This window comes from Streptococcus sp. AS14, assembly GCF_000286495.1.
GTDB lineage: Bacteria > Bacillota > Bacilli > Lactobacillales > Streptococcaceae > Streptococcus > Streptococcus sanguinis_P.
On sequence record NZ_ALKI01000002.1, the window covers coordinates 55,000 to 140,763 of the forward strand.

Below are 85,764 nucleotides of genomic sequence, written 5' to 3' on the forward strand. Positions count from 1 at the left end.
AAAGGTGAAGGATGAAGTATTCCCAAGCGGCTACTTGCAAGTCAGCCAAGAAACGGTGAGTGAGTATATTGGCGATTATGTCCTGGTTGCAGCTGAAGATGATAAAACAGGCAGTGCTCTTTACGAAAGCGATGTTTGGAAATCTATTCCCGCTGTCCAACAGAACCATATCTTAAAAGTGGATGCCAACGCCTTTTATTTCAACGATCCATTGACACTTGAATACGAACTCAAAACCATTCAAGATGGCCTTGAAAAAATGAACTAGGCCATTCCTTGCAGAAAACTTAGACTAGTAAAAAACATTGCTAGTAAGCGATATATCTCATGACAGCTATTTGATTTTCGACTATATAAAGGATACCAGATGACGCTTCATTCACCATTTGCTCAAAAAAATAGGCCAAATATTTTTTGGCTTGTTTTTTTCGCCCTCATTCTCCTGCTGATTAGCGGACTCTATCTCTACCTGCGCTTTGGCATTCCCAGCTACTCCCATCGGCAACTGATAGAAACGCTGAGCCATCCTTTCAAGGAAAGTCCAGCCCAGAACATCATCATAGATCTGCGCTTACCTAGAGGAATTGCAGCTCTGCTAGTCGGAGCTAGCTTGGCCGTTTCAGGAGCCATCATGCAGGGAATTACCCGCAATGCTATTGCTGATCCGGGACTTTTGGGGATCAACTCTGGAGCTGGCCTAGCGCTCATCTGCGGTTATGCCTTTTCTAAGAGTATACACTACAGTAGCATCCTCCTGCTCTCACTTGCAGGAGCCTGTCTAGCCAGTATTCTGGTTTTTAGCCTCTCCTACCATCCTAGAAAAGGTTTTGAGCAACTACGTCTTGTCTTATCCGGTGCCATGGTAACAACACTCCTGACCGCTATCGGACAAGGCTTGACCATTTACCTCAACCTGACCAATGCTGTCATCGGTTGGCAGGCTGGAGGGCTTCTAGGAACCAATTGGAAAATGCTGCAAATCATTGCTCCCTTTATCCTATTAGGCCTCTTACTGGCTCAACTATTTTCTCACCAACTAACCATTCTCAGCCTCAATGAAACAGTAGCCAAGGGCTTAGGCCAGCGAACGACTCAGATAACCCTGTTCTTTCTGAGTATTGTTCTACTGTTATCAGCGACAGCCGTTGCCCTAGTAGGAAGCCTGGCTCTTGTCGGACTGATTACTCCACATTTTGTCAAAACCATCAGTGGCAAGAACTACCAAAAAATCCTGCCACTGACGATGCTAACAGGAGCGCTCTTTCTACTAATTTGTGATTTTGCTGCGAGTCATATGGTCGGTCTGCCTCTTAGCTCTATTATCAGTCTCGTTACGCTGCCAGTCTTCCTGTGGCTGATGAGAAAGGGGGCCTTCTATGAGAGATAAAAAACGGATTCTTTTGGTTCTAGTAAGCCTCAGCCTCCTGACTTTCCTAATTTTCCTACTGTCTCTATCATCAGGCGATCAGGAATTTAATATCGGTGAAGCTCTTCGATATCTGCTGGGGCAGGGAGATGATGGTAGCGCCTTTATCATGGAGCAGATCCGTCTGCCTCGAATTCTAGTCTGCCTTCTAGCAGGAGCTTCGCTAGGGATGAGCGGTGTACTGCTGCAGACCTTTACCCGAAACCCACTTGCCGATTCAGGAACCTTGGGAATCAATGCAGGAGCTGGTGTTATCATTACTCTTGCTATCAGCAAGCTAGAAGTGACCGATCCTTTCTATATCCGCTATCTTCCCTTCATCGCGACCTTTGGCGGTATGATGACTGTAGCCCTTATTTACCTGATCTCACATCAAAAAGGCCAAGCTATCAGCCCCGTCAAACTCATTATTGCTGGTGTGACCTTGTCAACCATTCTGTCTTCCAGTATGATTGCCATCACCGGCCGTGTCAATCAGAACAAACTGACCTATGTAGTTAGCTGGCTAGCTGGTAAGATTACGGGTAATAACTGGGAAAGTCTAGCTATTGCTGGCCCCTTCTTGCTTTTATTCTGGTTGCTGACCTATCTGCGCTCCCACAAGCTCAATATCCTCAGTCTAAATGAAGAAACAGCTCTTGGTCTTGGGATTCATCTAAGAAGAGAGCGGCAGATAACCCTGTTATTAGCCAGTGCTCTCGTCGCCTTTAGCCTATCTCTAGCTGGAAATATAGTCTTCATCGGTATGTTGGCTAGCCATATCAGCAAACGATTCCTGCCTAGCGATCATCGCTTACTCTTTCCAGCCGCCATGCTGCTAGGTGCCTTTATCATGACAGGGGCAGATACGATCACAAGAACCTTCCTCATCGGAAGCTCCGTCCCGACAGGCATTTTGATTTCCATTATTGGAGCCCCCTACTTCCTCTACCTTATGTATCAGCAAAAAAAATAATCAGCCGAATAATCGACTGATTGTTTTTTATTTATCCAAGCTGTTTTTGATTCCTTCTACAGCACCTTCTACAGCTTCTTTAGCATCTTCAGCAACTTCTTTGGCTTTAGCAACTGTTTTTTCTACAAAGCCTTCTGCTTCTGTCTTGTTATCTCCTGTAACTTTGCCCACGCCTTCTTTAACAGCGCCTTTAGCTTGATCAAATTTATTTTCTAGTGACATATGATTGCCTCCGTTCTTTTTTACAGTATTTGATACCGTTTACAGTAGTATAAGTTTTTTCTTTTCAAAGGTCAAATATTCTGCTCATTCTATGGGAAAATCAGTCCAGCTGGAAAGTCAATCTCTCCTTATCAAAGCTAGCCTGCAACTCATACTTGCCTGCTTCGTTTTGCCGGATATAGCCCAAGATTACTAGGCTATCGACAAAAATGTCCCGCCGCTTCTGCATGAGCTCAGCCTTGCGGACATACTTGAGAAGAAAGGTCGTCATATACTTGAGTGCATACTCTGGATTGACATCGCCCAAGACAGCATAGAGGGGCTTTTGTGCATCAGACAGGGGATATTGGCGCTGCATCTTGTAAAAATAATTTGCCAAGGTCAGCTTATCCCGCAGAAAATCTGTCTCTTCCAGCAAAACAGCCGCATTGGTCTGATTGGACAGCTGGGTCTTAAAACGCAGCTCCAACAGTTCCTGATAGAGCGGACTGTCATCACGGATAAAGACTTCTTGATCCAAACGCAAGTCCTCCAAACTTTCCAAAAGAGGCAGCGTCAGATAATATCGCTTGTTCTCCCGCCGGATGTAACCTGCCTTGATATAGTCCTCTATCGAGCGGTCAATATTAGCCACACCTGCAAACTCTCGCTTAATCTCACGTAGAATCATAGCCTCATGCTGATCCAAATAATCAATCAGCTCCTGAAAAAAGGGCTGGCGCGTCAAACGGCTGGGATTGATAATTTTAATCATGGAGTTCTCCTTTGTAGATGAGTTTTCTTGACTGAGCCAACTGGCTAGGATTCGTCCCAGGCTGATCAATGGGAACCGCTAAGCCCAAGTCCCGATAATATTCCTGCCAAAAATCAGAAATCTGATTTTCCTCATCGCCAAACTGCATAGGAATCGTATCAAAAATCGGCAAAATTTCCGCAATATACTCCGAACAGTAAAAACCATCGGACTGAGGATAAAAGCTGAAATTGTATGACTTTCCTAGATGTAATTTGGCCCTTTTAAAGACAGCTTCTGCTTCAATAGCTGGATAGCGATACACGTCATAAACATCCTCATCCTGCCAAAAATCAGACAATTCTTGATTGACAACACCATTCTCATGGGTTGCATGAAAAATCTCACCATTAAAAAAGATGGCCACATGACTGTATGAACCAGTTGCTGCTCGGATTGCAGCAGCAATTTCTGAAGATCCGACTGTAAAAATCAAATCTCCATCTTGTAAATCTTGAATCTTCATTTTTCTCACCTATCAAAAAAGGAGTCAAGACTCCTTTTAGGTATGAGGGGAATAGCCCCTTCTAGTAACTTATTTCCTCAAATGAGCTCTTTAAGCATTAAAACTTTCTGTCAGTTGAGGCACCACTTGTTTCTTACGAGAAACAGCGCCTGCAAGGAAAGCATGGTTGTTTTCAAGAACAAAGTTGAAGGCTGCTTCGACCTTGTCCATATTGCTTCCGATAGCCAAAATTTCTGAGTTTGAGTTAATAATATCTGTAATCATCAAGACAAAGTCAGAGTAGCCATTATCAGCGATTGCTTTTTCAATAGCCGCTTCGATTTCTGCTTGACGCTCCAAAACTTCAGCGATATCAACTGTGTTGACCTGTGCCACACGCACATTATTTCCATTCAGCTCAAATGTTTTCGCATCGATGTCAATCAATTCTTCTGCAGACTTGCTAGCCAAGTTTGTACCTGCCTTAAGCATTGCCAAACCATACTCTTCCAAGTTGACACCAGCCAGCTCAGCCAATTCTGGTGCAATGACCTTGTCAGTCGGATGAGTTGTTGGTGATTTGAGCAAGAGAGTATCAGAGATCAAACCAGACAGCATCAATCCTGCAATTTCTTTTGGAACTTCTACGCCGTGCTCCTTGAACATGCGGTAAACAATAGAGGAAGCAGATCCCACTGGCTCCAAGCGCATGTAAAGGGGACTAGCTGTTTCAAAGTTAGCAACACGGTGGTGGTCCACTACGCCATAAACTTCAACTTCAGCGATATCAGCCACAGACTGTTGGAATTCATTGTGGTCTGTCAGAATAACCTGCTCAGCACCCTCTGCCTTTGCAGATGTAATCACGCGCGGTGCCGCCACGCCAAAGTAATCCAAAACAAAGGCTGTTTCTTCATTAGGCTCACCCAGAGCAACAGCTTCTGTATCCAAGCCATAAGCTTCACGAGCCAAGTAAGCAAAAGCATAAGATGAACCAATGGCATCTGAGTCAGGATTTTGGTGACCGAAAACTAAAATTTTAGACATGATAGACCTCTTCTTTTATATAATGTTTATTGCATTTATTTTACCACAATTACAGACATTTCACAAAAGCAGAAGGGCATTTTCTTAAGAAAAATGGACTGGTCAACCCACCAGCCCATTTATTCATACTCAAAATAGATTAGCTATTATGCACCCGATTCATATACTCTGTATAGGACTCCGTCTGCATGAGTTCCTTGGCATTCTTGACCCGATCAGCTGTCGGAGGCTTAACCCCTTCCAGCTTGTAAGGGATGCCCAGCTCCCGCCATTTGAATTCTCCCATAGTATGGTAAGGTAGAATTTCAAACTTATCAACATTCTTCAGCGTCTTTACAAATTTACCTAGCTCAATCAAGTCATCATCACGGTCGGTCAATCCTGGCACCAAGACATGGCGGATCCAGACTGGCTTTCCAATGTCAGACAGGTACTTGGCACAGGCCAAGATATTCTTGTTGGTCTGGCTGGTCACGATTTTGTGCTGTTCTTCGTTAATCTCTTTAATATCCAGTAGGACAAGGTCAGTGACTGCCATAAGCTTGTCAAATTTTTTCAGATAGCGAGGCGTATTTCTAAAAGGCAGGGCACAGGTATCCAATGTACAGTGGATGCCCAGCTCCTTAGCCTTGGTAAAGAGGGCAATCAGAAAATCAATCTGTAGCAAGGCTTCTCCTCCGCTGACGGTGATGCCGCCTTTGTTGCCCCAGAAACCCTTATAACGGAGAGCTTCTTGCAAGACATCATCCACGGTCCGCAGTTGAGATTTGTTGGTCTCCATTTCCCACGTGTCCGGATTATGGCAATACTGGCAGCGCATATGGCAGCCCTGTAAAAAGACAATAAAACGGATACCCGGTCCATCAACAGCTCCAAAACTTTCAGTGGAGTGGACCATGCCCGTTACCTTTCCATAATCAACTGCTTCTTCAATTTTCTCTTCAACCATTACGCAACCTCTTAACTCTGAAAACGTTTTATAACTAACTACATTATAACATGATTAAAGCAAAAATAGACTTAATTTGCCTATTTTTTAGAAAACAAACTGTTTTTCAGTTTCATTTTCAGTGTTTTACAACAGATGAAATTTTAGGGCGAAAGCGGGAACAGACTTGATCTTAGATGCCGGCCAATAAAAAATCAGGGCAGAATCTTTATTCCACCCTGATTTCACTTTTTAAAATGATTTTAGTTAATTTCGACTTCTCTTTTTGAGAGTAAAAGCAAACATTAGCAAGGTCAATCCCAAGACTGCCCAGCTACTGTTATTTTGGCCGGTCTGCGGGAGTCCCTTCTTCTTGCTGCTAGCTGTCTGACCTTGTCCGGTTTGATTGGACGATGGAGAATTGGTCTGAGACGGGGCTCCTTGATCTGCTGCTACAGAAGATTGTCCAGTTGATTGAGACGGCTGGGAGCTGTCTGATGTTGAAGCTGCAACATCCTTAGAAAAGTCCAGCTGCACCACTACTGGATCATGGTCTGAAGCTCTGCCATGTTCCTCCATGAAAGAGGCATTGATATGGACAGGCGCAAAGACTGCCTTGCCTGCCAGGTTCTTCGAAATGAAAATGTTGTCCAAACTTTGGTTGCTGCCGCGGTAGAAGTAGGAATAACGGTCAGCCGCATCATGCTCCTGCATGAGATTAATCAGTTCATTGCCCGCCAGTGCTTTAGCTGTTTCGGAAAATTCAAAATCATTGAAATCACCAGTCAGCACAAACTTAAGGTTAGGATTTTGTCTCAGTCCTTCTTGAACAAAGCTATTTAAAATTTTAGCCTGCTCAATTCGGGCTGCCTGCGTATGCTGAACCGCTGGCTGAGCGGAGCCATAAACGGCATCATCCCCAATCTTGGATTTCAAATGATTGGCGATAACAACGATATGCTGTCCCTTGAATTCAAACTCAGCTGCCAAGGATTTACGAACCTTGGTAAAGGCTGGATTTGTTGGAGCAATTCGGGCAGGATTCTTAACCAAATGGCCACCGGAGAAGCTAGCTGCTTCGTCACTCGTACCGGCTTCTTTTTCGACTAACTTCACCCGATTTGGATCGTAGAGAAAGGCCACGCGGATATTAGATCCAGGCTTGCCTCCATCTTGACCGTCAAGTGGGGCAACTTCAGTGTACTTGTAAGTTTTTCCACCCAGTTCTTTGATGCGGGCCGCTAGTTTCTCACCGCTTTTGACACCACTGGTCGTTCCGTCATTAACACTGCCATTCTCATCTTGAACCTCAATGAGCGTGATGATATCTGGACTGTGGATTTCATTGATAAAGGAATTAGCGATTCTAGTCACTTTTTCCTCAGGCGTTTCACCTTTTTTAGAATTAGCAGAAAAATTCTCGATATTGTAGGAAGCAATAGTCAGCTTGTCCTCGCTTGGATAGATAGGAGAGACCTGTCTCTGCAAGCCACCGTCCACCAAATCAGGCAGCTGAGTCGGCTCCAACTTGTAAATCTTCCCACGATAAGTCACGACTCCGACCACATCGCCATTGAAATAATCCTTGGCCTTGGCAATAAATTTATTGCCAACATAGACTGGAATGGTTGCGGTATTTTGAGCGTTTGGACGAAGATTGAGACCTCCGATATTGTTTAATGGCAAGGCTTGGTAGCCTTCAGGTAAGACATAAATGTCTCCACGGTACTGCGGGCCTAGAACTCGGGGCCTCTTCACCGTCGTCAACATTCCTTCCAAACTTTCCCAGTAGTCCAAAGCTTCACTTTGAGGCTGATAGTTATTAACATCGTTATCAACCGTATCCTGAGGCATATTAGCCACGATGTCTACTGGAGCAGGTAAGTCAGCTTTCCCTTCCTTGGTCACCTTGGAAGCGACAAGCATGGTGACTGTCAAACTACCACTGGGCTTGTTGAAAGTTTGCCCCTGACGAACGCTGAGCTCATCCATGTAGCCTTCTTTAACACGACCTTCAAGACTAAGTTTGTCTCCAATATCGACTTTTTCTTTAGAAACAACATAAAGAGCATCAGAAGTCCTGCTATTTCCATCCGGAGTCACATCTTGAACATAAAAACCAGAGCGATCAGTTTTCGTCACAACGACATTGGAAACTTGAACTTCTCTGTCCTCATAGGGAGAGGCTTGTGATTCTCCTTGAATCGTACCCACATTAGCCACAACTTCTGGTCCATCAGCTACAGACTGTGTGGCAACTGTGGCATCTTCTTGCCTCTCTACCGCTTCTGTAGAAGACGTTTTTCCTTCTCCTGAATCTATTGAGGGACTAACTGACGACTCGGAAGTAGACGAGGCGCTTGAACTTGGACTCTCCGCAGATGTCGGCGGTTGAGAATTGGATGGTGCTACTGTTTCTTCAGCACCAACAGGTTGCGCAAAAGAAAGCAGAGCCAAAACAGAAGCCAATGAGGTTGCAGTATATAAAAGCCCCTTATGCTGAGCTTGTTTTTTCATACCGTTCTCCTTTTTTAAAATATAGTAAAGTAGAAACTACCATCTCCATTATAAAGAAAAAACGCCGCTTTTACAAACACTTTCCCAAATCCTTGTTAGCTCTCAATCCTACCTATCAATTTCCTACTAAATAAACTAAGATATTAAAAATAGCGAAGGAAACTGACATCTGACATTCAGTTTCCCTCGCTTCCACGATAGAAATGTTCTTAATTAACAAGAATAGATAGAGTTTCATAAGGCTGCAGGGTCAGCACGTGGTCAACCTGAGTCCTGCTGTAGTTGGACAGAAGGACCTGGCCACTTTGATAATCTGGCAAGATATCAACTGTAATTGGATCCATATAAAAATTATTCAGGACCAAAAACTTTTGTCCTTGCCACTCCCGCTCAAAAGCATAAACCTGAGGACTGTCCTCATAAGCTGGCTGATAGCTTCCCTCTGCGATGATAGGCAGTTCCTTACGCAGGGCAATCAATTTCTGATAAAAGGTAAAGATCGGTCCCTTGATTTCATTTTCCACATTGATAAGAGGATAGGATTTGCCCACCTTCAGCCATGGAGTTCCTGTTGTAAAACCTGCATTGACCGAATTATCCCACTGCATAGGCGTTCGAGAATTATCACGAGATTTAGCCTTAATAATCCTGAAAGCTGCTTCTGGCGATTGACCTTCAGCAAGCAGACTCTGGTATGCATTGAGAGACTCGACATCCACATAATCTTCCATGGAGTCGTAGTCAGGATCCACCATGCCAATCTCCTCACCCATGTAGATATAAGGCGTCCCTCGCGACATATGAATACTGGCTGCCAACATGGTTGCCCCTTCATTGCGGAAATTCTCTACATCAACAAAGCGGTTGAGAGCTCGCGGCTGATCATGGTTATTCCAAAAAAGTGCTGACCAACCGTCGTGATCGCTCATTTCCTTGCCCCAAGTATGGAAGAGGCGTTTTAACTCTTCAAAATCAAAAGCCTTAAGAGTCCACTTCTGTCCAGCTTCATAGTCCACCTTGAGATGATGGAAATTAAAAGCCATGGACAGCTCCTGACGGTCTGGTGCGGTGTAAAGGATACAGTTTTCAATCGTCGTAGCGCTCATTTCGCCAACCGTCATAACGGAATCGTCCTGCCCAAAGGTTGCTTCGTTCATCATACGCAGATAGTCATGGACGATTGGCTTATCGGTATAGGCTGGCTTCCCATCCTGCTCTGGACAGTCTGTCAGCACCTCATCTTTACCGATTACATTGATGACATCAAAGCGAAAGCCTTTGACTCCTTTATCTCGCCAAAAATTCACCACCTTGAAGAGCTCTTGACGAACATTGGGGTTGCGCCAGTTAAGATCAGCTTGAGTCACATCATAGAGATGCAGATAATATTTGCCCGTATCCCCAAATGGCGCCCAGGCACTGCCGCCAAACTTGGACAGCCAGTCCGTTGGCTCATCCCGCAGGATAAAGAAGTCCTGATAGTAGGAATCCCCAGCCAGCGCCTTTTGGAACCACTCATGCTCAGTCGAGCAATGATTGAGAACCATGTCCAGCATAAAGTCAATACCATGCTGCTGGCCGACCTTGACCATCTCTTCAAAATCTGCCATAGCTCCAAATATAGGGTCTACCGCAGTGTAATCAGAAATATCGTAACCGTTGTCCCGCTGCGGACTCGGATAGAAAGGATTGAGCCAGACCATGTCCACTCCCAGCTCTTTCAGATAAGGAAGCTTTTCAATAATCCCGCGAAAATCTCCCAAACCGTTTCCAGTCGTGTCTTTAAAAGATTTTGGATAAATTTGGTAGACAACCTTTTTTTTATCAAGTGTCATATTTTCTCCTTTTTTGAGAAAAGGGACAGATTTTAAAGCACCGTCCCTTTCTATAATCATTTCATTTTCTTTAAAGTGGATTAGCTGTCATCAACTGACTTCCTCGCTCAACTGCCCGAGGAAGTTGTTCAAGTTCCTCCACCTGATAACTGTCTGAGTTTGTAATGATGACTGGTGTTTCTGTTACATAGCCCGCTTTCTTGATCATGTCTATATCAAAGGAAATGAGCTTGTCACCTGCCTTGACCTTATCTCCTTGAGACACATAGCCCTCAAAGCCTTTGCCTTCCAGATTAACAGTATCCATTCCGATATGCATCAGGATTTCAACACCTTCATCTGACAGGATACCGATGGCATGCTTGGTTGGGAAGAAGACTGTTACTCTACCATTGACTGGTGAAACCAACTCCCCTTGGCTAGGAACAATGACAACTCCACGCCCCATTAAACCTTGTGCAAAGACAGGATCTGTTGCCTGACTCAATTCTTTGACTTCTCCTGCCAACGGACTAGTAATCGTTACAGGAGCTGATGAATCAGCTGTTTTCACCTCTGGAGATGACTCGGTTTTGGATCGCCCGGCAAATTCTGCCTCTTCCTGAGCTGCAAACTCTGCCTGCAATTCTGGATCTTCCTCAGTCTTAGTTAAGAAGCCTGTCTTGTGGAAAAAGAAAGTCAGGAACATTGGTACAAGAATTGCTACAAGCATAACTAGAAGGAAAGGAAGCCAATAGTTTGCTTGAATAGAAAGAATAGCTGGTAAGCCCCCTACACCAATACCAGTCGCTGTGACATTAAAGTTAAGTGACAAAACTCCGGCAATAGACGAACCAATCATCCCGGCAACAAATGGATAAACGTACTTGAGATTGACCCCGAAGAGGGCTGGCTCAGTAACTCCAAGGTAAGCAGAAATGGTCGCTGGAAGCGAAATTTGTGCTTCTCTTTCATCACGACGATGCATGAGATAGTAGGCAAATACAGCTGAACCTTGAGCGATATTGGACAGAGCAATCATGGGCCAAAGAGCTGTGCCTCCATAATCATTGGCTAACTGTGTATCAATAGCATTGGTCATATGGTGAAGACCTGTAATCACAAACGGAGCGTAAAGGGCACCAAATACTGCACCAAACAACCATTTGAATGATCCTGTCAAACCAAGAAATACAAACTTAGACATGCCTTGTCCAACCCACCATCCAAAAGGACCTAAAACCGTGTGGGCCAAAATCAGAGCAGGAAGCAAAGAAAGCAAAGGAACAAAAATCATAGAAATCACTTCTGGAATCCGTTTACGCCAGAAAATTTCTAAGTAAGATAGAGACAGACCAGATAAGAGAGCCGGAATGACCTGACCTTGGTAACCATATTTGTGAAACTCAAGTATCCCAAAATACCAAGTGTAGTCTTTAGCAATCACAGCTTTAGAGGTATTAGCTACCTCATAAGCATTCAACAAATGTGGAGAAACCAAACAAATCCCTAAGACAATCCCAAGAATCTGACTGGTTCCCATCTTACGGGATATAGACCAAGTAATCCCCACCGGTAAGAAGTGGAACACTGCTTGTGCCGGCAGCCAAAGAAAGTCGTTGACATTGCTCCAGAATTTAGATACATCAACAATTGTATTATAAACGGGCTGCCCATTTTTTACTTGTGCAACTCCGTCAACAATCTTTCTACCCAAAGCTTCAATTTGGACTCCTTCAAGGACATTACGAAAACCAAGAATCAACCCTCCGACAATCAAGGCTGGAATCAAGGGTGTAAAAATTTCCGCCAGAGTGGCCATAACCCGCTGAAGGGGATTTTGATTGCTCTTAGCAGCAGACTTTGCTGCTTCTTTTGATACTCCCTCAATACCTGATACAGCAGTGAAGTCGTTATAAAAGATGGGCACATCGTTTCCAATGATGACTTGGAATTGTCCAGCATTCGTGAAAGTCCCTTTGACCACTGGGATTGCCTCAATAGCCTTGACATTGGCCTTTTTACCGTCGCCAAGTACAAAGCGCATTCGCGTTGCGCAGTGACTAACTGCTGTGACATTCTCTTTGCCGCCGATTGCATCTAGCAGATCCTTGGCATCCTTCTCGAATTTTCCCATTTGACTACTGGCTGAATGAGAATTCAGCACTCTCCTTATATTTTTTATGAGTCAGTTTTTCAACAAGCCCCTACAAATTATTGTAATCGATTTCAAAGATGTAGGCAAGTTGTTTGTTGAAAAAAGCCCTCATTTTTGATAAAATTTTCTATGTTGTATGAAAAAAAGAAAACAAGTGGGGTTTATGATGAAGAAATACAAACAATTGTTCAAACAGATTGAGAAAGATATTTTAGAGGAACGTTATGCAGTCGGAGACTTCTTGCCCAGCGAACATCAGCTGACAGAAGACTACCAGGTTAGCCGCGATACAGTCCGCAAGGCTCTGGCCCTGCTGCAGGAAGAAGGATTGATTGAAAAAGTCCGCGGACAGGGTTCCAAAGTCATCAAGCATGAACAGTTTGACTTTCCTGTGTCTAAGCTGACCAGCTATCAAGAAGTAGTCAAGCAGAATAATATGCAGTCCAAAACCAATGTTGTCAGCTTGGAAAAGATTACCGTGGACCAGAAATTGTCCGACATCACTGGCTTCCCTCCCTACCGACTGGTTTGGCGAATCGTCCGTCAGCGCGTTGTAGAGCAAATCGCCTCGGTCTTAGATATTGACTATTTAGACAAGGGTATCGTCCCCCACTTGACAAGGGAAATCGCTGAGCAGTCCATTTATGCCTATTTGGAAAATGATTTAAAGCTCAATATCGCTTATGCCAAGAAGGAATTTACCATTGACCACGCCAATGACCGAGACAAGATTCTCATGGACCTAGGTAAGGACCAGCAGGTCGTCTCTGTCAAATCTCAGGTCTATCTGGCAGACGGCCGCCAGTTTCAATATACCGAGAGCCGTCACAAGCTAGACAAATTTCGCTTTGTGGATTTTGCTAAACGTCAGAAAGAATAACCTTGAGTTCCATCCAGATCACAAAACCACCCCTGTCTTCCAACTGGCAGAGGTGGTTTCTTTTATGAGTAGTCTAAGGCTGCCTTGTTTTGGAGCGACAAAGAGCCTCAAAATTTCTTTATACTTGTTTTAGGAGATTTATATGAAAAAATTAGTTAAGGGTTTCTGCTGCTTTTTAAAATTTACTGATTCTTATTACTTCCTTTCCTACTTTTGCGCCTGTGAGAATGTCAATACTTGCTTATCATATAGGGTAACTTTAGATGTCATTGGACTGTCCTCATTTCTATTTTGATGGTATTAGTATAATCCCAGAAACTTAAGGCAGACTTATAAAAAACTTGAAGGAAACTTAAAAGGCTGAGTTTATTTCTCAGCCTTTTCTGCTTCTTCAGTAATGTCAGAAATTTCAACCTTAACCTTCGTAACACGGCCATTTTTAACCTTGTCATTGGTCAAAATGAGTTGCTTATTCTGACTTTCGACTTCGTAACTAATGCGTTCTTTCGGATCTGGAATAGTTCCTACACAAGTCAAGTAATAACCAGCTATCGTATCCACATCGTCGCTTTCGATTTCAACTTCAAAGTATTCATTAAAGTCATTGAGGGTCATAGTTCCTAAGACGATGTAGGTATTCTCACCGATTTCATGGACTTCGATTTCAGCCTTGTCAGTCTCATCGTCAATCTCACCGACAATCTCCTCCAAGAGGTCTTCCAGTGTAACCAGACCAGCCATACCGCCATACTCATCCAAGAGAATGGCCATTTGATTTTGCGTGTTGCGCAGCTCCTTGAGCAAATCATCGACAAACATGGTTTCCGGTACAAAGAGTGGCTCCTGCAAAATCTTGCGCAGAACGATATTGTCAAAACCATTGACGAATCCTTCATTAAGCAGTCGCTTGGTATGAATCAGACCGATGACATTGTCCTTATCCCCATCATAAACGGGAATCCGCGAGAAGCTCTGTTTGAGAATGCTCTCGATGATTTCCTTGGTATCGTCCTGAATGTCCACCATAAAGGCATCCGTCCGCGGCACCATCAGTTCACGCGCCATCAGCTCATCCAGAGAGAAAATCCCCTGCAGCATCTCAATCTCATCTGCATCCAAGGTCTCCTCACTCTTAGTCAGCATATACTCAATCTCATCCCGAGTCATCTTTTCGTCTGCATCATCAAACTTCATCGGGGTTATCCGACTCAGTAGATTAGTCGACGCTGACAGCAACCAAACGAAGGGGCTGACAATCTTGCCAAGAAAGATAATAACCGGTGCAGCCCGCACAGCTAGATTGTCTTTCAGGTTCATGGCAATGCGCTTGGGATAAAGCTCACCCAAAACAATAGAAATATAGGTCAATAAGACCAAAGCCAAGAAAGTTCCGATAGCACGTGCTGTTTCGGAATTTCCCATCCAAGAAGAGAACAGTTTCCCCAGATTATCCGCAAAACTGGCCCCAGACAGGATATTGATAACAGTAATCCCAACCTGAATAGTTGATAAGAAGTTATTAGGGCTTTCTAAGACCGCCAAGAGACGACTATATTTGAAGTCGCCCTCTTCAGCCTTTTGCTCCACACGCGCCCGATTGAGCGATACCATTGCCATCTCAGCTGCTGAGAAAAAGGCATTTAACAAAGTCAATATAAACAGTAGTAAGGCTTGCCATAACATATTCTGACTGCCAGGGTCTTCCATTGATTCTTTCTCCTCGAAATGTATAAGTAAATCTGATTATATCATATTTTTAAATTTAGTGCACAGGAAATGAAAATAAGACGGGAGGCCCTTCTTCCGTCTTATTTTCTAGTCTTGAAACTCTGGAATCAATCGAATTCCAAATTCACCCTTATTTATTAATAATCCCAAACTCTTCGTTCTTCTTCTGCTGCTGGGCTTCCTTGTGATTATCATAGAGGTTAGCCAAGAACTTAGCGATTTCCTTGAGGATAGAATAGGTCGGGATTGCCACAATCATCCCTAGCACGCCATAGATATTGCTGGATAAGAGTAAGAGCACCATGATAGTAATAGGATGGACCTTCATCACACCGCCAACAATACGGGGATAGAGGATATTGCCATCTACCTGCTGGATAATCAGCATGTAAATCAAGGCCGCCACCATCTTCTGAGGATCCGTAAAGGCATACGTAATGACCATGGGAATCAAGCCGATACTCGGTCCAACATAAGGAATCAGATTAGCCAGACTGGAAAAAATAGCAAAGACCAAAGCGTACTTGAGTCCAATCACGCTATAGCCAATATAGGCCAGAGCGCCGATAATCAGGGCATCGATTGAAATTCCGCTAATATAGCGGGCAACAGTAGCATTGAGATTGGTCAGCAAGCTGGAGATATTGAGCTTATCGCGCTTGAGGACTGTCCGCTCCAGCATGGGCAGGAGCTTATGGCCGTCCATGAGGAAGTAAACCAAGAAAATTGGCGTCATAATCAAAATCATCAGTGTATTGACAACTGCTGATAAAACGCTACCCAGACTGTTGGTTACACTGTTGAGAATATTCTGCAGAATATCCACATAAGACAGGTTGAGTTGCTGGATGGTGGACTGGATATTCAGATTCCGAAAGAGCGGATTTTTAGATAATTGGTTGACAAAACTTTGAATTTCCCAATAAAGGCCTTGCGTTGAATTAATCAAGCTGCTCAGCTGATTAATCAAAATCGGCAAGAGATAAATAACCCCCAAAGCAATCAAGCCAAACAAAAGGCTGAGAGTAATCAGAATCCCAATCATTCGTTTGATTTTGAGCTTGTCCTGGAGAAATTTCACCAGCGGATTCGTAATATAGTAAAGAAATCCTCCCACAAGAAAGGGAATCAAGATTGTATTCACAACGCTAACAATCGGGGTTATCATATCCCCCATCTGGCGCCAGATAAAGAAAATAATCGTTAGCAAAAGGACCTCACTGGTCCAAAACATCAGCTTACTTTTATGAAACATTTGACTCCTCCTATCAGTTATTTTACCATAAATTTTGTTATAATAAAGGAGATTTAATGAAAGAAAGAGTAAAAATGGAAAAGATTATCAAACTGGAAAATGTAAGCTTGGCTAAACAAGGCCGAACTATCTTAAAAGATCTCAACTGGCAAGTGAAAAAGGGAGAACATTGGGCTATTCTCGGTCTCAACGGTTCTGGAAAGTCTACTCTTCTGCGCCTGCTCATGGCTGAACATTGGAAGACTAAGGGCAAGGTAACGGTTCTGGGTACGGAATTTGGCGCCGGCGACATTCCTCAGCTGCGAACTAGGATTGGAGTAGTTGGCTCCTTCATTGCTGAGCGTCTGCCCAACCGCCTCACATCTGAAGAAATCGTCCTGACAGGCAAGTATAAAAGCAGTATTCTCTACGCTCCTTACGGGCAAACTGAGCTAAACCAAGCTAGGGAAATGCTGGCTTCCATTGGCGGGCAAGAATTGATTGGCCGAAGCTACATCAGTCTGTCTCAAGGGGAAAAACAGCTCTTGCTGATTGCGCGCAGTCTCATGGAAAAGCCAGAACTACTTATCTTAGACGAAGCGACCAGCGGTCTGGATCTCTTTGCCCGCGAGCTCCTGCTGGATCAAATTGGTAAGATTACACAGATGAACCAGACTCCAACCATCCTCTATGTCACCCACCATGTAGAGGAAATCACTGCTGCTATGGATCATGTCCTGCTCCTAAAAGAAGGAGAAATTATAGCCCAAGGTCCTAAAGAAGGCATACTTCAAAAAGAGGTCATGGATCGCTTCTATCCTCAGCCAGTCGAGCTGATTGAGCTGGGAGAAGACCGCTATTTCGTCAAGGTGGAGGTCAGATCCTCATGAAGCAATTTTCTAACACAATCTTCAATTTGGGCTATTTTCTGATTCTAACCATGACTGCGATTGCCTTGCTTTTCCTTTCTGGGCAGATTCTGCTATCCCATACTTACATACCTTTGAGGATTGCTGAAGGGGTCCAATTCGTCAGTAATCCTTGGTATTTCTACCCTATACTCTTACTTTTTCTCCTCAGCCTCTTTTTAATCCGGCCCCTATTGGAAAAGGTTCAGACCAAGCATCTTTTTTGGATTCTGTCTTCCATCTTTATAGCAGCAACGATTTTTCTGATAACGGCCTACGATGGCCGCATCCGAGCTGACGCCAAACACGTTTTCAATGCAGCCCTAGCCTTTAACCGAGGAGATTACAGCTCGCTGACAACCATCGGAAGTTACATGTACCGTAATCCCCATCAGTTAGGACTGATGACTCTGGAGCGACTTTATGCTTTTATTTCTCCGACGACTCAATTTGCCTTTAGCATGAATGTCGTCTGGACTTTACTCAGTCATTTCTTGATTTACAAGATTACTGCCCTGCTCAATGCCAGAGAAATGATTCAGAAATACACGATTCTGCTGACTTTTCTCTTTCTACCACAGCTCTTTTTTATCCTCTTTGTCTACGGTACCATTTCTGGACTTTTCTTCTGTCTGCTCAGTCTCTATGCTTTTATCAAGCTGGATCAGAAAGGAAACCTGCTCTATGCCTTGCTGGGAGCGGCCAGTATCAGTCTGGCCTGCCTCCTGCGCAACAACTACATCATCTTTGCCATCATGCTGATTGGAGTCTGCTTCCTGTCCATCTTTTATAAATGGTCTTGGAAGAAACCCTTAGCTATCATCCTAATTTTAGCCGGTATCGTCCTTTCAAACAAGGGACTGACTGCCTACTATGAGCAGCTGATTGGGGGCAAGATTGGTGTCGGTACTCCAAAAATCGCCTACATCACTATGGGCCTGCGGGATGATCCCAATCGGCAGACCTTGGGAGGCTGGTACGATGCCTACAATACCAAGATTCTCAAGCGCAACAAATACGATGAAAAATTGGCTACAGAAATGGCTACTCGAGATTTGAAGGACATTTTGATTCACTTCAGCAAGCATCCTGCTTATGCGCTGAAATTCTTCTACGAAAAGGTCAAGTCTACCTGGACTGAGCCGACTTTTCAGTCCATTTGGACCGGACCGCAGATTGAGCGCCAGCAGTACATGAAGCCAACCATTCTACGCAGTATTTATGAGGAAAGAAAGGGTTATCAGATTGTTAATTTCCTGCTCTTGACCCTGCTAGCCAGTATCTATCTGCTCTCCTGTTTCTTTATCCTTCATAAATTTTTCGTCGCCGAGGAAAAGCTGACGCCTTTTGACCTCTATCCCTTCATCTTTCTCTTGGGGGGTGGCCTCTTCCACTTCTTCTGGGAAACCAAGAGCCAGTATGTTTATATCTATGTCCTCCTTCTCATCCCTTCCGCCGCTCAATCCTTAGTCGACCTGAGCGATTGGTGGAAGAACAAAGGAAAAGGGAAATCAACAGACCAGCTTGAGAAAAAACTATAAAACTTGAACACTTGATAAGAATTCCTTATAATTTTATAGGAATGTTAAGTGAAACAAAATTGAATTTGTAATTAAAATTTTTTGTATTTTACGAAGGGAGAATAGTGATTTATGTTTTCAATATTAGGTGCAGTATTATTTGGAATTATAGCAATTATGACCGTTCTTGTTGCTTGCGGTCTGCCTTTGGGCGAATATACAATGGGTGGACAACATAAAATCTTACCTAAGAAATTTAGACTTGCGGCAGTCATTTCGGTGGCTATCCAAATATTTGCCATAATCATTATTTTGCAAGCTGGAGGTTTGCTTCCCTTGTGGCTGTCTTTCAAGGTTACTAAATATATTTGTTTCTTCTTTGCCGCTTACCTATCCTTGAATACGATTATGAACATGATTTCAAAAAGTAAGAAAGAAAAATATGTTATGACTCCTCTTTCACTTATAGTTGCAATATGTTTTTGGATAACAGCATTTCAGATGTAGTATGTAAGCGAGGATCATCTACAGTGCGTCAAATTGGAATTTGTAGAGGTGAGAAAAATGTAATGGCAACATATTCAACTTAAATCGAAATAATATAAAATTACGAGGAGATTATAAGATGAATAATTATATAAAATTAAATGAAGATAGATGGAATAATGTAAAAAATGACTATACTGAGCCATTGACACATGAAGAATTAGAAGAAGTTAGAAATAATCCAATTTCTGTTGCATTAACTGTTGGGAAAAAAGTTCCAAAAGAATGGTTTGAAAAAGCCAACGGAAAAAAGATATTAGGTTTAGCTTGTGGTGGTGGACAGCAGGGTCCAGTTTTTGCTATAAAAGGTTATGATGTAACCATAATGGATTTTTCTAAATCACAATTACAAAGAGATGATATGGTTGCTAAAAGAGAGGGCTTAAAAATCAATACAGTTCAAGGCGATATGACAAAACCATTTCCATTTGAAGATGAGACTTTTGATATTATTTTTAATCCAGTTTCAAATGTATATATAGAAGATTTAGAAAACATGTATAAAGAAGCCTCTCGAGTATTGAAAAAGGGCGGATTGTTAATGGTCGGGTTTATGAATCCTTGGATATACATGTATGATACTGACATTGTATGGGACAAACCCGATGAGGAATTACTTTTAAAGTTTTCAATACCTTTTAATTCAAAAGAGCTTGAAGAGGAAGGCAAGATAACCATCAATCCAGAATATGGATATGAATTTAGCCATACCTTAGAAACTCAGATTAGAGGACAACTTAAAAATGGTCTCGCTATGATAGATTTTTATGAATCGTGTGACAAAAGACATAGATTATCACGTTATGGAAATGACTATATAGCTACACTCTGCATTAAACTCTAATATTATAGAAAATACTTCGGGAGAATAGCCCATTTTATTTTCCTTAAGGGTTAAAATCTAAAAATCCCAGTTTGTATAATTGAATATAACGATTTGAGAAACAGTAAATCACAAAGGTTTACTGTTTTTTTGCTCATTTTCCAGAATAAAAGCGTCAATCATTTTTGAATGAAGAGAATCCCTATAACTGGAATAAAACACCCTTAACACGCATTTTAAAAAGGCAAGAGTATTGATGTGGTGTAGTCAACTTCAAAACCGAAATTCTATATTAAATGGAAAGAGCTAAAAGTGTTAGAAATTGTTTAGAGACACTAGTAAAAGAAAATAGAGGACTAACACAGGTTAAGAAGCAAGAGCTGGGGCCATAACATTAAGTAAATATATGATATAATAGTAAAAATGTTTAGGGAAACGAATTAGAATATACAGAGCAAAGGGGATGACAAATGTTGAAGCAGAAAACAAAGACGAGTGCAGTTATATTAGCACTGTTAGCAGCTGGATTTTATGCAATTAGCACGCCATTTTCAAAAGTTCTTTTGAATAATGTTACACCAACTTTTATTGCCGCTTTTCTTTATCTTGGTGCTGGTATTGGCGTTGGAATAATGTATTTATTTCACATAAAAAAAGAGAAAAAATCAGAGAGACTTACAAAGCAGGATTTACCCTATACAATCGGAATGATTGGATTAGATATAGCCGCCCCTATATTTTTAATAATAGGTATAAAAATGGGAACAGCATCTAATGCATCACTCCTCGGTAATTTTGAAATTGTGGCGACTGCGTTAATGGCGTTACTTTTTTTCAAGGAGAAGGTATCCAGAAATCTGTGGATTGCAATTGGATTTATTACGCTATCTAGTATTGTTTTATCATTTGAGGGAAGTGATAGTTTCCAGTTTTCTATAGGTTCTTTTTTTGTGATACTGGCAACCTGTTGCTGGGGACTTGAGAATAACTGTACAAGAAAGATGTCTGATAAAAGCACATATGAGATTGTTTTGCTAAAAGGCATTTTTTCTGGCGGCGGTTCATTTACTATTGCATTGCTACTTGGCGAAAAGATTCCAGAAATGAAATACATTGCCGAAGTTATGCTATTAGGATTTGTAGCATACGGATTAAGTATTTTTCTTTATATAAGAGCGCAAAGAGACTTAGGTGCAGCTAAGACAAGTTCTTTTTATGCTGTAGCACCGTTTGTGGGTTCATTTTTAGCCTTTGCAGTAAATGGAGAAAAATTGGCTCTAGAATATTTTATAGGGCTGGCTCTGATGTTGCTAGGAACGGTATTCGTAGTATATGACACTATGGTAAAGCATCATCTTCATGAGCATACGCATACGATTGTTCATACACATAACGGCGTGACACATACTCATGTAATCACTCATGAACATGAGCATAAGCACTTCGGAAATGAGGAGAGGCATAATCACAAACACGAAGATTATATAAATAGCCAAGAACATAAATTGGCTCATGTGAATGGATTATAAATCCCAGTTTGTCTAATTGAATTGAAGAATGTTTAAAACAGTAAATCACAAAGGTTTACTGTTTTTTGCTCATTTTGAGAAATCATAACCACCCGTGAAAACGAGTGGCTTGTACACCGGCTATATGCAATTTCCCTCCAGCGACGTCTAAAGAAGTTCGCTGAACTTCTTTTAGGTTAATGCTATGATTACTTGACTAATGCCCGTAAAAACAGGCTTTTATCTTAATTCTAAAACTGCCATCTGAGAACTGTTTGACACTTAACTTATCAAAGACAAGGTCATTTTTTCCAAATCACGTATATTAGAAACTATCTTTTCATTTAGGCCAACGATATTCACATAGTCCCCTCTCCCCCCAAAACTTTCGATTGTCATAATATAACCCCTCTTGTTTTTCAATCTGAACAGGAGGGGTTGTTTTGAATGGAAATGAATAAGACTTAGTTTTGTGTTATTAGCATTTTCATCACTTCATTTTAATCGTAATCAGCATACCTCCACCAAGCTATTGTTGCGATAAGACCTAGAATACTTACCCCAAATAAACTGACAATGCTCCCAAAATTCAATAGTGCTTTTCCTGCAATACCACTTGCGAGTGCAGGAATCGCCCATGGAATGTATTTCCCAAAGTTAAGAGCAGAACCAAGCTGAGAAAAAATAATAGTAAAAATAATAAATGCCAATGGAGACAAATATCCCCGGCCTAAACAAGCAAAAAAAGCTACTGGAGTAGAGAGTACAATCGTAAGAGTAGTACAAAAAACAAAAGTAAGTATACCTTTGAAAATCACCATTAAGCTCCCACCCTCAAGTCCAATCAGATTGCCAGCTAATAATCCCAATAAAAGTGCAAAAACTGATAGAATATAGCTCCATAGAGCGATAACGATAAACTTGGATAATACGATCGTATCTCTTTTTATCGGGAGTGCTAATAGGTCTATCATCGTTTTATCAGAATATTCTCTACCAAAAACCCAAGATGCTGTAAATCCAAAAATGAGCAATCCCCCAACAGAAATGACTTGTGATATGGTCATTAAGTATGACGACCAGTCTGTTATCTTCATCATTTCCATTTTTGCAGAAATCAAACCAAGATTTTTGAAATTCTCTGGATATTTCATCATAGTTGCAAACAACCCAACAATAAAAGGAACTAAACAGATAGAACAAGCAGTTACGATGGAAAGTTTTGATTTTATTAACTTTCTCCATTCAATTAAAATACAGGAACTAAGCTTTTTCATTCGAAACACCTCTATTATAGTCATTCAGTATCCTTAAGAAATAATGCTCTAAATCTTCTTTCTCAACAGTCAGCGATTTGGGCGGATAACCTGCATTAACCAGCAATGTAGCAATTTCTTCCGGATATTCCACAGATTTTCTATCAGTTAATTCTAAGAAATGGATATTATTTTCTGTGTCTGATTGAATATTTACTTGATAGCCATGATTAGATAATACTTCTTTCATGGCCTTATTATTAGAACCACTTACTAGTAACTTCTTTTCTAAGTACTGTTCTAATTCATTGCTTTCAACTTCTCTTATAAGTCTGCCCTCATGTATAATGACTATTCTAGTAGCAATTTTAGATATTTCTTCCAGATTATGACTTGAAATAAGAACAGTTGTGCCTAGATTATTCGCCAATTCCTTTAATAGTTCTCTCACTTCAATAACTCCAAAAGGGTCTAATCCATTTGTTGGCTCATCAAGAATTAGGATTTTAGGTTTATGAATAATCGCTTTTGCAATTCCTAAACGTGCAACATTTCCTAAAGAAAGATGCTTCTCCTGTTTATGTTCATATTGCTTTAGTTTTAATTTTTCAATTACCCAGTCAATATTATCTTTATTAACCCCTCTTAATTTACTAATGATTGCTAAATTTTCTCTCACAGTTAAATCCGGATAAGAATAAGGCGTCTCAATAATATAACCTATTTCGTTTCGAAGTTCTAAATTATTCAGATCTAACTTTTTTCCTTGAATATAACATTCTCCTGATGTAGATTTTATCAATCCTAGCATCATTCTCATCGTCGTTGTTTTCCCAGCACCATTTAGTCCTAAAAAACCTACTATTTCACCAGGTTTTATCGATAGATTCAAGTTGTTGACAACATTTTTTGTTCCATGTCTTTTAGAAAGCTTTGCGGCTCTAATTGCTTCTTTCACCATTACCTATCCTCCTTAGTAATTTGTTCCACAACTCCTTGTATGACTAACTTCAATGTAGTATCAAATTGTTTTTCGCCGATTTCCTCGATGTGTAATATAGTCATAGCAATCGTTCTAAATAAAGCAGAGACGATTTCTACCGATACATTTTCTCTAATGTTGATTCGGGATACAATTTCTTTAACCATCCTATCGTCTATCAGATGGTGATTTGTTATCACCTCTTTCGGCAATTTTCTTAGGAGTAATTCCATTTCATTATTTTTAAATATGGTATACATAAATGAATAGCGAAAATCTTGATAAAAATCATAAAGTAACTGTACCAGACGATTTGTATCTATCTTGGTTTCCATACCTAATTGTTCTGTCAGGCGATTCATAACATCTATTTGATATTCTTCTAAGACTGCAAAAAATAACATTTCTTTTGAGGAATAAAAATTATAAAAAGAACCTTTGGAAATATCTACCATTGCTGCCATTTGGTCAACTGTGGTTTTCTTAACCCCATATCTTTGAAGACATTCCTTTGCAACTTTATGTAATTTCTTTCTAATAACTTCTTTTTCTTCGCTAGTAAAAGCAGTAGCCATAACTTCCTCCTAAAAACTCTGTGACGTTTTTTGATTTTACAGTCATAGCTTATCATATAAACTAAAAAATGTCAAAAGTCTTATATCTTCTTTGTAAGAAAATATAAGATTTTAAATTTACACACACCTTAATTCTTTTCTTTTAGACCTAATTATTCGATTTTCACGATAAAAAACAAGGATACAGTACTGAAAGCTCCTATTGTCTGGCTTTTCTCTCTGTATCCTTATTGTATCTCAAGTTCCTTCTCTCAATTTCTCAATCATGACTAAGAAAGGCGGATTGTTAATTTGATTGATAGTCTTGTAGAGGGCAACGGTGAAGTCCTGCTGGGGCAGCTGACTGACGAAGTCTAGCACCGCATCTTTTTCAACTTCGCCACCTTCATGCCCGTAGTAAATCATGATAGCTGCACGGCCACCTTTTTCCAAGCCTCGACAGACCTTTTCCAGAGCTTCCAGCGTCGTATCAGGTCGGGTAATGACTGACTTGTCCGCCGAAGGCAGGTAGCCAAGATTAAAAATAGCTGCCTTGAAATGGTCTGTGTATTGGTCTAAAGTCTCATGGCCAGATAAGATTAGCTGAACATTATTCAAGCCCGCTTCTGCCAAGCGCTGGCGGGTCTTTTCCACAGCCTGCTCCTGAATGTCAAAAGCATAGACCTGCTTGGCCAACTTAGCCAGAAAGAGGGTGTCATGTCCGTTGCCCATAGTAGCATCCACCACGATATCTTCCTTGGTCACGACTTCAGCCAAAAAGGCATGAGCCATCTGTAAGGGTCTTAACATACGAATCTCTGCTCCTTTGCTTTACAGCCTTGCTTGCTGCCACGACGACACATTTCTGCCTCAATGGCATTGAGAACTTCCCATTTATTGAGGCTCCACATAGGGCCAATCAACATGTCTCGCGGAGCATCGCCCGTGATACGGTGGATGACGATATGCTCGGGAATAATCTCCAGCTGGTCGCAGACGATGGAGACATACTCCTCCTGACTGAGCAGCTGCAGCCGCCCCTCATGATAATCCCGCTGCATGCGGGTATTAGTCATCAAGTGAAGCAAGTGAAGTTTAATTCCCTGAATGTCATTGTCCGTCACGCAACGGCGGACATTCTCTAGCATCATCTCATGAGTCTCACCCGGCAGGCCGTTAATCAAGTGAGAGACAATCTCCGCCTTGGGAGCCAGCTTTCGGACCCGCTGGACCGTCTCCACATAGAGCTCATAAGAATGGGCACGATTGATGAGGTCCGAGGTCTCCTCATAGGTAGTCTGAAGGCCCAGCTCTACGGTCACATGCATACGCTCAGACAGATCAGCCAAGTAGGCGATGGTCTCTTCAGGCAAGCAGTCAGGCCGAGTCCCGATATTGAGACCAACGACGCCAGGCTCGTTAATGGCCTGTTCATAGCGCTCACGAATCACTTCAAGCTTCTCATGGGTATTGGTGAAGTTCTGGAAATAAACCAGATACTTGCGAACATCAGGCCACTTGCGGTGCATGAAGTCAATTTCCTTATAGAACTGCTCGCGAATGGGCGCATCCGGCGCCACAATGGCATCACCTGAACCCGAAACGGTACAGAAGGTACAGCCTCCATGCGCTACCGTACCATCCCGATTGGGACAGTCAAAGCCCGCATCAATGGGCACCTTAAAAGTCTTCTCTCCAAAAAGTTTGCGATAATAATCATTCAAAGAATTGTAAGATTTCATACCTTTCATTCTACCACAAAAAAGAGTTTAGAAACAAAAATTCCCTCTTTCACAAAGAAAGAAGGAAATCACCGCTCCCACAAATAGACTTTCAAATCCACACAGCCATTAGCCTTCAAGTCCACTCCCTCCGCCCAGAGCAAGTGTTCTTGGTCTTCCCAGCCCGGTGCGAGGCGTCCTGCTGCATTGACCACCCGGTGACAAGGATGCTTGCTACCATAACGTTCCGACTGACTGAGAATCTTTCCCACCAAGCGAGCGTTTTTAGGCCGCCCAATCAAACGGGCAATCTGGCCATAGGTCGCCACGCGCCCAGAGGGAATGCTATCTACTAATGCCAAAACAGCATCTATGAGTTCTTGATTCAAAACGGAAATGACCCTCCTTTTTACAAAGTGGATCAGAAAGGCCAGAACACTATCCTTCGTTTTATAATATATATATATATTATAAAACCTCTTTCATTGATGATGTACTCATATCATTTCCGAGCAACTTCCATTCCACTTATAGTTATAAAGCTTTCTTACCCTCCAGTTCATGGCAAGATCGTTCCTAAGATAGAAGCAATCGAAACTTACTTCTACAGCCTTATTGATTAGCTAACCCTCTAAAAACTTCCAATAATGAAAGTTTAAGAGGTTATAAGTTTTTATAAATTCCATTCTACCACAAAATCCGGCAGTGACTCGAAAAATCCCTTCTTCCATAAAGAAAAAGGGATATAATTATACTCAAATAATATATATAAAACAAAATATAATCAATCTACAGATTTTAATGCTTCTAACATGTTTATGTTTTTTAAACAAAAATTTACTACAGAACCTAGAATAGATAAAATCAAATTATTTCTTTATAAACATACATCGTCTCTCTTATCTATTTTAAAATTTATATTATTATTAGCGACAATCTCGCTGTCTCCTGATTTATATCGTTTAAAAGAATTACCCATCTCTATATAGGTCATTTTATGCCTCCATAATTTTCCTTAATTTAGTCATCATAAATTTTAGCCAAAACATTATAATCACAAGTATCAAAAAATCTGAAATAAAATAAGAGGACCATAGGCCAGTTATTCCAAACAAAATTGGTAAAAATAATGCTAAAGGTATTTGAAAAATAATCTGTCTCAGAATAACTAAAAAAGTAGATATCCGCGAGAAAGAAATATATTGAAAATAGTTAGTTCCAATATTGATGATTCCTTGTACAGGTAACGAAATCATAACAAGTCTTAAGGCTGTACTAGAAAACTTTATAAATTTCGGATCGCTTGAATTAAAAAGTGTAGCTATTTGCACTGCAAAAATTTGAATTACAAGGAACAAGCACAGAGAAAAAATTGTGCTGATTATTAGTGAAATACTAAGTGATTGCTTTATTCTACTATAATTTTTTGCACCATAATTAAAACTAATTACAGGCTGAACTCCATTAGTAATAGCATTCATCAAAGAAATAATATAGCGATAGATTGAAGAGGTTATAGATAAAGCAGCAATACCATAAGTACCTGCATAATCAAAAGCAACCCTATTATATAATATCAGTAATATCACAGATATGACCGTTGTAAGAAAGAATGGCAACCCCATTGCAATAATTTTATTGATAAGCTTTTTATCAATAAATAATAAGCTCTTCAAATCCATTTTTAAATCGTTAGATTTTCCAGTGTACTCTCTGAATGTCAAGATAAGTGCAGCAAGATTAGCCAGAACTGTAGATAAAGCTGATCCAAAAAAACCAGTATGAAATACAAGAATTAGAACTGCACCAGTCCCTGCATTCACAAGAAATGAAATAGCATTGATATGTAAAACTTCTTTAATCTTACCTTGAGCCCGCAAACAGTACAAAAGAGTGTGTGAGACAAAATATATAGGTGACCCAATAAGAAATGTAAGGCAAAATTCCTTAACATAATGATACAGTTCTTGTGGTGCCCCAAAAATAATCAATAAGCCTTCTAAGGAAAACCACAAAAGTATCGACTGTAGAATTGATAAAATTAAAGAAACTTGGATAGAGGAATCTAAAATTAATCGGGCATTTTTGTAATCCTTTTTGCCAAGTGAGATTGTCAACAAGGATGCTGTTCCTTCGCTTGCTAGAGCTGAAAAAGCATAGACCAAAGCGTATATCATAAATGTATATGTATTAGCGGAATTCCCCTCAAGCCCTAAGGTCTGTCCAATGAATATGCCATCAACTAAATTATAAGACCCACTTACTATTGCTGTAACTAATGAGGGAATAATTAGTTGAACTAACAGTTTTTTTACAGATATATTTTCTAATTTATTCATGACTATGTCTCATTTGTTCAAAGCTCTTTCTATTCCTAAAGATTCTTCCAGTCATATACTCTTTTAGAAAACATTTCCCAATTTGATAAAGAGCATAGACACACTATAAATTACATAATAACATTTTCATTATACTACTTCCAGTACCAAAAATTTACAAAATGTAGCCAAAATATCTTGCTTTTACAGAATAATCAAAAGCAATTTAGAAAATTTTTTACAAACTGTAATTTTTTTGTTAGTATTGAATCTAATTAATTATACTTAGACTAAAATAATTTTTTACTAATAACATTAGAAGTACTAGGCTACATATTGACTGACAAGGAGAATAACGGCAATGACCAAAGATACGCGAGAAAATATTATCACTGCTTTCTTTCGACTTTCTGAAAAATATCCTGATAAATCTAACTTTTCTTTTTCTGAGATTGCAGAAGAAGCAGGCATAGCAAGACAAACAATCTATAAAAATCATTTCAACTCTCCTAACGAAATAATTGAAGCTATTCATCACGACATTGACGAACGAATAATGTCAAAAATGCTAGATTTTGTACCAGGTTCAAATGGATCCGATAATGCTCTTTTTATTGACTTCCTTGCTTCTGAAATAATACCATTAATTTTTGAGAATAGAATCTGGCTAAAATATCTTTATTCAACTGCAGCTGATCCTAATTGGGAACTTTTTTTAAAGAAACAATATAAGACTTGGATTAGCCAAAACATTCAACTGTCTAGTAAAATGGGTTTATCTAAAGAGTTTACTGAAGAATTACTTGTTAATTATACTCTATCAATTATAAAGTCATGGATTACACAAGCAATTCCAGAATCTCCTGAAGTCTTTTCTAAAAAATTCAAATCACTTTGCAAGCTATCTATTCAAGATATTATTCAAAATGCTTAAAACTAAAAAACACCAAATGAACTACTTACCATGTTCATTTGGTGTTTTTCAATCATTCTATTATAACTCATTTTTAACAGCCAGTGTATGATAACTGTAAATCCAAAACTATGTTTGAATTCTAAAATTCAAAAATTACGCCATAAATGATTTTTCAACTATGTAACTCTGGTCCTATTGATTATTCTTATCAAAGTAAACGCTATTTCTGCTTTCCCTTGAAACGCCACTGGAAACGCAGCTTGTCATAAAAAGGAAATTCAATATTGAGGATGGCAAAGCCCATCAAGGCTCCTCCGATTACATCTGTCGGGTAGTGCACTCCCAGATAGACTCTGGAAGCCATAATCATGAAGATAAAGAGAAAGAGCAAACCTTGTACCAATCGCTTGATTTTTTGGTTTTGAATTCGTTGCTGGGCAATGATAATCAAGGTCCCAACAACAACGGCTGTCGCCATGGCATGCCCGCTCGGAAAAGAGTAACCACCCTCTTTGACCAAATGCGAAAGACTGGGCCGGCTTCTTTGGTAAAGGAGTTTAATCAGCTTAATCAAAATCCCATGTAAGACCAGATTTCCCGCTAGCAAGGCAGCTTCCAGCTTCCATTTTTTATAAAGGAAAAACAGGACAAGAGCCGAAACCCAGATGATAATCCCCATCGGATCAATCACACTGGTCACTAGTTTGAAAAAAGTCGTCAAAGCTGCAGGCAAGTCTCCCCGCAACCAGGTCTGAATCGGGGTGTCAAAGCTGGTCAGCTGCTCAGGATAAAATTTGACCATGTAGCCTAGCATAAAGAAAAGTAAAAGGGCAAAAGAGCCCTTTGTTAGATAAGATTGTTTATTTTTCATAGCGTTTTAGAACGGGCTGTATGAGTTTGTAAATTAGCCAAAAGACAGCAGCCCAGATTACTCCTTCTAATAGGTTAAAAGGGACAATCATAGTCAGCAGATACTTGGAAAGACCAAATGCCTTATTAATATCAAAACCAGCAAACCTCGCATAGAGAGGCACAGCATAAATGACATTTAGAATGATCATAGTAATCGTTAGACCAAGTGTTGCTGCTAAGGAAGCCTTCACATAGCTAGATAAGCTCTTTCTTTTTTTCCACAAGAGGGAAAAAGCACAAACAAAGACAGCTACCGCTAGTATATTCATGGGTAGACCGATTAGAGTGCCTACGCCATTATTATTCAAAGCTAGCTTTAAGACAGAGCGAATCAAGAGCACTGCTAGAGAGCTTTTTAGATCCAAGACTACCAAAGCCAGTAAAATCGGAATAATTGAAAAATCCAACTTTAGAAACTCAGTTATCAAGGGAATCTCATAAAGCATGAGTAGAAATGAAAGTGCAGATAAAACTGCTACAATCGCCAACTTACGAGTATTTGTCATCACAGGTTCCTCCAATTTATAAAAATTAGAGAAGCCGGAAAGGCCACTGAAAAAAGCTTGTCAGCTAATGATTATTTAGTATAAGGCTCAGCCCTTAAATAAAGATTAAACGGCAAGTATGCTTCACTGCCTCTCGTCTTCTCCCATCCAGACTATACTGTCGGTTGTGGAATCTCACCACATCAGCTTGCGCTCGCGGACTTAATTGGCATTGAGAAAAAATTTCCAATCCAAAAATTACCGCCGGTCGGGAATCTCACCCTGCCCTGAAGACATCATTATCATAACAAAAAAAGCCTGCCAGAGCAAGCAATTTGATTGATGTAATCAAAAATGTTTCAACATTAGTGTTCTATCAATCAGGAAAATTAACTGCTTAGATACATTCATTCCGCTACTTCAGCTTGTCCGCTTCATACTCGTGTACCAAATCTAAGCCAGCAAAATTCTGCTGGCGCAGGGCTTCATAAACAATCATACAGACTGTGTTTGAAACATTGAGGCTGCGAACATGCTGATCATTCATGGGAATACGCAGTGCCTTCTCTGGATGACGACGCATAAATTCCTCTGGCAATCCCTTGTCCTCACGACCAAACATAAAATAGTGCGAACCTTCTGCTGCAAAATTTTCCTCAGAATAGACCTTCTCTGCAAACTTAGAAATCAGATAAAGACGGCCATCCATCTGCTCCATAAAATCGTCTAAACTCTCATAATAGGTGATGTCCAGCTTATCCCAATAGTCCAGCCCAGCCCGCTTCATCTTGCGATCATCAATGGGAAAACCCATGGGCTTGATGATGTGAAGCGGTGAATTAGTCGCGGCGCAAGTACGGGCAATATTGCCGGTATTCTGCGGAATCTGAGGCTCAAAAAGAACAATATGATTTTTCATAATAAGAATATTTTTCCTAGTATTTTTCTTTAGATAAAAAAATAGCCACACTGCCCGGAGTCAAGCTCAGCAAACAGCGTGGTTAAGGCTTCATTAACTTACATCACAACAGGTTTGAGGTAAACCAATGAAGGTACTCATTTAGTATAACACTTTCAGCCTACAAGTCAATAAAAAATGCTCAAAAAGTTGTACTTTTTTTTAAATATCACAGGAAGATACCATTTTGGTAAAAAAATATTCGGAATTCTATAAATAAGCAAGCTATTCTGTATTTTATAGATGAAATTTAATTGAAAAAAGAGTATGATAGATACATACTTTGGAGGAATCTAAACTTATGAAAATTATCGTTGTCGGTGGCGGGAAGGTCGGAACGGCCCTCTGTCGCTCCTTAGTGGCTGAAAATCATGATGTTATCCTGATTGAGCAGGATGAGGCTGTTCTCAACCAGATTACCAAGCGCTATGACATTATCGGTATTTCTGGCAATGGAGCTAACTTCAAAATCCTAGAACAAGCGGATGTTAGTCACTGCGACATCTTCATCTCTATGACTGAGCATGATGAGGTCAACATGGTCTCAGCTGTTCTGGCCAAACGAATGGGCGCTAAGGAAACCGTCGTTCGGGTGCGTAATCCTGAATATTCCAACCCTTACTTTAAGGAGAAGAACATTCTAGGCTTCTCGCTGGTGGTCAATCCTGAGCTCCTAACTGCTCGCTATATTGCCAATATCATTGACTTCCCTAATGCCCTGTCAGTAGAGCACTTTGCCAATGGCCGGGTGGCACTGATGGAGTTCAAACTCAAGGAAGACAGCAATCTCTGCCAGATGAGTATTTCCCAGTTCCGCAAGAAATTTGGAAATATCATTGTTTGTGCCATTGAGAGAAAAGGGCACTTGGAAATTCCTGATGGAGACTTCACTTTGGATGCCGGCGACAAAATCTATGTCACAGGTAACCGCCTGGACATCGTTCAATTCCATAATATGGTACGACCTAGAGTGGTTAAGAGCCTGATGATTATCGGGGCAGGCAAGATTGCTTATTACCTGCTCAATATTCTCAAGAATAGTAAAATCGAGCTCAAAGTCATTGAATCTAACCATGAACGGGCAACCTTTTTCAGTCAGGAATTTCCTGATCTCTATGTTGTCCATGGAGATGGTACTGCCAAGGATATCCTACTGGAGGAACGCGCCAATAACTTTGATGCCATCGCTACCCTGACTGGTGTAGACGAAGAAAATATCATTACTTCCATGTTTCTTAATAATCTGGGTGTGCAGAAAAACATCACCAAGGTCAACCGGACTAGTTTGTTGGAAATCATTGATAACCAAGACTTTGCCAGCATCGTGACACCTAAAGGTATCGCCGTTGATACAGTTATGCACTTTATCCGCGGTCGCTACAATGCTCAGTTCTCTAACCTAGAAGCTCTGCACCATGTAGCCAACGGCCAAATCGAGACCCTGCAGTTCCAAATCAAGGAAGAAAACAAGATGACTGGTATTCCTCTGTCTCAGCTTCATCTGAAGAAAGATGTTCTGATTGCGGCCATTATCCGCCAAGGTAAAGCTATCTTTCCTACAGGCGATGACAATCTGCAAGTTGGAGATAAAATTGTCGTGACCACTCTGCTCCAAAATATCACGCAGATTTACGATCTGTTAGCGAGGTAGACCCATGAATAGATCTATGATTCGCTACCTGCTAGCAAAATTACTGCTGATTGAGGCGGCTCTGCTGATTGTACCCATTATCGTCGCTCTAATCTACGGTGAGCCTTTAAAAGTCTTTCTCTCTATCGGGGCGACCATGGCTATCCTGCTAGTTTTAGGTGGCATAGGCTCTTATTTCAAGCCCAAGGACCTGCATATCTACGCCAAGGAAGGTGTACTGATTGTAGCCCTTTGCTGGATTCTCTGGTCCTTCTTCGGAGCCCTGCCCTTTGTCTTCTCTGGTCAGATACCGGACATCATCGATGCCTTCTTTGAGGTCAGCTCCGGCTTTACAACCACGGGAGCGACTATTCTCAACGATGTCGGCGTTCTCTCTCATTCGCTTCTCTTCTGGCGTAGCTTTACCCACTTAATCGGAGGGATGGGAGTACTGGTCTTTGCCCTAGCTATTATGGACAATGCTAAAAATGGCCACTTGGAGGTCATGAAAGCGGAAGTTCCGGGACCAGTCTTTGGCAAGGTTGTATCCAAGCTCAAGAGTACGGCCCAGATCCTTTATATCATTTATCTGGCTCTCTTTGCAATTTTCGCCTTGCTTTATTTCCTGGCGGGTATGCCGCTCTTTGACAGCCTTGTGATTGCCATGGGAACAGCTGGTACAGGAGGATTCACCGTATACAATGACGGTATTGCCCACTACAACAGCTCACTGATTACTTATCTGGTCAGCTTTGGGGTCTTGGCTTTCGGTGTCAACTTCAACCTCTATTATTATCTGCTGATTCGCAAGTTTAAGGCCTGCTTTGGCGATGAGGAGCTTAGGGGCTATCTCTGGATTGTCTTTCTTTCCACTGCCTTGATTGCCTTTAATGTCTTCCATCTCTATCAAGGTTTTGCCAAGAGCGTGGAGATTTCCTTCTTCCAGGTCTCCAATATCATCACAACGACTGGATTCGGCTATGGTGATACGGTCAAGTGGCCGCTCTTTTCTCAGGTCATCCTGCTACTGCTCATGTGTATCGGGGGTTCGGCCGGATCAACCGCTGGGGGATTCAAGGTTATTCGGGGGATTATCATTTCCCGCATTGCCAAAAATCAAATCCTCTCTACCCTATCACCCAATCGGGTCCTAACCATGCATGTCAATGGTGCTGTCTTAGATAAGGATACCCAGCACAAGGTCCTCAAATATTTAGCAACCTATGTTTTGATCGTGCTGGCACTGGTTTTCATCGTCAGCCTGGATAATAACAATCTCATGACAGTTGTCAGTGGTGTTCTATCCTGCTTCAACAATATCGGTCCTATGATTGGGACGACGGATACCTTTTCTATCTTCAGTCCTTTTTCTAAGCTATTGCTATCCTTTGCCATGATTGGCGGACGTTTGGAAATCTACCCAATTCTCCTACTCTTCTTGCCTAAGACTTGGTCGAGAAGGTAGGAAATATTCGGAGAATATAGATATATATAAAAGTCACACTAGCTAAATAGCTAGTGTGACTTTTTTCTTGAATTATTTCTTCTCAGGCTGAAATAGTCTGGTACAGGATCTTCTCCTGGCTGAGACCAGGGATGACAGCGGAGAATTCGCGCCAAACCCATCAAAACTCCTTTAGCACCATGCTTCTGGATAGCCTCTATCATGTAGTTAGAGCAGGTGGGCCGAAAGCGGCAAGATGGAGGAAAAGCAGGCGATATGAAGCGCTGATAAAAACGGACAGGAGCAATGAGCAGTTTCTTTATCATTTCTTGGTCTTGGTTACAGCCAGTGTATGCAGCTGGCTGACTTCTTTCTTGCTGAGCTTGCGATATTCACCAGGCTTGAGGCCCGTCAGGTCCAAATGACCAAAGCGAATCCGTGACAGCTTATCCACCTGCAGTCCGACAGCTTGGAACATCTTCTTGACCTGATGGTTACGGCCTTCGTGGATGGTCAGCTGAACGACCGAGCGATTTTTCGCCGGATCAACCTTGATAATCTCATAAACTGCTGGCTTGGTTTTGCGCCCCTCTATCTCAATACCTCGAGTCAGAGGACGAAGAACTTCTTTATTGGCCAATCCTTTGACACGCGCCACATAGACCTTGTCAATCTCATTGCGGGGATGAATCATCTCGTCGGTAAAATCTCCGTCATTGGTCAGAATGAGAATGCCAGAAGTATCCCAGTCCAAACGACCGACCGGATAAATCCGCTCCTTAACCTGAGGCAAGAGCTCCACGACCGTCTTACGACCCTTGTCATCACTGACAGAGGAAATGACTCCGCGCGGCTTATTGAGGAGGTAATAAACCTTCTCTTCATTGTAGATAGGTTGGCCTTCTACTTCCACACGGTCGCCAGACTTGACGTTCGTCGCCAGTTCTCGTACCACTTGGCCGTTTATACTGACCTTCCCTTGCCTGATTAGCTCTTCTGCCTTACGGCGGCTGGCTATCCCAGCATGAGCGATGTATTTATTGATTCTCATCGATATCTGTCCTTTCAATAAAGAGCTGGCTTTCTTCAGCAACTAGCTCTGTTTCTTCGACAATCGGCAGCTCATCTAGGTGATTGATCCCCATATAGTCTAAGAAATAATCCGTTGTCACATAGAGATTTGGCCGGCCAATGACTTCCTTTTTGCCATCCTCTCGAACCAGTTCAAAAGCCAAGAGCTTAGCCAAAGCACCGCTGGAATTAACCCCGCGGATGTCATCTATTTCAACCCTTGTAATCGGCTGCTTATAGGCAATGATAGACAAGGTCTCGAGGGCCGCCCGCGACAGACTTTGATTGATTGGCGCCCGTGAATAGGCCCGCAGAATCTCAGCAAACTCTGGCTTTGTGACCAGCTTGTATGTCTTTGAAGTTTCCAGCAGGGTCAGGCTAGAGTCTGGATTTGCTTCATATTGCTCAGCCAACTTCTCCAAACTCTGAATAACCCCGGTCGGCGGCAAAGATAGGATTTCTGCCAATTGATGAACCTTGAGTCCATCTTCTCCCGCCACAAAAAGCAGGGCTTCAATCTCTGCTAACTTACTCATTTCCTCTTCCTACTAAATAAATATTTCCAAAATTTTCTTCCTGAATGACTTGCACTTCCTGCACCTTGACCAATTCCAAGGTCGCTAGAAAGAGTGTAATAACTTCATTCATGTCCTTGGTCTCTGCGAAAATTTCCTGCAAAGCCAAACGGCTCTTACCAGCACAGCGCTGGCGCACCACTTCCATCATGTCCTCAATCTTATACTCGTCTCGCACAATGGTTGTATGACTTTTAGAAAACTCCTCTTGCTTCTTGGCTATAACCTTGGAAAAAGCCAAAAAAAGATCAATCGTTGACTTGTCATGCAGGAGCTCAGCGTCTTCATAAACCAGCTCCAGCTTAGGCTTAGAATAATAAAGCGCTCGGTCATCATGCTGAATCGACATTTTCTCACCCAAAAGCTTGAACCTGCGGTATTCCTCAATCTGGCTCAAAAGGTCTTGCTCCAAATCATCTTCCAGCTCAGCATTATCCGCCACCTTAGGCAAAAGCTTGCGGCTCTTAATCAGCATGAGCTGGCTTGCCATGACCATGTACTCGCCCGTCACTTCCAGCTTCATGGCCTGCAAAGTAGCCACATAAGCCAGATACTGCTCGATGACCTCCGTAATGGGCACATCATAAATATCCACCTGGTACTTAGATACAAGGTGGAGCAGCAGGTCCAACGGGCCTTCAAAATCTTTTAGTTTGATATCCATTTCTATCTATATTTTTCTAGTGTAATCATGGTTTTCAAGCCCAAATCTTGGGCAATATCATAGAGACCAATCCCCTTCTCCCGCTGGCGCAAAATAAACTGCTCACGCAGGCTTTGGGCAGATAGACTGGCTTGTCCCTGCTCAATCAAGAAGGCCTCTAGCTGACGGAAGCCCCATTGACGAGAATAAGATTTGCCGTTTTTCTCAAATAAGTATGTCCCCGTCAGATAGTCTTCCAGCTCACTCGTCAGGCTCTCAGGAATCTTGATGACCCGCTTCTGACCGGCCTTTTCAATCTTCAAAACCTGAAAGTCAAGATTGACATCAGCCACTCTGACCTGCAAAATCTCGCTAGGCAGCAAGCCCATTTCCAAGATAAGAAGAGCCATCAGCCGCCCCCTGGGAACTCTTGATTCCTGCCAAAAAGCAGACAAATCTAGCAGTTCATTTTCCTGCTCCTTCGATATAGAAACCTTGGGCAGGACCAAGCGGTGAAACTCCTCAATAAGCTGCTGCTGATAAAGGAAGTAGAGAAATTGATTGACTGCTGAGAGCTTCCGCTTCTGAACAGCTGCCTTAAAATCCTTAATAGTGGCCTGGTAAATCCGCAGATTGGTCTCGGTAATCCGACCATGTACTTCCTCGATAAACTGCTCCAAATCATAAGAATAGGCAATTTTAGAATTTTCTGAGATATTTTTTTGATTTAAAAACGGTCTAATGTATTCTTTCATTTTTTGCGAATTTCGTACTTCTTGCTAAAGCCGTGCAACAAAGAATTGACAGCTTTCAAAATGGACTTTCTAGTAATAATTCCGTAAAAATGCTGATCCTCGCCCACAACCGGCAGGAATGACTCGTCGACCAGCTTATGAAGTACATCTGATACAGTATAATCTGGCCCAACTGTTAAGTCGTCCATTTTGGTCATGTGGACGATATCTGTCATCATGAATTCCTCTTCTGGCAAATCATGGCGCATGCGATAGGACATGATGTCTGTCAGGGAAATCGTGCCAACAAACTTTTTATCTGCCGTCACGACTGGTACACGTGAGTATGTCATCTGACTCAGCAATAGGATAGCATGATCCACATTATGGGTGTCAATCATAACCGCCAGATTTTCCCCAGGCGTCAAAAAAGTTTCTTCATGTTTCAGCAGATAGTCTTCAAATTCCTTAGCAATCATCGGCTAAACTCCTTGGACAAGCTTGGATAAAGTTCATGATTTCGCGTATAGTAATCAACTTTAAAGCGGTCATCATCAATCTCTACCTTAGCGTAGAGACGTTCGTTGATCAGGCCGCGTGGCTGACTGATGGAGCCCGGATTCAGAAAGAGCGTTTTGCCCTCCATTCGAGCATCTGGGATATGCAGGTGACCATAGAGACAGATGTCTGCATTAACCTCTTGCGCCCACAAATCCAGCTTTTGAAAAGAAAAGTTGATATGGAAGAGATGGCCATGAGTCTGAGCAATTATGGTCCCAGCCAAATCCGTCACCAATCGTTCTGGATAGCCGTCGTAAAAGTCCATATTCCCTGCAACAACCTGAATCCCTTGCCATACCTCATCATCAGAAGGAAGCTCAGAGTCTCCGTTATGGAAAATGGCATCTACCTTTCCAATATAATGATTCCTAATTTCTTCTACAATAGCACGGTCGCCATGAGAATCACTCATAACTATAATAGTTTGCTTTGCCATGCTGGAAATACCTCCACTAATTTCTTAACTGCCTGAGCCCGATGGGATTGGGCATTTTTTTCTTCCATCGTCAGCTCGGCAGACGTTTTTCCTGTTTCTCCCACTAAGAACAAAGGATCATAGCCAAAGCCATTTTCTCCTTTTGGCTCATGGGCAATGTAACCCGGCCAATCCGCTTCAACTACCAGAGACTCCCTGTCAGGACTGGCCACCACTAAGGTCGTATGAAAATGGGCCGAGCGGTCCTTGATTTCAAAAACCATAGCCAACTCATGCAGGAGCTTAATGTTGTTTTCATCATCTGTCGCCCCTACTCCAGCGAAGCGAGCCGACCAGACACCAGGCAAGCCGCCTAAAACATTGACCTGCAGACCCGAGTCGTCAGCTAGCACCATTTTACCGGTCAGTTTACTGATTGTCTCTGCCTTGAGCCGCGCATTTTCCTCAAAGGTAGTTCCCGTCTCTTCCACTTCTGGCAAATCAGGATAATCATTGAGATTTTCAACCTTATAGCCCAACTTATCAAAGAGTTTACGAAACTCTGCTGTCTTTCCTTCGTTGCGAGTCGCAATCAAAATAGTATCTCCGACAGCCATCTCTGACTCCTGCCCCTGACCAAAAAAGTCGGTCATCTTAACTCCATCCTTAGACAGGAAGAAAACCTTGCGCAGCAAGTCCTTTTCTGTAATCAGAATAGCCCCCTTATGACTGGTCGCCTTAAAATCCCGCTCCTGGCGGTCGTTAATCATATTGAGGACAAACTGGATATAGGACATAGGCGAGCCGTATTTGACCACAACTGTGGTAAAGGCGTTATATTCTTCATCCAAATCCCGCTCAATCAGCTCACTCAACTCTGCATCAATATGCTCCAAGAGCCTGTAAGGGATGTCGTTGAAATGATAGCCAGCCTTGCGAAAGCGGGTCCATTCTCCGATATACCAATTGTTCTCGTCAATGTATTCATAAATTTTATTTGTCATAAGCTTACATGCTCCACATTCACTTTCAGGCCCAGCCAGCTTTCTGCAATCTCCGAAAAGCTCTTGGCATTGGCAGTCGTGTAAAATTGGTGATTGAGTTCCTGTTTTTCCCGGCTGCGGTTGATTTCAAAGTAATTGAGTAGGACAGAAATATCCCGTACGCACTCTGCCCCGCTGTCAATCAGCTTCACATCCGGTCCCATCCTATTTTGAATAATAGGCCGGAGCAAGGGATAGTGGGTGCAGCCCAAGACCAGGGTATCTACTCGGCCAGCCAGAGGCTGCAGGGTTTCATAGACCACTTTTTTGGTAAGACTGGAATGAAGTTCATTGGACTCTACCAAAGGTACAAACTTAGGGCAGGCCAAACTTTCCACTTGCATCTCCGGCGAGAGCGCTTCAATCTTCTGACGATAGATATCAGAGGAAACAGTCATTGGCGTTCCAATAACACCGATGCGGCCGTTGGCAGTTGACTTAATGGCTGCGCTAGCCCCTGGCAGAATCACACCCAGTACTGGAATATCCAGCTTTTCCTTCACTTCTTCCCAGACAACAGCAGTCGCAGTATTACAGGCAATGACAATCATCTTAACATCCTTGGTCAGGAGGAAGTTGACCAATTGCCAGGTATAAGCGCGAATCTGCTCAGCAGGCCTTGGACCGTAAGGAGCCCGCGCCGAATCTCCAATATAAATGACCTCTTCGTGGGGGAGCTGCCGCATGAGCTCACGGACTACAGTCAAACCGCCCACTCCTGAGTCTAAAAAACCGATTGGTCGATTATCCATAAGGTCTTCTTTCTAAAACAAGGGACTGGAAGCCGATTCCAAATCCCCATTTTTTTATAGATTTTCTCTACTGGTATTAAAAGCCAGCCACTAGAAAATTATTTTTTCTTTTTGCTCTTAGCAAGCGCAGCTTTCTGCTGGCTGATAATTTGACGGTAGACTTGCTGCACTTTCGCTTCATTTGGCCGTTGCCCGCTTGCGCTAAGCAAGGTCCGAACTGCTTCTACATTCAGACGCGGATTTTCTGCAAATTCCTTCTCAACTTGACGACGAAGCAGATACATACCCAAGATCACGCCTCCAGCAAATGCTGCCATAATCAAGAAAATTGCTAAAACTAAATTCATATCGAGAACTCCTCTATTTCCATTTTTACATTGCTCTTCATTATATCAAATTTTCTCTATTTTTCAAAATCAAAGCCATACAGTGTCGCAAAATAATCTTCTGGTTTTTCTGCCCGACGAATCATGCGAACGTTGCCATCTTGTTCCAAGAGAATTTCGCTGGAGCGGAGCTTGGCATTGTACTGATAGCCCATGGAGAAACCATGCGCACCAGTATCGTGTATCACCAGTATATCGCCAATTTGACTGACGGGCAGCAGGCGATTAATGGCGAATTTGTCGTTATTCTCACAGAGACTGCCGACAACATCCACAATCTCTGTCTCACCCTCAGGTCGATCCATATTGGTAATGTGGTGATAAGAGCCATACATAGCCGGACGAAGTAGATTGACTGCAGAAGCATCCACTCCCAGATAGGTTCGGTAGGTCTGCTTCTTATGGGTGACCTTGGTAACAAGTAGACCATAAGGTGCCAACATAAAGCGGCCCAGCTCCGTATAAATCTTTACCTGTCCTAGACCAGCCGGTGTCAGAATAGCTTCATAGGCCTGACGAACTCCCTGACCGATGACCGCAATGTCATTTTCCTCACCTTCAGGCTGATAATTAATGCCGACTCCACCAGAGAGATTGATAAAATCCAACTCAACTCCTGTCTCAGCCACTACTTCCACAGCCAGCTCAAAAAGTTGACGGGCCAGTTCGGGATAGTAGTCATTACTGACAGTATTAGAGGCCAAGAGGGCATGAATCCCAAACTTCTCAGCTCCCAACTCCTTGAGCTCTTTGAAAGCCTGAATCAGCTGGTCCTTGGTCATACCAAACTTAGCTTCTTCTGGATTATCCATAATGCTGGTTCCCAGCTCAAAGACACCGCCAGGGTTGTAACGGCAGGAAATGACCTTGGGAATACCAGCGGCTTCCTTTAGAAAAGCTACATCTTCATAGGCATCCAGATTGATAGTCGCTCCAAGGTCACGCGCAAACTGAAAGTCCTCAGCTGGTGTGTTATTGGACGAAAACATGATATCCTGTCCAGCAAAGCCCAGCTTTTGGCTCATGAGCAGTTCGACATAGCTAGCACAGTCCACCCCGCAGCCTTCTTCTTTGAGGATTTTTAAAATAGCAGGATTGGGAGTGGCCTTAACGGCAAAATACTCTTTAAAACCTGGATTCCAAGAAAAGGCCTCATGCAGGGCATGCGCTCTTTCCCGAATTCCCTTCTCATCATAAAGATGGAAAGGGGTTGGAAACTGATCCGTAATCTCAGCTAACTTTTCACTACTGACAAAAGGAGTTTTCATACTGTTCTCGCTTTCTATTTGCTGGGTTTATTATACCATAAATCCATAGGAGAAACAAAAAGCACTGGGGCAAACGTCCAATGCTTGAGTCTTATTTAGCTTAATTATTTGTTTCTTCCAAAAACACGCAGCAAGCTGAGGAAGAGGTTAATGAAGTCCAGATATAGGTGCAGAGCCAGCGAAATTGCCCAGCCATTCCCTGGATTGCCATTGGTCCGCTCATAAACATAGCGGATCTTCTGATTGTCCCAAGCGATAAGTCCTGAGAAAATAATGACACCAACGATACTTACAATAAAGTCCAAGCCACTGCTTCTCAAGAAGATATTAAGGAAGCTAGCAGCAATAATACCAATCAAACCGGCCATACAAGCTCTGCCCATTCCAGAAAGATCCTTCTTGGTCACCTTGCCGATGAAGCCCATAGCAAAGAACATAACGGTCGTTGTCAGAAAAGCTAAGAGAACCTCTGACTGAAGATACAGCGCCATGATAATACTTAAGGTAAAACCATTGATGGCTGAATATGCTAAAAACATAGGCAACGCCGCTGGGCTATTGCTCCGAGCAGTTCCAGATGCTACCAACACAAGGATAAACTCAACTGCAATAGCTGCATAATAGATCCAGACAGATCTTGTCAAAATAGTATAAATAGCATCTTGAAAGACAAATAGCATCAAGAGAGATACGATTGCTGAGATTCCAATACCGACACCAACGATAGAATAAATCTTTGCATAGAAAGAATTAATATCTGATTGATCTTGAATAATAGAATGATTCATAGTTACTCCTTTTATAATAAAACATTTACGGTTTCAGCATCTTTCGATGAAAGAGCTTGCGATTACCGCCCTTGCGTCTCCAAGGTGCCGTCGCTTCTTTGACAGCCCAATACTTGTCCACCATCGTCACAACGAATGATTCTTTGTAACGAGGCGGTGCCAAGGTCAGGCCCCACATATGCTTGACGATAATGTCCTCTTCGACTTTATTAAGCTTAGTAATCTTACGAGCATTGCGAACTGCCAACCTCGGATGAACCCAAGCATGACTCTTCTTAAACTTGGTCACACGCCAATCATAGTAGAATAAGTCATGAAGCAGGGCACCGCGTGCCGTGCTGCGAGCATTCCAACCAAATTTTTTGGCAATTCTGTAACTAGTATAACTTACATTGATGGAATGTTCAAGTCTATTGGAATGAATATGATGGGGAATTTCTTTCAAGCGCTGTACACTGGGCTTTTCAATCAAGTGTCCAACATAGGTCATAAATTCCTCGTCCTGTTTGTAAGGCATAGAATCACCTCCCTTGCCAACTATTATATCTCTTTTTCTGATTTTTAGCTTAAATGAAAGATTAAAATACCAGCAGCGACAGCAACATTGAGACTTTCTGCCTGCCCCTTCATGGAAATATGGACCAGAATATCAGCTGCTGCCGTCATTTCTGGACTAATCCCCTGCCCTTCATTGCCCATAACTAGAGCAAAGCTCTCTTTGCTACCCACCTCTCTATAGTCAATAGACGCAGACGACAAGGTCGACGCTAGAATTGGCAGACTGGAAGACTGAGCCAGTCTAATAAAATCAGCTGTATCCATCCGATAAACTGGCAGGTGAAAATGACTCCCCTGCATAGAGCGCAGCGTTTTTAGGTTATAGATGTCTGCTGACGAGCTAGAGATGAAGACTCCATCAAAGCAAGCTGCATCAGCTGTCCGAATGATGGTGCCGACATTACCTGGATCCTGAACGTCCTCCAAGAAAAGATAGCGTCCACTTAACTCCGCTGGTATTTTTCCCCTTTCAAAAGCCACTTCCGCGACAATTCCCTGTGGTGTCTTACTATCAGCCAAATCTGCTAAAATCTCTGGACTGACAAAAATCACTTGAGAAAAATCAGCTAATCGCTCTGCGTATTCCGCTAAAGCAAAAATCCGAATCAGCTCTGCCCCGCTGCTGACAGCTTCCTCAAATAAATGCCAGCCCTCAATCAAATAAGAATCCTTGCGGTATTTTTTGTGATGAAGTTTTTTAGCTTTTTTTACCACATTATTGGCTTTTGAGGTTATAATATTCATAAGAACATTATACCACAATTTAGCAGACTTGCACTCATACTGAGGGCTTAAATCCCCTCGGTCCGCTCACTAAAGGAGGATGCCATGCAGAAAGTAAAAATGATAGCCCAAGGACGAGTACAAGGGGTTGGATTCCGCTGGGGAGTCTATTCTCTAGCGCTGGAAATCGGTGGTATTACCGGCCGGGTCTGGAACAACGACGACGGGACTGTTGGCATTCTGGCTCAGGCTGATGAGCCAGCTCTGATGGCCAAATTTATCCAAGAAATCCGCAAGGGACCGACACCTTTTTCTAAGGTCAGCTATTTGGATGTGACCATGGCTAATTTCGACTCCTATCCTGACTTTAAAATTTCAAATTAGGTCTGCAGAACTATTGTATATTTTGCAAAAAAACAGTAGAATAGATAGGTATTATTTTTTAGAAACAAAGGATATGAACTCGTGAAACATTTCAAACGCTTTTTATTCTCCGGTATGGGACTGGCTGCGCTTCTTTTCCTGTCTGGCTGTGTGGGCCGCGACAAGGCCGGCAATCCTTCTGGTCTGATCTGGGACGTGATTGGTCAGCCTATGGCGGATGGTATCCAATTCTTTGCCAAGAATTCAGGTCTGGGTTATGGTCTGGCGATTATTATCGTTACGCTCATCGTGCGGATTATCATTCTGCCGCTGGGAATCTATCAGTCTTGGAAGGCAACGCTTCAGTCTGAAAAGATGAACTACTTTAAGCCGATTTTTGCCCCAATCCAAGAGCGAATCAAAAATGCTGAAACTCAGGAAGAGAAAATGCAGGCTCAGCAAGAACTGATGGCTGCTCAAAAAGAGAATGGACTCAGCATGTTTGGCGGTATAGGCTGTCTGCCTCTGCTCATCCAAATGCCTTTCTTCTCAGCCCTCTTCTTTGCAGCCCAGTATACTCAAGGGGTTGCAGGCAGTTCCTTCCTCTGGATTAAAGACCTGGCCAAAAGCGACTTGGCTTTGACTGCCATTGTCGGTATCCTCTACTATATCCAGTCGGTGCTCTCTCTGCATGGTATTGAAGATGAAACTCAAAGAAACAGCATGAAACAGGCTTCTTATATGAGTCCTATCATGATTGTCGGTTTCTCTTTCTTCTCCCCTGCCGCAGTTACTCTCTACTGGGTAGTCGGTGGATTTATCCAAATCATCCAGCAATTTATCATCAACTACATCATTCGACCTCGCTTGAGAAAACAGGTAGCAGAGGAATTTGAAAAAAATCCTCCTAAAGGCTTGAAAAAAGCTAGCCGGGCTAAAGATGTCACTCCAAAAGCTCAGCCGGCTATTGAGCAAAAGAACAAAAAGAAAAAGAACCGCAATGCTGGTAAGCAACGGTCAAGATAAAGAAAAATTCTTCTAGCTAATACTAGAAGAATTTTTTAATCTCAGGTAAAACTCCGCATCGTCGATACAAAAAGCTCAGCAAACAAAGCAATAACTGATGAACGAGGTGACTCTATCACAATAAAACAGTAAAGCCAATCAAGCCCTTCTTATACGAAACCCAAATCCTGCCCTTGAAAATCCGCACCAGACTTTCTGCCATGGATAGGCCAATCCCGTAGCCAGGCTGCTTCTGATTGTGCGATTCGTCTTCGCGATAGAAACGGTCAAAGAAACGACTGTAATCAACATTTTTACCATCAGCATAGCTATTAGCTACCGTCAGACGGGCTCGTTTCCCGCGCTTAGCCTTGGTCAAGGTGACAAAAATTTGCCCATCTTCGTCACAATACTTGCAGGCATTGTCAATCAGGATACTGACCAATTCATAGAGTTCATCTTCAGTTGCCTTGACATGGATATCTTCCTGCAGCTTGATCTCGTACTTCTTGCCTGCCTTCTCGATGACAGACTTGAAGTTCCCAGCCACTTTTTTGACAACTTCTGAGAAATTCACATCTACCAAAGTAACATCTGGCTGCTCTTCCAAACGGGCCAGAACGACCATTTGATTGATTAGATTACTGAGGCGCTTGACCTGGTCCTTGGTGCTTTCTGTCCATTCATTTTCGCCAGTCATCAGCTCTTGCAGCTCCGTATTGGCTGAGATGATGGCCAATGGCGTCTTCAGTTCATGGCCCGCATTAGTGATAAAACGCTTTTGGTTTTCATAGTTTTTGATATAGGGACGGATGGCAAAGTTGGAAAATCCAGACACGACCAAGACAAAGAAAATAAAGCTATAGAAGCACAACTGGATAGACAGCCAGAAAAAGTCATTGCGGCTTTCGAGGTAATTGGTCGAATCTAAGACCACCAGTAAATAGCGCTTACTCTTGGAATCCTGCGTTATCTGGTAGGAATAAAATTGACTGCCTACCTTAAAAACCCCACTGCTGCGGCTGTTCTTAATCACCTTATTTGCATAGCTGAGCGCCTGCTCCTTAGATAGATTGGAAAGATGGTCTAAGTTGGTGGAGTAAAGTGTTTTGTCTTCCTTGTAGACCACGCTGAAATAGCGGTATTGATAGATGGTATCAATGGTGATACGGTCGTTTTGCAAGCTCTCTGCCGTTTCTTCTACACTGGGAAAATCTCCATTATTGGCAGAAAGAATATTGAGAACGGCTTGGATTTCTCCGTTGGTCTGCAGAAAGCGAACGGAGTTTAAGACAGCAATCATGGTCAGCAAAATACAGACAATAGCCGCCGAAGCCAGCAGAATGAACCGAATTTTAAGCTTCCGAAACATGGCCATCTCCTTCCAGCGGCACCAGAGTGAAACTACCGCCTTCCTCACCCAAGATAGCAAGATCAGCATGGATGGCCTTCAGCTTCTGACGCAAATAGGAAATATAAATCCAGACGAAGCCTTCGTCCAAATCCTCATCCTCGTCTTTAGACCAAACATGACGGAAGATTTCCTGAGTAGAAAGACTCTTCTGGGCATTAAGCATAAGAAATTCCATCATTTTAGATTCCTTGCCGGCTAGGCGGATGGAGTTGGAGCTAATAAGCTCATGTTCTCCGACATTGAGACTCGTTTGGCCAATCTGCAGCAAATTGGGGGTGAACGTCGCTACCCGTCTTGACATAGACCGCAGGCGAGCCAGAAGCTCTTTCAGAGAGAAGGGCTTGGTCAAATAATCATCTGCACCGGCATCCAGCCCTGTGACCTTGTCATCCACCTCTGACATAGCTGTCAGCATGATGACATGGGTCGTATTGCCGGTTTGGCGGATTTCTTTCAGCGCTTCAATGCCTGTCTTGACCGGCATCATGATATCCAGAATCATCAAATCATAAGCATTTTCCTTGGCCAAGTCCACAGCTTCTTGCCCATCAAAGGCTGTATCAACCTGATAGCCTTCATGGGTCATCGCCGTTTCCAAGACACGGGACAGCTGTTGCTCATCTTCAGCTAATAAAATCTTCATCATCTCACTCACTTTCTCGAATCAAATTGCGGATGGTCTGCATGGTCACATCACAGGAGGCCAACTCATCTGCACAGCGTTTCAGCTCGCGAACAATCCGCTTGCTGTCTTTTATCTCGTGCTTGTACTTCATCTGATGCTCTAAGCTGGCCCAAGAATCCATAGCAATGGTCCGAAGCTGGATTTCTACAAAATAGCGGCCGGGGTTTTGACCATGACAGTCCTCATAAGGAGTCTCCACCTCTAATATCAAGTGGTAGGAGCGATACCCATTAGGCTTGGCAGCTCGGATATAGTCCTTTTCCAGAACAATCTCACAGCCCTCCAGCTGACGAAGCACCTCAATAGTCTGATAGATGTCCTCAATAAAACCGCAAACAATCCGAATCCCAATCGCATCACGAATTTCTTTCAGGGCAGACTCTGGCACCCTAGGCAGATTCTTGCGTTGACATTTCTCTTCCATACTGGCTGCCTGCTTGATCCGTGCATTAAAATGCTCAAAAAGCTTCTGCCCCGTTTCCTGCTTGACCCGATCATTAGCCTCTTGAATACGCTGACTAAGATCCTCTAAAATCTTGGGCAGATAGTCCCCATATTTCCCATAAATATCTTGCTCTTGCATACAGTTCTCCTACTTTTCTAGCTTATTCTCATTATAGCATAACCATCTGTCTTTTCTCTATTTTTCCCCTGCTCTTCTTATCTAGCCTACACCCTTTGTCTTAAAAGAAACGAAAAAAGAACCAGTCTTCTAGCCAGTTCCTTTCGGTATTATTAAACGGTTTTTTCAACCTTGAGAATTTTAACGTCGTAGCTACCAACCGGTGTTTCGACTGTTGCAGTATCACCTGTTTTCTTGCCAATCAAAGCTTGACCAATCGGGCTTTCATTGGATACCTTGCCTGCGAAAGCATCTGCACCAGCAGAACCAACGATAATGTAGACTTCCTCTTCGCTTTCGCCTACTTCTTGGATGGTAACTGTTTTGCCGATAGCTACTTCATCCTTGGCTACAGCATCACTGTTTACAATCTCAGCGTAGCGGATCTTGGTTTCCAGACTAGAAATCTGACCTTCCACAAAAGCCTGCTCGTCCTTAGCAGCTTCGTATTCACTGTTTTCTGACAAATCGCCGTAGGAGCGGGCAATCTTAATACGCTCTACCACTTCTGGACGACGCACCAATTTCAATTCTTCTAATTCTTTTTCTAGTTTTTCCTTTTCCTCTAGGGTCATAGGATAAGTTTTTTCAGCCATTTTTTCTCTTTTCTTTTATTTTCTTTTATTTTAAAACTAAAACAAGAGGCTGAGACAAGTCTGTATCAGTCCCTTTTTTATATAGCAGGACTGAGAAAGCTAGAACAAAATGAGCTAGCTTTCTCTCGTCTGCAATGACAGCAGTCTAATTAGAACTGCTACTGGATTGAGTGAGCTTGCTATTGACATGCTCCTCAACATTTTTGGTGTGTTCCTCATAAGTATTAGCGAAGTAAACAGCGCCTGTTTCAACATTTGCCACAAAGTAGAGGTAGTCCGTCTTACTTGGATTAATGGTAGCCTCTAGAGCAGATAGGCTCGGACTATCAACTGGTCCAGGCATAAGCCCTTCTTTTTTATAGACATTGAAAGGCGAGTCAATATTGGTATCAATCTCAGCGTCCTCTTTCAGAGTCGTTTTCTTTCCTAGCTTGCCTTGAGCATAAAGGATAGCAATATTACTCTGAAGCGGCATCGCTTGATTGAGACGATTGTAAAAGACGCTGGCAATATCTTTGCGGTCCTGGTCTGTCGAACCTTCTTTTTCCACCAGAGAAGCAAGTGTCAGGACTTCATTAACCGTTAGGTTCTTCGCTTCGATAGTAGAGTAGTAAGAAGACAGATTGGTATTCATTGCGCCCAACATCTGGTCAATCAAGCTTTCCAAATCCGCATCCTCACCATAGTTATAAGTAGCAGGGAAAAGATAACCTTCTAAGCGGTACTTGACTCCGCTGTCCTTACTTGGCAATGTACCCAGCAGCTGTGGATATTTAGCCGCCATCTTGGAAATGAAAGCTTCATCCTGCACCTTAGCTAGGAAATCGTCCTTGCTAAAAGGTGTCTTACTAGTCTTCTTAGAAGTTGCAGCTGCATTAACCGTCACAGCCTCCGCAATCTGCTCCAGTGTATAGCCTTCAGGAATAGTAACCTTACCAACAACTGGTGGTTGCGGTGTATCTGTTCCACCTTCCTGAAGCTGCCGAGCAATGGTATCTAGGTCCATACTCTTCTGGAGATTGTAATAGCCAGACTGGTAATTGTTAAAGCTTTTAATCTTAGAATAGAGACTAAAAACTTGGGCATTTTTAATCAGCCCCTTTTTCTCGAGGATTTCCCCAATTTGCTTAGAGCTTGAGCCTTCTGGTACTTCAACCGTCACATACTCTGTTGCGTTTGCATCAACAGGTTTAAGAGCTGAAGATACATAAGTATAGCCGACAACCCCTGTGACCACAAGTCCCAGCAGGACAATCAGCAGAACCGTTGTCATAATCCTGCGGGCTAATGTGTTTTGACGTTTTTTCTTGACCGTGTTGTTGGCCCGATTAGCCCGAGATAGGACCTCATTGGGCTTCTTATCTTCCTCATCCACTCGGCCATAGACCTGAGGGTGAGCCTTTTCATTCTCTGCAACCTTGTAGGAAACATCTACCGAAGCCGGTCTAGCTTCAAAGTCCTCCGCAGCTGCTGTTTCTTTTGCAGAAGCAGCGTCCGCTTCTGATTGGCTAGTTGAAGAGGGAGTTTGTTCTTCCTTTTCTCCAGCTAAGTCTTTCAAAATCTGCTCTTTAAAGCTCAGATTCTTCTCTTTGTCTTGTGATTTTTCAGTCAAAAATTTGACCTCCTTCATCATAATCCCTAACATTATATCTTAAAAGTCAGATAAATGCAATAAGAGTAGGTATTTACAGCTTTGTATTGGCTTTTTTCAGCTTGAGACTAGGATTTTCCCAGACCATATCAAACCAAGTAGCGCCTGCATAAGTTGATTGTGACAAACCTTCATTTACAAAGGCATGCTTCTCGTAGTAAGCGGTGAGATAGTCGTGGCAGGTCAGATTGATGCCGTGGCGTTCATCTGCTATAGCAATTTCTTTCATAGCTTCCAGTAGCTTGCGACCGACTCCCATCCCCTGAGCATCCTTCGAGATAGAAAGGCTGGTCAATGAGATAAAGCCACCGTCCAGATGACCATAATCTTCAATCTCCTCTGTAAAGGAAATATCCTTTAAATAACGTTCTGGACGGACAGGTCCCTCCAGATAGCCTAGAATCTTACCATCCTTTTCTGCTACCAAAAAAGTCGAAGATAGGGTTTGGATATGTGCTGCTAGACTTTCTCGACTAACAGCCTCTTCTGGACTGAAATTTTCCAATTCGATAGCATAAATGGCGTCTAAGTCAGCCATTTGAGCTTGACGGATAATCATCACTTCTCCTTAAAATTGGGATTTTCCCACACCATATCAGACCAGACAGCTCCACCGTGAGTTGAGTCAGAAATCCCTTCGTGGACGAAACCATTTATCTCATAATAAGGTATCAGCTCATCATGACAGGTTAGGCTAATGCCCTGTCGATTTTGCTGAACAGCTGTCTCCTTGAGAGCTGCAAGCAACAAGGTTCCGACCCCCTGCCTCTGAAAATCCGGATGGACGGACAGACTTTGGACGGCAATGAAGCCACCTTCTGGAGAATTAGCACCCACCTTACTAAAGAGATCATCTGTCAGATATCGCGCTTGAATAGCCGGTCCAACAATATAGCCTGCAAGCTGACCATGCAGCTCTGCTAGCAAAAAAGTATCAGCAATCTGCTCAATCCGTTCTTTGAGAACTTCTGAACTGGCTGCTTCTGCTGCTGGAAAATTTAGCTGCTCAATTGCAAGAATTTCTTCCCAGTCGCTCAAGTCAGCCCGTCTGATTCGAATCGGTGCTTCCATCAAGTCTCCTCCTACTGAACGTTGCTGGTCAGATTGGACAGGAGACGTTCAAAGGAATATTCATAGGTCTGGATGTCACCAGCTCCCATAAAGACATAAACGGCATTATCGTGGTCAAGAAGCGGAGAAACATTATCCACGTCAATAACCTTGGCCCGCTTCACAATCTTTTCAGCCAGATCTTCGACCTTAACATCGCCATTGTCCACCTCACGAGCAGAACCGTAAATCTGAGCTAAATAAACTGAGTCAGCCTGATTGAGGGCTTCCGCAAATTCGTCCAAGAGAGCAATGGTCCGAGTGAAGGTATGCGGTTGGAAGATTGCCACGATTTCCTTGCTTGGATATTTCTGACGGGCTGCATCCAAGGTTGCGATAATTTCCGTCGGATGGTGAGCAAAGTCATCAATGATAACTGTTTCGTTGACAATTTTCTCTGTAAAGCGGCGCTTAACTCCGCCAAAAGTCTTGAGGTGTTCCCGAACTAGATTCAAATCAAGACCTGCAGTATACAAGAGGCCGATGACTGCTGTCGCATTCATAATGTTGTGACGGCCAAAGCTTGGAATTTGGAACTCACCCAGTTCCTGACCGCGGAAAGAAACTTTAAATCCTGAACCGCTGGTAGAACGCAAGAGGTCGTGAGCAACAAAGTCATTACCCTCTTCCTTGAAGCCATAGTAGTAAATCGGGGCATTGGACGTAATCCGGCGCAATTGCTCATCTTCTCCATAAATGAAGAGTCCTTTAGTAATCTGCTTGGCATAGTCATTGAAAGCGTTAAAGACATCTTCCAGGCTCGTGAAATAATCCGGATGGTCAAAGTCAATATTGGTAATGATCGAATATTCCGGATGATAAGGCATGAAATGACGCTCGTACTCGTCTGACTCAAATACAAAGTACTTGGCATTGGCAGAACCGCGGCCTGTACCATCCCCAATCAGATAGCTAGTATCCGTGATATTGGAGAGAACATGGGAGAGAATACCCGTTGTAGAGGTCTTCCCGTGGGCACCAGCCACTCCCAAGCTGACAAAGTCACGCATAAAGCCACCTAAAAATTCATGGTAGCGTTTATAACCAATACCGTTTGCGTCTGCATAGGCAATTTCTACATTGTTATCCGGACGAAAGGCATTGCCGGCAATGATTTCATAGTCTGGCTGGATATTCTTTTCATCAAAAGGCAGGATGGAAATGCCAGCCTGCTCCAGACCGCGCTGAGTGAAATAATATTTATCAACGTCACTGCCCTGAACCTTATGGCCCATCTGGTGCAGCATCAAAGCCAAAGCGCTCATACCAGAGCCCTTAATCCCGATAAAATGATAGGTTTTCGTCATGATTACTCCTTAAGATACAAGGCCATAAAAGCAAGTCAAAAGAGGAAAATCTCCGCAGACCCTAATCAGCCCGCAGGGATTTTCTTTCTTTACAAGCTTTTAGGCACCACCAAAACACCAAAGAAGCCGGACCAATCAGTAAGTCCCAGCTTCTAGCATCAATCCTCTTCAACCGATGATGGATGTTATATGCAGATAGATTTTACATTTACATACGCAAACAACAATTTCCTTATAAACATCAGAAAATTGCAGGTAGAAAAGACTCAAGCAAGCCAGCTTTAATCGCTGTCCAAGCCTGTCAAGTTCAGCTCTTGAGCCTTGGAATGCTTCAACTGCTCCTCCTTAGCCCTATCCTGATTATAGATCTGACTGGTTTTTAAAAAATCATAATTGTTCTTCTTAGGCTTTTCTTCCGGATCCTGCGGCTGAGGGCTATACTCAGGCTGAATATCTGCCAAAATATAGTTATCCTGCTGAAGCCTGTCGCCAAACTTCGTAAATTCGCCTGATGTGTTCTTCTGAAAAGGGGCAGTTGGCTTCGGTCTTTCCGCATTAGAAGCTGTCGGAAGCTTTCTGCTGCGGACCTTAGTCGGAAGGTCGCTGGTCAGATAAGGCGCTGAACGCTTTTTTTTCAAATCTGCCCGAGCTTCCTCGCGTGCCTGTTCAGCATAACGAATGGCTGGATCTTTCTTATCAATCGGCTTTTTAAAATCCTTGAAAGCAGACTGCTTTTGCAGCGGTCTTCTGATAGCCTGACTGGCAGCGATGGGAGCGTGCCTACTGGAGTCCACGATCGGCATCCATTCCAAATAATTACGGTCTGTATAGTCTCCGGTAATGTTGCTAATGAGATCCAGTTCGTCATAAAGATTCATATGCGGCATTTCCGTCAGCATGATCTCATCATCTGACACCAGAGGAAATTGTTTATCAGTCATATCTTTTTCCTTTCAACCCTTCATTATTATAAACTATTCAGGCTATTTTTCAAGCTATTCTGCCGAAATTCCCAGAATTTCTCGAATTTCCTCCACAGAGAGACTGGATTTGGCTTCTGCTCCGTCCAGAATAGTCGAAACCAGATTGCGCTTGCTCTCCTGCAACTCCTGTATCTTCTCTTCAATCGTGCCTCGTGTAATCATCCGATAGACTTCGACATTGCGCTCCTGACCGATACGGTGGGCACGGCCTATGGCCTGGGCCTCAACCGCTGGATTCCACCAGAGGTCAACCAAGATAACTGTGTCAGCACCAGTCAGATTGAGACCGACACCTCCAGCCTTGAGGGAGATCAGAAAGGCTGAACGCTGGCCGTCATTGAAGGCAGTTGTCATGTCCTGACGCTCCTTGGCTGGAGTAGAGCCTGTAATCTTAAAGGACTCCATGCCCATCTTGTCCAGCTCACTCTCGATAATATCCAGCATACCACGAAATTGTGAAAATATGAGGACGCGACGATTACCATCTTGTATCTGTTCAAGTAATTCCCGCAAACTTTCCAGCTTACCGCTCTCGCCATCGTAATCTTCCATAAATAGCTTCGGAGTATCACAGATCTGACGGAGGCGAATAAGACCTGACAGAATCTCTATCTTGCTGCGGTTGATTTCATCTTCTGTCGCATGGATAATTCTGTCCTGCATTTGTTTGAGCAGAGCCAGATAAATAGTCTTCTGGCTATCTGCCAATTCATTGCGATAAGCTACTTCAATCAAATCTGGCAATTCCTGCAGCACATCTTCTTTCTTGCGCCGCATGACAAATGGTTTGATATAGCGGGCAACTTTCTCTGCCGGCAATTTTAAAAATTCCTTTTTGCTTGGCAAAAGTCCTGGCATGACAATCTGGAAAATAGACCAAAGTTCTCCCAGATTATTTTCAATCGGCGTCCCAGAAAGGGCGTAGGTATGCTCCACTTCAAAATCCCGCAAATACTGGGCAATCTTGGTCTGGTCATTCTTCATGACCTGAGCCTCATCCAAAATCAGATACTGGAAGTGGTTATCCCGGTATTCTTCCACATCCTGCCTGAAAGAAGCATAGCTGGTAATGGTAATCTGATGCTTCTCCGCAATCAGCTCATCACGAACATTTTTCAGACCATAAACCACCGCCACATCCAAATGCGGAGCAAATTTAGCGAACTCATCGCTCCAATTGTAAATCAGGCTAGATGGCGCCAAGATTAAGACTTTCTTAGAGTCATCTATACGCGAACTCAGAAAAGAAATCGTCTGCAGGGTCTTTCCCAGCCCCATATCGTCAGCCAAGATGCCACCGAATCCATACTTATCCAGCATAGATAGCCACTTGACCCCCGTCTCTTGGTAATCCCGAAGGTCAGCCTTGACTTGTAGCTTGGGAAGAGGAAATTCCTCAGGGTGAGTCAAATCAAAGGCCAGCTGTTGCACATCTTTTGAAAACTGTACCCTATCCTTGCCCTTGAAAAACTCTGCCAATTGATAAGCCGCCAGACTGCTGGTCTGAATGAAGCCATTTTTAGTCCGCTTACTCCGCAGCTGCTGCAAAGTCCGACTCATCTCCTTGGTCTCTTCATCGAAAATCAAGACTTGCCCGGACTTACTGATAAAGAAGTCCTGCTCCTTAAAGAGTGAATCAAGCACTGCGTCTATCTCTGACTGCGCAATGCCGGCAAAATCGAAACCAACATCCAAGAGGCCGCCCTTCATCTTGACAGAGATCCTTGGACTTTCTGTCTGTGCCAGTGCCTCTAACTCTTCTGTCATGCTGACACGGCCCAAAGCCTCAAAATTGGGAATCACTTCCGAGAAGAAATGGTAAATTTCTTCTGGCTTCAGAGGCGGTCGCTGACTGTAAAAGTCTGCCACAAAACCTGCCTGCAGCATTTGCTTAAAGACTTGCTGCTCATGCTCAAAATTACCCGCAAAAGGCAGACGTTCCAAATCTTTGCGAGTCGTCACTTTCCTGTCTCCATAGTCAAAGACAGTATCTAAAATCAAACGCTTGTCAGGACCGATGTCAAAGTCAAACTTGGCTGTAAAGTCATGAATCATCATACTTTTAAGTGCTTCTACCCGACCAACCTTTTTAAACTCAGACAAACTGGAAGCCAGCTTAGTCCTCTCTGACAAATCGAATTGCAGGCGCTTCAACCGATCATGCTCTATAGGCAACTCCCGTAAAGCCTTAATCAGTCTTATCTGCTGAGGATTTAGCTGATAGAAAGTATCTCCATAAAAGATAAACTGGCCATCATAAAGCATCTTATAATTCTTCTCAGCAATGACTAGCTCAAAATGCTCTTCATGCTCTTCCACTTGGAAAGTATAAACTTCTGCCTCTTCATGCAAATCTTGGAAAAAGACTTCACTGTAGTCATAAAGGCTGTACTCTAAGCGGAAAGAAGACAGATTCATCAGGAAGATAACCCCCTCTTCAAAGATACTAGCCGGGAAGAAAAGATTGCGCCCAGCATTTGGGAAAATCAAAGAAGAATCTTGCCCCTGATAGTCAGACACTAGTCCTTGCAGGAAAACGAGCAAATCTTGACTGGCTTCATCAAAATCCTCCAAATGAATAGCCTCATAGTAACTCTTACCAATCTGATAATGCCCGCCCTTTTCCAAGGTCCGAAGGAAGGAAAGAACGTCTCGGACAACATAAGAGCGCTCGTCCGGCAAGCGACTGATTCGGAGACTCCAGAGAAACTGTCCTGTATAAGAATCCTCTTGACCAGTAGCCGAAAGCTCATAACGAACCTGTTGATTGGATTTATCCGGCAAGACCTTATCCAAGAACAAGCTTCCAAAAGAAACCAACTCTTGGGTCTCCTGACTGGTCAACTCCTCTTCTTCCATACTCTTTAGCACATCTTTTCCTGATGGGGCATTTTTCAGATAATACTCCAAGGCTGCCAGATGGGCGCAGTATTTTTTCTTCTGGAAAAAGTCGCAATAACAAAAGATGACATCATCATCCAAGCTATAACGTAGATTACACTCGTCTACACGAGCATATAAAAGAGAATCACTGACCTCAAGGATTACTACCTTATTGTTTTCAACCAAGGCAATTCCTTCTGTCCGAATCTTACCAGGAATTAATTTTGCCATAATTACCACCTTACATTTATCTCACCATTATACCATACTTTCGACATAAAAAAAGAAAAGCAAGCTCTTATGCTTACTTTCATTTTTGCATATAAACGTATGTTTGTCAAATTGCTGTTTTACAACTCTACTTCCGCTTCCTTGCAATCAAGTGAATCGGGGTTCCTTCAAAAATAAAGGCCTTGCGGATTTGATTTTCCAAGAAACGCAGGTAAGAGAAATGCATGAGTTCTTCTTCGTTGACAAAGATGACAAAAGTTGGCGGTTTGGTCGCTACCTGAGTCGCATAAAAAATCTTGAGACGCTTGCCCTTGTCAGTCGGTGTCGGATTAATCGCGATAGCATCCATGATAACATCATTGAGGACCGCAGAGGGAATACGGGTATTCTGACTCTGACTGATTTGCTTAATCATGTCCGGCAGCTTATGGAGACGCTGCTTGGTCAGGGCAGAGACAAAGATAATTGGCGCATAAGACAAATACTGGAACTGGTCTCGGATATCTTCTTCCCAGTCTTTCATGGTATGGTTATCTTTTTCCAGCGTATCCCACTTATTGACAACAATAACAATACCTTTTCCAGCTTCATGGGCAAAGCCAGCGATTCGCTTGTCGTACTCACGAATTCCTTCTTCGGCATTCAGCACCATCAGAACGACATCTGAGCGATCAATGGCCCGCATGGCCCGCATGACAGAGTATTTTTCCGTATTTTCATAGACCTTGCCTGACTTGCGCATACCAGCCGTGTCGATCATGGTAAATTCCTGACCTTCACTGTCTGTAAAGACCGTATCAATAGCGTCACGCGTTGTACCAGCCACTGGACTAGCAATGACTCGATCTTCCCCCAAGATGGCATTGATCAAGCTAGACTTGCCGACATTAGGACGGCCAATCAAGCTAAACTTAATCATATCAGGATTTTCAGCCACTTCTTCATTTGGCAGATTTTCAACGATCGCATCAAGAACATCCCCTGTACCAATCCCGTGGACTGAGGAAACCGGGAATGGATCACCCAAGCCCAACGCATAGAAATCAAAAATCTCATTGCGCATTTCGGGATTGTCCACCTTGTTGACCGCTAAAATAATCGGCTTATGAGTCTTATAGAGCATGCGAGCCACATACTCGTCCGCATCCGTAATACCTTCCTTGCCAGACACGACAAAAACGATGACATCCGCTTCGTCCATAGCGATCTCAGCCTGGTGTTTGATTTGCTCCATAAAAGGCGCGTCAACATCGTCAATTCCGCCCGTATCAATAATACTAAACTTACGGTTGAGCCAGTTTGCGGTCGCATAGATTCGGTCGCGGGTCACCCCTTCAACATCTTCCACAATGGAAATCCGCTCACCCGCAATCCGATTGAAGAGCGTTGACTTGCCGACATTGGGACGGCCGACAATGGCAATAGTTGGTAAGGCCATGTTTTTCCTCTTTCATTCTTTAGGACAGAGCCAAACTCCGCCCTATTTTTCTAATTTCTTTTCTTTGAACAATTGGTCAATAGCCTGATTAGGCTCCTGACCAAATTGGGCAGCTAGGCGCTGACTCCAGGTTTCCTTAGCTCGCTCGCCAGCATATTCAGTCTGTACGCGGTCATAGGCTTGAATAGTTGAACAATCCTGTTCACGATATTCTTCCTTAAAGACCACTGCTTCATAAGGCAGACGTGGCTTGACTGCATGGTTCTGGTTAGGAGTCCCCAGAGCAATCCCAAAGACTGGATAAGTGTAGTCCGGCAGCTTGAAAAGCTCTGCTATTTGACTAGCAGCATAACGAACCAATCCAATGATTACCCCGCCATAACCCAAACTTTCAGCTGCTAACAGGGTATTTTGCCCCGCCAAAGCGGCATCTACTGAGCTAATCAGGAGATTTTCTGTTCCCTCAGGATAAAAGTCTTCCGTATGCATGTGAACGCCCTTTTGAGCTCGATTGAGGTCACCAACAAAAAGCAGAAAGGCTGAAGACTGCCTAATGGCTTCTTGAGGCACCAAGTCAAAGAGGGCTTCTTTTTTCTCTTTGCTTCGCACCACAATGATAGAATAGGACTGAAAATTCTTCCAGCTGGACGCAGCTCGCCCAGCATCAATGATAGCACGTAATTCCTTATCCGAAATCTGCTCCTCCGTAAAGCGGCGAACAGACGTATGAGATTTCATTAAGTTAATCGTTTCATTCATCGGCGGTTCTCTCCTTCTAGGCGTACCTCCTGAGCCAGATACTTAATCCGCTCCATAACTCGCTTAGCCTGCCAAGTCTCATCGCCATTCTTAGAGCTGGCAAAGTGACGCTCTAAATCCGCAAAACTAAAGTTAGAAGTAAAGAAAGTTGGCAGATTTTCCTGCATACGGTGCTGGAGAATGACTTGCAAAATCTCATCGCGCATCCAGGGGCTAGACTGCTCTGCACCGATATCGTCCAAAATCAGCACTTGAGCCGTCTTGACCTGGTCAATCTTATCCTTGACCAAGCCAGAGCTGATCGCATTCTTAACATCCAAAACAAAGCTTGGGTAATGGAGAAGAGTCGTTGAAACACTGCGCTTCTCTGACAGATCATGCGCCAGAGCTGCCATCATGTAGCTCTTTCCGACTCCAAAATCCCCGTAGAGATAAACAGCCTTCTGATAATGAGGAAACTCAGCAACAAAGTTGGTCAACAGTTCAAAAGCTTTGTAGCGGCCAACATCATCCAGATCCACCTGAGCTAGACTAGCTTCTTTGAGGCTGGCTGGTAGACTGATAAGATTGAGACGGCTTCTAATGGCCTCCTGTCTCTCCTGCTCAATCAACTCAGGCGTTTCTTCATAGGCAACATCCGCATAGCCTTCATTTTTCACCAAGATTGGCTTATACCCCTTAGCAATATAGGTCTCGTCCCCCAGCAAAAAGCGATTGCGCTCCGTAATATACTGGTTAAACTTGGAGACACTGCGCTGAATCTCAGCTTGGGTCAGCTTTTCCTGCTGGATAAAGGCTGCCACATCTGGGTCCGCCATGATTTGCTTGACCAGCTCCTGATAGTCAAACTGTCGCACCCTATTCATATGAGGCATATTCTGTCCTATTTTCTCCATTTATTCGCCTCCTCCTTCAAGTTTGGCTAAGAGCCGACGTTTCTGCTCATCTAGCTCGGCCTGCTTCTCTGCGCTCGTTTCATTTTTATAATCCGGCTGACTCCAGTCAGGTACGTTGCTCTTGGTAGAGCCTTGTCCAGATTTAGCTGGACGGTTCTGGGGCTGCTGGTTGCGCTCACGGATTCTCAAGACTGCTTCCTCAGCTGTCGTCACCTTTTGATAAGAAAAATCATTAGCTACCTTGAGGGCATACTTTTCATTGAGATTGGCTGAATCCACCTTATTAAAGGTCAAGAGCAAGATTACGTTGATAACCTCGTCCAAAAGGCCTAATTCAGCTAAATCTAGCAAAAGCTTTCTCTCCGTCCTCGTAATAGCAGCCTGACGGGTTTTTTTGATTTCTGCCAGGAAAACCATTGGCGATGTTCGTTTCGCTTCTTGGATAATAGACTGCTCTTGCTTAGAAAACTGACCTTCTGCTGGCTTCTGAACTAGCTTTTGCTTCATCCGCTTGGTAGAAATGACCTGAGAAACGGCAGTTTCTCTAGCCAAGACATAGGTCTCATACCAAGTCCACTTCTTCTGCTCAGCAATTGCAAACAATTCTAGCACATCTTCCTTTTCATTGGCAAAGCGAAGATTGTCCTGAGCCATCCGTTGCTTGAAATACTCCAAATCAAAATCATTGGCCTTTCGCACTGCCCTTGGCTGCTCAGCTTCCATACCAAACACCTGCATAAAAGGCTTGACCAATTTCTCTCCGCTAGGATTTTCTGGTCGCAGGGCTTCTGCAGCAGCTTCTCCGATTTTCTTTTCCAAGAGCCGGCTGTACACATTATGGCTGAAAAATTCCTCCGCCGTTAAGGTCGGGTGGAGTTGAACCAGATAGTGGTCATCTGTTTGATAAAGATCTACTAGCTTAATCGCCGCTAAACGCTCAAAACTTTCTTCTAAAATATTAAGTCCAAAATCTAAATGATTAAGAATCTGACTGAAGAGGTGCTGCTTTTGCCCATTATCCCCAAAAGACAGCAGATAAAGATAAAGTGCTATCGCTTCTCTCCCTAAAATCGGCAAATAGAGCTTGGTCAAGACAGCAATATCTGGGCTGACTGCATTATTGCGCAAGAAAGAAAACTGATGGTTTGGTTTCATTTATTTGTCCTTTTTCTTCTTGGACCCCTTGGTAATCTGCTTGAGCAGGCTTTCCAGCTCGCCCACATCCTTGAAACTCCGGTAAACACTGGCGAAACGAACGTAGGTGATTTCATCCAGATCTGCCAGTTCATCCATGACTAAGGATCCAATATACTCACTATTGATTTCATTGTCGCTCTGACTGCGGACCTTTTGCTCGATTCGGTTGACAATCTCCTCTATTTCGTCACTAGATACTGGCCGCTTTTGAGCGGAGCGAATAATACCGTTAAAAATCTTATCCCGAGAAAATTGCTCACGCGTCCCGTCCTTTTTGACAACCACTAGGGTTCTCTCTTCAACGCGCTCGTATGTCGTAAAGCGGTGTTGACATTCCTCACACTCACGGCGACGGCGGATTGTATTCCCATCTTCTGCCTGTCTGCTATCAACTACACTTGATTTATTCCCACCACATTTCGGACAACGCATACCATTTCCTCCTAGAATCCTAATACTTCATTATAACACGTTTTCAAGAATAACAAAAGACAGCCGTTTGGAGGGTAATATTTCACCATTTTGCTCTAAAAATATGTTTATCAAAAAGAAAAAGAGAGGCAAACCTGTTGCATTCACAGTCTTGCCTCATCTTTTTACTTCTATAATGCCACTTGCACTTCTAAACCAAAGTGGTCACTGACAACAGGGGTTTCTTTCCCGTCAAAAACAACAGCGGAGCGCTCAACATCCATCCCTTGACTAGTGAAAACATAGTCTATCTTCAGAGCGTGTTTATTATCATCCCAGCCTGCAATAGTCCCTTCTACTGTCGCCTCTCCGATAGCTTCTTTTGCAGCAGTATGGCTATCCTGCAGCTTCAGTGGACTGGCTAAGATAGTCTGGTAGCCTTGTTGACCGACTGGATTGTTGAAATCGCCCATGAGGACCAGAGGAGTTTCTGCTTTTAGCAGCTCTTCTTCAAGCTTAGCCCATTCCCCCTGGAAGCCTTTGTCCCACCAAGACAGATGGCAGGAGGCAATTGTCAGCAATTGGCCTTCTACCTCAGTCTCGGCTAGCAAGACCTTACGAGTATGATAATCCGTAGGATCATTAGCCTCTGATACCAGAACTTCTCTAGGAGCCATAGGATTTCTAGATAGGATTGCCACTCCTTCGTTATAAATATCAAACCCAATATGATTATAGGCCCAGGACCAATGATAGTCCAGTCCTGCCTCAGCCAATTTTTCTACCAAACAAAGGGCAAAATGGTCTTGATGGATCTCAATTGCGCCCTCAACCGCCTGATAGAAAGGAGCCTGAACAACCTGTTCAGACTCCGTTAATTGATTGACTTCCTGCAGGCAAATGACGTCATATTTTTCTTGAAGAATGCGTTCTGCAAGCTGATTAAGCTTGGTTTCTTGCTCTTCTTCCATCCAACTATGAGTATTTAATGTCAGGAATTTTGCCATGATTTCTCTTTTCTATATTACAATTCAACCTTAGCAACAACTGTCTTAGCAGATGCTTGACCAAGTTTTTCTACTGTTACAGACTTGATAGCTGCTGCATTTGTGAAGACTACGATTGTTGAAGTTTCACGTCCTGCTTCCTTGATTGCTTCCAAGTCAGCCGTGACTAGAAGATCTCCAGCTGCAACTTTTTGACCTTCTGAAACATGAACTTCGAAAGGTTTACCTTCAAGGCTAACAGTTTCCAAACCAATATGTACCAAGACTTCTAAGCCGTTATCTGTCACAAGACCGATAGCGTGCTTGCTAGGGAAGACGCTAGTTACTGTACCAGCAACTGGTGAATAAATCTTACCATTTTCAGGCTCAACTGCAAATCCGTCACCCATCATTTTTTGTGAAAATACTGGATCTTTAACATTTACCAAGTCAATGACTTGACCGTCCGCAACAGTTTCAACTTCCTCAGTCACACCTTTGTAAGTAACTTCGGCAGCTGCTGATTCTGCTTTTTGGCTAGGAAGTGTTTCAGGAATCACTTCACCAGAATCCAACAAGTCTTGAATATCAGATTTGAGAACATCAGCTTTTGGTCCGTAGATAGCCTGAACGCCTTGACCTTTCATAACCAAGCCCATAGCGCCTTCAGCTTTCCACTGTTCTTCTGTTCCAACTTTTTCAGCATCTTTGACAGTCACACGCAGACGAGTCATACATGCATCTACATCTACGATATTAGCACGACCACCCAGAAGATTGATAACATTTACTGCTTGAGAAGCTTCAGCAACTTTACCGCCGGTTGACTCTGATGAAGAAGCTTCATCTGAACCATCTGCTGTTTCATAGTTACCGTTACGTCCTGGAGTTGCATAGTTGAACTTCTTGATCATGAAGTTAGAAATGAGGTACATCACAACACCAAAGAGGATAGTTACCCAGATGAAGTTGATGATATCCATTCCCAAGCCAGCATTGATGGCCATAGGAGTACGGGTCAAGAATTCGATAGAACCGAATGAGTGCACACGAAGGTTAACGATGTCAGCCATTGCAAACGCAGCACCTTGTACAAATGCATAAATGATATACAGTGGTGTTGCAACAAACATGAACATGTACTCGATTGGTTCAGTAACCCCTGTCAAGAAGGTTGCCAAAGCAGTCGCAATCATCATACCTTTGTATTTGTGCTTCTTGTCAGCATCCACATTGTGATAGATAGCTGCCGCTACCCCCATAAGGATACCGAATGAACCAATCATCTGACCAACTTTGAATCGAGCTGGATGAACTGTATCAAGCAAGTGTTGGTAAGTAGAAGGATCAGCTGATTTCGTACCAACCAAGTCAGTTACCCAAGCCAACCATAGAGGGTCTTGACCAGCTACAGTTGTTCCCGCACCAGAACCAGTAATAACGTGATAAACACCACCTAGTTCTGTGTAGTTCATTGGAATGGTCAACATGTGGTGCAAACCAAATGGAAGCAAGAGACGTTCCAAAGTACCATAGATGAATGGTGCCAAAACTGGTGCAGTATCTTGTGAGTTAGCAATCCAAATACCAAAGCTGTTGATACCTGATTGAACAACTGGCCATACGAATGACAAAACAATTGCTACGATTACTGAGCGCAAGATAACAACGAAAGGTACAAAACGCTTACCATTGAAGAATGACAAGGCATCTGGCAATTTACGGAAATTGTAGTATTTGTTATAAGCTGTCGCTCCAACAAAACCAGCAATAATTCCGACAAATACACCCATGTTCAGAGCTGGTGACTCTAGAACGCTAATGAAATAATCAGAAACCTTAATAGATGCACCAAACATTGTTTTAACTACAGCAGCCTTATCTGAGAGCATATCGCTGGTAACACCAAACATAACACCAGTGATACGGTTAATCAGGATAAAGGACAGACCTGCTGCGAAGGCACCGCCTGCGCGTTCTTTTGCCCAGCTTCCACCGATAGCCAAAGCAAAGAGGATATGCAGGTTACCAATAACCCCCCAACCAATCTGCTCTAAAACACCACCAGTAGTGACTAAAACACCTAGATTTGGATTAATCATCGGGATAGACTTACCGATACTAATCATCAGTCCTGCTGCCGGCATAACAGCAACGACCACCATCAAAGCTTTACCGAATTTTTGCCAAAATTCAAAGCTAAAAATGTTCTTGAATGAATCTTTCATCATTCAGACCTCCTTATATTTTTTGCAAACCACTCCTTTTTGTGAAATCGTTTGCATATCGATACATCTATTATAGCACGATTTTTTATTTTGTAAAGGCTTTTATAAAAAAATTTTCTCTTTTTTTGCACCTAAAATACTGAATTTTCTCTTCAAGAGTTATATTTTTGCTATATTCAAACGAAAACGATTGCATAAAATAGTTAGAAAAATCCCATTAGTTCTCCTATCTATACTATAACAAGAGCAAAAAAACTCCGTCTCCTAAGGAGAACAGAGTCTTTAATTTTCTATTCTTGCATGGCATAACCAATACCGCGAACGGTTTTGATATAGCTTGGCTGCCCCTCCACATCAATTTTACTGCGCAGATAACGAATATAAACATCTACAACGTTGGTCTCCGTTGCACTCTCGTACTTCCAGACACGCTCCAGCAGCTGCTCACGGCTCATGACCTTATTGCTGCCCATCAGGGTTACCAGCAGATCGTACTCCCGCCGCGTCAGCGCAATAACTTCCTCGCCACGGTAAACTGTGTGATTTTTAATATCCACTCGCAGATTCCTGTAAGAGGTCGGAATTTTTAAGAGGCTGCAGTGCTGGTCGATAAAGTCACGACCGCGGAAAATGATGGAGACACGCTCCACTAAATCACTGATAATGAAAGGCTTGACTACGTAGGAAACAGCAAAATGCTGGATTGCTTCCCGCTGATCTGCAATCTCTTCGCGACTAGCCAGAACGATAATGACGGACGCTGGCTTAATCAAGCTCAGCTGCTGAGCAAAATCGCTGGCAGTCATATCTTGAAGATCATAGTTGAGCAAGAGCAAGTCATAATCCACATCTTTAGCCAAAGCCAGTCCCTCTTGACCAGTCTCAGCCAAATCTACAAGAAAGCTTTCCTTTTGCAGTTCCAAACTCACAAATCGGGCAAGATTTTTTTCATTTTCTACTAGTAAAATTCGCTTTGCCATAGGCCTATCCTATTTTTCGTCGTACCAAGAATAGTGGTAGGTACCTTCTTTGTCTTTACGGTTATATGTATGAGCACCAAAGTAATCACGCTGTGCCTGAATCAGATTCGCTGGCAGATTTTCCGCACGGTAGCTATCAAAGTAAGCAATGGCACTGGAGAAAGTTGGGACTGGTACACCTGCTTGCACAGCCAAGCTGACAACATCACGGACTGCCTGCTGGTACTTAGCCGTAATATCCATAAAGTATTCATCCAAGAGCAGGTTTGCTAGATCAGCATCACGGCCATAAGCATCTGTAATCTTTTGAAGGAAGCGGGCACGGATGATACAGCCAGCACGCCAGATAGAAGCAATCTCTCCGAACGGCAGATTCCAATTATTTTCCTTAGAAGCTACACGCAACTGAGCAAATCCTTGAGCATAAGACATGATTTTTGAGAAGTAAAGAGCCTGACGGATCTTTTCAATCAACTCCGCCTTATCTCCCTCAAAGGTGAAAGCAGCTGGTTTTGGCAATACCTTGCTGGCAGTCACACGCTCATCTTTATAGGTAGAAATGTAACGCGCAAAGACTGACTCTGTAATCAATGGCAGTGGCACACCTAAATCCAAAGAAGATTGACTGGTCCACTTACCAGTTCCCTTATTGCCAGCTGCATCCAGAATGTAGTCAACGATTGGACCATCTTGACCTTCATCGTCCTTGCGTGTCAAGATATCCGCTGTAATCTCAATCAGATAGCTGTCCAGTTCGCCTTTGTTCCACTCTGTGAAGATATCTGCCATTTCACTAGCTGAAAGGCCCAGCAAGTGCTGCATAAGGTCATAACTCTCAGCGATAAGCTGCATATCTCCATATTCAATTCCGTTATGGACCATTTTTACATAGTGACCAGCGCCATCAGGACCGATATAGGTCACACATGGTGCACCGTCTTCAGGAGCTTTAGCAGAGATTTCTTCCAAGACATCCGCTACCAACTCATAAGCTTCTTTTTGACCACCCGGCATGATAGATGGCCCTTCCAATGCGCCCTTTTCACCACCAGAAACACCTGTACCGATGAAATTGATACCAGAGTTAGCCAACTCTTCATTACGGCGAATAGTATCCTTGTAGAAAGTATTCCCGCCGTCAATCAGAATATCGCCCTTATCCAAGTGAGGAAGCAAGGCCTGAATAGTCGCATCTGTACCAGGACCAGCTTGAACCATCAGCATAATCCGACGTGGCTTTTCGATAGAGTTCACAAAAGACTCTACATCATAGCTTGGCACAAAGTTCTTCTCAGGATGAGAGGCAATGACGTCCTCTGTCTTGTTTGCTGAGCGATTATAAATGGCAACTGTGTAGCCACGAGATTCGATATTTAGGGCAAGGTTACGGCCCATAACAGCCATACCAACAACACCAAAATTTGCTTTAGTCATTATGTTCTCCTATAGTTTGTTTGTCTTATTTTATCATTTTTAAGGCTTAAAAGAAAGTATTAAGTCGGTGAGGGATGAAAGGGGGAGGGATAGAAAAACCAAGCTCAGATGAAACTGAACTTGGTTGTGGGAGTTTATAATAAAGTAGAGACTTTCATAGTAGTCTCCAAATGCCTAGTTGGAATGTTCTCTGGCTGAACATTGTGGATATCACAATAATCCAGCTGAGTGTATGAATGATCTAATTGATATATCCGGACATACTAATAAACTAATTAGCCTACATCAGTCGGAATTCTCGGTCTGTTAAAATCCCAACTCAATTCACCCAAAAAGTCTGAAAGGAAGGCTGCAATGTTTTACTTCTCAGTGCGGTTTGAACTTGCAGGATTTGGCATGTAGTAACCTGTTTTCTAAAATATTGATTTTTCTATGAAAATACTAAAGATAGTACAATAATAAAAAATCTATTCTTTTCATCAATTAAGGTTGATATTACATTTCTCAATCCTTTATTTATTACTATTGTATACATTTATATACTACACCAAAATAATTGGTAATTATTATTTAAATATAAATTTTATAACAAGAATAAATATTGGAGCTATAACTACACTTATAGAAGAAATGGTGTTAATAAGTGTTGTTTTCATTTTGGACTTGTATACTAAAATCAAACTGCATAATCTTTCAATTAGAGTTTTCAGACTAAAGAACAAAAAGGAAAGAGCAATTAATGCTACAGGCAATGAAATAAACATTGAGAAATCAGATAAAATAATAGGATATTTAAAAATCTGTATAAAACCGTCCTTAATCTCTAAATAAGTAAATAAGTATAAAACGAAAGCTAATATAAACCCTAAAGTTTTGATGAGACTTTGCTTATCTAGCAAGTACTTAATAACTACTAAAATAATATAGATTAAAACCATTAATAACACTTGCTTCAAAGTTGAATCAAACGATAAAACTAGATTATCTTTAATTATATTTGTTTCCCAAACCGAAGATATATTTTCGAAACCACTCCAATCATTAATAATTAAATTGAAAATAAAAATAAAGGAAATAATCAAAAAAGATATTATGTATAAATTGTCTGATAAAAATTTTTTATCTTCTAATATTTCCTCCTCAAATTTATCAAGCTCATTCTTTAGTTCTATATTTATATTCTGTGGATTATTAACTTGAATGTAACCATTTTGAATATTTATATCCTTGAAGTCAAAATTTGAATTGTTTTGATAATTGTAATTAGATACAATTGATTCTATCTGTTTCTTATCAGTAAAGTCACTTTTTATTTGCCATAAAAATGATAAAACAGGTATCCCGTATGTAATAAAACCGGCCAATATTTCTACTACATTTTTAAGATTCATTTAAATTTTTCTCCTTTTTCTAAAAAATACATGTTGCCAGCTTTATCCCACCAACTTCTTCATTTCCTCAATACGCTCTACGGTCGCGTCGTACTTGGCTTGGTAGTCGGCTTGTTTGTCGCGTTCTTTTTGGACGACTTCTGGTTTGGCGTTGGCTACGAAGCGTTCGTTAGAGAGTTTCTTGCCAACCATATCCAGTTCTTTCTGCCATTTGGCTAGTTCTTTTTCGAGACGAGCCAGTTCTTCCTCAATATTGAGGAGGTCTGCCAGCGGCAAGTAGATTTCTGCGCCTGTGATGATACTGGACATGACCAGCTCTGGAACAGCAAGGTCTGCTGCGATTTCCAAATGCTCAGGATTGGTGAAGCGCTTGATATAGTTGATATTATCCTTGAAGAAGGTTTCCAGCGCGCTGTCTGTCATCTTAATCAAGATGGTAATCGGCTTGCTTGGCGCCACATTGACCTCAGCTCTGCTATTGCGCACCGAACGGATCAGATCCTTGAGGGCTTCCACGCCAGCTGCTGCCTCGGCATTTTCAAACTCTGGACGAACTACTGGATAAGCCGCTGTCACAATGGTGCCTTCTGAGATTTGACCAAAGATTTCCTCGGTCACGAAAGGCATGATTGGGTGAAGCAGACGCAGGATTTGGTCCAGCGTGTAAAGGAGGACAGAGCGAGTGATGACTTTCTCGTCTTCATTATCGCTGTAAAGCACTTCCTTAGTCAGCTCCACATACCAGTCGGCAAATTCATCCCAAATGAAGTTGTAGAGAATGTGTCCAGCTACACCAAATTCAAACTTATCGAAGTTCTCAGTGACCTTGCCAATGGTTTCATTGAGGTTGTGGAGAATCCAGCGGTCAGTGACATTACCTGCCTGACCAGCCGCCACCTGAGCGACATCCTCACGCGCCGCATCCAGCGTCAAGCCTTCATTGTTCATGAGGATATAGCGGGAAATGTTCCAGATTTTGTTAATGAAGTTCCAAGAAGCATCCATTTTCTCGTAAGAGAAGCGGACGTCTTGTCCAGGGGCAGAGCCGTTTGATAGGAACCAACGCAGGGCATCGGCACCGTATTTCTCGATGACATCCATTGGATCAATCCCATTACCGAGAGATTTAGACATCTTACGTCCTTGCTCGTCACGGATAAGACCGTGGATAAGAACGTTTTGGAATGGCTGACGGCCAGTGAATTCCAATGATTGGAAGATCATACGAGACACCCAGAAGAAGATGATGTCGTAACCTGTTACCAAGGTTGAAGTTGGGAAGTAACGTTTGAAGTCCTCTGAGTCGACATCCGGCCAGCCCATGGTTGAGAAGGGCCAAAGGGCTGAACTGAACCAAGTATCCAAGACGTCTTCGTCTTGCGTCCATCCGTCACCTTCTGGCGCTTCTTCGCCCACATAAATTTCGCCATTTCCATTGTACCAAGCAGGTATTTGGTGCCCCCACCAGAGCTGCCGAGAGATAACCCAGTCGTGGACATTTTCCATCCATTGGAGGAAGGTATCATTGAAACGAGGTGGGTAAAATTCTACCTTGTCCTCTGTGTCTTGGTTGGCAATAGCATTCTTCGCCAATTGGTCCATCTTGACGAACCATTGCGTAGACAAACGCGGCTCAACCATAACTCCTGTCCGCTCTGAGTGACCAACACTGTGGACACGTTTTTTGATTTTAACCAGAGCACCGATTTCTTCCAGTTTATTGACAACCGCTTTGCGGGCTTCGAAACGGTCTAACCCTGCAAATTCAAAGGCCAAGTCATTCATGGTTCCGTCGTCGTTCATAACGTTAATTTGTGGCAAGTTATGGCGTTGACCAACCAAGAAGTCGTTTGGATCGTGGGCAGGCGTGATTTTCACGACACCTGTACCAAACTCAGGATCTGCGTGCTCATCTCCAACGATTGGGATGAGTTTATTAGCGATTGGAAGGATAACGTTTTGTCCAATCAAGTCTTTGTAACGTGGGTCTTCTGGATTGACTGCAACCGCAACATCCCCAAACATAGTCTCAGGACGAGTTGTCGCAACTTCAAGGGCGCGTGAGCCGTCTTCAAGCATGTAGTTCATGTGGTAGAAGGCACCTTCCACGTCCTTATGGATCACCTCGATATCAGAAAGGGCTGTGCGAGCTGCTGGGTCCCAGTTGATGATAAACTCACCACGGTAGATCCAGCCTTTCTTGTAAAGCTCGACAAAGACCTTGCGGACGGCTTTTGATAGACCTTCATCAAGAGTGAAACGCTCACGAGAATAGTCCACAGAGAGGCCCATCTTGCCCCATTGCTCCTTGATGGTTGTCGCGTATTCGTCTTTCCATTCCCAGACTTTATCTAGGAATTTTTCACGACCCAGGTCATAGCGGGAAATGCCTTGCTCCCGCAAGCGCTCCTCGACCTTAGCCTGAGTCGCAATACCCGCGTGGTCCATGCCAGGAAGCCAAAGTGTATCGAAGCCTTGCATACGCTTCTGACGGATGATGATATCCTGCAAGGTCGTATCCCAGGCGTGACCAAGGTGAAGTTTCCCAGTTACGTTTGGTGGTGGAATCACAATCGAATAAGGCTTAGCCTTTTTATCTCCTGAAGGCTTGAAAACATCAGCATCAAGCCATTTTTGGTAACGACCAGCCTCAACCTCGGCTGGATTGTATTTAGGTGAAAGTTCTTTCATTTTAGTTGTCCTTCTCTTCGTTGGTAATATAAAGTATACTATAAGGAAGTAGTTGATACTTTTCTATATAATAATTTATATTATTTTTAATATTTTCTAAATAAATTTCAAGTCTACGTAGTATCATTTCCTCTTCTAGTGGATCATAAGTACTACTTGTTAACAATGAGTATCCACTAAAATGACTTAAACTACTAGAAAATCCGTATATGTAGTCATATTCGTTTTCTAAATTAGCTTGTTTTGCTTTCTCTCTCCAATTGATTCGAGTTTTTTTAAACTCTTTCTGTATTTCTTCCTTACTTTTATTTTTGAATAATTTTGCATGACTTTTTAAATCTTGAAAAAATATAACTTCTTCGTCATCGAGTTTCTTTAATTCTTTATCGTAAAATGGAATGCCTTCCTCCTTTAAACAATAAATTTGAAAGTTTAATCCATTTTTATATAAATCGTTATACGATGTATGAATAAAGAAATTATCCCGAATTATCTCTCTAAAAAACTCTAAATCTATTTCTTCTTGTCTAGGGATTTCTTCTAAGTTTATCATACTCGTTACTTCAATATTTTTAGAAAACTTACCAGCTGAGTTTTCTAAGACTTTAATCTCTTGTTCTAATTGATTTTTTCTGTACTCTATATTTTTTCTTTCACTGGAGAGCAAATCATAGTATAGTTTAAACACATACTTTTCATCTTGAATCAAGAGAATCAATGTAATCAAACCTTCAAAAATAAATCTAATGGATATCATATTTTGTAATATGTTTTTTTGATTATTTATTATATAATTAGAAGATTTGATAATAGAAGCTAGTATATTCCGGAGGATCATTTCAGATTTTATAGTAACTATATTTTTATTTTGAAACTCTCTATTCAAATAAATCATTTTATTTATTATCCGTAATTCTTTAATTAACGCCTGTACTTGCTCCATCTTCCTACCTCACTTTCCATAAAAAAAGTCCCTGCCATATCCATGACAGGGACGAATCAATATCCGCGGTACCACCCAATTTCGGGCAGTTGCCCGCAACTTTCGTCTTTGAAGTAAATACAAAGACACTTTTATTTCAATTTTTCATCTCATCAGCAACCAGCTTTGACACATTTGTGGACTTCTCAGCACCGCCACTTTCTGTAAAATGCTTGACTCAAAACACCTCTGATGAACTTATTCTATCACCTTTCCAGCGAAAAATCAATAATTTCTCTCACCCAAAAGTCCGTCTGGCAGGTCATGAAATCCCTTGCCCGCCTGATAGTTGGCGAATTTCCCCAAAAGGAACTGGTAAGCATCGAGACGACTTTCATAGCGGATGGCTGCTTCCTTAGCCCGCTCATCCTGGTCCGCCTCGTAGACTGCCTGACTCTCCTTGAGGGCCATCTCGTTAATCATGACCTGGGTCTTGACCCAAGCTTCAAACTCCTGTAAAAATTCTTGTTCGTAACTCATTTTTCTCACTTTCTAACTGCAAATACCTAGTCCAAATCTCGGTAAAAATCACTGTCAATGTCACGGAAGGGCTGAATGTCCTGTACATACTCCAGCACCCCTTGAAATTCACCAGCCTCATCCCGCACCGCCGCATAGGTCACATGAACAAACTTGCCCCGCGATTCCGACTTGAACCACATCTCAAACTTGTCCCGCTCTCCATCGCGCAGAGCCTTGAAAATCCGCCGCACCTTATCCAAAAACTTGGGCGGGTGGCAGAGCTCGACATTGCGCCCTATCTGGGAAAGCGTCCGCTTGAAAATCATCTCATCTGCAGGCACACTATCATTATAGTACTGGAAAATATCGTCCTTATTGACAAAGGTAATCTCCATGGGCAGATGGTCCAAAATCAGATTGGCCTCCGCCACCGACAGATAGCCATGACCAAAAGGCTGCTGGGTCTCCCGATTAAAGGTTTGCTCCTTCTTTTCCTTGGGCTTAAAGGAAATGGTGATCTGACCATCCGGCGTATCAATGACCTGCTGAAACCTGCCATCACTAGTCTGTTCTATACTGGCTGGCGCTTCGCTTCCTTCATCAGCAGCATCCCCAGCTTCCTCCTCCGAGAATGAATGTCGCGCAGGAATCCATTTCTCCGTCGGCTTGATGATAGCATAGCCATAAGCATCGCTCTCCTCAGCAATCTTGAGCCAGTCATCCTGAGTAAAGGATTCGAGGAGAATCATAAGAAGGATAGACTCTTCCTTGAAGATCATAGCTTCAAACTCAGCCGCAAAAGTCTCAAACTTTTCCTTGACTTCCTCAATCGAAGTATCCGGTAGCTGCTCTGCAGCAATCTTAGCCTCTTGGAAAAGGTCTCGAATCTGGTCATCCACCCCCCACATGACCTTGGGCGGCGAATCATGGCCGTAGCTCTCCATGATGGGAAACATGAGCTCTTCCTTGCGCTGATAGTGGATATCAAACTGCCCCACCAAACCCAGCTGGCGCTGGAGTCCCTTGCGGATTTCAGGAAGAAGCTCCTCATCTTCTGTGCTTTCATAGGTAGATAGGAGTCTTCGAACCCGCATAAGGGCAGCCCGCAGCGCTAGATTTTCCTGCTTAAAAATCTGAACAGGATGGCCTGGATGGTCGGTATCAGCTACCTCCACATCCTGAATGGCACCTTTAAAGAGGTTAGCATGGACATTGCAGAGGGACATGACATCTTCGAAGGTCACTCCCGTATCCGAGTTCATCAGCTCATGCTCCATCAGGCTGATTTCGATAGCGGACACGCCAGCAAAATGCTTGTTGAAAAGCTCCTGAACAGATTCTGCCGAAGCTCCATTATGTAGGTCCAGCAAGATTGACTTGAGGACTTCAATGCGTTCAGTAGCCATGCCTAAATCCCCACCACTTCATAGCCGTTTAATTCCAGAGTTTGCTTGATTTTATTAAGGTCAATGCCGTTCATACCAGCACCTTTTTTGATAGAAACCACGCGCCCGACTGTATTGCGCATAACGGGATTGGCCAGAGGCGTAAAGCCCAACTCGACCAAAACATCCAAAACCTCTGGCTGCTTCTCAATCACTTCTGCCACTGGGATAGACAAATCAATCACATTATCCATATCTGCTCCCTCATAGTCATTTTTCTACAATTATACCATAAAAAATCTATCAGACCCAAAGCAAAAAAGTGTGATAATTTGCTCTTCTTACGCTTGTTCAAAAGGAATGGAATGGCGAATTAAGATAGACATGATGACAGATTGTTTCAGTTTATTATTTCCTTAGACAACGATAAGAAAAAATAAAGCACATTGCTTCGTCTTTTTTCCCTTTTGTGATAAGCTAAGATTAGTGAATTGAGAGGGTTTTCGTATGTATCTTGCAGACTTAATGGAAAAGAGTGAAGCGGGGCAGTTTATTGTCCTGTCTTATTTACAGCAGCATTCTACATCCAGTTTGAAGGACGTCATGTCAGAAACAGGATTCTCGAAGGCAACCTTGACCAAGTACATTAGCTTGATTAACGACAAGGCTATGGACCATCATGCAGCCTTATCCATCCATCTTCAGGACGAAACGCTCAGTCTGTCTGTCGGACCGGATACCAAAGGTCGCGACATTCGCAGACTCTTTTTGGGCAATGCTATCAAATACCAGATTTTAAACTACCTGCTCTATCATCAGCAGTTTTTAGCCCATCAATTAGCTCAGGAGCTGATGATCAGTGAAGCAACACTTGGCCGCCATATATCTGGGCTAAATCAAATTTTATCAGAGTTTGAGCTATCTATCCAAAATGGCCGCCTGAAAGGGCCTGAACACCAGATCCGCTATTTTTATTTCTGCCTCTTTCGCAAGGTTTGGTCTAGTCAAGATTGGGAAAAAGAACTTCAAAAATCAGAAAGAAGGCAGGAAGTTGCCGTCTTAGAAGAACTCTGCGGAGCCCAACTCTCTCAAGGTCAGCGATTGGACTTGGCCCTTTGGGCACATATCACCCAACAGCGCCTAAGAGTCAATGCCTGTCAATTCCAAAACATCGAGCAGAAAATGCAGGGCTATTTTGAAAACATCTTCTATCAACGCTTGCATCGCCGAGCAAATGATTTCTTTGCCGGGCAGCACATCACCCTGAGTCTCGAAGATGGCGAAATGATGATTTTCTTTTCATTTCTGCTTTCCCATCGGATTTTACCCCTGCACACCATGGAATATATACTGGGCTTTGGCGGTGAAATTGCCAGTCTGATTACGCAACTCATTCAAGAGATGAAATCTCAGGACTTGCTAGGGGACTACATTGAAGACCAAGTGACCTACGAACTCAGTCAGCTCTGCGCCCGCGTCTTTCTTTTCCGAGGCTATCTCTTGCAAGACAAATACAAGCACGCTCTGGAATTGCGCCATCCTTACTTATGGAGCGAATACGATTATCGACAAGTGGCAGACACTATTTTTAGTAAACTGCCTATTTTCCGGCAGGGAACATCTCTGGATAAAAAGGTGTTGTGGGAATGGCTCCAGCTGATGGAGTACATTGCTGAAAATGACGGGCAGGTCATCAAGATAGGCATGGACTTGACAGATAGCTTTATCGTTGTTTCTAGAATGACAGCCATTTTAAGACGCTATTTAGAGTACAATCGCTTTATTACGATTGAATCCTACGACCTTACCAGAAATTATGACCTCATCATCACCAACAATCCTATTCATCAGACCCAGCAAGTTCCTATCTATTATTTAAAAAATGACTTGGATTTGGAAGATTTGGCTCAAATCCGTCACATGATATTTCATTAAGAAACTTGGAGAAATCCAGGTTTCTTTGTGATTTTCGCACAATCTCCTCAGATTTTTTTAAAATTTAAAAAAAGTTGATAAAAAAGAAAGCGTTTAATTTTATATACTAGTTACTGTAGAGGAAACATCCTCAAGATTTTTACCAGGAGGACAGTTCATGTCACAAGAAAAATACATCATGGCCATCGACCAAGGAACTACTAGTTCACGCGCCATCATCTTTAACAAAAAAGGAGAAAAAGTTAGCTCCAGTCAAAAAGAATTTACTCAGATTTTCCCTCAAGCTGGATGGGTTGAGCATAATGCCAATGAAATTTGGAACTCTGTCCAATCCGTTATCGCAGGTGCCTTCATCGAAAGTGGAGTCAAACCTAATCAAATCGAAGCTATCGGAATCACCAACCAGCGTGAAACAACTGTCGTCTGGGATAAGAATACAGGACTTCCTATCTACAATGCTATCGTTTGGCAATCTCGTCAGACTGCTCCTCTGGCTGAACAGCTGAAAAGCCAAGGCTATGTGGAAAAATTCCATGAAAAGACTGGTTTGATTATTGACGCTTACTTTTCTGCTACCAAGGTTCGCTGGATTTTGGATCATGTAGAGGGTGCACAAGAAAGAGCTGAAAAAGGCGAATTGCTCTTTGGTACCATTGATACCTGGTTGGTTTGGAAATTGACTGACGGCGCGGCTCACGTGACCGACTACTCAAACGCAGCCCGTACTATGCTCTATAATATCAAGGAACTAAAATGGGATGACGAAATTTTGGAAATCCTTAACATTCCAAAGGCTATGCTTCCAGAAGTTCGATCTAACTCAGAAATCTATGGCAAGACTGCTCCATTCCATTTCTACGGCGGAGAAGTTCCAATCTCTGGTATGGCTGGTGATCAGCAAGCAGCTCTCTTTGGACAGTTAGCTTTTGAGCCTGGTATGGTTAAGAATACATACGGAACTGGTTCTTTCATCATCATGAACACTGGTGAAGAGATGCAGCTGTCTGAAAATAACCTCTTGACAACGATTGGTTACGGTATCAACGGCAAGGTTTACTATGCCTTAGAAGGTTCTATCTTCATTGCTGGAAGTGCCATTCAATGGCTGCGCGACGGTCTTCGAATGGTTGAAAATTCACCTGAGTCTGAAAAATATGCCCTTGCTTCTCATAACAACGATGAAGTTTATGTAGTGCCTGCCTTTACAGGACTGGGAGCTCCATATTGGGATCAAAATGCGCGTGGTTCTGTCTTCGGCTTGACTCGCGGAACCAGCAAGGAAGACTTTATCAAGGCAACCCTGCAATCTATCGCTTACCAAGTACGCGACATCATCGATACTATGCAAGTAGATGCTAAAACAGCTATTCAAGTCCTCAAAGTCGACGGCGGTGCTGCTATGAACAACTTCCTCATGCAGTTCCAAGCTGACATTTTGGGAATCGATATTGCGCGTGCCAAAAACTTAGAAACAACTGCTCTTGGTGCAGCCTTCTTGGCAGGACTGTCAGTAGGCTACTGGAAAGACTTAGATGAACTCCGCACTCTCAACGAAACTGGAGAACTCTTTGAACCATCTATGAATGAATCCCGCAAGGAACAACTCTACAAAGGATGGAAAAAAGCCGTTAAGGCAACTCAAGCCTTTGCAGAAATCGACGACTGATACTGATTCTTATTTTGATAATCAAGTCAGTAGAAGCATGAAACGACTAAGTTAGAAAGTGTGTAATTATGGAATTCTCAAAGAAAACACGTGAATTATCGATTAAAAAAATGCAGGAACGCACCTTAGACCTCCTGATTATTGGTGGTGGGATTACCGGTGCTGGGGTAGCCTTGCAAGCGGCAGCTAGTGGCCTGGAGACCGGTCTGATTGAAATGCAGGATTTTGCAGAAGGAACTTCTAGCCGTTCGACTAAGCTGGTCCACGGCGGACTTCGTTACCTCAAGCAATTCGACGTAGAGGTGGTCTCAGATACAGTTTCTGAGCGCGCTGTGGTACAGCAAATTGCCCCTCATATTCCAAAACCAGATCCTATGCTGCTGCCTGTCTATGAAGAAGATGGCGCTACTTTCAGCCTCTTCCGTCTCAAGGTGGCTATGGACCTTTACGACCTCTTGGCTGGTGTCAACAACACTCCTGCTGCTAACAAGGTCTTGAGCAAGGAAGAAGTGCTAGAGCGGGAACCCGAACTTAAGAAGGAAGGTCTGGTCGGCGGCGGTGTCTATCTTGACTTCCGCAACAACGACGCTCGTCTCGTGATTGAAAATATCAAACGCGCCAACCAAGACGGTGCATTGATTGCCAACCATGTCAAGGCAGAAGGCTTCCTCTTTGATGAAGCTGGAAAGATTACAGGCGTTGTTGCGCGTGACCTCTTGACGGATGAAGTCTTTGAAATCAAGGCTCGCCTAGTCATCAACACAACTGGACCTTGGAGCGACAAGGTACGCAATCTGTCAAATGCCGGTGAGCAATACTCACAAATGCGTCCAACCAAGGGTGTTCACTTGGTAGTTGACTCTAGCAAGATCAAGGTTTCTCAGCCAGTCTACTTTGACACAGGCTTGGGAGACGGCCGGATGGTCTTTGTCCTTCCACGTGAAAATAAAACCTACTTTGGTACGACAGACACCGACTACACTGGCGACCTTGAGCATCCAAAAGTAACACAAGAAGATGTGGATTACCTCTTGGGCATTGTCAACAATCGCTTCCCAGAAGCAAATATCACAATTGACGACATCGAAAGCAGTTGGGCAGGTCTGCGTCCTCTGATTGCAGGAAACAGTGCTTCTGACTACAACGGCGGAAACAACGGTACCATTAGCGACGAAAGTTTCAATGCACTGATTGCAACTGTTGAGAGCTATCTGGCTAAAGAAAAATCTCGTGAGGATGTTGAAGCTGCTGTTACGCAACTCGAAAGCAGCACTTCTGAAAAACACTTGGATCCATCTGCTGTGTCCCGCGGTTCCAGCTTGGAACGTGATAACAATGGTCTCTTGACCCTTGCTGGCGGTAAGATTACGGACTATCGTAAGATGGCTGAAGGCGCTATGGAGCGTGTGGTTGAAATCCTCAAAGCAGAATTTGACCGCAGCTTCAAGCTCATCAACTCTAAGACCTACCCTGTTTCAGGCGGAGAGCTCAATCCAGCAAATGTGGATTCCGAAATCGAAGCCTTTGCACAACTCGGCGTCTCTCGTGGCCTCGACAGCAAGGAAGCCTTCCATCTTGCTAACCTTTACGGTTCTAATGTTCCTAAGGTCTTTGCCCTCGCTCACAGCATCGAGCAAGCACCAGGTCTCAGCCTAGCGGATACCTTGTCACTGCATTATGCTATGCGTAATGAATTAGCACTCAGCCCAGTCGACTTCCTGCTTCGCCGGACAAATCACATGCTCTTTATGCGGGATGGTTTAGATGCTATTGTAGAGCCTGTTCTGGATGAAATGGGACGATTCTACGACTGGACAGAAGAAGAAAAAGCAGCTTATCGAAACGACGTACAAGCTGCCCTTGCAAATAACGATTTAGAAGAATTAAAAAAATAGAAAATACAAGAAGAGGCGGTAGACTAACAACTGTCTGCCACCCCTTCTTTTAAATGGAGTAACATAGATGATGAAAGAAATATTTGGCGAATTTTTAGGAACACTGCTCTTGCTCCTTCTGGGTAATGGTGTAGTTGCAGGTGTGGTTCTTCCCAAAACTAAGAGTCACAATTCAGGCTGGATTGTAATCACCATGGGATGGGGGATCGCTGTTGCCATCGCTGCTTTTGTATCCGGCAACCTTGGCCCAGCCCATCTGAACCCTGCCCTAACAATCGGAGTAGCTCTGAAAGGTGATTTGCCTTGGGCATCTGTTCTTCCTTACGTCCTTGCTCAGTTTGCAGGTGCTATGGTCGGACAGTTCCTCGTCTTCCTACAGTTCAAACCTCACTATCTAGCTGAAGAAAATCCAGCTAACGTCCTAGGCACATTCAGCACAGGCCCAGCTATCAAAGATACCTTCTCTAACCTGATTAGCGAGATCCTTGGAACTTTTGTCCTTGTACTGACTATCTTCGCTCTTGGACTTTATAAGCTGCAAGCAGGCATTGGCACTTTTGCAGTCGGAACACTCATTGTCGGAATTGGTCTCTCGCTTGGTGGAACAACAGGTTATGCCCTAAACCCGGCTCGTGACTTAGGACCTCGCATCATGCACAGTCTCCTTCCGATTCCAAACAAAGGAAATGGCGATTGGAGCTATGCTTGGATTCCTGTTGTCGGACCAATTATTGGTGCCGTCCTTGCAGTCCTAGTCTTCGGTTTATTCTAATATAACTGATTATCATTGGAGAACACTTGACGAGTGTTCTCTTTTTTTTGACTAATAGATTAGGAAGAGACTAACCTTCCAAGCTTACGCTTCCGATAAAACCTTTGCAATTTTGACAAAAGAAAAGACTTAGCTCTGTATTACAAGAAAACTAAGTCCTTTTTAGAATGATTTTGCCAACTCTAGCAATCCGTTTCCGATTAACTCAACCGAGTGCTATCTCTCTTAGACAATTTCACCACTGCCTCGGTCCGAGCAGTATGCGGAAACATATCAACCGACTGGATATAGTGGACATCGTAGACCTGACAGAGCTTGACCAAATCCCGAGCCAGAGTTGAGACATTGCAGGAAACGTAGACCATCTTTTTAGGTGCATAGCGGACAATCGTCTCCAGCAGCTTATCGTCAAGACCCGTTCGCGGCGGGTCGACAATCAAGGCATTCGCCCGATAGCCCTCAGCATACCAGCGAGGAATAATCTCCTCTGCCGTTCCAGCCTCGTAGAGAGTATTGTCAAAGCCCATGCGCTTGGCATTGCGCTTGGCGTCTTCAATGGCCTCAGGGATGATGTCCATACCTCTCAAAGACTTGACCCTTTTAGCAAAGGCAAAGCCGATGCTCCCAACCCCGCAATAGGCATCAATCAAATGGTCTTCTTCCGTTACATCCAGCGCCTTAACCGCCTCCCCGTAGAGCACCTCTGTCTGTTCAGGATTGAGCTGATAGAAAGCTCGAGGAGACAGGGAGAACTCATAGTCCAGCACCCCTTCTTGGATAGCCTCCTCGCCCCAGATAATCTCTGTCTTATCCCCGTAAATCTCACTGGACTTGCTCGTATGATAATTAACTGCCACTGTTTCCAACTCAGGAAATTCAGCCACTAGATCTCGAACGACTGGAGAAAAGTCCAGCTTACGCCCCGTCACAAAAATCATCTGCACCTGACCCGTCTTTCTGGATCTACGAATCATAACGGTACGTACTCCAGCAGTCTTTCTCTCATCATAGATGGGCAGTCTATACTTCCCTAAAAGCCGAGCTACCTTATTTATGATCTTTTGCGTTACCTTGTCCTGAACTAGACAGTTTTTCAGCGAGACCAGATAGTGGGAATTCTGGGCATAGAGCCCCGCCTTGACCTCATCCTTAAATTTCCGAGTCTGAAACTGCAACTTGGCCCGATAATAGAGCGGCTCCTGCATACCAATGGTCGGACGAATCTCGTAGTTTTCGTAACCAGCTGGCGCAAATTTTTTCAAGGCCTGACGCAGCAAATCTTCCTTAAACTCCAACTGCTTGTCATAGTGGAGGTGCATGATTTGACAGCCCCCACAGCTATCATAAATCTCACAAGGCGCTTCCACCCGAAATTTTGACCGCTTGTTGATAGTCAAGAGCTTAGCCTCGATGAAATTACGCTGAACCTTGGTCACCTGACAGTAGACTTCCTCACCCTTCAAAGCCCCTGGCACAAAGACCAGCGTTTTCTTATAAAATCCAATCCCTTCCCCATTAATCCCCATTTTCTTAATTTTCAAAGGGATTCTTTGCTTCACTTTCACATTCATGCTTCTATTATACCACGCTGCCTCGCATTAGTTGAGAATATGTTACAATAAAAGTATGAAATCAGAAAAAATATCCCTTCCACTAGACCATTTCCCTGAGCAAATACGAACTTATCTAGAGGGAGCCAACTTTTACGACAGCTCCTCACATTCTGCAGCCAGTGTTTTCTATGTTGATACTGGCTATTATTTGAAAATTGACCAAAAAGGCCAGTTAGCCCAAGAAGCTATACTTGCCAAATGGTTTGAGAAGCAAGGGCTCGGTGTGCCTGTCATTCACTACCTGGCAACAGATAAAGATTACTTGCTGACTAAAGAAGCCGAGGGCAAGGACGCCCTAGCCTTTCTCCAACAGCCAGAAGAACTTTGCCAAACGATGGCGGACGCACTCAGAAAACTTCACAGCCTCCAAGCCCAGCATTTCCCAATCCAGCATCGCCTCGAGCACTATAAAGAACAAGCAGCGGAAAATTATCGGAAAGGTTGCTTTTATCAAAAAGCCTTGCTGCCTCAATTTCACATCTCAAGTCGTGAGGAAGCATACCAGCTTATCCAAGAGCAGGGACACTTACTGACGGTGGATGCCTTGATTCATGGAGATGCCTGCTTGCCTAATTTCATTCTGAAAGACGCATCAACCTTCTCCTGCTTTATTGACCTTGGCCTCGCTGGCCTCAGTGATCGCCACATTGACCTTTACTGGGCCAGCTGGTCTCTTACTTATAATTTATCTGACCCTCAATATGCAGAGCTCTTTCTTGACTACTATGGCAGGAAGGATGTTGATACCGACAAACTACGCTTGATAGCTGCCTTTGAAGCATTTAGCTAGAAGAAAGGACTTTACAAAAATCCCCTATGAAAATCACAAAAATCGAAAAGAAAAAAAGACTCTACCTCTTGGAGTTGGATGACAGTGAAAAGCTCTATATTACAGAAGACACCATCGTTCGCTTCATGTTGTCCAAAGGGATGGAAATCACAGAGCAGGAGCTATCAGAAATTCAAGACTATGCCCAATTTTCCTACGGAAAAAATCTAGCCCTCTATCATCTCTCCTTCAAGCAAAGAACCGCTAAGGAAGTTAAAGACTACTTAACGAAGCACGACATCCAACCAGAAACCATCAGCCAGGTTTTGGACAATCTAAAAAAAGATAATTGGATTAATGATAGAAAATATGCTAACTCTTTTATCCAATCCAACCTTCTCACTGGTGACAAAGGCGCTTTTGTTCTCAAGCAAAAACTCAGTCAAAAAGGGATCTCAAGTACTATCATAGAAGAAGAATTGGGCCGGTTTGATTTCACTGAACTAACAGACAAGGTTGCCCAAAAACTGCTCAGAAAATACCAGGGAAAACTGCCCAGCAAGGCCTTACAAGATAAAATACTTCAATCCTTGATAAACAAAGGTTTTTCCTATAGCCAAGCCAAAACCGCCTATCAGCATTTGGAAATCGAAGAAGACCAAGAAAACCAGCAAGAGCTGCTCTATAAAGAGCTAGACAAACAATACCGCAAGTACTCAAAAAAGTACGACGGCTATGACTTAAAACAGCGGCTGACCCAAACTCTAGCTCGCAAAGGCTATGATTTCTCCGACATCGCTAGCGCTCTGAGAGAATATCTTTAAGATTTTCTATGAAAACTTATGCATTTCTATGAAAATATGTTACAATAAAGAAGATAAACTTATAAATTGTAGAAAGTTGGTAAGTTATGAAACTTCCAAAAGAAGGCGACTTTATTACAATTCAAAGTTATAAGCATGATGGGAATCTTCACCGCACCTGGCGAGATACCATGGTACTAAAGACAACAGAAAACGCTATTATTGGTGTTAATGACCACACACTGGTAACAGAAAGTGATGGCCGACGTTGGGTAACACGTGAACCAGCCATTGTCTATTTTCATAAAAAATACTGGTTTAATATTATTGCCATGATTCGAGACAATGGAACTTCATACTACTGCAACCTAGCCAGCCCTTACTATCTGGATAATGAAGCTCTAAAATACATTGACTATGATTTAGACGTCAAAGTCTTTGCTGATGGTGAAAAACGCCTGTTGGATGTAGAAGAATATGAACGCCACAAAAAGCAAATGCGCTATTCTGATGATTTGGATTTCATTCTCAAAGAAAATGTCAAAATCCTAGTTGATTGGATTAACAACGGAAGAGGTCCATTTTCAGATGCTTATGTCAATATTTGGTACAAACGTTATGTTGAACTAAAGAATCGATAAAGTTGTCAAAGAGCGTAAGCTCTTTTTCTTTTATCTAATTCAGACCTGCCAGAGGTCAAATTCTTGCAATCTCAATCATTTTCGGGTATCATATAAGAAAATCCAGACTGTAAGAAAGGAGTCTCCCATGGCATTTACAAATACTCTCGGACGATATGCCAGCTTTGGCATCATGACGAGCCTCCCTGAAGAAATTATAGACTCATTCTGGTACGTTATTGATAACAATCTCAAAGGAGTCTTTGAACTTCGCCCAGTCCTCAAGTTCGAAATCATCAATAGCCAAGGAAGAGTATCTCTACGATTCTCACAAAAAAACTTCAACACCATTATTTCATTTGACTTAAACTATCAATTTGACCCTTTCTTTCCCAGAAAAGTCTACATCGTTGATAACAAGGGCAAAGAAACCATTATGTTATCTGACGAATACTCTTTGATGTAGTAAATCCAACTCAGCACATATAAAAACCTCTGAAAGCAACTATTCACTGCTATCAGAGGTTTTTATCTTTAATATTATTCGCCTCAAATGGAAAGTACATTCGAGCAGAATGATAGATGAAAACACCCGAAACACTAGTCTTTAAAATCAATCTAAACCTAGTTGAATAATCAAATCCCTTGCTTTCAAATAGGATTATATAAAGAGACAAGACCAGAAGTTCTAAAAGATTCTATCGCTAATTAAATCCTATGTAAGCTAAGTCATAAATACTGTAAATACAGTTTTCTTAAAAACAAAAAGATAGATTAGTACATCTATCTTCTATGTTATCTAGTCGGGAAGACAGGATTCGAACCTGCGACACCTTGGTCCCAAACCAAGTACTCTACCAAGCTGAGCTACTTCCCGGTGTTTAAACAATCTAAAAACGGAGCCCTAAGGCTTCGCTGCCAAATGCACCCTAGAGGAGTCGAACCTCTAACCGCCTGATTCGTAGTCAGGTACTCTATCCAGTTGAGCTAAGGGTGCTCATCTTCTTCTACTGCCTCTTACAAGTCTATGCCGAGGACCGGAATCGAACCGGTACGATCGTTACCAATCGCAGGATTTTAAGTCCTGTGCGTCTGCCAGTTCCGCCACCCCGGCCGCCTCAAGCGAACGACGGGATTCGAACCCGCGACCCCCACCTTGGCAAGGTGATGTTCTACCACTGAACTACGTTCGCATCCTATTCAAAAATGCCGGCTACATGACTTGAACACGCGACCCTCTGATTACAAATCAGATGCTCTACCAACTGAGCTAAGCCGGCTCATTATTATCTTATATGCGGGTTAAGGGACTTGAACCCCCACGCCCTAAAGCGCCAGATCCTAAATCTGGTGCGTCTGCCAATTCCGCCAAACCCGCTCTTATGACCCGTACTGGGCTCGAACCAGTGACCCTTTGATTAAAAGTCAAATGCTCTACCAACTGAGCTAACGAGTC

The 85,764-nt window shown here is 42.9% G+C and carries 81 protein-coding genes, 7 tRNA genes, 1 pseudogene and 1 riboswitch (1 of these 90 only partly in view); of the genes and pseudogenes, 22 read left to right on the forward strand and 67 right to left on the reverse strand.

From position 1 onward, the window contains the following. The 3 genes from HMPREF1150_RS10225 to HMPREF1150_RS10215 form a co-directional block, all read left to right on the forward strand. Positions 1 to 268: the 3' portion of an iron-hydroxamate ABC transporter substrate-binding protein gene (locus HMPREF1150_RS10225; RefSeq protein ID WP_009659129.1), read on the forward strand. The gene continues 668 nt to the left of window position 1, outside the view; the window shows 268 of its 936 coding nt (coding positions 669–936); its start codon lies off the left edge, out of view; it ends in the stop codon at positions 266 to 268. 99 nt (positions 269 to 367) lie between these two features. Continuing rightward, positions 368 to 1,387, forward strand: a complete 1,020-nt coding sequence (locus HMPREF1150_RS10220) for an iron ABC transporter permease (protein WP_009659082.1) — start codon at positions 368 to 370, stop codon at positions 1,385 to 1,387. Further along, a complete protein-coding gene (locus tag HMPREF1150_RS10215) occupies positions 1,377 to 2,381 on the forward strand; it encodes an iron ABC transporter permease (protein WP_009659143.1) in 1,005 nt (334 codons plus the stop codon). Before HMPREF1150_RS10220 ends, HMPREF1150_RS10215 begins: the two co-directional genes overlap by 11 nt. A 27-nt stretch (positions 2,382 to 2,408) precedes the next feature. Here HMPREF1150_RS10215 and HMPREF1150_RS10210 read toward each other — a convergent pair whose 3' ends face one another. The 8 genes from HMPREF1150_RS10210 to treP form a co-directional block, all read right to left on the reverse strand. Continuing rightward, on the reverse strand, positions 2,409 to 2,603 hold the full coding sequence (locus HMPREF1150_RS10210) for a CsbD family protein (RefSeq protein WP_002894655.1): 195 nt from the start codon (positions 2,601 to 2,603) through the stop codon (positions 2,409 to 2,411). Between the two features lie 100 nt (positions 2,604 to 2,703). Then, positions 2,704 to 3,357, reverse strand: coding sequence for a DUF1803 domain-containing protein (locus HMPREF1150_RS10205; RefSeq protein WP_009659124.1), 654 nt, complete (start codon positions 3,355 to 3,357; stop codon positions 2,704 to 2,706). Further along, positions 3,350 to 3,862: a YiiX/YebB-like N1pC/P60 family cysteine hydrolase gene (locus HMPREF1150_RS10200; RefSeq protein WP_009659118.1), complete on the reverse strand. Its 513-nt coding sequence runs from the start codon at positions 3,860 to 3,862 to the stop codon at positions 3,350 to 3,352. Before HMPREF1150_RS10200 ends, HMPREF1150_RS10205 begins: the two co-directional genes overlap by 8 nt. Positions 3,863 to 3,952: 90 nt before the next feature. After that, positions 3,953 to 4,888 (reverse strand): manganese-dependent inorganic pyrophosphatase, encoded by a 936-nt coding sequence (locus HMPREF1150_RS10195; RefSeq protein ID WP_002909135.1) that lies wholly within the window; start codon positions 4,886 to 4,888, stop codon positions 3,953 to 3,955. 139 nt (positions 4,889 to 5,027) lie between these two features. Next, positions 5,028 to 5,837, reverse strand: a complete 810-nt coding sequence (pflA, locus tag HMPREF1150_RS10190; protein ID WP_002905907.1) for a pyruvate formate-lyase-activating protein — start codon at positions 5,835 to 5,837, stop codon at positions 5,028 to 5,030. Positions 5,838 to 6,083: 246 nt separating this feature from the next. Further along, entirely contained in the window at positions 6,084 to 8,333 is a 2,250-nt protein-coding gene (locus HMPREF1150_RS10185) for an endonuclease/exonuclease/phosphatase family protein (RefSeq protein ID WP_009659136.1), read from the reverse strand. 209 nt (positions 8,334 to 8,542) lie between these two features. After that, complete coding sequence (gene treC, locus HMPREF1150_RS10180; protein WP_032905345.1) at positions 8,543 to 10,168, reverse strand: alpha,alpha-phosphotrehalase; 1,626 nt, start codon at positions 10,166 to 10,168, stop codon at positions 8,543 to 8,545. A gap of 70 nt (positions 10,169 to 10,238) precedes the next feature. Further along, complete coding sequence (treP, locus tag HMPREF1150_RS10175) at positions 10,239 to 12,284, reverse strand: PTS system trehalose-specific EIIBC component (RefSeq protein ID WP_009659072.1); 2,046 nt, start codon at positions 12,282 to 12,284, stop codon at positions 10,239 to 10,241. Positions 12,285 to 12,471: 187 nt separating this feature from the next. Between treP and treR the strand changes: the two genes are divergently transcribed. Beyond that, complete coding sequence (treR, locus tag HMPREF1150_RS10170) at positions 12,472 to 13,185, forward strand: trehalose operon repressor (RefSeq protein WP_032905347.1); 714 nt, start codon at positions 12,472 to 12,474, stop codon at positions 13,183 to 13,185. Between the two features lie 366 nt (positions 13,186 to 13,551). On the opposite strand, the gene HMPREF1150_RS10165 is transcribed toward treR, so the two are convergent. Both HMPREF1150_RS10165 and HMPREF1150_RS10160 read right to left on the reverse strand, forming a co-directional pair. Next, entirely contained in the window at positions 13,552 to 14,892 is a 1,341-nt protein-coding gene (locus HMPREF1150_RS10165; RefSeq protein WP_009659126.1) for a hemolysin family protein, read from the reverse strand. Between the two features lie 151 nt (positions 14,893 to 15,043). Next, positions 15,044 to 16,168 (reverse strand): AI-2E family transporter, encoded by a 1,125-nt coding sequence (locus HMPREF1150_RS10160; RefSeq protein ID WP_009659083.1) that lies wholly within the window; start codon positions 16,166 to 16,168, stop codon positions 15,044 to 15,046. A 74-nt stretch (positions 16,169 to 16,242) separates the two neighbouring features. On the opposite strand from HMPREF1150_RS10160, the gene HMPREF1150_RS10155 reads away from it, so the two are divergent. The 5 genes from HMPREF1150_RS10155 (at position 16,243) to HMPREF1150_RS10135 (ending at position 21,473) form a co-directional block, all read left to right on the forward strand. Beyond that, entirely contained in the window at positions 16,243 to 17,037 is a 795-nt protein-coding gene (locus HMPREF1150_RS10155; protein ID WP_032905348.1) for an ABC transporter ATP-binding protein, read from the forward strand. Beyond that, positions 17,034 to 18,596, forward strand: a complete 1,563-nt coding sequence (locus HMPREF1150_RS10150) for a beta-carotene 15,15'-monooxygenase (protein WP_009659150.1) — start codon at positions 17,034 to 17,036, stop codon at positions 18,594 to 18,596. The genes HMPREF1150_RS10155 and HMPREF1150_RS10150 overlap by 4 nt, the downstream gene beginning before the upstream one ends. Before the next feature lie 111 nt (positions 18,597 to 18,707). Further along, the gene (locus HMPREF1150_RS10145) at positions 18,708 to 19,082 is read left to right on the forward strand and encodes a hypothetical protein (RefSeq protein WP_002916933.1); all 375 of its coding nucleotides are present in this window, start codon (positions 18,708 to 18,710) and stop codon (positions 19,080 to 19,082) included. A 118-nt stretch (positions 19,083 to 19,200) separates the two neighbouring features. Then, positions 19,201 to 19,965 (forward strand): class I SAM-dependent methyltransferase, encoded by a 765-nt coding sequence (locus tag HMPREF1150_RS10140; protein WP_002916932.1) that lies wholly within the window; start codon positions 19,201 to 19,203, stop codon positions 19,963 to 19,965. A gap of 449 nt (positions 19,966 to 20,414) precedes the next feature. Continuing rightward, the gene (locus HMPREF1150_RS10135) at positions 20,415 to 21,473 is read left to right on the forward strand and encodes a DMT family transporter (protein WP_002916930.1); all 1,059 of its coding nucleotides are present in this window, start codon (positions 20,415 to 20,417) and stop codon (positions 21,471 to 21,473) included. Between the two features lie 479 nt (positions 21,474 to 21,952). Here HMPREF1150_RS10135 and HMPREF1150_RS10130 read toward each other — a convergent pair whose 3' ends face one another. The 7 genes and pseudogenes from HMPREF1150_RS10130 to HMPREF1150_RS10100 form a co-directional block, all read right to left on the reverse strand. Continuing rightward, a complete protein-coding gene (locus tag HMPREF1150_RS10130; RefSeq protein WP_009659160.1) occupies positions 21,953 to 22,729 on the reverse strand; it encodes an ABC transporter permease in 777 nt (258 codons plus the stop codon). After that, complete coding sequence (locus HMPREF1150_RS10125) at positions 22,716 to 23,669, reverse strand: ABC transporter ATP-binding protein (protein WP_009659111.1); 954 nt, start codon at positions 23,667 to 23,669, stop codon at positions 22,716 to 22,718. The genes HMPREF1150_RS10130 and HMPREF1150_RS10125 overlap by 14 nt, the downstream gene beginning before the upstream one ends. Next, a pseudogene (locus HMPREF1150_RS10120) lies at positions 23,650 to 24,265 on the reverse strand (TetR/AcrR family transcriptional regulator). The gene HMPREF1150_RS10125 and the pseudogene HMPREF1150_RS10120 overlap by 20 nt, the downstream one beginning before the upstream one ends. Positions 24,266 to 24,502: 237 nt before the next feature. After that, entirely contained in the window at positions 24,503 to 25,054 is a 552-nt protein-coding gene (locus tag HMPREF1150_RS10115; RefSeq protein WP_009659175.1) for a class I SAM-dependent methyltransferase, read from the reverse strand. Then, a complete protein-coding gene (locus HMPREF1150_RS10110; RefSeq protein ID WP_009659095.1) occupies positions 25,048 to 25,995 on the reverse strand; it encodes a TIGR01212 family radical SAM protein in 948 nt (315 codons plus the stop codon). Before HMPREF1150_RS10110 ends, HMPREF1150_RS10115 begins: the two co-directional genes overlap by 7 nt. Before the next feature lie 59 nt (positions 25,996 to 26,054). Beyond that, positions 26,055 to 26,354 carry an MGMT family protein gene (locus HMPREF1150_RS10105; RefSeq protein ID WP_009659144.1) on the reverse strand — a complete coding sequence of 100 codons (300 nt, stop codon included), beginning with the start codon at positions 26,352 to 26,354 and terminating at the stop codon, positions 26,055 to 26,057. A gap of 606 nt (positions 26,355 to 26,960) precedes the next feature. After that, positions 26,961 to 28,304 (reverse strand): MATE family efflux transporter, encoded by a 1,344-nt coding sequence (locus tag HMPREF1150_RS10100; protein WP_009659137.1) that lies wholly within the window; start codon positions 28,302 to 28,304, stop codon positions 26,961 to 26,963. Between the two features lie 340 nt (positions 28,305 to 28,644). Between HMPREF1150_RS10100 and HMPREF1150_RS10095 the strand changes: the two genes are divergently transcribed. Continuing rightward, positions 28,645 to 29,217, forward strand: coding sequence for a TetR/AcrR family transcriptional regulator (locus HMPREF1150_RS10095; RefSeq protein WP_002913129.1), 573 nt, complete (start codon positions 28,645 to 28,647; stop codon positions 29,215 to 29,217). A 202-nt stretch (positions 29,218 to 29,419) separates the two neighbouring features. Here the strand turns inward: HMPREF1150_RS10095 and HMPREF1150_RS10090 are convergent, their stop codons facing one another. The 3 genes from HMPREF1150_RS10090 to HMPREF1150_RS10080 form a co-directional block, all read right to left on the reverse strand. Next, positions 29,420 to 30,070 carry a phosphatase PAP2 family protein gene (locus HMPREF1150_RS10090; RefSeq protein ID WP_002913241.1) on the reverse strand — a complete coding sequence of 217 codons (651 nt, stop codon included), beginning with the start codon at positions 30,068 to 30,070 and terminating at the stop codon, positions 29,420 to 29,422. Next, positions 30,060 to 30,617: an ECF transporter S component gene (locus HMPREF1150_RS10085; RefSeq protein ID WP_002899751.1), complete on the reverse strand. Its 558-nt coding sequence runs from the start codon at positions 30,615 to 30,617 to the stop codon at positions 30,060 to 30,062. Before HMPREF1150_RS10085 ends, HMPREF1150_RS10090 begins: the two co-directional genes overlap by 11 nt. Before the next feature lie 131 nt (positions 30,618 to 30,748). Continuing rightward, positions 30,749 to 30,895: riboswitch (FMN riboswitch) on the reverse strand. Between the two features lie 116 nt (positions 30,896 to 31,011). Continuing rightward, positions 31,012 to 31,515: a tRNA (cytidine(34)-2'-O)-methyltransferase gene (locus HMPREF1150_RS10080; protein ID WP_009659168.1), complete on the reverse strand. Its 504-nt coding sequence runs from the start codon at positions 31,513 to 31,515 to the stop codon at positions 31,012 to 31,014. A gap of 340 nt (positions 31,516 to 31,855) precedes the next feature. Here HMPREF1150_RS10080 and trkA point away from each other — a divergent pair, with 340 nt between their 5' ends. Beyond that, positions 31,856 to 33,205 carry a Trk system potassium transporter TrkA gene (gene trkA, locus HMPREF1150_RS10075; protein WP_002913133.1) on the forward strand — a complete coding sequence of 450 codons (1,350 nt, stop codon included), beginning with the start codon at positions 31,856 to 31,858 and terminating at the stop codon, positions 33,203 to 33,205. Between the two features lie 4 nt (positions 33,206 to 33,209). Next, on the forward strand, positions 33,210 to 34,649 hold the full coding sequence (locus tag HMPREF1150_RS10070; RefSeq protein ID WP_002913134.1) for a TrkH family potassium uptake protein: 1,440 nt from the start codon (positions 33,210 to 33,212) through the stop codon (positions 34,647 to 34,649). A 50-nt stretch (positions 34,650 to 34,699) separates the two neighbouring features. Here HMPREF1150_RS10070 and yidD read toward each other — a convergent pair whose 3' ends face one another. The 14 genes from yidD to HMPREF1150_RS10005 all read right to left on the reverse strand — a co-directional run bounded on the left by yidD (position 34,700) and on the right by HMPREF1150_RS10005 (position 44,166). After that, entirely contained in the window at positions 34,700 to 34,954 is a 255-nt protein-coding gene (yidD, locus tag HMPREF1150_RS11460) for a membrane protein insertion efficiency factor YidD (RefSeq protein WP_083842612.1), read from the reverse strand. Further along, a complete protein-coding gene (locus HMPREF1150_RS10065) occupies positions 34,951 to 35,679 on the reverse strand; it encodes a pseudouridine synthase (RefSeq protein ID WP_009659169.1) in 729 nt (242 codons plus the stop codon). The genes yidD and HMPREF1150_RS10065 overlap by 4 nt, the downstream gene beginning before the upstream one ends. After that, complete coding sequence (gene scpB / locus HMPREF1150_RS10060) at positions 35,666 to 36,235, reverse strand: SMC-Scp complex subunit ScpB (RefSeq protein WP_002894610.1); 570 nt, start codon at positions 36,233 to 36,235, stop codon at positions 35,666 to 35,668. Before scpB ends, HMPREF1150_RS10065 begins: the two co-directional genes overlap by 14 nt. Further along, positions 36,228 to 36,938 carry a segregation/condensation protein A gene (locus tag HMPREF1150_RS10055; protein WP_009659116.1) on the reverse strand — a complete coding sequence of 237 codons (711 nt, stop codon included), beginning with the start codon at positions 36,936 to 36,938 and terminating at the stop codon, positions 36,228 to 36,230. Before HMPREF1150_RS10055 ends, scpB begins: the two co-directional genes overlap by 8 nt. A gap of 2 nt (positions 36,939 to 36,940) precedes the next feature. Then, the gene (xerD, locus tag HMPREF1150_RS10050) at positions 36,941 to 37,672 is read right to left on the reverse strand and encodes a site-specific tyrosine recombinase XerD (protein WP_009659154.1); all 732 of its coding nucleotides are present in this window, start codon (positions 37,670 to 37,672) and stop codon (positions 36,941 to 36,943) included. Next, positions 37,669 to 38,130 (reverse strand): cyclic-di-AMP-binding protein CbpB, encoded by a 462-nt coding sequence (gene cbpB, locus HMPREF1150_RS10045; protein ID WP_009659145.1) that lies wholly within the window; start codon positions 38,128 to 38,130, stop codon positions 37,669 to 37,671. Before cbpB ends, xerD begins: the two co-directional genes overlap by 4 nt. Beyond that, on the reverse strand, positions 38,127 to 38,648 hold the full coding sequence (locus HMPREF1150_RS10040; protein ID WP_002905880.1) for a metallophosphoesterase: 522 nt from the start codon (positions 38,646 to 38,648) through the stop codon (positions 38,127 to 38,129). The genes cbpB and HMPREF1150_RS10040 overlap by 4 nt, the downstream gene beginning before the upstream one ends. After that, the gene (locus tag HMPREF1150_RS10035; RefSeq protein ID WP_009659096.1) at positions 38,627 to 39,631 is read right to left on the reverse strand and encodes a nucleoside-triphosphate diphosphatase; all 1,005 of its coding nucleotides are present in this window, start codon (positions 39,629 to 39,631) and stop codon (positions 38,627 to 38,629) included. The genes HMPREF1150_RS10040 and HMPREF1150_RS10035 overlap by 22 nt, the downstream gene beginning before the upstream one ends. Continuing rightward, positions 39,628 to 40,422, reverse strand: a complete 795-nt coding sequence (gene racE / locus HMPREF1150_RS10030; protein WP_009659086.1) for a glutamate racemase — start codon at positions 40,420 to 40,422, stop codon at positions 39,628 to 39,630. Before racE ends, HMPREF1150_RS10035 begins: the two co-directional genes overlap by 4 nt. A gap of 98 nt (positions 40,423 to 40,520) precedes the next feature. Beyond that, positions 40,521 to 40,769 carry a YneF family protein gene (locus tag HMPREF1150_RS10025; protein ID WP_002894600.1) on the reverse strand — a complete coding sequence of 83 codons (249 nt, stop codon included), beginning with the start codon at positions 40,767 to 40,769 and terminating at the stop codon, positions 40,521 to 40,523. A 56-nt stretch (positions 40,770 to 40,825) separates the two neighbouring features. Then, a complete protein-coding gene (locus tag HMPREF1150_RS10020; protein ID WP_009659163.1) occupies positions 40,826 to 42,076 on the reverse strand; it encodes a diaminopimelate decarboxylase in 1,251 nt (416 codons plus the stop codon). A 104-nt stretch (positions 42,077 to 42,180) separates the two neighbouring features. Beyond that, on the reverse strand, positions 42,181 to 42,864 hold the full coding sequence (locus tag HMPREF1150_RS10015) for a Bax inhibitor-1/YccA family protein (protein ID WP_009659098.1): 684 nt from the start codon (positions 42,862 to 42,864) through the stop codon (positions 42,181 to 42,183). Positions 42,865 to 42,889: 25 nt separating this feature from the next. Continuing rightward, positions 42,890 to 43,381: an HD domain-containing protein gene (locus HMPREF1150_RS10010; protein ID WP_009659164.1), complete on the reverse strand. Its 492-nt coding sequence runs from the start codon at positions 43,379 to 43,381 to the stop codon at positions 42,890 to 42,892. Between the two features lie 44 nt (positions 43,382 to 43,425). Next, positions 43,426 to 44,166, reverse strand: coding sequence for an RNA methyltransferase (locus HMPREF1150_RS10005; RefSeq protein WP_009659170.1), 741 nt, complete (start codon positions 44,164 to 44,166; stop codon positions 43,426 to 43,428). Positions 44,167 to 44,250: 84 nt separating this feature from the next. Here HMPREF1150_RS10005 and HMPREF1150_RS10000 point away from each other — a divergent pair, with 84 nt between their 5' ends. Both HMPREF1150_RS10000 and yidC read left to right on the forward strand, forming a co-directional pair. Next, a complete protein-coding gene (locus HMPREF1150_RS10000; protein ID WP_009659106.1) occupies positions 44,251 to 44,529 on the forward strand; it encodes an acylphosphatase in 279 nt (92 codons plus the stop codon). 81 nt (positions 44,530 to 44,610) lie between these two features. After that, positions 44,611 to 45,534 carry a membrane protein insertase YidC gene (gene yidC, locus HMPREF1150_RS09995; protein ID WP_002897015.1) on the forward strand — a complete coding sequence of 308 codons (924 nt, stop codon included), beginning with the start codon at positions 44,611 to 44,613 and terminating at the stop codon, positions 45,532 to 45,534. A gap of 115 nt (positions 45,535 to 45,649) precedes the next feature. On the opposite strand, the gene HMPREF1150_RS09990 is transcribed toward yidC, so the two are convergent. The 25 genes from HMPREF1150_RS09990 to HMPREF1150_RS09870 all read right to left on the reverse strand — a co-directional run bounded on the left by HMPREF1150_RS09990 (position 45,650) and on the right by HMPREF1150_RS09870 (position 74,489). Further along, positions 45,650 to 46,885: a cell wall metabolism sensor histidine kinase WalK gene (locus HMPREF1150_RS09990; RefSeq protein WP_009659138.1), complete on the reverse strand. Its 1,236-nt coding sequence runs from the start codon at positions 46,883 to 46,885 to the stop codon at positions 45,650 to 45,652. Next, complete coding sequence (locus tag HMPREF1150_RS09985) at positions 46,869 to 47,570, reverse strand: response regulator transcription factor (RefSeq protein ID WP_032905350.1); 702 nt, start codon at positions 47,568 to 47,570, stop codon at positions 46,869 to 46,871. Before HMPREF1150_RS09985 ends, HMPREF1150_RS09990 begins: the two co-directional genes overlap by 17 nt. A 4-nt stretch (positions 47,571 to 47,574) precedes the next feature. Then, positions 47,575 to 48,195, reverse strand: a complete 621-nt coding sequence (locus HMPREF1150_RS09980) for a GTP pyrophosphokinase family protein (protein ID WP_009659089.1) — start codon at positions 48,193 to 48,195, stop codon at positions 47,575 to 47,577. A 152-nt stretch (positions 48,196 to 48,347) separates the two neighbouring features. Further along, positions 48,348 to 48,830, reverse strand: coding sequence for a transcription elongation factor GreA (greA, locus tag HMPREF1150_RS09975; RefSeq protein WP_002894584.1), 483 nt, complete (start codon positions 48,828 to 48,830; stop codon positions 48,348 to 48,350). 145 nt (positions 48,831 to 48,975) lie between these two features. Then, positions 48,976 to 50,475, reverse strand: coding sequence for an endolytic transglycosylase MltG (mltG, locus tag HMPREF1150_RS09970; RefSeq protein WP_009659141.1), 1,500 nt, complete (start codon positions 50,473 to 50,475; stop codon positions 48,976 to 48,978). A 40-nt stretch (positions 50,476 to 50,515) separates the two neighbouring features. Further along, positions 50,516 to 51,040, reverse strand: a complete 525-nt coding sequence (locus tag HMPREF1150_RS09965; protein ID WP_009659119.1) for a GNAT family N-acetyltransferase — start codon at positions 51,038 to 51,040, stop codon at positions 50,516 to 50,518. Beyond that, positions 51,040 to 51,552, reverse strand: a complete 513-nt coding sequence (locus HMPREF1150_RS09960; RefSeq protein ID WP_009659172.1) for a GNAT family N-acetyltransferase — start codon at positions 51,550 to 51,552, stop codon at positions 51,040 to 51,042. The genes HMPREF1150_RS09965 and HMPREF1150_RS09960 overlap by 1 nt, the downstream gene beginning before the upstream one ends. An 11-nt stretch (positions 51,553 to 51,563) precedes the next feature. Next, a complete protein-coding gene (gene murC, locus HMPREF1150_RS09955) occupies positions 51,564 to 52,898 on the reverse strand; it encodes a UDP-N-acetylmuramate--L-alanine ligase (protein ID WP_009659087.1) in 1,335 nt (444 codons plus the stop codon). 281 nt (positions 52,899 to 53,179) lie between these two features. After that, positions 53,180 to 53,839, reverse strand: a complete 660-nt coding sequence (locus tag HMPREF1150_RS09950; protein WP_009659117.1) for a hypothetical protein — start codon at positions 53,837 to 53,839, stop codon at positions 53,180 to 53,182. A 54-nt stretch (positions 53,840 to 53,893) separates the two neighbouring features. Further along, complete coding sequence (locus tag HMPREF1150_RS09945; protein ID WP_009659085.1) at positions 53,894 to 56,995, reverse strand: DEAD/DEAH box helicase; 3,102 nt, start codon at positions 56,993 to 56,995, stop codon at positions 53,894 to 53,896. Positions 56,996 to 57,122: 127 nt separating this feature from the next. Beyond that, entirely contained in the window at positions 57,123 to 58,433 is a 1,311-nt protein-coding gene (der, locus tag HMPREF1150_RS09940; protein WP_009659134.1) for a ribosome biogenesis GTPase Der, read from the reverse strand. Positions 58,434 to 58,475: 42 nt separating this feature from the next. After that, a complete protein-coding gene (locus HMPREF1150_RS09935; RefSeq protein ID WP_009659079.1) occupies positions 58,476 to 59,192 on the reverse strand; it encodes an NADPH-dependent oxidoreductase in 717 nt (238 codons plus the stop codon). After that, entirely contained in the window at positions 59,189 to 60,088 is a 900-nt protein-coding gene (dnaI, locus tag HMPREF1150_RS09930) for a primosomal protein DnaI (RefSeq protein ID WP_009659093.1), read from the reverse strand. Before dnaI ends, HMPREF1150_RS09935 begins: the two co-directional genes overlap by 4 nt. After that, complete coding sequence (locus HMPREF1150_RS09925) at positions 60,089 to 61,243, reverse strand: DnaD domain protein (RefSeq protein WP_009659109.1); 1,155 nt, start codon at positions 61,241 to 61,243, stop codon at positions 60,089 to 60,091. Then, positions 61,244 to 61,717, reverse strand: a complete 474-nt coding sequence (gene nrdR / locus HMPREF1150_RS09920; RefSeq protein WP_009659110.1) for a transcriptional regulator NrdR — start codon at positions 61,715 to 61,717, stop codon at positions 61,244 to 61,246. A 170-nt stretch (positions 61,718 to 61,887) separates the two neighbouring features. After that, positions 61,888 to 62,703 (reverse strand): endonuclease/exonuclease/phosphatase family protein, encoded by an 816-nt coding sequence (locus tag HMPREF1150_RS09915; protein WP_009659153.1) that lies wholly within the window; start codon positions 62,701 to 62,703, stop codon positions 61,888 to 61,890. 17 nt (positions 62,704 to 62,720) lie between these two features. Further along, the gene (locus HMPREF1150_RS09910) at positions 62,721 to 64,913 is read right to left on the reverse strand and encodes a PTS transporter subunit IIBC (RefSeq protein ID WP_009659115.1); all 2,193 of its coding nucleotides are present in this window, start codon (positions 64,911 to 64,913) and stop codon (positions 62,721 to 62,723) included. A gap of 287 nt (positions 64,914 to 65,200) precedes the next feature. Continuing rightward, positions 65,201 to 65,890, reverse strand: a complete 690-nt coding sequence (locus HMPREF1150_RS09905) for a response regulator transcription factor (RefSeq protein WP_009659131.1) — start codon at positions 65,888 to 65,890, stop codon at positions 65,201 to 65,203. Between the two features lie 9 nt (positions 65,891 to 65,899). Then, positions 65,900 to 67,324 (reverse strand): NADP-dependent phosphogluconate dehydrogenase, encoded by a 1,425-nt coding sequence (gene gndA, locus HMPREF1150_RS09900; RefSeq protein WP_009659165.1) that lies wholly within the window; start codon positions 67,322 to 67,324, stop codon positions 65,900 to 65,902. Positions 67,325 to 67,890: 566 nt separating this feature from the next. After that, a complete protein-coding gene (locus HMPREF1150_RS09895; RefSeq protein WP_009659100.1) occupies positions 67,891 to 68,715 on the reverse strand; it encodes a hypothetical protein in 825 nt (274 codons plus the stop codon). Positions 68,716 to 68,757: 42 nt separating this feature from the next. Continuing rightward, positions 68,758 to 71,406, reverse strand: a complete 2,649-nt coding sequence (locus HMPREF1150_RS09890; protein ID WP_009659156.1) for a valine--tRNA ligase — start codon at positions 71,404 to 71,406, stop codon at positions 68,758 to 68,760. Between the two features lies 1 nt (position 71,407). Further along, entirely contained in the window at positions 71,408 to 72,349 is a 942-nt protein-coding gene (locus HMPREF1150_RS09885) for a hypothetical protein (protein ID WP_009659092.1), read from the reverse strand. A 264-nt stretch (positions 72,350 to 72,613) separates the two neighbouring features. Then, a complete protein-coding gene (locus HMPREF1150_RS09880) occupies positions 72,614 to 72,868 on the reverse strand; it encodes a DUF1912 family protein (protein ID WP_002899692.1) in 255 nt (84 codons plus the stop codon). Between the two features lie 26 nt (positions 72,869 to 72,894). After that, positions 72,895 to 74,256, reverse strand: a complete 1,362-nt coding sequence (locus HMPREF1150_RS09875) for a DUF438 domain-containing protein (RefSeq protein WP_009659078.1) — start codon at positions 74,254 to 74,256, stop codon at positions 72,895 to 72,897. Positions 74,257 to 74,258: 2 nt separating this feature from the next. Beyond that, entirely contained in the window at positions 74,259 to 74,489 is a 231-nt protein-coding gene (locus tag HMPREF1150_RS09870) for a DUF1858 domain-containing protein (protein WP_002894544.1), read from the reverse strand. 253 nt (positions 74,490 to 74,742) lie between these two features. Here HMPREF1150_RS09870 and HMPREF1150_RS09865 point away from each other — a divergent pair, with 253 nt between their 5' ends. The 4 genes from HMPREF1150_RS09865 (at position 74,743) to HMPREF1150_RS09850 (ending at position 80,503) form a co-directional block, all read left to right on the forward strand. Next, positions 74,743 to 76,170: a helix-turn-helix domain-containing protein gene (locus HMPREF1150_RS09865; RefSeq protein WP_009659081.1), complete on the forward strand. Its 1,428-nt coding sequence runs from the start codon at positions 74,743 to 74,745 to the stop codon at positions 76,168 to 76,170. Between the two features lie 157 nt (positions 76,171 to 76,327). Next, a complete protein-coding gene (glpK, locus tag HMPREF1150_RS09860) occupies positions 76,328 to 77,836 on the forward strand; it encodes a glycerol kinase GlpK (RefSeq protein ID WP_009659167.1) in 1,509 nt (502 codons plus the stop codon). A 68-nt stretch (positions 77,837 to 77,904) separates the two neighbouring features. Beyond that, on the forward strand, positions 77,905 to 79,731 hold the full coding sequence (gene glpO, locus HMPREF1150_RS09855) for a type 1 glycerol-3-phosphate oxidase (protein WP_009659148.1): 1,827 nt from the start codon (positions 77,905 to 77,907) through the stop codon (positions 79,729 to 79,731). Between the two features lie 67 nt (positions 79,732 to 79,798). After that, positions 79,799 to 80,503, forward strand: coding sequence for an MIP/aquaporin family protein (locus HMPREF1150_RS09850; RefSeq protein ID WP_002899687.1), 705 nt, complete (start codon positions 79,799 to 79,801; stop codon positions 80,501 to 80,503). A gap of 200 nt (positions 80,504 to 80,703) precedes the next feature. Here HMPREF1150_RS09850 and rlmD read toward each other — a convergent pair whose 3' ends face one another. Continuing rightward, positions 80,704 to 82,074, reverse strand: coding sequence for a 23S rRNA (uracil(1939)-C(5))-methyltransferase RlmD (gene rlmD / locus HMPREF1150_RS09845; protein ID WP_032905344.1), 1,371 nt, complete (start codon positions 82,072 to 82,074; stop codon positions 80,704 to 80,706). A gap of 55 nt (positions 82,075 to 82,129) precedes the next feature. On the opposite strand from rlmD, the gene HMPREF1150_RS09840 reads away from it, so the two are divergent. The 4 genes from HMPREF1150_RS09840 (at position 82,130) to HMPREF1150_RS09825 (ending at position 84,774) form a co-directional block, all read left to right on the forward strand. Beyond that, entirely contained in the window at positions 82,130 to 82,906 is a 777-nt protein-coding gene (locus HMPREF1150_RS09840) for an aminoglycoside 3'-phosphotransferase (RefSeq protein WP_009659173.1), read from the forward strand. Positions 82,907 to 82,932: 26 nt separating this feature from the next. After that, complete coding sequence (gene recX / locus HMPREF1150_RS09835) at positions 82,933 to 83,709, forward strand: recombination regulator RecX (protein ID WP_009659125.1); 777 nt, start codon at positions 82,933 to 82,935, stop codon at positions 83,707 to 83,709. Between the two features lie 86 nt (positions 83,710 to 83,795). Then, on the forward strand, positions 83,796 to 84,329 hold the full coding sequence (locus tag HMPREF1150_RS09830; RefSeq protein ID WP_009659076.1) for a DUF402 domain-containing protein: 534 nt from the start codon (positions 83,796 to 83,798) through the stop codon (positions 84,327 to 84,329). Between the two features lie 127 nt (positions 84,330 to 84,456). Beyond that, positions 84,457 to 84,774 (forward strand): DUF960 domain-containing protein, encoded by a 318-nt coding sequence (locus tag HMPREF1150_RS09825; protein ID WP_002905830.1) that lies wholly within the window; start codon positions 84,457 to 84,459, stop codon positions 84,772 to 84,774. Between the two features lie 337 nt (positions 84,775 to 85,111). Here HMPREF1150_RS09825 and HMPREF1150_RS09820 read toward each other — a convergent pair. From HMPREF1150_RS09820 to HMPREF1150_RS09790, 7 genes are all read right to left on the reverse strand, one after another. Further along, positions 85,112 to 85,185: transfer RNA gene (locus tag HMPREF1150_RS09820), tRNA-Pro, on the reverse strand. Between the two features lie 46 nt (positions 85,186 to 85,231). Next, positions 85,232 to 85,305, reverse strand: a tRNA-Arg gene (locus tag HMPREF1150_RS09815). Positions 85,306 to 85,336: 31 nt separating this feature from the next. Beyond that, positions 85,337 to 85,422, reverse strand: a tRNA-Leu gene (locus tag HMPREF1150_RS09810). A gap of 7 nt (positions 85,423 to 85,429) precedes the next feature. Then, positions 85,430 to 85,501 (reverse strand) — tRNA-Gly (locus HMPREF1150_RS09805). A 14-nt stretch (positions 85,502 to 85,515) separates the two neighbouring features. Further along, positions 85,516 to 85,588, reverse strand: a tRNA-Thr gene (locus HMPREF1150_RS09800). A 16-nt stretch (positions 85,589 to 85,604) separates the two neighbouring features. Further along, positions 85,605 to 85,686: transfer RNA gene (locus HMPREF1150_RS09795), tRNA-Leu, on the reverse strand. A gap of 5 nt (positions 85,687 to 85,691) precedes the next feature. Continuing rightward, a tRNA-Lys gene (locus tag HMPREF1150_RS09790) sits at positions 85,692 to 85,764 on the reverse strand.

Excerpts from the sequence above, each read along its gene's own strand:
- HMPREF1150_RS09935 (WP_009659079.1), bottom strand. The coding sequence starts at position 59,192 with ATGAATGAAACGATTAACTTAATGAAATCTCATACGTCTGTTCGCCGC.
- HMPREF1150_RS09990 (WP_009659138.1), bottom strand. The coding sequence starts at position 46,885 with ATGTTTCGGAAGCTTAAAATTCGGTTCATTCTGCTGGCTTCGGCGGCT.
- HMPREF1150_RS09965 (WP_009659119.1), bottom strand. The coding sequence starts at position 51,040 with ATGATTATCCGTCAAGCTCAAATGGCTGACTTAGACGCCATTTATGCT.
- HMPREF1150_RS10125 (WP_009659111.1), bottom strand. The coding sequence starts at position 23,669 with ATGGTGAAAGAAGCAATTAGAGCCGCAAAGCTTTCTAAAAGACATGGA.
- HMPREF1150_RS10110 (WP_009659095.1), bottom strand. The coding sequence starts at position 25,995 with ATGAAAGGTATGAAATCTTACAATTCTTTGAATGATTATTATCGCAAA.
- gndA (WP_009659165.1), bottom strand. The coding sequence starts at position 67,324 with ATGACTAAAGCAAATTTTGGTGTTGTTGGTATGGCTGTTATGGGCCGT.
- treC (WP_032905345.1), bottom strand. The coding sequence starts at position 10,168 with ATGACACTTGATAAAAAAAAGGTTGTCTACCAAATTTATCCAAAATCT.
- HMPREF1150_RS10145 (WP_002916933.1), top strand. The coding sequence starts at position 18,708 with ATGTTTTCAATATTAGGTGCAGTATTATTTGGAATTATAGCAATTATG.
- HMPREF1150_RS09825 (WP_002905830.1), top strand. The coding sequence starts at position 84,457 with ATGGCATTTACAAATACTCTCGGACGATATGCCAGCTTTGGCATCATG.
- glpK (WP_009659167.1), top strand. The coding sequence starts at position 76,328 with ATGTCACAAGAAAAATACATCATGGCCATCGACCAAGGAACTACTAGT.
- trkA (WP_002913133.1), top strand. The coding sequence starts at position 31,856 with ATGAAAATTATCGTTGTCGGTGGCGGGAAGGTCGGAACGGCCCTCTGT.
- HMPREF1150_RS10100 (WP_009659137.1), bottom strand. The coding sequence starts at position 28,304 with ATGAATAAATTAGAAAATATATCTGTAAAAAAACTGTTAGTTCAACTA.
- HMPREF1150_RS10040 (WP_002905880.1), bottom strand. The coding sequence starts at position 38,648 with ATGGCAAAGCAAACTATTATAGTTATGAGTGATTCTCATGGCGACCGT.
- HMPREF1150_RS09840 (WP_009659173.1), top strand. The coding sequence starts at position 82,130 with ATGAAATCAGAAAAAATATCCCTTCCACTAGACCATTTCCCTGAGCAA.
- pflA (WP_002905907.1), bottom strand. The coding sequence starts at position 5,837 with ATGGTTGAAGAGAAAATTGAAGAAGCAGTTGATTATGGAAAGGTAACG.
- HMPREF1150_RS10035 (WP_009659096.1), bottom strand. The coding sequence starts at position 39,631 with ATGACAAATAAAATTTATGAATACATTGACGAGAACAATTGGTATATC.
- HMPREF1150_RS10200 (WP_009659118.1), bottom strand. The coding sequence starts at position 3,862 with ATGAAGATTCAAGATTTACAAGATGGAGATTTGATTTTTACAGTCGGA.
- racE (WP_009659086.1), bottom strand. The coding sequence starts at position 40,422 with ATGGATAATCGACCAATCGGTTTTTTAGACTCAGGAGTGGGCGGTTTG.
- HMPREF1150_RS09985 (WP_032905350.1), bottom strand. The coding sequence starts at position 47,570 with ATGAAGATTTTATTAGCTGAAGATGAGCAACAGCTGTCCCGTGTCTTG.
- HMPREF1150_RS09950 (WP_009659117.1), bottom strand. The coding sequence starts at position 53,839 with ATGACTGATAAACAATTTCCTCTGGTGTCAGATGATGAGATCATGCTG.
- der (WP_009659134.1), bottom strand. The coding sequence starts at position 58,433 with ATGGCCTTACCAACTATTGCCATTGTCGGCCGTCCCAATGTCGGCAAG.
- HMPREF1150_RS10115 (WP_009659175.1), bottom strand. The coding sequence starts at position 25,054 with ATGTTAAGACCCTTACAGATGGCTCATGCCTTTTTGGCTGAAGTCGTG.
- HMPREF1150_RS10195 (WP_002909135.1), bottom strand. The coding sequence starts at position 4,888 with ATGTCTAAAATTTTAGTTTTCGGTCACCAAAATCCTGACTCAGATGCC.
- HMPREF1150_RS10185 (WP_009659136.1), bottom strand. The coding sequence starts at position 8,333 with ATGAAAAAACAAGCTCAGCATAAGGGGCTTTTATATACTGCAACCTCA.
- HMPREF1150_RS09910 (WP_009659115.1), bottom strand. The coding sequence starts at position 64,913 with ATGATGAAAGATTCATTCAAGAACATTTTTAGCTTTGAATTTTGGCAA.
- HMPREF1150_RS10160 (WP_009659083.1), bottom strand. The coding sequence starts at position 16,168 with ATGTTTCATAAAAGTAAGCTGATGTTTTGGACCAGTGAGGTCCTTTTG.
- murC (WP_009659087.1), bottom strand. The coding sequence starts at position 52,898 with ATGACGAAAACCTATCATTTTATCGGGATTAAGGGCTCTGGTATGAGC.
- scpB (WP_002894610.1), bottom strand. The coding sequence starts at position 36,235 with ATGAGTAAGTTAGCAGAGATTGAAGCCCTGCTTTTTGTGGCGGGAGAA.
- HMPREF1150_RS09880 (WP_002899692.1), bottom strand. The coding sequence starts at position 72,868 with ATGAGTTACGAACAAGAATTTTTACAGGAGTTTGAAGCTTGGGTCAAG.
- HMPREF1150_RS10210 (WP_002894655.1), bottom strand. The coding sequence starts at position 2,603 with ATGTCACTAGAAAATAAATTTGATCAAGCTAAAGGCGCTGTTAAAGAA.
- dnaI (WP_009659093.1), bottom strand. The coding sequence starts at position 60,088 with ATGGAGAAAATAGGACAGAATATGCCTCATATGAATAGGGTGCGACAG.
- HMPREF1150_RS09980 (WP_009659089.1), bottom strand. The coding sequence starts at position 48,195 with ATGCAAGAGCAAGATATTTATGGGAAATATGGGGACTATCTGCCCAAG.
- HMPREF1150_RS10155 (WP_032905348.1), top strand. The coding sequence starts at position 16,243 with ATGGAAAAGATTATCAAACTGGAAAATGTAAGCTTGGCTAAACAAGGC.
- HMPREF1150_RS09875 (WP_009659078.1), bottom strand. The coding sequence starts at position 74,256 with ATGGCTACTGAACGCATTGAAGTCCTCAAGTCAATCTTGCTGGACCTA.
- HMPREF1150_RS10000 (WP_009659106.1), top strand. The coding sequence starts at position 44,251 with ATGCAGAAAGTAAAAATGATAGCCCAAGGACGAGTACAAGGGGTTGGA.
- HMPREF1150_RS10015 (WP_009659098.1), bottom strand. The coding sequence starts at position 42,864 with ATGAATCATTCTATTATTCAAGATCAATCAGATATTAATTCTTTCTAT.
- HMPREF1150_RS09925 (WP_009659109.1), bottom strand. The coding sequence starts at position 61,243 with ATGAAACCAAACCATCAGTTTTCTTTCTTGCGCAATAATGCAGTCAGC.
- HMPREF1150_RS10165 (WP_009659126.1), bottom strand. The coding sequence starts at position 14,892 with ATGGAAGACCCTGGCAGTCAGAATATGTTATGGCAAGCCTTACTACTG.
- nrdR (WP_009659110.1), bottom strand. The coding sequence starts at position 61,717 with ATGCGTTGTCCGAAATGTGGTGGGAATAAATCAAGTGTAGTTGATAGC.
- HMPREF1150_RS09895 (WP_009659100.1), bottom strand. The coding sequence starts at position 68,715 with ATGAATCTTAAAAATGTAGTAGAAATATTGGCCGGTTTTATTACATAC.
- HMPREF1150_RS09915 (WP_009659153.1), bottom strand. The coding sequence starts at position 62,703 with ATGGCAAAATTCCTGACATTAAATACTCATAGTTGGATGGAAGAAGAG.
- treP (WP_009659072.1), bottom strand. The coding sequence starts at position 12,284 with ATGGGAAAATTCGAGAAGGATGCCAAGGATCTGCTAGATGCAATCGGC.
- HMPREF1150_RS10055 (WP_009659116.1), bottom strand. The coding sequence starts at position 36,938 with ATGGATATCAAACTAAAAGATTTTGAAGGCCCGTTGGACCTGCTGCTC.
- HMPREF1150_RS10090 (WP_002913241.1), bottom strand. The coding sequence starts at position 30,070 with ATGAAAAATAAACAATCTTATCTAACAAAGGGCTCTTTTGCCCTTTTA.
- recX (WP_009659125.1), top strand. The coding sequence starts at position 82,933 with ATGAAAATCACAAAAATCGAAAAGAAAAAAAGACTCTACCTCTTGGAG.
- HMPREF1150_RS09865 (WP_009659081.1), top strand. The coding sequence starts at position 74,743 with ATGTATCTTGCAGACTTAATGGAAAAGAGTGAAGCGGGGCAGTTTATT.
- yidD (WP_083842612.1), bottom strand. The coding sequence starts at position 34,954 with ATGATAAAGAAACTGCTCATTGCTCCTGTCCGTTTTTATCAGCGCTTC.
- HMPREF1150_RS10135 (WP_002916930.1), top strand. The coding sequence starts at position 20,415 with ATGTTGAAGCAGAAAACAAAGACGAGTGCAGTTATATTAGCACTGTTA.
- HMPREF1150_RS10025 (WP_002894600.1), bottom strand. The coding sequence starts at position 40,769 with ATGAATTTAGTTTTAGCAATTTTCTTGATTATGGCAGCATTTGCTGGA.
- HMPREF1150_RS09870 (WP_002894544.1), bottom strand. The coding sequence starts at position 74,489 with ATGGATAATGTGATTGATTTGTCTATCCCAGTGGCAGAAGTGATTGAG.
- xerD (WP_009659154.1), bottom strand. The coding sequence starts at position 37,672 with ATGAAAGAATACATTAGACCGTTTTTAAATCAAAAAAATATCTCAGAA.
- HMPREF1150_RS09890 (WP_009659156.1), bottom strand. The coding sequence starts at position 71,406 with ATGAAAGAACTTTCACCTAAATACAATCCAGCCGAGGTTGAGGCTGGT.
- HMPREF1150_RS10095 (WP_002913129.1), top strand. The coding sequence starts at position 28,645 with ATGACCAAAGATACGCGAGAAAATATTATCACTGCTTTCTTTCGACTT.
- HMPREF1150_RS09885 (WP_009659092.1), bottom strand. The coding sequence starts at position 72,349 with ATGGAGCAAGTACAGGCGTTAATTAAAGAATTACGGATAATAAATAAA.
- HMPREF1150_RS10130 (WP_009659160.1), bottom strand. The coding sequence starts at position 22,729 with ATGAAAAAGCTTAGTTCCTGTATTTTAATTGAATGGAGAAAGTTAATA.
- HMPREF1150_RS10080 (WP_009659168.1), bottom strand. The coding sequence starts at position 31,515 with ATGAAAAATCATATTGTTCTTTTTGAGCCTCAGATTCCGCAGAATACC.
- HMPREF1150_RS09830 (WP_009659076.1), top strand. The coding sequence starts at position 83,796 with ATGAAACTTCCAAAAGAAGGCGACTTTATTACAATTCAAAGTTATAAG.
- HMPREF1150_RS10220 (WP_009659082.1), top strand. The coding sequence starts at position 368 with ATGACGCTTCATTCACCATTTGCTCAAAAAAATAGGCCAAATATTTTT.
- HMPREF1150_RS09905 (WP_009659131.1), bottom strand. The coding sequence starts at position 65,890 with ATGGCAAAGCGAATTTTACTAGTAGAAAATGAAAAAAATCTTGCCCGA.
- HMPREF1150_RS10215 (WP_009659143.1), top strand. The coding sequence starts at position 1,377 with ATGAGAGATAAAAAACGGATTCTTTTGGTTCTAGTAAGCCTCAGCCTC.
- cbpB (WP_009659145.1), bottom strand. The coding sequence starts at position 38,130 with ATGATTGCTAAGGAATTTGAAGACTATCTGCTGAAACATGAAGAAACT.
- HMPREF1150_RS10065 (WP_009659169.1), bottom strand. The coding sequence starts at position 35,679 with ATGAGAATCAATAAATACATCGCTCATGCTGGGATAGCCAGCCGCCGT.
- HMPREF1150_RS10010 (WP_009659164.1), bottom strand. The coding sequence starts at position 43,381 with ATGCCTTACAAACAGGACGAGGAATTTATGACCTATGTTGGACACTTG.
- rlmD (WP_032905344.1), bottom strand. The coding sequence starts at position 82,074 with ATGAATGTGAAAGTGAAGCAAAGAATCCCTTTGAAAATTAAGAAAATG.
- treR (WP_032905347.1), top strand. The coding sequence starts at position 12,472 with ATGAAGAAATACAAACAATTGTTCAAACAGATTGAGAAAGATATTTTA.
- HMPREF1150_RS10205 (WP_009659124.1), bottom strand. The coding sequence starts at position 3,357 with ATGATTAAAATTATCAATCCCAGCCGTTTGACGCGCCAGCCCTTTTTT.
- HMPREF1150_RS10020 (WP_009659163.1), bottom strand. The coding sequence starts at position 42,076 with ATGAAAACTCCTTTTGTCAGTAGTGAAAAGTTAGCTGAGATTACGGAT.
- HMPREF1150_RS10085 (WP_002899751.1), bottom strand. The coding sequence starts at position 30,617 with ATGACAAATACTCGTAAGTTGGCGATTGTAGCAGTTTTATCTGCACTT.
- glpO (WP_009659148.1), top strand. The coding sequence starts at position 77,905 with ATGGAATTCTCAAAGAAAACACGTGAATTATCGATTAAAAAAATGCAG.
- greA (WP_002894584.1), bottom strand. The coding sequence starts at position 48,830 with ATGGCTGAAAAAACTTATCCTATGACCCTAGAGGAAAAGGAAAAACTA.
- HMPREF1150_RS10150 (WP_009659150.1), top strand. The coding sequence starts at position 17,034 with ATGAAGCAATTTTCTAACACAATCTTCAATTTGGGCTATTTTCTGATT.
- HMPREF1150_RS09960 (WP_009659172.1), bottom strand. The coding sequence starts at position 51,552 with ATGGAAGCACCGATTCGAATCAGACGGGCTGACTTGAGCGACTGGGAA.
- HMPREF1150_RS10005 (WP_009659170.1), bottom strand. The coding sequence starts at position 44,166 with ATGAATATTATAACCTCAAAAGCCAATAATGTGGTAAAAAAAGCTAAA.
- mltG (WP_009659141.1), bottom strand. The coding sequence starts at position 50,475 with ATGTTAGGGATTATGATGAAGGAGGTCAAATTTTTGACTGAAAAATCA.
- HMPREF1150_RS09850 (WP_002899687.1), top strand. The coding sequence starts at position 79,799 with ATGATGAAAGAAATATTTGGCGAATTTTTAGGAACACTGCTCTTGCTC.
- HMPREF1150_RS10070 (WP_002913134.1), top strand. The coding sequence starts at position 33,210 with ATGAATAGATCTATGATTCGCTACCTGCTAGCAAAATTACTGCTGATT.
- HMPREF1150_RS10140 (WP_002916932.1), top strand. The coding sequence starts at position 19,201 with ATGAATAATTATATAAAATTAAATGAAGATAGATGGAATAATGTAAAA.
- HMPREF1150_RS09945 (WP_009659085.1), bottom strand. The coding sequence starts at position 56,995 with ATGGCAAAATTAATTCCTGGTAAGATTCGGACAGAAGGAATTGCCTTG.